The sequence below is a fragment of the Celeribacter sp. HF31 genome, from assembly GCF_011806455.1.
In the GTDB taxonomy this organism is placed as follows: domain Bacteria; phylum Pseudomonadota; class Alphaproteobacteria; order Rhodobacterales; family Rhodobacteraceae; genus Celeribacter.
In genome coordinates this window covers 1-110,450 of the sequence record NZ_JAATOT010000005.1, presented here as the reverse complement: position 1 = coordinate 110,450, position 110,450 = coordinate 1, and the positions used below count along the sequence as shown (strand labels likewise).

Genomic DNA, 110,450 nt, shown 5'->3' with positions numbered 1-110,450 from the left:
GGAAATTCCGGTCACACCCGAGGTCGCACAGGTCTGGCGCACCAGAGCGGCATCGAACCAGCCACAGCGGCGCTGACGGCCCGTCACTGTGCCGAACTCATGCCCACGCTCGCCCAGACGCTGACCATCTGCGTCTTTCAGCTCGGTCGGGAACGGGCCTTCGCCCACGCGGGTGGTGTAGGCTTTGACGATGCCGAGCACATAGTTGATCGCATTCGGGCCAAGCCCCACGCCGGTGGCGGCCTGACCGGCGATCACGTTCGACGAGGTCACGAAGGGATAGGTGCCGAAATCGATGTCCAAAAGCGCGCCTTGCGCACCTTCGAAGAGGATGCGTTTGCCCTCTTTGCGTTTCTCGTTGAGCACTTTCCAAACGGGCGCTGCGTAGGGCAGGATTTCCTTGGCGATCTCTTTGAGATCATTGATCAAACGCTCGCGGTCCACCGGCTCAATACCGAGACCCTTGCGCAGCGGATCGTGGTGCTGAAGCGCACGGTCAACGCGGGCGATCAGGGTCTCTTCATCGGCCAGATCGGCGACGCGGACGGAGCGACGGCCCACTTTGTCCTCATAGGCCGGGCCGATGCCGCGACCGGTGGTGCCAATCTTCGTGCCTTTCGACGCAGCCTCTTCGCGGGCGCGGTCCAGTTCGCCGTGGATCGGCAGGATGAGCGGCGTGTTTTCCGCAATCATCAAGGTCTCCGGCGTGATTTCGACGCCCTGCTCACGGATCGAGGCGATCTCTTTGACGAGATGCCAGGGATCGAGCACGACCCCGTTGCCGATGACCGACAGCTTGCCGCCGCGCACCACGCCCGAGGGCAGTGCGTTCAGCTTGTAGACCTTGCCGTCGATGACGAGCGTGTGGCCCGCGTTATGACCGCCCTGAAAGCGCGCGATCACATCTGCGCGCTCGGAGAGCCAGTCCACGATCTTGCCTTTTCCCTCGTCACCCCATTGGGCGCCGACAACGACGACGTTAGCCATAGTGAGTCCTTATGATCGGATGAAAACCCGTCGCTGTATAGCGATCCATACGGGCCGATGAAACCATTAAATCAAACGCGATTTTCCGACTGGCTCTCCTAAAGAAAAATAGACGCCGCTTTCCCGGCGGACAGAGGTGCTTTGATGCGTTAGGATTTGCCGCATGACGCTCTTCGACCTTCCCGATTTCAAACTGCCCGACAGTGACACGCTCTATACGGCGCTTTTGGCGCGTGACCCAAGCTTTGAGGGCCGCGCCTGGGTGGGCGTCACCTCCACCGGCGTATTTTGTCGCCTCACCTGCCCGGCACGTAAACCGAAGGCGGAAAATTGCCGCTGGTTCGACAGTCTCGGCGCCTGTATCGAGGCCGGGTTTCGCCCCTGTAAACGCTGTCAGCCTTTGAAAGCCGCCACCGATGCGGAGCCGGTGATCGAAGAGTTGCTCACCGCTTTGAACGCCCGCCCCGATCACCGCTGGCGCGAGGCGGATCTGATCGAGTTGGGCTATGACCGCGGCACGGTGCGCCGGGCGTTCAAACGCCATTTCGGCATGAGCTTTCTGGAGTTGGCACGGCTTGAGCGGCTCCGACGCGGGTTCGAGGTGATGGGCGATGGTGGGACGGTTTTGGAGGCCGGACTTGAAGCCGGCTTCTCGTCGCCCTCGGCCTTTCGTGCCCGTGTGGGGGCGCTTTTGGGGATCGCGCCCAGTAACTTGAGTGGCGCGCTGTCTTCCGATCCGCTCTTGTCCATCGACTGGATCGACACGGCCCTGGGGCCGATGATCGCGGTGGCGGATGTGCAGTCTTTGCATCTTTTGGAATTTATGGATCGTAAGGCACTGCCGACCGAGTTGCGCAAATTGGCGGAGGGCGCGAAGGGGCGGCTCGGGTTCGGGCACACGCCTGTGCATGACCAATTGGCGCAGGAGTTGACCGAGTTCTTCGCTGGCAGACGCTCCGCGTTCACCGTGCCGCTCACCTATCATGGCAGCGCGTTTTACGCCCAAGTCTGGGATGCCCTGCGGGCCATCCCTGCCGGCGAGACCCGCAGCTATGGCCAACTGGCGCAAGACATCGCCCGACCCTCGGCCTCGCGCGCTGTCGCCCGCGCCAATGGCGCCAACCAGATCGCGATTCTCATTCCCTGTCACAGGGTGATCGGCGCGGATGGGGCTTTGACCGGCTATGGCGGTGGGCTTTGGCGCAAACAGAGGCTGTTGGAGATCGAGGCGGGTTATGCGCGCGCCAGCTCCGCCACATCCGACCAGCCATAAGCCACCTCACTCAGGTTGTTCTCTGGGCCATCCTCAGCCAAACGTTCAGACACCTGCGCCCCCTGCAAGCTCTCATAAAAAGCGCGCGCAACCGCATTGTCTGAGAGCACCCAAAGTGCGGCGGCCTCATGTCCCATGTCCAAAAGCGCCTGTGCGCCAGCCGCCATCAACCGCGTGCCGATCCCCTGCCGCGAGGCCTCCACATAAATCGCGGAAATCTCGCCGGAAAACCGATCCGAAAGCGCATCGTCGCGCTGATCTCCACAGGACAGAAACCCCACGACCTTACCCTCTTGCTCGGCGACAATAACCGCGCCACGCCCGGAGGCCTCGTAGGCCTCAAGGATGCGCCGCCAGCCCTTTTCACGATCCGGGACCGTCATTCGATCCATCAACGCCCCCGGCAGAATGTCGCGATAAGCGGAACGCCAGACGGCGACCTGCGCCTTGGCAATCGGCAGGGCATCTTCAATGGTGGCGGGGCGGATCGAAAAAGGGGCACTCATGCGCTCAAAATGTCATGGATCGCGGGAAAGACAAGCCCACGCGGCTTTGCCCCTCCATTCGGGGTTGCGCGATGGCATGAGACCCCTTAAGTAGCCCCATCGAACGACCCCAAAGGCCTGATCCATGGAAAATGTCATCCTCGTCATCCACCTGATCCTCGCGCTCTGCCTCATTGGCATTGTGCTTTTGCAGCGATCCGAAGGTGGCGGTCTTGGCATGGGCGGTGGCGGCGACGTCATGACCGGCCGTGCGGCGGCGACGGCCTTGGCCAAGCTGACCTGGATCTTCGCAATTGGGTTCATCATCACCTCTGTCACGCTGACGGTTCTGGCCCGCCAGGAAGCCGCAAGCTCTTCGGTGATGGATGGGGTTGTGATCGACGATGCGGCGCCGGCCACGACGGATGCGCCCGCGCTGCCCTCCGGCAACGATCTGTTGCCGCCGTCGTCCTCTGACGCGCCGCTGGCCCCGCCCCGCGCCGACTGATCTTTCCTAAAGATTAACAAGACCTTGAGAGTTGAGGGGAAATTCCCCTCAACATGTTGCGGTTTGGTTGCGCGGGATGACCGAATCTGTTACTTCTTAAATCCCGTGAACACCGTTGTTTTGAGCAGAGGCCAGCCGGTCGAAAGATCGGCGCAAATGGTCATTGGAGCAACGTTAAGACCAAAAAATTCGGACTATCACGGGAGCATCTCCAGCCCATGGCACGCTACGTATTCATCACCGGCGGTGTGGTTTCTTCTCTTGGCAAAGGCCTCGCCTCTGCCGCTCTGGGCGCTTTGTTGCAGGCCCGTGGCTATTCGGTGCGGTTGCGCAAGCTGGACCCCTATCTGAACGTCGACCCCGGCACGATGAGCCCGTTCGAGCATGGCGAGGTTTTCGTCACCGACGATGGCGCGGAGACCGATCTCGATTTGGGCCACTACGAGCGGTTCACAGGCGTTTCGGCGCGCATGACCGATTCCGTCTCCTCGGGGCGCATCTACACCAACGTTTTGGAAAAAGAGCGTCGCGGCGATTACCTCGGCAAGACGATTCAGGTGATCCCGCATGTCACCAACGAGATCAAAGACTTCCTCGCCGTGGGCGATGATGAGGTCGATTTCATGCTCTGCGAGATCGGCGGCACGGTGGGCGACATTGAGGGCCTGCCCTTCTTTGAGGCCATCCGCCAATTCGCCCAGGACCGCCCGCGCGGCCAGTGTATCTTTATGCACCTGACGCTCTTGCCCTACATCGCGGCCTCCGGAGAGTTGAAGACCAAACCGACGCAGCACTCCGTGAAAGAATTGCGCACCATTGGCCTCCAGCCGAACGTGCTTGTCTGCCGCTCCGAACATCCGATCCCGGAGAAAGAACGCGAAAAGATCGCGCTGTTCTGTAACGTCCGCAAAGAGGACGTCATTGCCGCGCCCGATCTGAAATCCATCTACGAGGCGCCGCTTGCGTACCACCGCGAAGGTCTCGATCAGGCGGTGCTGGATGCCTTCAACATCGCGCCTGCGCCAAAGCCCGATCTTTCGACCTGGCACGATGTGGCCGACCGGATTTTCAATCCGGAAGGCGAGGTCAAAGTCGCCATCGTCGGCAAATATGTCCAGCTTGAAGACGCTTATAAATCCGTGAGCGAAGCCCTCACCCATGGCGGCATGGCCAACCGGGTGAAGGTCAAGGTCGAATGGGTCGATGCGGAAACCTTCGAGCACGAAGACCCCGCGCCCTATCTCGAAGGCTTCGACGCCATCCTGGTCCCCGGCGGCTTTGGCGAGCGCGGCACGGAAGGCAAGATCAAGGCGGCGCAATTCGCCCGCGAACGCAAGGTGCCCTATCTCGGCATCTGCCTCGGCATGCAAATGGCGGTGATCGAAGCGGCGCGGAACCTGGCGGGGATCACCACCGCGGGCTCCGAAGAATTCGACCACGAAGCGGGGAAAAAGCGTTTCGAACCTGTGGTTTACCACCTCAAGGAATGGGTGCAGGGCAACCACACCGTGCAGCGCAAGGCCGATGACGACAAGGGCGGCACCATGCGTCTGGGCGCCTACACGGCCTCGCTCAAAGAGGGCTCGAAAGTCGCCGAGATTTACGGCTCGACAAAGATCGAGGAACGTCATCGTCACCGCTATGAGGTGGACACGAAATACCGTGAACAGTTGGAAAACTGTGGCCTGATCTTCTCCGGCATGTCGCCGGACGGGCGTCTGCCAGAAATCGTCGAGGCGAAGGATCACCCCTGGTACATCGGCGTGCAATATCACCCGGAGCTCAAATCGAAACCCTTCGCCCCGGCGCCTCTGTTCCGCGACTTCATCCGGGCCGCGAAAGAGAACTCGCGGCTGGTGTGATCACGCGCCCGACCGCATGAGACCAGAAAAGGCGTCCTTCGGGGCGCCTTTTTCGTCTTCAATGCAGGCTCAGCAGCACCTCAATGTCACGCAAGGACAGGCGTTGCATCAAATGCCTTTCTTCACCGTTGAGGCTTTTGCCCTCCTCGATGACCTCCATCACAAGACCCGCAATCTCAGCTGTCGGTTGATAATAGAGCTCAGGATGCTCCTCGCTGAGCTTCTTCACCAAACGGCTCAGGGTTTTCTTCTGTTTCTCCGAGTCGAGATCGCTTTTCTTATCCTGAAGCATGGTCTGCACCTTTCGCTTTGACGTGACGATGTGGTTTCACCTTAGCCGGGGATGATTGCGATAAAATTGATTTCACGCATATGTTCCGACATTCTTTTGCGGCCGCGACAAAAATCCGCAGCGACGACGGATCACTCGGATGCAGTCCCCGCCGAAAAGCTCGCCAAAGCCTGCGCCAGATCGACGCCCTGCTCGCCCGATTGCATCAGCCCCTGATAGGTGCCCTGACGATCCTCCACGCTCTTGTGCTGGTTGACCTTCCATTTGCCCTCAAGCCGCGAAGGCCGGAGCCGCAGCCCTACGATGCCACGTTTCAACGCCGCCACATAGGGCACGGGCGCGTCCGAGACGGCCCAGGGCTTTGCACGCCCCGCCTCATGCTGGTGGGTCAGGGCGTCAAGATGCGCGCCAAGGCCCTCCGTGTCATTAAAGGCCTCAAACGTCCCATGCGCATGCACCACGATATAGGCCCAGGTCGGCACGACTTTGCCATCCACCTGTTTCGACGGATAAAACGACGGCGAGACATAGGCCTGCGGCCCCTGAAAGATCAAAACCGACCCGGTGCCGGCCAATTTCCAATGGGGATTGGCCCGCGCCAGATGAGTCTCGATGACGGTCTCGCCGGCCTCTTCGCGCACCACCACAGGCACATGCGAAATTTCGATGCCCTCGTCATGCGGCGTGACAAGCGCGGCAAAGCCGATCTCCGCCATCACATGGCGCAGCATAGCGGGATCGTCGATGGCGGAATTGTTCGGTCGGTACATGGGGAGGCCTCCTGTTGCCCCTGACCTAACACGCCTGTCGCCTTCATTGCAGTCGTAAATACTCAAAAGCCAAAGATCATCCACGCAGGTCCTTCGGGCTTTCCATCACGATATAGGAGGTGATCGAGGCGACATTCGGCACGGTGCCCAAGACCTCGGTGTGAAAGCGTTTGTAGGCAGTCAGATCGGCCGCCTCGACGCGCAGCAGGTATTCAAACGCCCCCGCAATATTGTGGCATTCCTTGACCTCGAAAGCGGTCTCCATCGCCGCCTCAAAGCCCTTTTGCGAGGCCTTGTTGTGCTCCGACAGACCGACGGCGATATAGGCCAGAAACCCCTGCCCGACCTGATCGCGGTCAATCACCGCCCGGTAGCCCCGGATCACGCCCAGACGTTCCAATTCGCTCACCCGGCGCGAGGTGGCGGAAGGCGACAGACCAATACGGTCCGCCAAATCGAGATTGCTCAACCGCCCGTCCCGCGCCAGTTCGCGCAATATCTTTTCGTCGATTTGATCCATAACCGTGATGTCTTGCAAAATTTCTTCACTCACACGAGATCTTTGCACGCCCATTGCAAAAGAGAAAGATTAATCTCACCGCAATGGATACGACACTCTTCCTCGCCCTTTTGGCCTTTGCCTTCGTCACCTCGGTCACGCCGGGGCCCAACAACCTGATGCTTCTGGCCTCGGGCGCCAATTTTGGGCTGAACCGCACGCTGCCACATATGTTGGGGATCACGCTCGGGTTCACCTCGATGGTCTTCATCGTCGGGCTGGGTCTGGCCGAAGCTTTTGAAACCTTTCCGCTGCTCCGTCAGGTCATGTTGGTGGTCGCGGTGCTCTACATGCTTTGGCTCGCGTGGAAAATCGCGCATGCCTCCGCGCCGAAAGAGGGCGAAGCGGACGGCAAACCGATGACACTCTTGCAAGCCGCCGCCTTTCAATGGGTCAATCCGAAAGCCTGGATCATGGCGATCGGCGCGCAGACCAATTACGCGCAGGACACCACGTGGAGTGCGGCGGGGATCGTCGCCATCGGGTTCATGTTCATGAACGTGCCCGCGATCACGATCTGGGCCTGGCTCGGTCAGGAAATGCGTCGGATTTTGACCAATCCGCGCCGTTTGGTGGCGTTTAACTGGACAATGGCCGCTCTTTTGGTCGCCTCTCTGCTGCCGATCCTTTTCCATTAAGAAACCGTCATATAAGAGTGATTAAAGGCGGCAATATTTTGCGCCGCCACTGGCGGATTTCAAGACGGGAGACAGGAGCACATCATGAGCTTTGACAAGGAAGCCCAGGACTGGCTGGAAGCGGAACTCGCGGACACGCTGGACGAGGAATGGGAGATTGAGCTTGAGGACTCCATCCTGTCGCGTGAGATCAAGAAGATTTACCAGAAAGAGCATCCCGACATGCTCGAACGCTCGGTCTATTTCCGCGAATTGTTGCGGCTTCAGGCGGAGTTGATCAAGCTGCACGATTGGGTCGAACAGACCGGGCAAAAGATCGTCGTGCTGTTCGAAGGCCGTGATTCTGCGGGCAAAGGCGGCGTGATCAAACGCATCACCCAGCGTCTCAACCCGCGTGTCGTGCGCGTCGTGGCGCTTCCCGCGCCCTCGGACCGGGAAAAATCGCAATGGTATTTCCAACGCTACGTGCCGCACCTGCCGGCGGCGGGCGAAATGGTGCTGTTTGACCGTTCGTGGTACAACCGCTCGGGCGTCGAGCGCGTCATGGGCTTTGCCGATGAGGATCAGGTCGAACAGTTTTTCCAGGACGTTCCCGAGTTTGAACGCATGCTGGTGCGCTCCGGCATCAAGGTGGTGAAATACTGGTTCTCGATCACCGACGAAGAGCAACAGATGCGCTTTCTCATGCGCATTCACGACCCGATGAAACAGTGGAAACTCTCGCCGATGGACCTGCAATCGCGCATCCGTTGGGAGGATTACACCAAGGCGAAGGAAGACACCTTCTTCCGCACCAACATCCCCGAGGCGCCGTGGTATATCGTCGAAGGCAATGACAAGAAACGCGCGCGGCTGAATTGCATCGACCACCTGTTGTCGATGTTCGATTATCACGAAATCGAACATGAGGAGGTGCATCTGCCGGAGCGGATCTACAAGAAAGACTACGAACGCGCCGTGCTGCCGCCGGAGCTTTACGTGCCGCGGAAATACTAACTTTCTGTAAGCCCCTCAAAGGCCAAGACGTCAGCCCGCTGTCTGAGCGGGCGTGACGTCAAGCTCCTGACCCAGCCAGGCCAGATAGTCCCGAATCGCAGTTTCGTTGCGCTTGCAATAGGACCATTTCAAGTGCTTTTGCACCGTGATGAACCCGGCCTGGCGCAAGAGGTCCAGATGACGGCTCGCTGTCGGCTGTGAGACGCCCAGCGCCTCGGCGATCATTGTCATGCAGACACCAAACTCCACCGGGTCAGCCGACCATTGATGCCCGAAATGCCGCGCGGGGTCTGCCAGCAGATGCAGGACCTTGAGACGCTGCGTACTGGCCATCGCTTTGATCCGGATTTCGATTTGGGTTGATCTGTTCATAGGCACCATCATATAGTTAATTAGCTAAGTGACAATATGGTATGACGTCATGCTGGAGCTGCCGCACACAGAGCTGATCGAAGGCCACGCCATCCGCTGGGGAAAACTCGGCAATGGCCCACCGCTTGTGGCGCTGCACGGCACGCCGTTCTCCGCGCAGGTCTGGCGCCGGATCGTGCCACATCTGGCCCCGCACAGAACCGTCTATTACCACGATATGGCAGGCTACGGCCTGTCCGAAAAACGTGAGGGCCAGGATGTATCGCTTGCCGTGCAAAACCGGATACTGGCCGCTCTGTTTTCCCATTGGGGACCAGAATGGGGCGACACCCGCCCGGATGTGTTGGCCCATGATTTCGGCGGCGCCACCGCTTTGCGTGGCTATTACCTCAACGGATTGCGCTATGCCTCGCTGACGATTTTCGATGCCGTCGCGCTGGCGCCCTGGGGCTCGCCCTTCGTGCAGCATGTCCGCCAGCACGAGGCCGCCTTTGCCACGATGCCCGACTATATGCACAGCGCCCTGTTACGGGCCTATCTACAAACCGCCGCGCATCTCCCGCTGTCCGAAGAGGCATTGACCCTCTACAGCGCGCCTTGGCTCGGTCCGGTTGGGCAACCGGCCTTTTACCGGCAAATTGCCCAGATGGATCAGCGCCACACCGATGAGATCGAGGGCCGTTATGCAAAAATGGACTGTCCCGTCACCGTGCTTTGGGGACAAGAAGATGCATGGATCCCACATGAAAAGGGCGAGGCACTGGCCGCCTTGATCTCCGGCCGTCCGCTTGTGTCTGTCCCGACCTCAGGCCATCTGATGCAAGAGGATCGCCCGGAGGTCCTCGTGGCCGCCGTTTTGGACACCCTTCTGGTGACGTCGCGCGCCCACGCGCAAAATCGTGATGCCTGAGAAGGCTTCCCCAAACCCGCGCCCTGCCCTATATCCTTTCTTATGTTTGGCGATTTTCTCAAAACCCTGCTGCAACCGGCGCCTGCGCCTTTGAAAAACAATGACGCGTGCCGTGCGATGGCAGCGCTTTTGGTGCGTGTGGCGCGCTCGGATGGCGTCTATGCCCCCGAAGAGGCGCAGCGGATCGAAAAGCTGTTGATGACGCGCTATGAGCTTGGGCCGTTTGAGGCCGCGAACCTGCGTGCCGAAGCCGAACAATTGGAAGCCGAGGCGCCCGACACGGTGCGTTTCACCCGCGCGTTGAAAGAGGCCGTGCCTTTGGAGGAGCGTATCGGCGTGATCGAAGGGCTTTGGTCCGTGGTTCTGGCCGACGGTGTGCGCGATGAGGATGAGGACGCTTTGCTGCGTCTGGTCGCCAACCTTTTGGGCGTCAAGGATCAGGACAGCGCTTTGGCGCGGCAACGGGTTGAAGCCAACCGCTGAAACCAACCACTGAGGCGAGAATCGTCCTCCGCCTCCATCTTTGGCAAAGAACAACCTGAGCGCGACAAACGAAAGTGTTTGCCCCCAACCCCGCCTAAGCCCTAGGCGTGCGCCTCCGATTTGATCAAAAACCCGGCGGGACGCAGCGGCAAACTGCCGTTCATAGTTGCATCTGCTGAAAGATTAGCCCTAACTCTTGGCAATGCTGACCAAAGATTCAAATTCCGCACTGCCCGTCATCGAAATCCGTGATTTGCACAAATCCTACGGAGAGCTTGAGGTGTTGAAAGGCGTCTCCATGACCGCACCGCGCGGCCATGTGACTTCGCTCATCGGCTCGTCGGGATCCGGGAAATCCACGCTTCTGCGCTGCGCCAACCTGTTGGAGGACAGCCAGAAGGGCGAAATTCTGTTCAATGGCGAACCCATCAGTTGGACAGGCGAAGGTCTGCACCGCCGCCCCAGCGATCGCAAACAGGTCACCCGCATCCGCACCAACCTGTCGATGGTGTTCCAGCAGTTCAATCTCTGGGCCCATATGACCATCCTGCAAAACGTCATGGAAGCGCCGATCACGGTGATGGGACGCGACCGCAAGGAGGTCGAGGAAAAGGCCCGGATGTATCTCGACAAGGTCGGCATCGGCGACAAATGCGATGTCTACCCGGCGCAGATGTCGGGCGGCCAGCAGCAACGCGCCGCCATCGCCCGCGCGCTTTGCATGGAGCCGCAGGCATTGTTGTTCGACGAACCCACCTCCGCGCTCGATCCAGAGCTCGAACAAGAGGTGATCAAGGTGATCAAGGCGCTGGCCGAAGAAGGCCGCACGATGATCATCGTAACCCACGACATGCGCATGGCCGCGGATATTTCCGACCATGTCGTGTTCCTTCACAAGGGGCTGATCGAGGAGGAGGGCCACCCGTCCGACCTCTTCGGTGCGCCCAAATCCGAACGGCTCAAACAGTTCCTCAGCGCGACTGTTCCGGCCTAACCATAAGCGCTACCAATGGGAGATTTCACATGAAGAACATCCTTCTTTCCGCTGCCGCCCTCGCCCTTTTGGCGGGTGCTGCCTCCGCCGAAACCGTGCGTCTGGGCACCGAGGGCGCCTACCCTCCGTACAACTACATCGACGACAACGGCGAAGTGGCCGGTTTCGAGCGCGTGTTGGGTGACGAGCTTTGCGCCCGCGCCGAACTGACCTGCGAATGGGTGACAAACGACTGGGATTCGATCATTCCGAACCTCCTGTCCGGCAACTACGACGCCATCATCGCCGGCATGTCGATCACCGACGAGCGCAAGGAAAAAGTCGACTTCTCGCAAAACTACACCCCGCCGTCGGCCTCCGCCTATGCGGCCATGTCCGAAGGCGTTGACCTCGAAGGCGGCATCGTGGCGGCGCAGGCCTCCACCATCCAATCCGCCCATGTGGTCGAAACCGGCGCGACGCTTCTGGAATTCCCGAGCTTCGAAGATGCCGTGGCCGCCGTGCTCTCCGGCGAAGCCGACGCGGTTCTGGCCGACAAGGACACGCTCGTGCCCGTGGTCAGCGAAGGCGAAGTGATGTTCGTGGGCGACGACGTGCCCCTGGGTGGCGGCATCGGCATGGCCTTCCGCAAATCCGACCCGGAACTGCGCGCGAAATTCGACGCGGCGATCCAGTCCATGAAAGACGACGGCACGCTCAACCCGCTGATCTCCGAATGGCTCGAAGACAGCCCGACGTTCGAATAATGAATCTCGTGGCGGGGCCCTCGCGCCCCGCCGCTCCTGACCCACAGGTGTCCCATCTTTTCCTATTGCGCCGATCCTGACACGCTCGATCGCCTCGCTTGGCTGAGCTGTTATATGACGACCGGAAAGCACATGGCTTTCTACACCTCCTTCGGGACGGTGCTTTTGCTTTTGGCGGTCACGGCCCCTTTGGCGCTGGGGTTCGGTTTTGCCGCAGCCGCCGGATCGCGCTCGGCGTTTTTTCCGGTGAAATGGCTGTCGAATATCTACATGGCCATCGTGCGCGGCGTGCCGGACATCGCGTTTTTCCTGTTTTTCGTCATCGCCCTCGATCAGGGTCTGGAGTGGATGCGCCATCAGGTGCTCTGCCCCGATTGGGATCAGCCAATCCGTCAGGGCAATGATTTCATCGTCTGCGCCGCCGCCAAGCTGCCGCAGAATTCCGCGCCCGAGATCTATCACCAGATTTACGGTTTTGCGCTGGCGGTTCTGACCTTTGCCATCGTCTTTGGCGCCTTTGCCGGCAATGTCGTCGCAGGCGCGTTTAAGGCGGTGCCGCATGGCCAGATCGAGACCGCCGAAGCCTACGGCATGACCAAACGCCAGACCTTTTGGCGCATCATGGTGCCGCAGATGTGGACCTATGCCCTGCCCGGTCTGTCGAATCTCTGGATGGTGCTGATCAAGGCCACGCCTTTGCTGTTCCTCTTGGGGGTCGAGGATGTGGTCTATTGGGCCAAGGAACTGGGCGGGACCAAGACCGCGCGCTTCACCGACTACCCGCATGGCGACTGGCGGATGTATTATTTCTTTGGGCTACTGGTGTTCTACCTGCTGTTCACCAAAGTCTCCGAAGTGGTCCTGAGCCGCATCACCCGCAAGCTCTCCCACGGTCAGGCCACCGCCGCAGGCGAGGCCATGCGCAAAGCGGGAGCGGGCGCATGAGCTGTTCAGAGACCATCGCAAGCTACGCCTTCCGCTCTTTGGGCTTTGGCGAACGCCGCTTGCCGACCACCGACATCACGCTTTGCGATCAGGTGACGCTGATCGGCTCGGGCATGTTGTGGAACATCTATTTCGGCCTTTTGGCAATCCTCTTCGGCTTTTTCTCAGCGCAGGCGATTGCGCTCGCGAAAGCCTCCTCGAACAAAGCCATCCGCAAACCCGCCGAATGGTTCATCTTCGTGTTCCGCGGCTCGCCCTTGTTCATCCAGTTCTTCTTTGGCTACTTCCTGTTCCTGAGCCTCAAACAGGCCTTCCCGCTGTTTGGCAACCTGACGGACGCCTGGCTCGGCGCCGCGATTGTCCTCTGGCTCAACACCACCGCCTATTCCGCCGAGATCTTCTTTGGCGCGCTCATGGCCGTGCCGAAAGGCGATCTGGAAAGCGCCGATGCCTATGGATTCTCCGGCTGGCCGCGCTTTCGCCGCATTGTCTGGCCGACCATGCTGCGGCTCGCCTGGCCCGCCTATACCAATGAGGCGATCTTTATCTTTCATTCGACCACGCTGGTGTTCTTCTCCGGCTTCCCGGCCTTGCAGCAAAAAGGCGACGCGCTTTATTACGCCTCCTATTTTGCCGACAAGACCTTTAACCCCTTCATCCCTTATCCGATCCTCGCGGGGTATTTCGTCTTGGTGACGCTCTGCATCATCACGATCTTCGGCCTGATCGGAAAACGGCTGAACCGCCACCTGCCGCAGGGCCGTATAAAGCGCCCCCGGCTTATGTCGCAAATTTTCAGATAGTGTGCAGATATGATCTCCCCTCACGGCTGGCTCGCCCAGAACCCCCATGTCAAAACCATTCGCATCGCGGCCGCCGACCTCAACGGTCAGGCCCGAGGCAAACGCATGTCGGCGCGGTTTGCCGATAAGGTCGAAACCGAAGGCACGCGGTTTCCACTGTCGGTTCTGAACCTCGACATCTGGGGCGAGGACATTGAGGACAGCCCTCTGGTCTTCGAGAGCGGCGATCAGGACGGGGTGCTTTTGCCGACCGAACGCGGCTTTCTGCCGCTGCCTTGGCTTCAGGGCGCGCCGACCGCGCTTTTGCCGATGTGGATGTTCCGCGAAGATGGCAGCCCCTTTGACGGCGATCCGCGCCAAGCTCTGGCCCGCGTGCTGGAGCGCTACAAGGCAAGGGGTCTCACCCCGGTGGTGGCGACCGAGCTGGAATTCTACCTGATCGACGACAGCTCGCGTCAGCTCCGCGTGCCCCGCTCGCCGCGCTCCGGCAAACGTCGTCCGGGGGCGGAAACGCTGGCGCTGCGCGCGCTCGATGCCTTCGACATCTTTTTCTCGGAACTGTTCGAAGCCTGCGAAGCGATGGACATTCCGGCGGACACCGCGATTTCCGAGGCGGGCCTTGGCCAGTTCGAGATCAACCTCGCCCATTCCCCCGACGCGTTGAAAGCCGCTGACGATGCCTGGCTCTTCAAGCTGATGGTCAAAGGTCTGGCCCGCAAACACGGGTTTGCCGCCTCTTTCATGGCGAAACCCTATGACGAATACGCCGGCAACGGCATGCATACCCATTTCTCGATGCTCGATGAGAACGGCGACAACATTTTTGACGATGGCTCGACGGCGGGCACCGACATGATGCGCCACGCCATCGCCGGGTGCCTTTCAGCCATTCCAGACTCGACCATCCTCTTTGCGCCGCATGGCAATTCCTACGACCGTCTCGTGCCCGGCGCCCATGCGCCGACGCGGATTTGTTGGGGCTATGACAACCGCACGGCCGCCGTGCGCGTGCCGGGCGGGTCGCACAAAGCGCGCCGCATCGAGCATCGTGTCTCGGGCGGTGACGTGAACCCGCATCTGATGATCGCCGCCATTCTGGGTGCCGCGCTCATCGGCATGGAGGACGAAATGACAGCGCCCCCTGCGATCACCGGCAATGCCTATGCCCAAGGTCTGCCGGAGATGCCCGGCGAGTGGGGCACCGCGATCGACACCTTTGCCGCCTCGCCGTTGATGAAACGCATCTTCCCCGAGGAACTGGTCCGCAACCTGACCCTGACCAAACGTCAGGAGCTTCGGGACTGGGCCGAGCTGACTCCAGAGGAGCAGGTCGAGCTTTATCTGGACACGGTTTAAGCGGGCTTTCAGATATTTGATCAAATTCCCGCGTTTCGCTGCATGCCCCCTTGTCGGGCCAGCAGCGAAGCGCTAGCGTCGGGCCATTCCAACGCTTTTGGTGACTTATGAAACTCGGCATTCTGCAATGCGGACACGCGCCTGACCCCGTCGCGCAAATACACGGGGATTTTCCATTGATGTTCAAACGTCTGTTTGATCGCCCGGATTTTTCCTACGAATATTGGGACGTCGAACATATGGACTTTCCGAAAGGCCCCGAGGACGCCGACGCCTGGCTTTTGACCGGCTCGAAACACGGCGCCTATGAGGATCACCCTTTCATCACACCGCTCGAAGAGTTGATCCGCGACATCCATGCCTCTGGCCGCCGGATGTTGGGCATCTGCTTCGGCCATCAGATCATCGCCCAGGCTCTCGGCGGCACGGTCGAGAAATACGAAGGCGGCTGGGCCGTCGGGCGGCAGATCTATGACATCCCGCCTTTGGGGCCCATTCACCTCAACGCCTGGCATCAAGATCAGGTCACGCGCCTGCCCGAAGGAGCCGAAGTGCTGGGCGGCAATGACTTTTGCACCAACGCGGCTCTGGTCTATGATGACAGCATCCTGACCATTCAACCGCACCCGGAACTGCGCCCGGCGATCATCGCGGACTACCTCAAGGCACGCGCGAATGATCCCGCCTACCCCGCCGATCTGATCGCGCGGGCCAAAGATGAAAACGACAAACCGACCGATGACAAACGCTTCGCGGGTCTCATGGCGGCGTTTCTCGAACACGGGCGGGAGGCCCTGATCTGATGGAGTTTCTCGACCAACTGCCCGAAGCCGCTTTGGAGTATCTCGACGGGCGCAGGCTCGATGAGGTGGAATGCATCGTGGCCGATCTGTCCGGCATCGCCCGCGGCAAGGCCATGCCCGCCGCGAAATTCGCCAAACAGTCGCATTTCTACCTGCCGAATTCGATCTTCCTTCAGACCATCAACGGCGATTGGGTCGATGACGCCGAGGCGCCTTTCACCGAGCCGGACATGGTGCTGGTCCCGGACTTTGAGACCGCCACAGCCGCGCCCTGGACCGGGGATCTGACGCTTCAGGTCATCCACGATGTGCTGGATCAACAGGGTGAAATGGTGCCCACGGCCCCGCGCAACGTGTTGAAACGTGTGGTTCAGCTTTACCACGATCAGGGCTGGGACCCGATTGTCGCACCAGAGATGGAATTCTTTCTCGTCGCCCGCAACGTCGACCCGAACCAACCGGTCGAACCGCCGATTGGCCGCACGGGTCGGCGCGCGGCCCAGCGGCAGGCCTATTCCATGTCGGCGGTGGACGAATACGGGCCCATTATTGATGACATCTACGACTTTGCCGAGGCGCAGGGCCTCGAGATCGACGGCATCCTCCAGGAAGGCGGCGCCGGTCAGATCGAGATGAACCTGCGGCACGGCGATCCGGTCAAACTGGCCGATGAGATGTTCTATTTCAAACGGCTCATTCGCGAGGCCGCCCTGCGTCACGATTGTTTCGCGACCTTCATGGCGAAACCCATTCAGGACGAGCCGGGCTCGGCGATGCACATCCACCATTCGGTGGTGGACATCAACACGGGCGAAAATATCTTCTCCAACCCGGATGGCTCCGAATCCGAGGCCTTCATGCATTTCATCGCGGGGCTGCAAAACCACACGCCTTCCGCCATCGCCATGCATGCGCCCTATGTGAACAGCTATCGCCGTTACGTCCGCGATTTCGCCGCGCCCATTAACCTCGAATGGGGCCGTGACAACCGCACCACGGGGCTGCGTGTGCCGATCTCTGGCCCCGAGGCACGTCGGATCGAGAACCGTCTGCCGGGCATGGATGTGAACCCTTATCTGTCGATCGCGGCCTCTCTGGCCTGTGGCTATCTCGGCCTCATTGAGCGCCGCGAGCCGCGTGCGGAATATATCGGTGACGCTTACGCCTCCGCCGATGGCATCCCGGATACGCTGTCGCGCGCGCTCGACCTTTTGGAAAGCTCCACGCAGATGCAGGATGTCTTGGGCCCGGATTTCGTCCGCGTCTACCTTCAGGTCAAACGCGCGGAAAACGATGCCTATCTTCAGGTCATCAGCCCGTGGGAGCGCGAGCATCTTTTGCTCAATGTCTGAGGACATCGCGTTCAAAATCAGGGGCCTTCGGGCCCCTTTTTCATGGCCATTCGCACCGCACCGCAGCATGTGAAATTTTTGCGAAATTCCGCCACCCCAGACGCGCAGCACTAGATTTTTCGCCGCCGAACACTTACAGTAAATCCGAAAGAAGAATTCCAAAAAGGTGAAAATATGAGTCTCGGGCCCAATGTCTACGACGCCGAACCGATCCCGGAAGAGGCGCGCGCAATCGTCGAACAGCTGCTGAAGTCCGGCGATCTGTTCCGCTACACGGCTGCGAAAGACGCCCCCGTGACGCTCTTGGAACAGGAGTTCGCCGAGATGCTGGGCGCGAAATATGCCCTCGCCGTGGCCTCCTGCTCCGCCGCTTTGTTCCTGTCCCTGAAGGCTCTGAACCTGCCGCGCGACGCCAAGGTCCTGATCCCCGCCTTCACCTTTGCCGCTGTGCCCTCCTCCATCGTGCACGCGGATTGCAAACCGGTGCTCGTGGAATGCGGCGACAACTACCGCATCGACCTCGACGATTTCCACGCCAAGATCGAAGACGCCGATGCCGTGATGATCTCCCACATGCGGGGTCACACCTCCGATATGGATGCGATCAAAGCCGCCTGTGACGCGAAGAACATTCCGCTGATCGAAGACGCCGCGCACTCCCTCGGCACCGTCTGGGACGGGCAGAATATCGGCACCATCGGCAAGATCGGCTGTTTCTCCTTCCAGTCCTATAAGCTTTTGAACGCGGGCGAAGGTGGCATCATGATCACCAATGATCCCGAGGTCATGGCCCGCGCCGTCATCATGTCCGGCGCCTATGAGCACAATTGGGGCAAACACAATCCGCAACGCGACAATGCGCTGGCCGAGGCCTTTGCCAAATGGCAGAACCAGCTGCCGCTCTACAACACGCGCCTGTCGAACATGTCCGCAACCCTCGTGCGCCCGCAGTTGGGCGAGGTGCCGCGTCGTGTGGCCGACGGTCGTCGCAACCACGATTACACCGCCGCGCGTCTGGAAAGCTCGCCCTTCCTGACCGTGCCCGCCAAGCTCGACAAAGAGGTCCGCGCACCCGACAGCCTGCAATTCAATCTCGTTGATTTCAGCCGCGAAGACGCCATTGCCTTTCAGAATGCCGCGAAAGCGCGTGGTGTGTCGGTGCAGGTCTTCGGTCTTTCGACCGACAACGCGCGGGCCTTCTGGAACTGGCAATTCCTGGGCGAGACGCCCGAGCTGCCGAAAACCCGCGAGATGCTGTCCAAGGCCTGCGACACCCGCCTGCCTGCGCGTTTGACCGAAGAGGATTGCGATTTCATCGCCGACGCCCTGATCTCCGCCGCAGCCGAGGTCAAAGCGGTGAAAGTCGCCGCCGAGTAAACCGGCCCCACATGACTTCGAAACGCCTCCCCGCACGGGGAGGCGTTTTGCGTTACAACAGCTTGAGATAGCCGCCCAGCCACGGATATTGCGCCACCACCGGATCGACGACCTGCTCTTGCAACAAAGGCCCCAGTTGTTGGGCAATTTCGGTCGCCATTTCCGACATACCGTCGCGCCGCACCGTGAGCGAAATTTTCCGTGACAAGGGGGCGACCGGCAAGGGAATGGCCTCGATCTCATCGGCATAGCGCCCGGCGTTCAACACGCCCAAAGACGACAGAACCGTCCAGCCCGAACCGCCTGCCACCATCGCCAAAATCGCGCGGTAGCTGTCCAGTTCGAACCGATGCGTCAGCGTCATCCCCTCGCTGCTCAGATGCTCCGCCAACATCCGCCCCATCACATGGCGCCGCGTGTATTGGATCAGCGGCAGTTGGCCCGGCGCATCATGCTGGCCTTTCGGCACCACAGCCACAAAGGGGTCCTGCAACAAGGGATGCCGCTCGAACCACTCCGCACTCTCGCCCAGCTCAGCCGCCACGATCACATCGAGCGCGCGGTTTTCCAACCGATCCAGCAAGCGATGCGACGGCCCGGTCTCCAATTCAAACCGCGTCTCCGTCAGGTGATCCGCCATCTGCGTGATCATCATCGGCGTCACGGAGGCCTCGAAATCCTCGACCATCCCCAACCGCAAGTGCCCCAGATGGCTGAGATCCAGCCCGGCAATCTCAGAACGCGCACGGGCCGCTTCCAAAAGAATGCTTTGCGCCCGGCGACGCAACACGCGCCCTGCGGGCGTCAGGCTCATCGGGCGTTCGCGCCGGTTGATCAACTCGGTGCCCAGAGCGGTTTCCAAGTTAGAGATTTGCTGCGACACGGCAGAGGGCGACGCAGCAAGGCGTTTGGCGGCGGCGGAGACCGAACCTTCTTCGGCCACAGCAAGAAACACCTCCACCCCCCAAAGGGTCAACCGCCCAACCTTGTCACTCATCCCAACGACCTCCCGTTTCCTTTGCTGCCCTAAATACTCAAAAAAGCTCACAGAAAAAAGAAAACCCTGATCCTTGGGATCAGGGTTTGCATGAGTGTCAAAGCGGGACGCTTATTTCATCTTCGACAGCTTGTCCTGAAGATCAGCGAGCTGTTTCTTGATCTCGCTCAGGTCTTCCTTGGTCTCCTCCGGCTCAGCGCTCGGTCCGGACCAATTTTGGCCCATACCACTCGCCATGCCGCCGGTCATCGCCTTGATGAAAGCTTCCTGCTGCGCCTGAAGCGCCTCGAAGCCCGGGATTTGCGTTCCGAAATTTTGCATCATCTGCTCCTGGCCCTGACGCAGCATGTCAAAGCTTTGCGCCAGAAACTGCGGCACGACGGATTGGATGTCGGTCGTATAGCTGCGCACCAGATCGGTCAGAACGCCCAAAGGCAGCACATTTTCGCCGCGGCTTTCGTGTTCCGCGATGATTTGCAAAAGATATTGACGGGTCAGGTCATCACCGGATTTCAGGTCGACGATCTGAACGTCACGCCCCTCGCGGATAAATCCCGCGATGTCTTCGAGCGTCACGTAATCCGATGTTTCCGTGTTATAAAGCCGCCGGGACGCGTAGCGTTTGATCAGCAGCGGCGCAGAGGTATCCGCAGGTTTTTTATCTGTGGCCATATTGGGCTCCCCTCCCTTTATTGGCAATGAAACGAGCCTAAGCGAGCGATGCTGCAAAAGCAAAAGAAATCCGGCCAGAAATGTTAACGCAACCAAGTCCTGGGCCGCCTGGCTGTCGACACAAAAAAACGGGCCTCTGAGAAGAGAGGCCCGTTTCGCGATCCACATTTTCAGGGAGGAGGAAAAAATGCGGAGAGGTTACTCGTACTGACGTCTAACGCTTACTTCGCCGTCGCTTTTTTCGCGGCTTTGGTCATTTCATCCGTCGCTTTTTTGGCAGCGGCGGTCATGTCTTCGCCCATGTCTTTGCCAGCGGCCAGCATCAGTTCGACGGTTTCCATCTGAACTTTCTTGGCCACTTCGGCGAAGGCGGCCATGTTTTCGGCGGCCATTTCGGCTTGGGCGGAGGCGAAATCGGTCATCGCCTTGGTGTAATCGGTCGGCTCTTCTTTCACGGTGGTGATTTCGGAGACTTTGGTCAGGGTTTCCTTGGTCCATTTCGAGGAAATCTCGGAGGATTTCTCGGCGGCTTCGATCGCCACTTTGGACATTTTCTCTGCGAGGGAGGCTTGGGTTTTGAAGCTCTCCTGCATCGCAGACATGTCAATCGGGAAAGAGCCCATCATGTCTTTCATCATCTTCGAAAAATCGTCGGTCTTGGCCATATCTCGTAGTCCTTCTGGCATTTTGCGAAATCGGCCCCTACCGGTCTGGCACGGGTTTTCGCTTTGGTCTGCGCTTCTGAACGCCTGTTCAGTTCGCGTTTGCACAAACAATATGCATGCCGCAGTGCAGAAAATCAAGCGATTTATGCTGCACTGCGGCAAAAGACAGAAAATATCGAGATTTCAGGCATTTGCTCTGACGTACGTCAGAGATGTCAGGGCGTCGCTTGGGATTTGACGTAATTCCCGGGCGCCGGACCGAGGATCTCCGCCCCCGAATCGCCGGGCTGACGCGCAGGGACCATCTTGCCGGACCGCGCGTGCAGCCATTTCTCCCAACGCGGCCACCAGGAGCCTTGATGGAACTGCGCCCCGGCCTTCCACTCTTGCGGAGACAAGCTCAGGTCCGTGTTGGTGTAATGGCCATATTTCTTTTTCGACGGCGGATTGACGATCCCGGCGATGTGGCCGCTCTCGGACAGGATAAAGGTCTTGTTCTTCGAGCCCATCTGGCGAATGCCATTGTAGGAACTGTCCCAGGCGGCAATGTGATCGGTCTCGCAACCGATGGCGCAGAGCGGCACGGTGACGTCCGAGAGATGCACCGTGGTGCCGCAAATCGAAAAGCCCGAGGTGGCCAGTTCATCGCGCTGACACAGGCCCCGCAGATATTGCACCGCCATCTTGCCCGGAAGGTTGGTCGCGTCGCCGTTCCAATACAACAGATCGAAGGCGGGCGGCGCCTCCCCCATCATATAGCTGCGAATGGCGGGCTGATAGATCAGGTCGTTGGAGCGCAGATAAGAGAAGGTCCGATTCATGTAGAGCGATTTCATCAGGCCGGTGCGTTTGGCCTCCGCCTCGATCCCATCGACGAAATCGTCATCGAGGAAGACGCCCACCTCGCCCTGATCGGAGAAATCCGTCAGCGTCGTAAAGAAGGTCGCAGATTTCACCGACGTATCGCCGCGTTGTTTCATCAACCCCAGCGTGATCGACAGGGTCGTGCCCGCGATGCAATAGCCGATCACGTTGATCTTCGGCTCCGACGTGATCTTTTTGACCTGCTCGATGGCGGTCAGGAACCCCTCCTCGACATAATCATCCATGCGCACATCGGCATAGCCCTCATTCGGGTTGACCCAGGAGACGACGAAAACAGTGTAGCCCTGTTCCGTGATCCATTTGATCAGCGAGTTCTGTTCGCGCAGGTCGAGAATGTAGAATTTGTTGATCCAGGGCGGAAAGATCAAAAGCGGCGTCTTATGCACCTCTTCGGTCAGGGGCGCATATTGGATCAGCTCGAACATGCGGTTGCGAAACACCACCGAGCCTTTGGACGTGCCGATATTCCGGCCCACCTCGAACGCTTCCTTATCGGCGAGATTCACGATCATCTCGCCATGGTGATCCTCCAGATCGCGCACGAGGTTCTCAAGGCCCTTCACAAGGCTCTCGCCATCGGTCTCCAATGCGTGCTGCAAAGCGTCCGGGTTGGTCGCGAGGAAATTCGTCGGCGACATCATGTCGATGATCTGCCGGGTGAAATAATCCACCCGCCGGCGATCCCGTGCGTCCATCCCTTCGAGATCGGTGACGGCGTTTTCCATCGCCTCGGCGTTGAGCATGTATTGCTGTTTGAGAAAGTTGAAATAGGGATTGCTCTGCCACAGAGGGTTCTGAAACCGGCGGTCTTTCGGCGTCTCGTCGGGCGGTGGCGTCAGGTCGCCGTGGCTGAGCCTCTGCTGGGCGTCGACGTAATGCTTGAGCGTCTTGCCCCAATGGCTCACCTGATGCTCGATCACCCGGGCCGGGTTGTTCATCATTTCGGCCATATAGGCGCTGGCGGCCTTGAGAAACAACTCCTGACTGGGCCCCTGAAGCGAGGGAGGAATCGGCTTTTTCTGTGCCAGCGCAGCAACAAGACGCGCGGAAAGCTCTTCGATTTTGACAATATTCTCGTTGAGCTTGTCCAAATCCTGTTGTTTTTCCTGCGTTTTGACCTCTCCATCCCGAGCCATTGCGCAACCTCCCCAATTTTTTGCACTTGCAGCATCGTAAAATGCTGTAAGACTATATCAGTTACGATAGCGACAGACTTGTCCTGTGGGAAGACGAAGCCGCAGATTGCGACGCTCTACCTCAGAGGTCAGGCCTGTCACCGGCACACACAGGAGGCCCACATGCGCTTTATGGCTACCTACGATCTGATGGAAACGATCCGCAACACGAACCAATGGCTGGGCGCCTCGGCTCAGGCCTTTGGCTCCTACCCGGCGATGGCGATGATGCCCAACCCCGGCATTCAATGGCTCGCCGCCTGGGGTCAGGTGACGGAGCGCGCCTTTTCGCGCATGGTCACCAAACCCGACTGGGGCATCGACACCGTTGTCGGCGAAGACGGGCGTGACCACCTTGTCGACATCGACATCGAGGTTGCGAAACCCTTTGGCGATCTGATCCATTTCAACGTGCAGGGCCGGGACGAGATGAAGCGCCGCGTGCTTTTGGTCGCACCGATGTCCGGCCACTACGCCACGCTTTTGCGCTCGACCGTCATTTCGCTTTTACCGGACTGCGAGGTCTATATCACCGACTGGCACAACGCCCGTGACATCCCCGTGTCTGAGGGCAAATTCGATGTCGAGGATTATACCCTCTACCTCGTCGACTTCATGAAACATCTGGGCCCGAACACCCATGTGATCGCCGTCTGCCAACCGGCGCCTCTGACGCTTGCTGCCACCGCCTACCTCGCCGAAGAAGACCCGAAGGCCCAGCCACGATCCCTGACGCTCATCGGTGGCCCGATCGACCCGGACGCGACGCCCACGGAAGTCACGGATTTCGGCAACCGCGTCACCATGGGCCAGCTTGAAAATTCGATGATCCAGCGTGTCGGCTACAAATACAAAGGCGTGGGCCGCAAGGTCTACCCTGGCCTGTTGCAGCTCAGCTCCTTCATCGCGATGAACATGGACAACCACTCCCAGGCCTTCGCCGATCAAATCTCGCGCGTTGCCAAGGGCGAGGCGGGCGAACATGACCGCCACAACAAATTCTATGACGAATATCTCGCCGTTATGGATATGACCGGCGAATTCTACCTCTCGACTGTTGAACGCATCTTCAAGGGCCTCGAGATCGCGAAGAACGAATTCACCGTCGCTGGCAAAAAAGTTGATATCGGCAAGATCACCGACGTGGCGGTGAAAACCGTTGAGGGCGAGAATGACGACATCTCCGCGCCGGGCCAATGTGTCGCCGCGCTGGATCTCTGCACCGGCCTGCCGGACAGCAAGAAGGCCGCGCATCTCGAACCCGGCGCCGGGCATTACGGGATTTTCGCGGGCAAAAGCTGGCGCAACAACATCCGGCCTCTGGTGCTCGACTTCATCGACGCCAACTCGGGGCCGCGGGTTGTGGCCGGGAAAGATACCGAAGCGAAAGCGGGTTGAAAAAGACGGCGCCCGAGAGGCGCCGTTTCTTTGAGTATTTTCACCAAGAAAAAGATCAGCCTCGAAACACTCACCGCAGCACGAAGGGTGCTTCGGCTTCGAGCCATGCCTTGAGCGCGCGCGACACGGTTTGCGGCGCTTCCAGCATCGGCAGATGGCCGGCCCGCTCGATCAGGACAAGATCCGCGCGCGGCATGAGCTGGGCGATGAAATCCTGACGCCTTGGCGGACAGATCGTGTCCGAGGCGCCGCCGATCACCAGCGCCGGAATGCGGGCGCGCCGCAGGACGTTTTGGTGATCCGGGCGACGTTGCAGAATGCGCGATTGGCGCAAATAGGTCTCAAGCCCCGCCTCCATCGCCATATCGAGCCAATGGTCACGAATGGCGTTGCGATGGGGCGTCTCGAAAAGCGCGGTCGTGGGCAGTTCTTCCCACAAAACCTCGCCAAAGCGGCCCGTCTTGGCCTTGATCATCCGCGGCTCGCGGGCGGCGGCGGCATTGGGCGGCTCCGCCTGCGCAGAGCCGGAGATCAGCGCGATGCGGCTCACCCGTCCGGGCGCGCGGCGCAGGATTTCGGTCGCGACAGAGGCGCCCAGATCATGCCCCGCCACCGCGAATTTCGGCGGCGCGACGGCCAGCACCGCATCGGCCATCTCGGTGAGGCTCTCGCCCAGCAAAGGCGCGACCATCACGGCATGGTGACGGCTCAGATCATTGATCTGATCGGCGAACACCCGGCCATCGGCCAGAAATCCGGGCAGCAGAACGAGGCTCTCGGTCATCAGTCAATCCACAGGAAAACTTGCATTTTTCTCACATGCCGCAGGACAGAGGGTCAAGCGCTCGTGAGATCACTTATCCGTTCAAACTCCGGCCAGCACATCAAAGATCGCCGCCTCGATGATCTTGAGGCACTCGACGGTGGAGAAGGAATGATCCGCCCCTTTGACCAGAGTGAGGCGTATATCATCGCCCACCGCATGATCGAAGAGCTGCATCGCGGTCTCGACCGACACGGAGGTGTCCGCCGTGCCCTGAAGGAAGCGCACCGGGAAGGGCAGCGCCAAGGGGCTGCGCAGGATCAGATGGTCGCGCCCGTCCTCGATGAGGCGCCGGGTGATCGGATAAGGGTCGGCATAATCGGAGGGCACCATGACGACGCCCTCGTCGATGAGCGCCTTGCGCTGTGTCTCATCGAAGCCGGCCCAAAAGCCGTCTTCGGTAAAGTCAGGCGCGGCAGCAATGGTCACAAGGCCGCCGACACGCGGATGAATGCGTTTGCACATCAAAAGCGAAATCCAACCGCCCATGGAGGAGCCGACAAGCACCTGCGGGCCATCCGTGAGCGCTTCGATCACCGCCTGCGCATCCTCCGCCCAATCGCCGATACAGCCGTCACGGAACTCTCCGGCGCTTTCTCCATGCCCCGAGTAATCGAACCGAAGGAAAGGCCGGCCCTGTGCCGCCGCCCATTGTTCGAGCGCCACGGCTTTCGTCCCCGCCATATCCGACATGAACCCGCCAAGGAACACAACGCCGGTGCCCTCGCCCTCAAGACGATTGTAGGCAATGCGGCGGCCGGAGGGGGTGTCGAGATAATCGGTCATGTTTGGCTCCCTTTTGAGATGAGTGCTATCGGTCCTGCCGAGGGTTTGCAATCAATCGCGCGTTAGTCTTTTTCCATGGCGAAAAGCGAAAAGCCCTCCTCGACCTCTTCAAGACGAAACGCAACAACAGCTCCCGCCAGTGCCAACCCTGCGAAACTCAAAAGCGCCGCATGCGGACCGAGGGCAGAAGCCACGGCGCCGATCACACCCGATCCCAGCAAAATCACGCCGATCACCGTGTTGGCAACGGCGGTATAGGCGGTGCGCTGATCTTCGGGGGCGAGATCGACAAGGTAGGTGGAGCGGCCCTGACGCACGCCGTGATAGCAAATCATCAAGAGAAAGAGCGACAATGGGATGGCCCAAGAGGTCGCGGAGAGCCCCATGAGATCAAGCGTGACACCCAACACGAGGGCGGCGGCGCCGAAGAGGCCCGAGAGTGCCAGCACAGTTTTCGACGAGCGATCCGCGAGCCGCCCCCAGACGTAGGACGACAAGAAAGACGCGAGCGCGGAGGCCAGAACGGAAGCGCCCAAGGCCTCAAACGTGCCATTGCCCGCCTGTGCGCCTAAGACGATCAGATAAGGCGGGGCGAGTGCCGTGCCGGTCAAAAGCCCCCGGGCATAGATAAAGCGGCGCAGCATGGGCTTGTGTTTGAGAAGTTTGAGCTGGGCCAGAACCTTTTCGCGGCCCTCGCCGGGGTCCTTTTCCTCACGCAGAGTGGAGAAGATTGCGAAGGCCAGCCCCCAAAGCACGGCAGCCGCCGCAAGTGCGCCGATCACCAGAGCGTAACGGTCCACAGGCGCAAAGATCAGCAAAAGCGCGAAGGCCACAACCGCCACGGAGGACACGGAACTTGCGGTGCCGGTAACCGCACCGCGTCGGGTCTTGGCGATGGTCTTGCCCAAGATGTCTTTGTAGCTGACCGAGGCCACCGAGCGCGACACGGCCAGAAAGGCGACGGCGACACAGGCCGCAACGCCCGCGGCCCAGCCGGTCAAAGTCAACCCGATGAGCACGAGAGCGGCGGCGGCAATCCCCTGCCCCAGACCGGCCAAGGCCCAGGCCCATTTGCGTTGTGCCATACGGTGAACGCGCGGCGCGGTGAAAAGCTGCGGCAAAAGCGCACCTGCCTCGCGGATCGGCACCAAAAGCCCGATGAGCGCGGCCGGCGCGCCCAGATGCGACATCAGCCAGGACAGGACCAATTTGGGATCGAACAGCCCATCGGCAGATTTGGTCATCGACAAAGCACCGACATGGCGCAGGAAATTTGTGGGTTCGGCCCGCGTTGCCTGATCGCTCAGACCCTCGGCCGTGCCTTGCGCGTCTTTCGAACCGGACAGGGTCCGAAACAGACGCTCGGAAAGAGACATATGGGAAACCTTTCACATTGACTTTACACATTCAAAAGAAGACATAGGGCAAACACATATACCCGCAACCGGGCGCTTGGTAGGCGCCAAACCGACGAGGAGAGCCTAAAGATATGGCACCGATTTCTCTCACATTCCCCGATGGCAATTCGCGCGAGTTTCATGCTGGCGTGACCCCTGCCGATGTGGCCGCAAGCATTTCCAACAGCCTTGCGAAGAAAGCGATCTCCGCGTCCGTCAACGGTCAGCACTGGGACCTCCAGTGGCCGATCAACGCGGACGCCCAAATCGCCATTCACACCATGCAAGACGATGCGCCGGCGCTCGAACTGATCCGGCATGACCTTGCGCATATCATGGCGCGCGCGGTGCAGGAACTTTGGCCCGACGTCAAAGTGACCATCGGCCCGGTGCGCGACAATGGCTGGTTCTATGACTTCGACCGCGAAGAGCCGTTCACGCCCGAGGACCTTGGTCAGATCGAAGCGAAGATGAAGGACATCATCAACGCCCGTGAGCCGGTGAAGACCGAAGTGTGGGGCCGTGACGAGGCGATTGACTATTACAACGCAAAGGGTGAGCCTTTTAAGATCGAGCTTGTGAACCGCATTCCCGAAGGCGAGGATTTGCGGATGTACTGGCATGGCGACTGGCAGGATCTCTGCCGCGGTCCGCATTTGCAACACACCGGGCAAGTGCCTGCGGATGCCTTCAAACTGACCCATGTGGCCGGGGCCTATTGGTTGGGCGACAGCTCGCGTCCGATGTTGCAGCGCATCTATGGCGTGGCTTTCAAGAACCGCAAGGATCTGAAGGCCTGGGAATTGATGATGGAAGAGGCCGCCAAGCGCGATCACCGCAAGCTGGGCAAAGAGATGGACCTCTTTCACATGCAGGAAGAGGCGCCGGGTCAGATTTTCTGGCATCCGAACGGCTGGAAAATCTACACCACGTTGCAAGATTACATGCGTCGCCAACAAGAGCGTGACGGCTATGTCGAGGTGAACACGCCGCAGGTGGTGAACCGCAAACTCTGGGAAGCTTCGGGGCATTGGGACAACTATCAGGAAAACATGTTCATCGTCGAAGTGGACGAGGATCATGCCCGCGAGAAGACTGTCAACGCGCTGAAACCGATGAACTGCCCCTGTCACGTGCAGGTGTTCAATCAGGGTTTGAAATCCTACCGCGACCTGCCGCTGCGCATGGCCGAATTTGGCTCGTGCAACCGCTATGAACCCTCGGGCGCGCTGCACGGCATCATGCGGGTGCGCGGCTTCACGCAGGACGACGCGCATATCTTCTGCGAAGAAAAGCACATCGAAGCGGAGACCAAGAAGTTCATCGAGTTCCTCGCGAAAATCTACGCCGATCTCGGGTTCAACGACTGGTCGATCAAGCTTTCGACCCGTCCCGAAAAACGCATCGGGTCCGAAGAAAGCTGGGATCACTCCGAAGAATCTCTCGGCAACGCCTGTAAAGCCGCCGGTTACGACTATGAGATTCAGGAGGGCGAAGGGGCGTTTTACGGGCCGAAGCTTGAGTTCGTGCTGACCGACGCCATCGGCCGCGAATGGCAATGTGGCACGCTTCAGGTTGACCCGAACCTGCCGGAGCGACTGGACGCCAGCTATATCGGTCAGGACGGGGCGAAACACCGCCCGATCATGCTGCACCGCGCGGTTGTGGGCTCTTTCGAGCGCTTCATCGGCATTCTGATCGAAGAGCACGCGGGCAAACTGCCCTTCTGGCTCGCGCCCCGTCAGGTCGTTGTGACCACCATCGTCTCCGAGGCGGATGACTACGCCGCCGAGGTCGTGGCCGCTCTCAAAGCCGCCGGTGTGCGGGCCGAGGCCGACACGCGAAACGAGAAGATCAACTACAAGGTCCGCGAACACAGCCTCGCCAAAGTGCCGGTGATTCTGGCCGTCGGTGCCCGCGAGGTCGACGATAAGACCGTCTCCGTGCGCCGTTTGGGCGAAAAACAGACCGCGATGATGTCACTTGCGGACATCGTGGCTGAGCTGAAAGACGCCGCACTCGCGCCGGACTTGAAATAATTCAGACATATCTGAAACGAAAAGGCCCCCGCTTCGGGGGCCTTTTGCATTGCGGCACACGCGATATCGCTTTTTGCGTGAGAATTGTTACAGGTGCAGATCGGCGGATTTTGGCCGACAAATACTTGAGTATACGCTCAAAATAGATACCTCACAAAAATTCCAGACATTGAATGTGGACCTCGCGGACCAGTTTCGCCGCCGGATCAAATCACAAATCCGTTTGTTTCACCCCCTGACACACGCGTCAGGTGACGTCCCCGTGAATGGCCTGTGACCGCCCCGGTGGGCCAATCTGTGTTCACCGCCACTGACGGCGGAAACGCATGAACCTAACGGGAGACACACCCAATGAGCACTCAATCGAAAACCCTCGCCCTTCTTGGCGCAATGACCGCCGCCCTCTCCATCGCGAACGCCGCCTCTGCCCAAGAGCAGGAAAAATGCTACGGCGTGGCGCTGGCCGGTGAAAACGGCTGCGCGGCAGGTCCGGGCACGACCTGTGCCGGCACCTCGAAAGTCGACTACCAAGGCAACGCCTGGACGCTGGTGCCCGCCGGCACCTGCGCCGACATCGAGCTTCCGGCCATGATGGACGGCACAGAACGCATGGGCTCGCTCGAAGCGCTTGAGCGCGACCTGCCGATGGACAGCTAACCGGTTTGGCCCGGCGCGTGACGGACCACATGCGCCGGGTCATTTTTCCCGATTTTGCAGGAGGCTTCGATGTTGGACCAGACAAATCAGCTGCCGATGGGCGTCGGCGTGGGATATAAATCCAAGCACTTTTCGAACATTTCCGAGGGGGATCACCCGGTGAAATGGTTCGAAATCCATGCAGAAAACTACATGGGCGAAAAAGGCGCCGCGGGCGGACGTCCGATGGCACAGCTGCGCGCGCTGTCGGATCGCTTTCCCATTTCCGTGCATGGCGTGGGGCTTTCAATTGGCGGCGAGGGCCGCCTTGATCCGGATCACCTCGTGCGGCTGAGCCATCTCATCGACGAGATCAACCCCGCCTCCTTCTCCGAACATCTCGCCTGGTCGACGCACGACACAGGTTATTTCAACGACCTTCTGCCCCTCCCCTATACCGCCAAAACCCTCGCCCGTGTGTGCGACCACATTGACGAGGTGCAAAGCACTCTCGGACGACAGATGCTCTTGGAAAACCCGTCCTCCTATCTGGCTTTCGCCGAAAGCACTTATGGCGAGGTCGAGTTCCTGCGCGCTGTCGTCAAGCGCACCGGTTGCGGGCTTTTGCTTGATGTGAACAATGTTTTCGTCTCCGCCAACAACCTGCGGATCGACGCCTATGACTATATCGATGCCTTCCCGCATGAGGCCGTGGGGGAAATCCACCTTGGCGGTCACGATGAGGATCAGGACGAAGACGGCGCACCGCTGTTGATCGACAGCCACGGTCGCGAGGTCGCCGATCCGGTCTGGCATCTTTACACCTACGCTCTGGCCACTGGCGGGCCGAAGCCGACGCTCATCGAATGGGACACGGATGTGCCCGAGTGGGAGGTTCTGGCCTCTGAGGTCGCCCGTGCTGCGCTCCGTCTCGAACAGGTGCTGGTATGAAACAGCAGGACTTCATCAAAGCCGCACTTGCGCCCGAGGCCCCGATCCCGGCGGGTCTCATCACCCCGTCGGGCACCCCAGCCAAGCGGCGCTTCGACGTCTATCGCAACAACATCATCGTGGGCCTCAAAGAGGCCATCGCCGCCTCCTATCCGGCGGTGAAATCCCTCGTCGGAGACGCGTTTTTCGACGCGATGACGGGAGACTACGTCCGCGCGCACCCCCCCAAAACGCCAATCCTGCCTCTCTATGGGGCTGATTTTGCGGCGTTTATCGACAGCTTTGCCCCGGCCTCCCGCCTGCCCTATCTCGGCGATGTGGCACGTCTCGAATATGCGCTGCGCCAAAGTTATCACGCCGCAGACACGCGCCCTGTGCCTGCGGCGGAGTTCTCCGATCCCTTGTTGTTCACCCGCCAAGTGGTGCTCGCGCCGACCGTCATCTGGCTCGCAAGCGCCTATCCGGTCACCAAACTGCGCCGATTTGCCCTGGACGGCGACCGACCGTCGGGCGGGGCGGAGGACGTACTGATCACACGTCCGGGTTTCGACCCCGTCGCCACCGCCTTTCCGCCTGGCACCTGTGCCGTGCTTGACGCCTTGCGGGACGGTATGGCGCTCGCGAATGCCGCCGAACTTGCGCCCTCGGATCTCGACCTTTCGCAATTTCTCGGCACGCTTTTGAAAGGCGGCGCCATCATCGACATTCTGGAGAGGGATCACGATGTGTAACGATATGCTCTCGACCAAGCTGGCCCAAACCAACGCAGCGGCCATAAACGCCCTGCCCCTGCTGGCGCGTTTCACCTTTTCCGCCGTGCTCTTGCGCTATTTCTGGGCCTCGGCTCTGACCAAACTGGAGGGGCCGTTCACGCCGTCCTTCAACGCCTATGCCCAGATTTTTCCCCGCAAAATGGAAGCCGCAGGCTATGACATCTCTGGCTTTGGTTCATTTGAATGGCTGGTGATCATGGCGGGAACCTACGCCGAATTCCTCTTGCCCCTGCTGATTGTTCTAGGTCTCGCAACACGGCTCGCCGCTCTGGGCATGATCGGCTTTGTCCTCGTGCAAAGCCTCACCGATGTGATCGGGCATGGTCTCGACATGGCGACCATTGGCGCGCTGTTCGATCGGCATTCCGATGCGCTGATCTTTGACCAACGCGCGCTTTGGGGGATGGTCCTGCTCACGCTTGTCGGACTTGGTGGAGGTTGGGCCTCATTGGATCGGGTGATTTTCAATCGCCTGAATCCCAGTTAAAAATGCGCCTTGGCCTCGTCCGGTTTGCCCGCCGCCAGTGCCAGAAAACCGCCCAGGACGCAGAAGCCCAAGGGGAACATGGTAAAGACGTTGAAGCCAAAGCCGACGTAGATCAGGCCTGCCGCCGCCCACATCAACAGCCCACCCCAAAGGGCGCGGGCGTGGGCCATGGCGCCGCCTGCGATGGCGAGGAGCGGGGCCAGAAAGCTCGCCGCCCGGATCAGATCGACATTCGCCACCTGTTCGAACAGCCCCTCGACCTCGCCCCAACGATCAATCGCCTCGGTGTAGCCAAAGCTGAAAAAGCCGACAAACATGGCGAGCACGCCACCCAAAACCCCAAGCACCAGCGCCGCGTTGCGCATCACCGCTCTCCTTCTCTTGTCGCTGTCACATAGGCGTTCTTGCGGGCAGGTTAAAGAAGTGCCGCCTGCACATCCTTGCCCCAGCCGAGATAGAGCTCACCGTCTTTCTCGATCACCGGACGTTTCATGAGCGTCGGATGATCCGCCAAAAGATCGAGCGGTGGACGCGCCCGTTCTTCTTCCGACAGCCCGCGCCATGTGGTCGAGCGCGTGTTGACCAAAGCCTCGCCAAACTGGGCATAGAATCGCTCAAGCTGCTCTTTGGACAGGGATTCTGTGCGTATATCGGTCAACTCCACCCCCAGCGCTTTCACCGCTTTTCGGCAGGTGTCACAGGTCTTTATCCCATAAATCACGGTCATTTCGCTCTCCTCAATGGCAATTTTGGTGGCATTTTGCCCAAATTTCGGCACTTGGCCATGTGTTACGATTTTGTCGCTTGCCTTTATACGGATGTGTTGCACACTCGAAAGCGTGACTGCTGACTTTCGAACGACCGCTCCTTACGGGGCAGCAGGAAGACTTGGAAGACCTGGCTGCACCGGCCCGTCGCACGTTGCGGCGGATGAAACGATAAGGAGATACGGGGATATGCCCACTGGCACCGTGAAATGGTTCAACACCACCAAAGGCTACGGCTTTATTGCACCTGACGACGGCGGCAAGGATGTGTTCGTGCACATTTCTGCGGTCGAACGCGCTGGCATGACCGGCCTCGCAGACAACATGAAGATCGGCTACGAACTTCGTGAAGGCCGCGACGGACGCGCATCCGCCTCTGAACTTGTCGCGCTTTAAAGCTTTTCGATCTTGAAAGTCGGCGGTTCCGGGCGCAGTCTCGGGGCCGCTTTTCTTTTGGGAGACCCCGATGCCTTTGATCCTGACCTTCGGCGACAGCAACACCCACGGCGTTCAGCCGATGCGCACCCGCCCCACCGATCTTCCACGCCTCACCCGCCGCTGGCCTGTGGTGATGGCCGACGTGTTGGGTTGGAATGTGGTCGAAGAGGGTCTGCCGGGGCGTACTTTTGCTTTTCCCGATCCCGAAATGGGGCCGCATATGGACGGGCGGATCGGGCTGTTCACCGCGCTTGAAAGCCACGGGCCAATTGACGCGATGACGATCATGCTGGGCACCAACGATCTCAAGGCGCATTTCGAGGCCGCGCCCGAAGACATCGCCGCCGCCTGTGGCTTTCACCTCGACGTCGCATTGTCGGAAGAGATGCAGGCCCGTCACGGCGGGTTCGAACCCTTCCTCATCCTGCCGCCCCGGCCCCATGCGGCGGGCTGTTTGGCCGAGACCTATGTCGGCGCGGCGGACAAAGCCCAGGCGGTTCAGGACGCCATGCGTGCCGAGGCCGACGCCCGCGATGTCGCCGTCTTCGACGCCAATGAGGTGATTTCTGTCTCCGATCTGGACGGCGTGCATTTCGATGCTGCGGCCCATGAGGCTCTGGGGCAAGCCGTGGCCGGGTTTATCCTGTCGGAAATTGCCGAAGACTGAGGCTCAGCCCGCCGTCTCCGGGGCCTCTGTCGGTGCGAGATCTTCCCAATATTCACCCATGGCGACGATGCAGCTCCGCCCCTCGACATAGGTCTGCACAAGCGTCCAGTCGCCGGATTTTGGGTTGGTCCAAATCTCCATCACCGCCTCGGGGCCACGCAGGCCCGTGCCGGTTTTGACCGCGCCGAATTGGCGGGCGAGCTTGGCATGGATCTCCTGTTGCGGACCGCAGAGCACCTCTCCGATCAGGCTTTGCGCCTCGGCGCGCAGGCCAACCAGCGCCAAAACTGCGCCCATGCCGCTCAATAGAACTGTGTTTCGGATGCTCATGCACCCAATGTAACACAGAGATGACATTCACCCTAAGAAAACTCTGCACAAATGCAGGGCCGGTTTAGCTCCCGGACATGGAAATGCTGTCAGGCTGGTAATTCGGCGATTTCGGATCGGTCGTGTTCGCCACGGTCGGAGTGGAACTGCGCCGCACCACGGGCGCATCGCCATAGCCGGTCGCATTCGGCGTCCCGCAACAGATCACACCATTGTAGCGGATCGGCTGTGTCCCCGCCGGGCAGAAGTTATCCACTTGTTTTTCATAGGCAAAGAGTTTGACCGAGGGATCATAGGGCTGCGTCTCCGCGGCCAAAACCGGGCTTGCACCCAAGGTCACGATGAGGGCTGTGATGGCGGTCTTCAACATGGCTCAAACTCCTGAAATACTTGGGAGAAGGTTAGCTCAGGGGGCGATCTGCGGCAAGGCTTGGGTGGCGTCCTCCGACCATTGCTCACAAACCGCAAACAATCACGCCCGATTTGAGGTATTCACCGCACCCATTCCACAACCTCGCAGCGCGGCGCCTCTGTCCGTAGCACCATGCGGGAGACCTCGCGCCACTCTGCGGAATCGAATTCAGGGAACCATGTGTCCGCCCCTTCGACCTCCGTGTCCACCTCTGTGATCACGAGCCGGTCGGCCAGCGGCAGCATCGCCTTGTAAATCCCGAAACCGCCCATGGCGTAAAGGCGCGCACGACCTTCGGAGCTCGCAAAAGCGATTGCCTCTTCGACCGTCGCAAAGACATGATCGTGATCGACACCTTGCGAAGACACCACGATATTGAGGCGATTTTTCAAGGGCTTGAACGGCAAACTGTCCCAGGTGTGCCGCCCCATGATCACCGCGCCCCCCATGGTTTCGCGCATGAAGAATTTCATATCCTCGGGCGCCTCCCAAGGAATGGTGTTGTCCTTGCCAATGGCCCCGTTGCGGTCGCGGGCGGCGATAAGTGTGATCATCTGCGGCGCTCCTTACACGGCCACCGGCGCTTTGATCGCCGGGTCGGGGTCGTAGTCGAGAATCTCGATGTCCTCATATTTGAAATCAAAGAGGCTCTTTACATCGGGATTGAGACGCAGCTTCGGCAACGCCTTGGGCGTCCGCGAGAGTTGCAGCTCCACCTGCTCCATGTGGTTGGTGTAAATATGCGCATCGCCGATGGAATGCACGAAAGTGCCCGGCTCATAGCCCGTGACCTGCGCCAGCATGGCAAGCAAAAGCGCGTAGGAGGCAATGTTGAACGGCACGCCGAGGAACATATCGGCGGAGCGTTGGTAGAGCTGGAGATGCAGCTTACCGCCGAGAATTTTCACCTGCCACAGCGTGTGGCACGGCGGCAGCGCCATATTGTCCACCTCCGCCGGGTTCCAGGCGGAGACGATCAACCGGCGGGAATCGGGGGCATTTTTGATTGCGGCCAGAAGATTTTCGATCTGATCAATCGGCCCACGCTCATGCCCCGGCCATTTGCGCCATTGCGCACCGTAAACCGGCCCGAGATCGCCGTTCTCATCGGCCCATTCGTCCCAGATCGACACACCATTCTCTTTCAGGTAGCGAATATTGGTGTCGCCGGAAAGAAACCACAGCAATTCATGGATGATCGAGCGCAGATGCAGCTTTTTCGTGGTCACCATCGGAAAGCCATCGGCCAGATCGTACCGCGCCTGAAGCCCGAAATAGGAGCGCGTCCCCGTGCCCGTCCGGTCGGTGGTGTCGACCCCATGGGCCAGAATGGTTTTGAGCTGGTCGTGGTATTGCTGCACGCTTCGATCCCCAAGATATAGTGGTTCCTCCCCTTATACAAAGAGGCGACAGGGATTCGCAAAGAGACATATCCGTCTGAGCTGGATTTCATCCCGCAAAGGGCTAGAGTTCAGGTCAGAGACAGACAGGAGGAAGCCGCATGCGCTATCTGCACACGATGGTCCGGGTGAAGGATCTGGAGAAAACCATAGCGTTTTTCGAGCTTTTGGGGCTCAAGGAAACCAAACGCATCGACCATGAAGGCGGGCGGTTTTCGCTGGTTTTCATGGCACCCGAGGGCCAGCCGGAATGTCCGGTCGAACTGACCTACAACTGGGACGGCGACGAGGGGCTACCGTCGGACAGTCGGCATTTCGGGCATCTGGCCTATGAGGTCGAGGATATCTACGCACTCTGCCAAAAGCTGATGGACGCTGGCGTGGTGATCAACCGCCCGCCGCGCGACGGGCATATGGCGTTCGTGCGCTCGCCGGACAATGTCTCGATTGAGCTGTTGCAAAAAGGCGAAAGCCTTGCCCCCGCAGAGCCTTGGGCCTCGATGGAAAACACCGGGCACTGGTGAAACTGGCCGCAGCATCAAAAGCGAAACGCCTCCCGCATCCGGGAGGCGTTTTTCATCGCGAAGCCAGGTAAATATCTTAGTAAATGTAGCGAATCTGATCCGCCCAATAGCGCTCAACCCGGCGCAGCGCGGTATTGATGTCCTCGATCCCCTCGGAGGAAATCACACCTTTGCCCTGAAGCCCCTCGGCATGACGGGAGAACAATTCGGCGACGGTGACGCGCACATGGTTGCCCTTATCGGTCAGCTTGACGCGCACGGAGCGACGGTCAATCTCGCAACGCTGATGGTGCATATAGCCCATATCGACGAGCTTCTTGAGATTATAGGACACATTCGAGCCCTGATAATAGCCGCGGGATTTCAGTTCGCCCGCCGTCACCTCATTCTCACCCACGTTGAACAGCAAAAGCGCCTGAACCGCGTTGATTTCGAGAATGCCGACCCGTTCGAATTCATCCTTGATCACATCGAGAAGCAGACGATGAAGTCGCTCCACAAGGGACAATGCCTCAAGATATTGAGACATGAAGGGCGTCTCGCTCGGTTTTACAAATACTGAATGCATGCTCATCTGTCACTCCGCCAATGGCTGTATCAGAGAGCAAATTGACCGCAATTTCCCAAAATTCAGTTAAACAAATGAGATTTTTGCAATCGAGGCAAATTGATCGAAAAATTGCCTGACCAGAGCGCGCGCTTTGGCAAGGGTTTGGTAACCTTTAAAGGCGTCTCAGCCCTTCACGCCCCAGGACGCGTGATCCGCATCGGCGATCAGCTTGTCGAGCATCGGCTTCAAATGCGTCGGAACGGGTTTCAGCCCCGTCGCATAGGACAAGAGATCCTGATCGTGCTCATCCATCAGCTGTTCGAACTCATCGAGCTGCGCCTCATCCATCGAGGCGAGATGCGCATCGGCATAGCCGCCAATCAACAGATCCATTTCCTTGATCCCACGCCGCCAGGCACGGATTTTCAGACGCTTGCGGCGAATGTCGATGGTCTCGGTCATGGCGGGCTCCTTCGGATCATGGGGGATCAAGGGGCTTTTTGCACCCATCGCCCGATTATCGCAAGGGACGTCTTGGCGCGGGACGGTTTTTGACGTTATCACTACGACGATCTAACGCAAATGGACTCATGCCATGCCCTTTCTTTCCGAGACTCTCTCCCGTGTGAAACCCTCCCCCACCATCGCCGTCACCAATAAGGCGCGCGAGTTGAAAGACGCGGGCAAGGATGTGATCGGGCTGGGCGCAGGCGAGCCGGATTTCGACACGCCCGCCAACATCAAGGCCGCGGGCATCCGCGCCATCGAAGAGGGCAAGACGAAATACACCGCTGTCGACGGCGTGCCGGAACTGAAAGCCGCGATCTGTGCCAAGTTCAAACGCGACAACAATCTCGATTACACGCCCGCGCAGGTCTCCGTCTCGGGCGGCGGCAAACAGGTGCTGTTCAACGCGCTGGTGGCGACGCTGAACCCCGGCGATGAGGTCATCATCCCGGCGCCCTATTGGGTGTCCTACCCGGATATGGTTTTGCTTGCGGGTGGCACGCCGGTGGCGATCGAAGGCAAGCTGGAGAATGCCTTCAAGATCACGGCGGAGCAGCTTGACGCCGCCATCACGCCGAAGACCAAATGGTTCATCTTCAACTCGCCGTCCAACCCGACGGGCGCCGGCTATTCGAAAGCGGAGTTGAAGGCGCTGACAGAGGTCTTGATGAAACACCCGCATGTCTGGGTGATGTCGGACGATATGTATGAACACCTCGCTTTTGACGGTTTCGAATTCTGCACCCCGGCTGAGATCGAGCCGGGTCTCTATGAACGCACGCTCACCGTGAACGGCGTGTCCAAAGCCTATGCGATGACCGGCTGGCGGATCGGCTATGCGGCAGGTCCCGTCGAGTTGATCGCCGCGATGCGCAAGGTGCAGTCGCAATCGACCTCGAACCCCTGTTCGATCTCGCAATATGCCACTGTCGAGGCCCTGAACGGCCCACAGGATTTCATCGCGTTGAACAACGAAGCCTTCGTGCGTCGCCGCAATCTGGTGGTCGAGATGCTGAACGCTGCAGAGGGCATCACCTGCCCGACGCCCGAAGGGGCGTTTTACGTCTACCCGGACATCTCCGGCTGTCTCGGCAAGACCTCCGCAGGTGGTGCAAAAATCGAGAATGACGAAGAGTTCGCCACGGCTCTCTTGGAAGAAAACGGCGTGGCCGTGGTCTTCGGCGCGGCCTTTGGCCTGTCGCCGAACTTCCGCGTCTCCTATGCGACCTCGGACGAGGCCCTCAAGGAAGCCTGCACCCGCATTCAGGCCTTTTGCAAAGGGCTGACATGACCGAGGTGATCACGGCCAACTTGCCTTCGCGCGATTTCGACAAGACCGAGGCGTTCTACACCCGCCTCGGCTTTGAGACGCGGTTCAGGACTGAGGGCTGGATGATCATGGGCTTTGGCGACACGCAGGTGGAGTTCTTTCCGCACCTGGAGCTGGACCCGAAAACCAGCTGGTTCTCCGCCTGCCTGCGCTCAGACACGATCGAAACGCTGCACGCGCAATTTTCCAAGGTCGGTCTGCCCAAGGATCAGACTGCCACGCCACGCCTCACCGAGATTTTCAAACTCGACAACGCCCCGCGCATGTTCGCCCTCGTCGATGAGGACGGCTCGCTCTGGCGCGTTCTGGATGAAACGGACCTTACCGCATGAGCGTCGATCTTCCCGAATATTACTTCCGTGTCCGTGAGAACGGCGCCTTCGTGTTCCGCGTGGACACGGAAAACCGGCAGCGTCGGATCGAGATGGATCAAATCGCGGTGGTGAACGTCAAAAACGGGGACATCAAACCGCATGGCGGGCGCGAGTTGACGCCCGGAGATTTGAAAGTCATCGAAGACTGGATGGCCGAACGCGTGGCTTTGCTCGCCCAGCGCGACATCGACGACATCCACCGCGCTGTGGATTACCTGAACCTGACGACGCATTGGGCGCAGACGCGGGCCACGGACGAGCAGCTGGACAATGTCACAGACGCGCTTTTGCTGGCGATGCACGACCTGCGCACCGTTCTTGTGCGCAAGAAAGCCGACCGTTTGCTGGGGAAGGACTGAGACCTCAGCGCGCCCGCGAAATATGGGATTTCTTTGCCCAGAACCGATAGCTCATCGTCACCCAGGCGGTGGTGAGCCCGAAAACAAATCCCATCCACACCCCGGTCGCCCCCCAGTCGAGCACAAAGCCGAACAAGTAGGAGGCGGGAAGGCCAAGGATCCAATAGCTGACAGCCGCAAGCCACATCGGAACGCCGGTGTCATGCAGCCCGCGCAGCAGGGACAGGGACATCACCTGCCCGCCATCGGAAAATTGCATCAGCGCCGCGAACATCATGAGCGTCACCCCAATGGCGATCACCTGATCGCGCGCCGGCTCGTCGGGGGCAATGAACAGGCCAAGCAGCGGTTCGGAGAACAGCAGAAAGATGGTCGAGGATATCGCAGCCATGCCGACAGACAGGGCGACGGCGACGAACGCCCCCTTGCGCAGATCCGCCTCATCGCCCCGCCCCAGGGCATTGCCCACCCGGATCGTGGCCGCTTGTGACAGACCGATCTGGGTCATGAAGGCAATCGCCGCCAGTTGAAGCGCGATCCCGTGGGCCGCGAGTGTCGCCGTGCCGATCCAGCCCATCATGAGCGCTGCGGCATTGAACAGGCCCACTTCGGCCAAAGATGTGATGCCAATCGGCACCCCCATTTTGAACACGGTGGCGAACATCGCCCAATCGGGCTTGAACGGATTGCGGAACAGATCGTTCTCCGGCGTGGCGCGGACAGCGTAGAGCGCAAGCACCCCAAGCATGACGGAACTGACAATCAGCGACGCAATGGCCGATCCGAGAACGCCCAGCTCCGGCGCCCCGAAATTGCCGAAAATCAGCAGGTAGTTCAGACCCGCGTTCAGGACCACCGCGCCGATCACCGCGAAAAGCACCACGCGGGTGCGTTCGAGCGCGGAGAAATAGCTTCGGAAGACGGCGACGATCAACGCGGGGATCATCTCGATCCCGGCGACGGCCAGATAGGGACGTGCCTGGGCGGCGATATGCGGCTGTTGGCCAAGCGCCACGAGAATGTCGTCTGAAAAGCCAAAGATCGGATAGATCAGCACGGCGGCCATCACCGACAGCCAAATCGCCATCCGCGTCGCACGGCGCACCGTTGTGCTGTCGCCCTGCCCTGAGGCGGTGGCGACCAGAGGCATCACCGCAAAGGCAAAGCCCGCCAGTAGAATAAAGAGGATGAACCAGAATCCGGAGGCCAGAACGAGGGCGGCCAGCTCATCGAGCCCGTACCAGCCCATCATGATCACATCGGTCATATGGACCGCGAATTGCGCGATCTGACTGCCCGCCAAAGGCAGCCCCAGCACGAGAACCTGTTTGGCGTGCTCAAGATATGTGCGTTCCATCGTCATGGCACGGCCTATAGGCGGGATTTTTCAAACCGCCTAGTCAAAATTTATGCATCCCCCCATCAGCATTCGTGAAGAGGGGATTTCCGCTCATATCTTATGGGCTTACCCGGCGTTTAGCGACGCCGCGCCGGACGCAAGAGCCCAACGTCATAGCCATTCCACTCAAGGATACCCTCGACCGCCAGTTTGCGATCCGGCGGCAGGCTCAGGTCCCGCGACAACACATGCGCAGGGCCGGACGGGGAGCCGATCACCGCCGTGTGGTATTCCGCATCGACCCAAAGCACCCAGATCTCGTCACCTTTGAAGGCATAGCGCCCCGGCCCCACTTTGCGCGCCAAGCCGCTCTTGGGTTGGCCATCGGCACAGGGGCCTTCGGTCACCATCAGGTCGCCAGATTTCTGCGCGGTAAAGGTCACCGCCCCGATGACACAGGATTTGCCCTCCGGCACGAAGGCCGCAACCTCATACCAGCGCCCGGAAAACCGCACCGGATCGAGCGCCGCGATAGAGGACATCGAGGCCCCCGCATCGCGCGTGACAGGCCCCGAGGCCTCTGGCGCCATGCAGCCCGACACGAGGGCCAAAGACAAAGCCGCGATCAATCCACGCATAGGCTCACCCGACGCCCTTCGGCGTCCAGCATCTCGTTACATCCGAAAAGCGGCGAGATCGGCGCACAGCTTTGCGAGCGGGCAAGACAGGCCCCCGTCGAGCAATCCGTCGACTTGGTGCACCTTTGCCCCGCATCTTTCGGCGTCTCGAAACAGGTCATGAAGCCGCCAAGCCCGCCGGGCTGAAACGTGCCTCCTCGCGCTTCGCAAGCCGTCTTCTGGGTTTCGACCGCAGTCGGATCGAAGCCCTCAAGCCCATAGCCGGGAGAGGTCTCAGTTTCCTCGCCCTGACAGGCCGCAAGGCTCACACAGACCAAAAGGCCACACAAAACTCGGCGCATCACGAAAGCTCCTCAGAACGGCATCGCATGCAGTTTGTGCAGCTTTTCGATCTCTTTCAACAGATCTTCGGACAAGGTCACATCGCGGGCGTCGAGAGATTTTTCCAACTGATCGACAGATGTCGCGCCGATGATCGGCATACAGTCAAAGGGTCGCGTCAGCGTCCAGGCCACCGCCATCGTCGTCGGATCGACCCCATTCTGCGCCGCCAGCGCCACATAGGCCCGTTCGGCGGGCCATGTGCGTTCGGCGACGCGCCCCCCGAGATCGCCGTTGAGGTCCAGGCGCGAGCCTTTCGGCACCACCGTGCCGCCCTCGTATTTGCCGGTCAAAAGCCCGGCGGCAAGCGGCGAATAGGCCAAAAGCGTGACATCCTCATGCACCGCCAGCTCCGCCAGATCGGTGTCATAGAGACGGCACATCATGGAATATTCATTCTGGATCGACTGCATCCGCGGTGCGCCCATCTCATCGGCCAGCTTGAGCCACATGGCCATACCCCAGGCGCTTTCGTTCGAGGTGCCGAATTCGCGCACCTTGCCTGCCTTTTGCAACCGCGCCATCTCGTCGAGCACGCCGCGCATGTTGTCCTCGATCTCGGCCTTCGAGGGCTGTTTCGCCGGGTTGAAATGCCAGTTCTGGCGGAAGGCATAGGAGCCACGATTGGGCCAATGGAATTGAAAAAGATCGACATAATCGGTCTTCAACCGCTTGAGACTCGCGTCCAGCCGCGCCTCAAGGTTCGAGGCCAGAATGCCCTCTTCGTTGATGTTCCCCGGCCCCGCGATTTTCGACGCGATCACCCAATCCTCGCGCCCGCCACGTGCCGCGAAATATTGTCCGATGATCTCTTCGGTATCGCCCGCCGTCTCTTTGCGCACCGGGTTCACCGGGTACATTTCGGCGGTGTCGATGAAATTGACGCCAACCTCTTTGGCGCGATCGATTTGGGCGTGACCTTCGGCTTCGGTGTTTTGGCTGCCCCAGGTCATGGAGCCGAGGCAAATCTCAGACACCAAGAGGTCACTGCGACCAATTTTGCGCATTTTCATGAAAGGATCCTGTCTCTTTGTGAGTTGCGCCTAAATTAGCTTTGCCGCGCCGTAGAGCAACCCCGATGGCACAGGTTTTTCCGCACAGCCGGGGCCTCAGTCGGTCAGGAAACCCTATGCCCTCTGGCCCTTTGCCCATAAGCGCGATAGGAAAGCCTCAAGACATATGCAATCGACCGGACCACTCTCCTCATGGCACGCACGCTCATCACCTCCGCCCTGCCCTATATCAACGGCATCAAGCACCTCGGCAATCTCGTCGGCTCGCAGTTGCCCGCCGATCTCTATGCCCGCTACCGTCGGGCGCGCGGCGATGAGGTTTTGTTTCTCTGCGCCACCGACGAACATGGCACCCCCGCCGAGATTGCGGCGCAAAAGGCGGGCAAGCCGGTCGCGGAATATTGCACCGAGCTGCATGACATTCAGGCCGAGATTGCCGCCGGGTTCCGCCTGTCCTTTGACCATTTCGGGCGCTCCTCGTCGCAGCCGAACCATGCGTTGACCCAGCACCTCGCGACCAAGCTTTACGAGGCCGGTCTGATCGAAGTCGTGGAAGAGACACAGATTTATTCGGAAACCGACGGGCGCTTCCTGCCGGACCGCTATATCGAGGGCACCTGCCCGAACTGCGGTTACGATTCCGCGCGGGGCGATCAGTGCGACAATTGCACGAAACAACTCGACCCGACCGATCTCATCGAGCCGCATTCAACGATCTCGGGCGCGACCGATCTGGAACAGCGCGTCACCAAACATCTTTACCTAAAGCAATCAAACATGCGCGATGCGCTCAACGCGTGGATCGACAGCAAGGCGGACTGGCCGGTTTTGACCACCTCGATTGCCAAGAAATGGCTCAACGACGGCGACGGGTTGCAAGACCGGGGCATCACCCGGGACCTGAGCTGGGGCGTGCCGGTACAATTCGAGGGCGCGCCTTGGGAGGGCATGGACGGCAAGGTGTTCTATGTCTGGTTCGACGCCCCCATCGAATACATCGCCTGTGGCGCCGAATGGGCCGCAAAACAGGGGCTGGACGATGAAGCATGGGAGCGTTGGTGGCGCACGGACAAAGGCGCGGACGATGTTCGATATGTGCAATTCATGGGCAAGGACAACGTGCCCTTCCACACCCTCTCCTTCCCGGTCACCATGCTGGGTGCGGGCGAGCCGTGGAAGATGGTCGATTACATCAAGAGCTTCAACTATCTGAACTATGACGGCGGGCAATTCTCCACCTCGCGCGGGCGTGGCGTCTTCATGGATCAAGCGCTTTCGATCCTGCCGGCGGACTACTGGCGCTGGTGGCTTCTGTCGCACGCCCCGGAAAGCTCAGATTCCGAGTTCACGTGGGAAAACTTCCAGCAATCCGTGAACAAAGACCTCGCGGACGTGTTGGGCAACTTCGTCTCCCGCATCACCAAATTCTGCCGTTCGAAATTCTCCGAGGCCGTGCCCGAAGGCGGCGAATACGGCGAACAGGAACAGGCGCTCATCGCGGATTTGACCGCAAAAGTCGCCGAATATCAAAGCCATATGGACGCCATCGACGTGCGCAAGGGCGCCAATGCTCTGCGTGCCATCTGGGTCGCGGGCAACGAGTACCTGCAATCCGTGGCGCCGTGGTCCACCTTCAAGGAAGACCCGGAGAAGGCGGCGGCGCAGGTGCGTCTGGGCCTCAACCTGATCGGTCTTTACGCGCGCCTCTCCGCGCCCTTCATCCCGGATACGGCGGGCAAGCTGCAAACCGCTCTGGCCCTGCCGGATCTCGATTGGCCGGAAGATGTGGCGGGCGCACTCGACGCGTTGAAACCGGGCCATGGCTTCACCGTGCCGGACAATCTGTTCGCCAAGATCGCCGACGAGCAGCGCGAAGACTGGCAAGAGAAATTCGCTGGCACCCGGAGCTGACAGAGAAAGCCCGTTTGTTCGATATGTGAAAGGACAGCGGATGACGTTTGACGACATGGATGTGGCGATTTTTTCCTACAATCGTCCGGCCTATCTGAAAAACTGCCTCGCCTCTGCGCAGCAAAACCTGCCAGGGGCGCGCATCCGGGTTTTCGACGACAATTCAGACGACCCGGAGCTCGTCGCCTTTCTCAAGACCCTGCCGCCCGAAATGCTCGTCCAGCCCACGACGGACAGCGGCGACAGCCGTCACGGCGGCCTCTATCCGAATATGCAACACGCGCTGGACACGGCAGAGCGGCCCTATCTGCTCATGCTGCAAGACGACACGCAGGTGGTGCGCCCGCTGGATCAAAGCGATCTTGACGCCATCGACGCCGCTTTTGCCGCCGATCAGAGCCGCGCGTTTCTCGCCGTGACCTTCCTGCGCGGCGCCCGGATAAAGCGCTACAAACGTCTGCTCGCGCCAAGCCCGGACCGGCTCTATGACACGCCGTTCTCTCCCGACCAGACGGGGTACGCGGAGCGGATCGCCTATTTCGACATTTCGCTTTGGCATGTGGACCGCCTGCGCGCGGCGCAGTGGCAAATGCAGCCCTCAGAGCATGGAAATGTCCTGCAAGCGCGCCGGACGTTTTCCTCCATGCCGCATCTTGCCGCGCCCTTCGTGTTTCATGTCCCCGAAGTGCCGGTCTATCGCCACAGGCAACAAACCCTCGCCGCCCGGCTGGCCCGTCGAGTTGTCGGCACCGAGCCGAAACGCTTTGTTCCGATGACGCCCGACGCATGTCAGCGCCTGACAACGCGCGATCTGTCAATCTGGCCCATCGCAGAAGATTTCCTGAGCACCGTTGACCCGAAAGTGCGCCGACCCTTTGTCTATAAGGATGTGAAACGGCACTGGTGGCTGGCGGCCCTCAGCAAGGCGGAATTCAAGCTCCGCCACCGGTGAGGCCGACCACCGGCTGCGGCATATTTTTAGACATTCGCTATCTTCTCTGAGAGCCTTTGGTACCCGCGGCCGGACTCGAACCGGCACGGCCAGTTACGGCCTAAGGATTTTAAGTCCTCTGTGTCTACCATTCCACCACGCGGGCCTGTTTCTCATCCGATGCGCCCAGGACGCAGCAGGAAACATGTCGGAGCAGACAGTTACAGGATGTCACGCGGGTTACAAGTCGATTTCCATCCAGACTGCCGCGTCGGGCTCACTCGCTGTTCTGCGCCACGCGCCGCGCACCTAGGCGGCTCAGCGTGCGGTCAAAGGCCACGCCGACGGGGGTCGGCTGTAAGGTGTTGGAGACCAAATTGATCTGCGGTTTGGCCCCACCATAAGGATAAGGATTGGCCGCGAACCAGGCGTGGCGCTCGACGAAGGGCAGACGTTCCATCATCAAAATCGCGGATTCAGCAAAGGCGGCGTTTTGGGCGTAACTGACCCCACGCACGTTTTGCCAATCGATAAAGGCAAATTCCGTGACCCAGATCGGGCGTTTGTATTCGGCGTGCACCCTGCGCAGCCAGTTTTCAAAGTCTTTCACATTGCCATTGGTCGAATAGTAATGCACCGCCATGAAATCGACGCGCAGGCCTTTGGCCTCGGCCTGGGCCATGAACCGCCCCTGCCACGAGGATTTCCCGAGCGTCTGGCCTTGGGTCACCGCCGGGCTACCAAGGCGCAGACCGCGGGCTTCGAGTTTCGGCCACAGCGCGACAGCCTGTTCGACGGAGAGATTGCTGCCCTCGCTTTTGCGCGAATCCGGTTCATTGAAGGCCAAGAGCGCCCGCACCGGCAGGTCGGAGACGATTTTCTTGGTCACATCAGAGGCGTCGCGGATCATCGGCACGAATTCGACCGAGCGCCGCGACCGGCTTTGTGTCCACATCTGCGTCGGGCGCCACGTGTAATACCAGTCGAGCGCAGGCGCCTCTTCGATCCAGCGCAACATGGAATTGCTGGAGTTTTCCCAAGCACCGACCCCGGCCTTATCCGCGAAAACACCTGTGGGCATGAGCACAAGAGCCGCCAATATGAAGAGATTGCGCATCGAAGCCTCGTCGTTTTTTGCAAGGCTATAAAGGGCCAGCGTCCTCAGTGCGGCGAAAATGTGGCAATGCGCGGACATTTGGCGCGATCTTGCCTTGATGCGCGGCAAAGCGGGCGGGCGTTTGCCGAACTCGAAAAACATCACCTTGCCGTGCCTTTGCAGATGCGGCATAGAGTTTCACTTGACCTCTCGCCACAGACGCCCACATTGGCGATATGTTCCCGATCCGCGATCATAACCCGTCCCGCCGCCCCGCTTTTGTCACCTATGCGTTGATCGCGGTGAACATCGCGGTGTTCATGGCCATGCTGCCCAGCTACGGCCACGAGCGCGCGCTGTTGCAGATCTATTCGGACTGGGCGCTCTTGCCCGCGCGGATCAGCCATGGCGACGGCTATTATACGTTTTTCACCTCCATGTTCATGCATGGCGGCATCCTGCATATCGCGGGTAACATGTTGTTTTTGTGGATTTTTGGCGACAATCTCGAAGATGAGATGGGACATCTGCGCTATCTCGGGTTCTACCTGATCTGCGGCATCGCGGCGGGTCTCGCGCAATATCTGGCCGATCCCGGCTCGCGCGTGCCCATGGTGGGTGCTTCGGGCGCGATCGCAGGCGTCATGGGCGGCTACCTTTTGTTGTTCCCCAAGGCGCGCGTCGATGTCCTGTTCATTTTCATCATCTTTTTCAAAGTCTTCCCGATGCCCGCCTGGATCATGCTGGGGCTTTGGTTCGGCTTGCAGATTTTCGCGGAAATGGGATCGACCGGCGCAGGTGGCGTCGCGCATCTGGCGCATATCGGCGGCTTCATCGCCGGAGTGGTCGTCACCTACCCGATGTGGACACGGCTGGGTGGCACGGCATTTTGGTCACGCACGCGCGGTCATCCGAGCCATGCCGAAGCCCGCTATCGCTTTACAGAAAGCTCGGTTCCGGTCGTCCGCAGACGCCGGTGACTGGTCTTGAGAGATCAGAAAAAGAGGGGTGTTTCAGCCGCCATCCATGCCGCTGATGTAACGCTCGACATCGAGGTTTTCGATTTCCGTGGTCACATTCGTCGTCATGGAATAGGCGCCGCCCCAAATCACATTCAGCAATGCGATACAAAGACCCACAGCGGCAGAGGTGAGCACGACCCAATCCACCGTCACCGCGCCGTCCTCTGCGGTCCGAAACTTGCGCCAAGAGATTTTCATCGCGTCCATCACATTACATCCCTCCGATAACAGCTTCATCTATCTGCGCCAAAAGCGCCGAAACTGAGGCGAAATGCGTACAAATGAAAGGTGAGGACAGAAAACGCCGCCCGAAGGCGGCGCGTCTCATGAGATGTTTGTCAGCCCGTCAGAGGCGTCTCAGGCGGAACGGATCACATTCGCGAAACGCTCGAACAGCCCCTCGTTGCCACAGATCACTTCGCCGCTGTCGACCGGATTGTCCTCCGGGTGAAGCGCCTCGACGAAACCGCCGGCCTCTTTCACCAAAAGCACGCCCGCGGCCATATCCCAGGCATTGAGGCGGCGTTCCCAGAACCCGTCGTAGCGCCCCGCCGCCACATAAGCGAGATCGAGCGCGGCAGAGCCCCAGCGGCGCACACCGGCGGTGGCGGGCAAAAGCCGCGCCAGATCGCGCAGCGTCTCCGGCAGGTCGGCACGACCGCCAAACGGCAGGCCGGTGGCAAAGATCGACTCGATCATCTTGGTGCGACCGGACACACGAATGCGCGTGTCGTTCATCCAGGCGCCATTGCCTTTTTCGGCCCAGAACAGCTCGCCCTTGGCCGGATCGAAGACCACACCGGAAACGATCTCGCCCTTATGCTCCAACGCAATGGACACCGCCCAATGCGGCAGGCCGTGCAGGAAGTTCGTCGTGCCATCGAGCGGATCGACGATCCAGCGGCGCGTCGGGTCCTTGCCCTCGACGGATTTGCTCTCTTCGCCGGTCCAACCGTAGTTGGGGCGCGCTTCCATCAGCATATCGCGGATGATCTCTTCGGCGCGGATGTCGGCCTTGGACACAAAGTCGCCAGCACCTTTCGAAGACACCTGAAGGTTCTCGACCTCGCGGAAGTCTTTCACCAGCGAACGGCCTGCGGCGCGCGCAGCTTTGATCATGACGTTGAGATTGGCACTGCCTTGCATGGGTCGCTCCGGGGCGTAGATGGGTAAGATGTTCAGACGGGGCGTATACGCCGCCAAACCCTGTCTGCCAAGGGTTTGCGGGCAAAGAAATCAATCAAACGTCGCGAAACCATGTTATCGTGACCCTTCGCACTTAAAGAGCTATCCCTCGGAGTTTCACCATGTCCTATTTCCAGATCGCGGTCATCCCCGTGCCCACGGCCCATCGCGACCAATATAAATCCGTGGCCGAAACCATGGCGCCGCTGTTCATGGAATACGGTGCGCTGCAACTGTTCGAAGGCTGGGGCAGCATGGTGCCGCCGGGTGAGGTGACCTCCCTGCCCCTGGCAGTTCAACTGAAGGAGGATGAGACCGTCGTCGTGTCCTTCATCGAATGGCCCGATGAGGCGAAAGCCATGGCCTGTATGAAAGCGATGGAAACCGACCCGCGTTTCGCTGAGATGGGCGCGGACATGCCCTTTGACGGCAAACGCATGATTTTCGGCACCTTTGAGACGATGCTGAAACGCTGATTAAGCGCCTCTGAGTTTCATCGCCTCGGCCTTCGCGATGCGCAGCACATCGGTCATATAGGGTTTTTCCAGATCGGTGTCGCGCACGGCGGCATACATCGTGCGCTTGACCCCTTTGGCGGTCAGCGGGCGCACGGCGTAATCCGGCATGTTGCGAATGTCGCGCATCACCCAATCGGGCAACACCGCCACGCCGCGCCCAGCGGCCACGAGCATCAGGATGACATCCGTCAGCTCGACCTTACGCTGTTGCAACGGCTCGACCCCCGCCGGGATCAGCAAATCCTTGAACACATCGAGCCGCGTGCGGTCCATTGGATAGGTGATCAGGGTCTGATCGCGGAAATCCTCTGCCTCGACATAGGCTTTCTGCGTCAGCGGCGATTTCGACGACATGGCACACATCGGCGCGTAATCGAACAGCGGCACAAAGGTGATGCCGTGGATGTTCTCCGGGTCCGACGAGATGACGAAATCCACCTCCTCGCGCTCCAGCGCCGGCAGCGCTCCGAAGGCGAGGCGTTGACGGATGTCGATATCGACCTCGGGCCAGGCCTCGCGGAATTGATGCAGCACCGGAAAGAGCCAGTCGAAACAGGCGTGGCATTCCATCGCGATGTGAAGCCGCCCCAAGGTGCCTGCCTCGATGCCGCGAAACTCGTCTTCGAGCGCTTCGACCTTGGGCAACACATCTTCGGCCAAGGCCAATAGCCGCATCCCCGCCGCCGAGAGCTTGAGCGGTTTCGAGCGGCGCACGAACAATTCCACCCCCGCCTGATCCTCCAGCCCCTTGACCTGGTGGCTCAGCGCAGATTGCGTGATGTTGAGCCGCTCGGCGGCGCGCGCCAAACCGCCCTCCTGATAGATGGCCTTGATCGTCCGCAGATGGCGAAATTCGAGATGCATCTTGAGTAACGCTCATGTTGTTCTTGAGAATTATGAATTTGTCTCACATGCCGAGGCATGACACAAGGCGACAAAAGACCAAGGAAAAAATCATGACCAAAGCGCCCAATATCTCTTTCGAATTCTTCCCGCCGAAGAATATTCAGGCCTGTTTCAGCCTGTTCGAAACCGTCGAGGCGTTTCAGGGCATGGACCCGACCTTCGTTTCCGTGACCTATGGCGCGGGCGGCACGACGCGCGAGTTGACCCATGACGCGGTCTCTTTGCTGCACAAAGAATACGGCTGGAACGTCGCCGCGCATTTGACCTGCGTGAACGCCACGAAGGAAGAAACGCTCGCGATTGCAAAGAGTTACAAAGATGCTGGCGTGAATGAAATCGTCGCCCTGCGGGGCGATCCGCCGAAAGGCGCGGGCAAATTCACCCCCGCCGAGGGCGGTTTTGCCAATTCGGTCGAGCTGATTACCGCGCTGAAAGAGACCGGCGATTTCAAAATCCGCGTCGGCGCCTACCCGGACCCGCATCCCGAAGCCGCTGACGAGAATGCGGATGTCTCCTGGCTGAAACAGAAATTCGAGGCGGGTGCCGATTCCGCCATCACGCAATTCTTCTTTGAGCCGGAAAACTTTTTCCGCTTCCGCGACCGTTGCGACCGCGCGGGCATCACCGGTCAGTTGATCCCCGGCATCCTGCCGATCACCAGCTGGAAAGGCATCCAGAGGTTTGCCGCCTCCTGCGGCACGCCGATCCCGATCAGCTATGAGGCGGCCTTTGAGCATTCAACGGACCACCACCAGCTCTCCATCGATCTGTGCACCAAGCTTTGCGAAAAGCTTCTGGCGGAAGGCATTGAGGATTTGCATTTCTATACACTGAACCGGCCGACCCTGACCAAGGCGGTCTGCGCCAATCTGGGTGTGATCTAAGACTTCAACGCAGGGTGCAGGATCTCTGACGGGTCCTGCCCCACCCCGCGCCGTGCGCGCAGCCAAAAGAACTTGCCCCAACCGCGATTGAGCCCGATCGACGGCCCATGCGGGTCCGCGAGATAGCGCATCCGCCACCCATTCGGCAGCTCCAGCCCCGCCTGCTCCGCCTTGTCGAGCATCCAGACCAGCGCCGCATTCGAGAGCCGCCGCTCCGGGTTATAGCCCGACAATTGCCCACCGACATCGCCATGGGTGCCGGGGAACCACATCTGCTGCAACACCTGTTTGCGCCCATTGAACACAGGCGGATCAGAGGGGCTGTCGAACAAGACCGGCGCATAGGCGCGGCGGCGTTCATGATAGGCCAACGCGTGATAGACCGCTTTGACACAGCGCGCGGGTTCTTGGGTATGAAACTCGTGAAACACCGAAGAATAGCGCCACACCAAAGGCATATGCAGCCCCAATGCCGCCACCGTGTCCCAGACGCCCAGAAATTCGATCTCCACTTTGTCGTGACAATGCGCCTTTTTGAACGCCTGCGCCGCGCGGGCGTGGGGCGCCATTTGATAGTGCCGGTAGGCGTCACGGATGTTGCGCTCGGTCGCCTCTTCGGCGCGCAAGAGCCCGATCATGTCGATGAAGCCCGACAGCGAGCGCACGGCATAGGCGCCGCGCGAATAGCCGAAGAGGTAAATCTTGTCGCCGGGCCGATAGCGTGACGCGAGCGCGCCATAAACGCGCCGGATTTGCCGATTGATGCCGCGGCCTTCGATCACATCGCGCGTATCGCGCCAATCGAGCCACTGGATGCCAGCTTCATAGCGCACCAGCATATTCGCCCCCTGCGCCGCCTCGGAGCAGAGCTTATAGGCCAGCCCCGCGTTGGTCTCCAAACCGGGCTGCAAGGACGACAAGGTGCCATCCATCAGGATCACATGGCTCAGCGGCCCGCGCGCATGATGCCCACCGGAGGTGCGGATGCGTTTGCGGAATTTGAACAGAGGGCCGAGACGGCCGATGAGGCTTTTTCTCTCTTCCATTCTGGAGAGTTAGCATAGAATCGCAAAAAATCCCCTCCCCGGTTTTCCGGCCCGATTTTCGGGCCCGAAGTCCAAGGAGGGGTTTCGCATGAGGAACGACTCTCAGGCGTATCTCAGAGGGGCGCACGCACCTGATGGATCACAAGTGCCAATCACAGGTGACGGTGCACGGTTTCCACGGTGATCTGACCGAAGCCGTTGAACTTCGTCGCGGTCGCCAAGGAGTAGGCGCCGAGGCCGTAGAAGATCACGTGATCTTCCTCTTCCATCGTCACAGGGAACGCCAGCTCGGACGGCAGTTTGTCGAGGCTGTCGCAGGTCGGGCCAAACACCGTGCGGTTCACGGTCTCGCCCTCGCGTTTGACGCCTTGCGGGCCGAACACGCCGATGCGGTCGATGACACCGACGAGGTGCAGCTCGGACAGACCACCGTAGACGCCATCGTTCAGGAACACATGGGCGTCGTCACGGATCGCCTTGACGCGTGTCACGAGGCTATAGCTTTCGGCCACAAGACCACGACCCGGCTCACAGACGAGCGCCGGCATGTCGTCGCCAAAGGCCTCTCGCGCCACACGACCGATGAGCTCGAAGGTCGGCTCAAGCTGCGGCACAACTTCGTTCAAACGGTGTGACGGGAAGCCGCCACCCACGTTCAGACGCGCGATTTTGACGTCGGCCATGCGTGCGATCTCGGCGGCGGCACGGATGTATTTGTCCCAGGCGTGCGGATCGGTGCACTGGGTGCCCGGGTGAAAGGTCAAGGACGGCGTGAAGCCGAGCTGCGACGCGAGCGTCAAAAGTTCGACAGCAGACTCAACGGTCGCGCCGAATTTGGCGCCGAAGTTATAAGCAGCCCCCTCGACCGGCAATTTGAAACGCACGGAAATCTCGACACCGTCGGCGGGCACCAATTCGCCAAGCTTCACAAGCTCGGAGTGGCTGTCCACGGAGTAGGATTTCACGCCCATTTTGACGGCGTGCAGAATCTCGGTGCGCGAGCGAACCGGGTTGTTGTAATGCATGGCAGCACCCGGCGCGATGCGGGCAATCGTGTCCATCTCGACAGGCGAGGCCACGTCGAACCCTTTGACACCTGCAGCGACGAGGTTGGCGAGCACACCTTCATCTGGGTTGGATTTGACCGCATAGGTCACAAGCCCCGGAAACCCCTTGAGAAAACGACGCGCGGTCGCTTGCAGGATCGAGGGAGAGAAGAACAGCACGGGATGCTCGGGAGCATGCGTGCGCAGGAATTCGCTGGGCGTTGCCCAGATGGTCTTTGAGAGCCCCATTGGTGTCGTCCTTTACCAACAGAGCGCAGCCACATCTTGCCCGGGAATAGTCCGGTTGGGATTGCGCTTACGCGGTTATCCGAACCAGGCCAGGTGCGGGTCGCCCGGGTCCTCCCGGGGGTCTCGACCGCCCTTTGATCCTGTAAATCAATGACCGCTATATGCGTGTTGATTTTGCCGTTCGAAAGGGTAAAATCATGCGAAATGCCGATCATTTTGACGAAATTATCGGTCAAATTGACATGGCATAGATTTTACGGCCTTTCCGGCCCATGCCGTGAACTTTGAGGGACGATTGTGGACGATCTCGACAACAAGATTCTGATGGCGCTGGCCGCCGATTCCTCGACCTCCGTGTCGCGTCTTGCGCGCCGGTTCAAAGTCGCGCGCTCGACCGTGCAGGCGCGTCTGGAGCGGTTGGAGACCACCGGCATCATCGCAGGCTATACGATCAAACTGGGCGATGTGGCACTGGCACGGCGGATCAAGGCCACCGTGCTCATCCAGGTCGAACCCCGCACCTCGGCCTCTGTGGTGACAAAACTGAAGGCGCTGCCGGAGGTGGAGATGGTCGCGACCTCGACCGGGCGTGTCGATCTGATCGCGCAGATTGCCTGCGAGACGACGGAAGAGATCGACCAGACTCTCGATCAAATCAACGGCATCACCGGCGTGCAGGACATCGAAAGCCTCATCCACCTCTCGGTGAAATTCGACCGATCCATTTGATCCCGTTCTTTGAGCACCTTCGCGCGCCTCAGTGGCGCGAGCTCGTGGGCGTGCCTTGCATCGGATGCACGCGCGCGGCCCGCATCTGTTGCGGACGCAGGCGCCCGGCGACCTCTTCGATGCCGCGCATGGCAAACACCAGCCCGCGTGCCGGATCGTTGAGCTGATTGACCGTCCCCGCCACATAGACCCCCTCATCGGGGGCATAGAAGCAGACGGAGCCCCGTCCGATGTGGCCGATCAGACGCGGCGGCGCGCGGAACAGGTCCAAAAGACAATACCGCAGCCGATAGGGCACCGTCATCCACCAGGGCACCTGCATGTGCATCAACCCCGCGCCGTAGTCCGCCGGAAACACGATGGGCCGCCAGCTATAAAGCCGCGGCAGGACCCGTTTGTCGAAAAGATACCCCTCGAAAAAACCGCGCGCGAAGACCATGGACTCGCGCGAGGTCGTCACGATGCCGCCATCGGCCTGAAACGACGCCAGAGTGCGCGGCACATTGATTTCGCGGCTCCGCGACATCGGATCGACCGGGTGGCGATCCGATGGGTCGCAGTAAACATAGGTCGCGCGCAGCCCGAGCCGCTCCGCAATCCGGGTGTCCACGGCGCGGGCAAAACTTATGCCCTCGATCTCTTCGATCACACGACCGAGGATATGAAAATTCGTGTCGGTGTAGCGCGCGCGCCTGTCAACGCCCGGCGCGAAAATGGCACCGTGGGAGCGGGTGCGTTGCAAAACATCCTCGAAGGTCCAGGAACTGTCGACACCCTCCGCAACCTGATGCTTGAGCGTGCGCGCCTGATATTTCAGAAGAAAATGGTCACCGAAGCCGGAGGTGTGCGACATCAGGTGTCGCAAAGTGATCTGATCGGTGCGATCCACGCCCTCTTTGACATGCAGGTCCTGAAACGGGGCCCGGTCCCCGATGTAGTGCAGGAACGGCGCATCGAGGTCGATTTTCTTTTCTTCAAGGAGCTGCAACAGGATCGCGGTCACATAAAGTTTGGTCACGCCTGTCGCGAAATAGGGCGTGCGTTTGTCCAAAGCGCCGCCGCCGACATGGGTTTCCCGCCCGGTCTCGCGATCATAGAGCGAAAGCGCCACGCCATTGTGCCAGGCACTGCGGCTCATCCGGTCGGCCAGTCTCTCTAAACGCGATGGCGTCCCGCTCATGGGGCTCTCCTCTCTTCTTCCGAGGAGTTGTTTGCACGACAGCCGTTAACATCAGGTCAAATTTCAAGCCTTCGCGAGACCTTTCCGCCAAAGCGCGCGCGGTCTTTCGCCCTTTTCCTTCACTGTCGCACAGGCTAAACATCGCGAGACGAAAAGAACCGAACGAAATCCGACTGAGCGAGACATAAGATGGCGATGGAAAAGACATTCGACGCACATGAGGCGGAAGCCCGCATCTATGCGGAATGGGAAAAGGCAGGCGCCTTCAAGGCCGGGGCCAACAAGAGCCGCGACGAAACCTTTACCATCATGATCCCGCCGCCAAATGTGACGGGCGCGCTGCACGTCGGCCATGCGTTCAACAACACCATTCAGGACATCCTCGTGCGCTGGCACCGGATGCGCGGCTTTGACACTTTGTGGCAGCCGGGTCAGGACCATGCGGGCATCGCGACACAGTTGATGGTCGAAAAAGAGCTTGCCAAAACCGGCCAGCCGTCGCGCGCCGAATTGGGCCGCGAGGCTTTCATCGAGAAGGTCTGGGAGTGGAAGGGCAAATACGGTGCCACGATCATCAACCAGCTCAAACGCCTCGGCTCTAGCTGTGACTGGTCGCGCAATGCCTTCACTATGGCCGGCGCGCCGGGGGACCCGCGCATCGGCCATGAAAACAGCCCGAATTTCCATGATGCGGTGATCAAGGTTTTTGTCGACATGTACGACAAGGGTTTGATTTATCGCGGCAAACGGCTTGTGAACTGGGACCCGCATTTCGAAACCGCGATTTCCGATCTCGAGGTTGAGAACATCGAAGTCGCCGGTCACATGTGGCACTTCAAATACCCGCTCGCGGGCGGCGAAACCTACACCTATGTCGAGAAGGACGAGGACGGCAGTGTCGTGTTCTCCGAGGAGCGCGACTACATCTCCATCGCCACGACGCGGCCCGAGACCATGCTGGGCGATGGTGCGGTGGCCGTGCACCCGGATGACGCACGTTACGCGCCCATCGTCGGCAAGCTCTGTGAAATCCCGGTCGGGCCGAAAGAGCACCGTCGTCTGATCCCGATCATCACCGACGACTACCCGGATATGAATTTTGGCTCGGGGGCTGTGAAGATCACCGGCGCGCATGATTTCAACGACTATCAGGTGGCGAAACGCGGCGGCTTGCCGATGTATCGCCTGATGGACACCAAAGGCGCGATGCGCGCGGATGGGTTGTCCTATGAGGACAGCGCTGTTTTGGCGGCTGAAATCCTCGCGGGCAAACCGTTTACCGAGGCCGAAGTCGACACGATCAACCTCGTTCCGGATCATCTGCGCGGTCTTGACCGTTTCGAGGCGCGTAAGGCCGTGGTCGAAGAGATCAGCGACGAAGGTCTCGCCGTGATGACGACCATCACGAAAAAGGTCAAAGACGAAGACGGCACTGAGTCCGAGGTCACCGAGACCGTCCCCTACGTCGAAGACAAACCGATCATGCAGCCCTTTGGCGACCGCTCCAAGGTCGTGATCGAACCGATGCTGACCGACCAATGGTATGTGGACGCCGAAAAAGTCGTGGGTCCCGCTCTGGACGCTGTCCGCTCTGGCAAGACCAAAATCATGCCGGAAAGCGGTGAGAAGACCTATTACCATTGGTTGGAGAACATCGAACCCTGGTGCATTTCGCGTCAGCTCTGGTGGGGGCATCAAATCCCGGTCTGGTACGGGCTCGATCTCTCCGCGCCGAACTTCAAGGATGACGAAGGCGACGGCGCGCTGGATGAGGTCGAACTCATGCGCCTTCTGACAGAGGGCGGCATGTTGCACGCCGGTTCCGTCCACCACTGCGCCTCCGATTTCGACGCCGTGCACGCGAAATTCTTCGCCGATATGGACAGTCTGCCGACGCCGCTGAACCATTGCCGCGTCATCGAGGTCGCGGATCGTCAGGAAGGCATCGAAGCCTTCGCCGAGGGTCTCGCGCAGTATAACGTCACCCAGGACCCGACCAAACTGGTCTACCCGGTCTGGCGCGATGCGGACGTGCTCGACACCTGGTTCTCCTCCGGCCTCTGGCCCATCGGCACGCTCGGCTGGCCGAACTGGGACGAGAGCACGTCGAAATACTTCCCGACCGATGTCTTGGTCACCGGCTTTGACATCCTGTTCTTCTGGGTCGCCCGGATGATGATGATGCAGCTTGCCGTGGTGAACGAAGTGCCGTTCCACACCATCTACCTGCACCAGCTCGTCCGCGACGAGAAGGGCAAGAAGATGTCGAAAACCACCGGCAACGTCATCGACCCGCTGGAGATCATCGACGAATACGGCGCCGATGCGCTGCGCTTTACCAATGCCTCCATGGCCTCCATCGGCGGTGTGCTCAAACTCTCCGTGGACCGCATCAAAGGCTATCGGAACTTCACCACAAAGATCTGGAACGCCGCGCGTTTTGCCGAGATGAACGAGGTCTTCGAGGCCTATGAGCCGGGCCTCACACCGACGCCCAGCGCGACGGTGAACAAATGGATCATCGGTGAAACCGCCAAGGTGCTCTCTGAGGTCAACACCGCCTTCGAAGAATACCGGTTCAACGACGCTGCAAACGCGCTCTATGCCTTCGTCTGGGGCAAGCTCTGCGACTGGTATGTCGAACTGTCGAAACCGCTGTTCTACGACGGCGATGAGGCGACCAAAGCCGAAACCCGTCAAACCATGGGCTGGGTCCTCGACCAGGCTTTGATCATGTTGCACCCGATCATGCCCTTCATCACCGAAGAGCTCTGGGGCACGGTCAAACCGGGTCGCGGGATGCTGGCGCTGACCGATTGGCCGGAGCTGTCCTCCGATCTGATCGATGCGGAGGCCGATGCGGAGATGAACTGGGTGATCGATCTGATCGAATCCATCCGGTCCTCGCGCGCCGAGGTGCATGTGCCTGCGGGTCTCAAAATCCCGATGGTGCAGGTCGAACTGAACGAGGCGGGCAAAACCGCCTGGGCCAACAACGAAGCGATGATCATGAAACTCGCGCGCCTCGACAGCCTCTACGAAGGCCCAATGCCGAAAGGCGCGATCACGATTTCTGTCGCGGGCGGCACCTTCGCCCTGCCCCTCGAAGGCGTGATCGACATCGCTGAGGAAAAGGCGCGGCTGGAAAAAGCTCTGGGCAAATTGGCCAAGGAACTGGGCGGGTTGCGCGGTCGGTTGAACAACCCGAAATTCGTCGAAAGCGCACCCGAAGAGGTCGTCGCCGAAGCACAGGAAAACCTCAGCGCCCGCGAAGAAGAAGAGGGCAAACTCAAGGCCGCACTCGCGCGCCTCTCCGAGATTGCCTGATCTTCATTGCAGTTGAAAATACTCATGAAAGGCTCGCCACACCGGCGGGCCTTTTGAGTATTTAAAGCGTTTTTCGTTTAATCTGAATCAGATTGAGCGAAAAACGTTGCGACACTGAATTGATCTTGCTGCGTTTTTCAAAAATTGAGTGCCTCAAGTTTTTTGAAAAACGCTTTAGAGCAACAAAGGAAACACAGGCTCAGTCATAATGAGCCGCGCGGCCCTGCATTTGTGCCATGACGCTTTCCATCTGGTCTTTCGTGCCGATCAGCGCCCGCTGTTCGCGGCTTTCCTCCATGAGGATATGCGCGCGATCCTGCGAGGTCTCTGCCACGCCGATCAACCGCTTGGCGGCGCGCATCGCCGACGGGCTTTTGCTTGCAATGGTGGTGGCCATCTCCAAGGCGCGCGTGTGCGCATCTTCGGCCACTTCGGTGACGAGCCCCAGCTCGACCGCCCGGTCAGCAGGAACAATGTCATTGGTATATGTCAGAGCCCGCAGCACATCTGATCTCAGCACGCGCGGGAAGAGCATCATGCCTCCCATGTCGGGGATCAGTCCCCATTTCATCTCCATGATCGACAGTTGGGCTTCTGAGCTTGCGATGCGGATGTCGGCGGCGATAGCCAGCTGCATGCCAGCGCCGAAACAGGGGCCGTGGATCGCCGCGATCACCGGGATCGGCAGGTCGTAAAGCGCCAGAGAAAAGGCTTGGAACGCGTTGCAATCCCCGTGGGTGCGCTCCATCACGAGTTGGTCCAAATCCTCGGACAGAAAGCGTTGGAAGTTCGAGGTATCAAGGCCTGCGCAAAAGGCCTTACCCGCGCCCGAGAGCAAAACGACACGGGCATTTGAGGCGGCAATCTCCGCCACGCGTGCCAGAAGATCGGCGATCATCTCTTCCGTCACCGCATTCATCTTGTCGGGACGGTTGAGGGTCAGATGGGCGATGTGGTCTTTGATCTCGAGCGTGACGGTCATGGCGGGTCCTCCTGCGCCCACATTATCAACACGCGCAAATCCGTCATGTCTGACGTTGCGGCGCTTGCGCGCCCCCGCGCTTTGGGGCAGGAAAGCCGGCATGACAGACACGCGCCAAACCCCGCTCGCTCAATCCCTGCCTGCCACCGTGCCTTTCGTCGCGCCCGAGCGGATGGAAGAGCTGCGTGGTGCCGCCTTTGACGTCCGTCTGGGCGCAAATGAGCTGTCCTTTGGACCCTCTCCGAAGGCCTTGGAGGCGATGGCCGACAGTCTGAGCGGGGTCTGGAAATATGGCGAACCGGAAAATCGCAATTTGCGACTGGCTTTGGCTGCGCACCATAGCCTAGACGCAGATGAGATCACCGTGGGCGAAGGCATCGACGGCCTTCTGGGCAATCTGGTCCGGCTCTATGTCGGTCCGGGCGATGCGGTGGTCACCTCGGCGGGGTCTTATCCGACGTTCAACTACCATGTCGCGGGCTTTGGCGGGGTGCTGCATACTGTGCCCTATAAGGGCTATTATGAGGATCCCGAGGCGTTGATCGCCAAGGCCAAAGAGGTCGGCGCCAAACTGGTTTACTTGTCCAATCCGAACAATCCGATGGGATCGGTGCATTCGGCAGAAACCGTGCAGGCCATGATTGACGCTGTGCCGGAAGGCTGTCTGCTGATTTTGGACGAGGCCTATACCGAATTCGCCCCGCAGAACACGCGCCCCGCGCTCGACACTTCGAATGCCCGCGTCATCCGCTTCCGCACCTTTTCAAAGGCTTATGGTATGGCGGGCGCCCGTGTCGGCTATGGTATCGCGCATCGCGATGTGGCCATGAGCTTTGACAAAATTCGCAACCATTTTGGCGTCAACCGCGTGGCACAGACGGGGGCTTTGGCGGCGTTTGCGGATCAGGAGTATCTGTCCGAGACCATCGAAAAGGTTACACAAGGCCGCGAAAGACTTGCACAAATCGCACATTCTGTGGGTTTGACCCCGCTTCCGTCGGCCACGAATTTCGTCACGATGGATTGTGGGCGCGATGGCGACCATGCGCGGGCGCTTGTAAAGGCGCTGGACAGCCACGGTGTCTTTGTCCGCATGCCCGGTGTAGCTCCGCTGGATCGCTGCATCCGCGTCTCTGTCGGGCTGCCGGCAGAGATCGAGATTTTCGCGGAGCGCCTGCCTCTGGCGCTTGCGGATCTGGGGTAACGGCCGACGCTTTGCACCACGCCCCCTCAGCTCGCATTAAGATTAATCTGATTAAGGTTAACGCATGGGAGAGAGGTCGAAGCCCTGCGCCTCACATGCTGGAAGGGCAGGTCACACGAGAAGAAAAAGGGGCCCGAAGGCCACCTCATTACACTCGGCTGGCCAAGAGCTTGGCCGCTGCGACAGAGCCGCCTTCGCCATGCGGAATATCCAGCGCCGTAAACCCTGTTTCCATCGCCCCAATGATGCCCAGCACCATATGCGCGTTGATGTGGCCCATGTGACCGATGCGGAAATAGCCGTCAGCCTCGGGCGACCCGATGCCACCAAAGCCCAGGGAAATCCCCAAGGTGATGCCCAGATGCTCGGTCAACCATGTGCGCAGCCGCGTGCCGTCCCCGGCGCCGAGGCTGAGCGTCGACACCGCATGCGAGCGATAGGCGGGATCGGCAATGTTGAGACGCAAAGCGCCGCCCTGGCCCCATGCATCAAAGGCGGCCCAATAGGCCCGCGCCAGCGTTTCGTGCCGGGCCCAGACGTTTTCCAGACCTTCGTCCAGGATCATCGAAACCGCCTGACGCAGGCCATAGAGATGATGCGTCGGCGGCGTGCCATCGAAATATTCGTATAGATGCACCGGCTTGGCACGCGTTTCCCAGTCCCAGTAGGGCGTGCGCAGATCATTGCCCATCCCCTCCTGACGGGCCTTTTCCGAGAACCAGACAAAGCCCATGCCCGGAGGCGTCATCAGCCCCTTTTGCGAGGCGGCAATCATCACATCGACACCCCAGGCGTCCATTTCGAACCGGTCACAGCCGAGGGACGCAATGGAATCGACCCCGAAAACCGCAGGGTGCCCGGCGGCGTCGATGGCCTTGCGGATCGACGCGATGTCGTTGCGCACAGAGGTGGCTGTGTCGACATGGGTGGCGAGCACCACTTTGATCTCATGTGCGGTGTCAGCCTTCAAAGCCGCTTCGAGGCGGGCCGGATCAACCGGGGCCTGTTTGCCGAAGTCGAGAATTTCCACATTGGCGCCCAGACGCGCCGCAACATCGGCCCAGCCGTGGCCAAAATTGCCGGTCACACAGACCAGAACCTTGTCCCCGCGCGAGATCATGTTGGTGAGAGAGGCTTCCCAAAGGCCATGACCATTGGTGATATAAAGCGCCACATCGCCAGAGGTCCCGGCAATGGTCTTGAGATCGGGGATCAGACCGTGGGTCAGCTCGACCAATTCGCCGGTGTAGATGTTCGGCGCGGGGCGATGCATCGCCTGCAACACGGGATCGGGGATCACGGAGGGACCCGGAATGGCAAGATAATGACGACCGTTGGCAAGCGACATGAGAACCCTCGAAAATCTGTGAAGCTCTTTCGACTAACGCCGCATCGCGTCTACGTCAATTGCATCTGATGGCACATCGGCCTTGCACAGATGTCACCTGACCTGCCTCGCTTGCTCCGATGCGCAAAGACGGCTAAAGAGACGCGATCTTTCTTGGGAATGGACCAGATGTTCAAGACGCTGAAAAAAGGGTTCAAGAGGCTTGAACGCGCTGAGGTCGGCCAGTTCGGCAATGACGTCTCGACCCCGCGCACCCGGCGCCTGGCGATGTGGCATTTCCACCTGTTCGATCATGCGTTCCTGCGCGGGCTTTGGACCAATCTCTATGAGATCGCGCCAGGCGTCTGGCGGTCGAACCAACCCTCTCCGAAACGGATCGCACTTTATGCCGAGATGGGGATCAAGACGATCCTGTCGCTCAGAGGCACACGGGATGTGTCCTTTAACCTGTTGGAACGACAAGCCTGCGAAAAGCATGGCATTACGCTTGTGACCACGAACAAGGCGGCCGCACGCGGGGCGCTCAGCGGGGCGGAATATGTCGAGTTGATCGACCTCATGGCTTCGCTCGAAAAACCCTTTCTGATCCATTGCAAATCGGGGGCGGATCGCGCCGGGCTGGCATCCGCACTCTATCTTTTGCATTACGAAGGCGCGTCGATCCAGGATGCCAAGAAAATGCTGTCCTGGCGGTTCATGCATCTCAAAAGCACGAAAACCGGCATTCTCGATTACATCCTGCGCCTCTATGAAAAAGACGTGGAGACAAACGGCCCGATCCCGATCCGCGAGTGGTTCCTGACCCGCTACGACCAGGAAAAAGCCCGCACGTTCAAAACGTTGCGGTCCTTCCCATGACAGAGAAAACGCCTCTCCCCGCGCGCGAATCGTCCAGCGACACGCCCACCAAAAGGCGCGGGTTGCAGCACATCCCGGAAACGGAGTCGCGGGTTCTGATCCGCTGGCTCTGGCGCGATTATCTCAAGGCGCATCTGGGTTTTATCCTTCTCGCGCTGATCCTGATGGCGATCGAAGGCGCGATGCTGGGCGCGCTGTCCTATCTGATCAAACCGATGTTCGACAAGGTGCTGGTCGCGGGTCAATCCGACGCGCTCACCTGGGTCGCGCTTGCGGTCTTTGGTGTGTTTTCCTTCCGCGCGCTCGCCTCTTTCGGGCAACGGGTTCTGATGTCACGGATCGGCCAGCAAATCTCGGCCAAGATTCAGGGCGATCTCGTCGGCCATATGCTGACCCTCGACGGGCGGTTCTTTCAGGACAACCCACCGGGCACCTTGATCGAACGCACCCGCGGCGACAGCACCGCCGCCGCCACGATCTGGAGCACGGTCCTGTCCGTCGCCGCCCGCGATTTGATTTCGCTGATCTCGCTTCTGGCTGTGGCCATCGCGGCCGATTGGCGCTGGACGTTGATTGCCGTTGCGGGCGCGCCCTTGTTGGCGGTGCCGATCACTGTGCTGCAAAACCTCGTGCGACGCACAACACGGCGCGCGCGCGAGGCCTCTGCCCGTGTCTCCACCCGTCTGGACGAGATTTTCCATGGCGCCACCACGATCAAACTTTCAGGCACCGAGCGCCGCGAAGCCAGCCGGTTCGAAGATGAAATGTCCCATCTCGTCGGCGCCCAGATCAAATCCGACGCCGGTCAGGCGGGCATTCCCGCACTGATGGATCTGGTCGCGGGAATGGGCTTTTTCGGGGTGCTGCTTTACGGCGGGCAACAGATCATCGACGGCACCAAGACGGTCGGCGAATTCATGTCGTTTTTCACCGCCATGGCCTTGGTCTTTGAACCCTTGCGGCGTCTCGGCAACGTGTCGGGCGCCTGGCAGGCCGCACGGGCCTCGCTCGAACGGCTTTATGCCATCTTTGCCGAGCGCCCGGGCATCACCAGCCCCGCCAAACCTATCGCCCTGCCCGTCAAACCAACGGCCGCGGACATTCGGTTTGAGAATGTCGAATTCGCCTATGCCGACTCGCCGGTGCTGCGCGGCACGACGTTTACGGCGCAGGCGGGCAAGACCACCGCGCTTGTCGGTGCGTCCGGCGCCGGCAAATCAACACTGTTTCACCTGATGACCCGCCTCGCGGACCCGGTCAAAGGTCAGATCAGCATTGGCGGCGTCCCGACCACGAAACTGGACCTGACAGACTTGCGCGGGCTCTATTCTGTGGTGTCGCAGGATGCGCTTTTGTTCGACGAAAGCCTGCGGGATAATGTGCTCATGGGCAGCGAGGCCAACGCGGCCAAGCTCACTGCCGCGCTCAAAGCCGCCCATGTCGAGGACTTCGCCAGCCGTCTGGATCAGGGCCTCGATACCCCTGTCGGCCCGCGCGGATCGGGTCTGTCGGGCGGCCAGCGTCAGCGTGTCGCCATCGCCCGCGCCGTGTTGCGCGACCGGCCGGTGTTGCTTTTGGACGAGGCCACTTCGGCGCTGGATGCGCAATCCGAGAAGATCGTGCAGAACGCGCTCGAAGAGCTGTCGAAAGGCCGCACCACTTTGGTGATCGCGCATCGTCTCTCGACCATTCGTAACGCGGACAAGATCGTTGTGATGGACAAGGGCCGCGTGGTGGACGAGGGTACGCACGACGAATTGCTCGCGCGTGGCGGGCTTTATGCCGATCTCTATCGTCTGCAATACGCCGACGGGCGCACTGTTATGGACGGTAGCCCCGTGCGAGGCGCTCTGGGGCGGCCCCGCACCGATAGCGCAGAAGACGCCAAAGGTTCCGGGCTCCTTGCCGCCACCAGCCGGATGTTTGGTAACGTGATGGGTCTGTTTGGACGCACAAAGGACTGAGTTCGATCCTGCCTTTGAGGCGGCGGGCGATGTCGACGTCTTCCATCAGGGGCAGCTCGGCAAAACCGCCGATCTCGTCGTAGAGCTCACGCGAGATCAACAGCGCCTGATCGCCATAGGGCAGATCGAACAGTTTCGTGCGCAGGTTGGCCCAGCCTGCGGTGACTTTCGGTCCCATGCCTTGGGCGTCGCGAAACGACAGCCGGTAGACCAGCGCGCGATCATAGGATTTCGCGAGATGCTGCACGGTCGCCTCGGCCCAGCCCTCCGGCATCCAAGTGTCGGCATGGAGAAACAGCAACCAATCGCCTTGGGCCGCCTCGGCTCCACGCTTGAGCTGTGCGCCACGTCCGGGCGCACCGTTCACCAGTTCGGCGCCAACGAAATCCGCCATTTTCTCCACCCCATCGGTGGAGCCGCCATCCGTCAGGATCAACTCACGCACCAGCCCGGCATCCAGCCCCTCCATCAGGGACAGCATCGTCTCCCGCAGCTTTGGCGTCGCGTTCAGCGTCGGGATAATGACAGAAATCGGTGCGCGCATAGGCCCCTCAACAGGTTTGCAGCTTCTCTTGGCTTCTCCCCTTCCTATATGAAGGGCAACAAAAGGGGAAAGGGTTCACATGACTGACCACGCGCGCAAAGTGATCGAAGTCTCGGGCGAGGACCGGTTGCACTTCCTGCAAGGGCTGATCACCAATGATGTCAAAGGCCTCGTGACCGGCGCCGTCTATGCCGCGCTTTTGACGCCGCAGGGCAAATTCCTCGTCGATTTCTTCCTCGTCCCTGAAGGCGATGTGGTGTTGATGGACATCCCGGCCTCTGAGGAAGAGAGCCTGATGAAGCGGCTCACCATGTATAAATTGCGCTCGAAAGTCACACTGACACCCACTGATCGTGGGGTGTCTCGGGGCCTGGGCGAGGCGCCCGAAGGCGCTTTCCAAGACCCCCGCACGTTTGAGATGGGCTGGCGCGCCTATGATGGACGTCCCTCGGAGGACGTCGATTGGGATGCGATCCGCGTGGCCCATTGTGTGCCGGAATTCGGTGTCGAGCTCACACCGGACACCTTCATCTTGGAAGCAGGTTTCGCGCATCTGAACGGCGTCAATTTCAAGAAAGGCTGTTATGTCGGCCAGGAAGTCACCGCCCGGATGCATCATAAGACCGAGCTGCGCAAAGGGTTGAAAACCGTTGAAATCGACGGCGCGGCACCTGTCGGCACCGAGATTATGACCGAGGACGGCAAAACCGCAGGTGCGCTTTTTACCCAATCCGGCGGGCGCGCCATTGCCTATCTTCGCTTTGATCGCGCCAAGGGTCCCCTCAAGGCCGGTGACGCGCTCATCACGCTTTAACAAAATCGCAAACTCTTTTCTGTTCAATCCGCACAGGTGACGCCATGATGGGCCCGCCTACGGGAGGCAATTTGTACGCCGTAACGGCAGTCCGATTGAAAGGAAAAGGCGACCATGAGCGATGTCGCGGGCAAACCCTGTATTATTTGTGTGGCGATCACCGGCTCATTGCCGACCAAGGCCGACAATCCGGCCGTGCCGATCACCATCGACGAACAGATCGAGAGCACCCATGAAGCCTATGAGGCGGGGGCTTCAATTGCCCATTGTCATGTCCGTGACGACGAAGGCAAACCGATCTCTGATCCGGAACGCTTTCGACGCCTGATGGAAGGGATCCAAACCCATTGCCCCGGCATGATCGTTCAGCTTTCGACCGGTGGGCGTTCGGGCGCGGGCAAGACGCGGGGGTGCATGTTGTCCCTGCGTCCGCCGATGGCCTCGCTGTCCGTGGGCTCGAACAATTTTCCGACCCGCGTCTATGAGAATCCGCCGGATCTCGTCGATTGGCTGGCCTCCGAGATGAAACTCTACGGCGTCAAACCGGAGATCGAGGCCTTCGATCTGTCGCATATCTACAAAGCCCACGACATGATGGAACACGCTCAAATCGGCGCGCGGCCCTATGTGCAATTCGTCATGGGGGTGAAAAACGCCATGCCTGCGGTGAAACGCGTGTTCGACATTTATGTCGACACGGTGCATGAGCTGTTCGGCGCGGATATTCCGTGGTGCGCGGCGGGCATCGGGCGGCATCAGCTCGAAGTCAACGAATGGGCCGCAGCCGCCGGTGGTCATCTGCGCACCGGGCTTGAGGACAACATCCGCCTCGACAAAACCACCTTGGCGCCCTCGAATGCCGCCTTGGTGGAACTCGCGGTTCTGGCCGCCCAGCGCCACAACCGCCCCATCGCGACACCTGCACAGGCGCGCAAAATTCTTGGCCTGCGGGCGGGATAAATCTCGCCTTCTGGAAACGAAAAAAAGCCGCCCGAAAAGAGCGGCTTTTTACTTTTAGCGAATGGGCCGAGCGTTACGCGCGCTCCGAATATTCCATGGTCTCGGTGTTCACCACGATGTCCTCATCGGTGCCCACGAAAGGCGGCACCATGACGCGCACGCCGTTGTCGAGCGTCGCGGGTTTGAAGGAGTTCGCAGCGGTCTGACCTTTGACGACCGGCTCGGTCTCGACGATCTTGCAGACGACTTTCTGCGGCAAGGTCGCGTTCAGCGCCTCTTCTTCGTAGAATTCCACGACGATGGTCATACCGTCCTGAAGGAACGGACGGCGCTCGCCCAGAATGTCGGCCGGGATCGTGACCTGTTCGTAGGTCTCGGTGTCCATGATGTTCAAAAGACCGTCGCTCTCATAGAGGAACTGCATGTCTTTTTGCTCAAGACGCACGCGCTCGACCTTGTCCGCAGAGCGGAAGCGCTCGTTGAGCTTGCGCCCGTCGCGGAGGTTTTTCAGTTCGACCTGAGCAAAGGCGCCGCCCTTGCCGGGCTTCACGTGGTCGACTTTCACAGCGGCCCAAAGGCCCCCGTCATGTTCCAGCACATTGCCGGGGCGGATTTCGTTACCGTTGATTTTGGGCATGTCACTAAACCGTGGCGTTTGGTTGAAGATATCTCAGCGCATCCTATATCTGGCCAGTCGCTGGCTGACAAGGCTCACGGCATGTGCGCCTTTCGGGCGCTCAAGAGTATGGAGTACCGCTTTGTCTCGGCGGGTCAGGGTAGGATGTTCGCGCAAACGGATATGCACACAGCGCAACCTAGGTATGCATTTGCGTTGTATCCGAATCGTTACAAACCTGCCATAAGGGCCCGCACGCCAGAAAGACAAGAGCAATAATACAAGGATAACTCATGGCTGAGTTCGTGGATGGCACCGCTTTCAATTACGAGCAAGGACAACGCTCCCGCAAACTTTTTGCGGCCGTCGTCTTGGCTGCGCTCGATGATGCGATCGCCGATGATAAAAAATATGGCAATGGCCCGGAACAGATCGCCCGTTGGGCGCGGTCTCGTGATGGCCGCGAAGTTCTGTCCTGTGCCGGCATCGACCCGTGTGAACGCGTCGTCTCCGGTCTGATGGAATTCGTCTCCAAAGGCATTCGGACCTCCGTCGCGCTGTCGCGCGAGGAAAGCGAACGTCGTCACGCCCAAGAGGCTGCAGAGGCCGCGTAAAATACGCAATTGCCGATGTTTTGAACAAGACGCGCCAAGCTGCTGGCGCGTCTTTTCTTTTGCGCGCATGCTGTCCTTCAAAGGAGAGTCCCATGAGCAAGAAAATCGATATCGCCGCGATCACTCCCAAAATCGGCACCCTCTACCCGACGCCGCATCACATTGGCACCCGCGACCGCATCAAACGCGCGCTTGGAGATCAGGCCGGGCTTACACAATTCGGCGTCAACCTGACCACTCTTCCGCCCGGCTGTGCCTCGGCCTTGCCCCATTGGCACGAACAGGAAGACGAGTTTGTCTATATCGTCGCGGGCCACCCAACACTGGTCTATGGCGAAACCGAAGAACGCCTGTCGCCAGGCGATTGCGCGGGCTTCAAAGCGGGCGAGGAGGTCGGCCATTGCCTGCGCAACGACACGGACAGCGATGTGGTCGTGTTGGAAGTCGGCTCCCGCAAAGAGGGCGAACGCGCCTTCTACCCCGGCTTCGATCTCATGGCCGACACGGCGCAGGACAATTTCTATTTCCACCTCGACGGCACCCCCTACCCCGACATCCGCCGCCGTGGCCCCGGCGAGGATTAACCCCTTCCCTCTTCATGGCAGCTCAAATACTCATGCGCTCAAAAGGGAGAGGCAGATGGCCAAGGCGATCATGATCCAGGGCACCGGCTCCAACGTGGGTAAATCCATGTTGGTGGCGGGGCTGTGCCGGGCCTTCACGCGCCGCGGGTTCAAAGTCGCGCCCTTCAAGCCGCAAAACATGTCGAATAACGCCGCCGTGACGACCGATGGCGGTGAGATCGGCCGCGCCCAAGCGCTTCAGGCGCGGGCCTGTGGCCTGTCGCCACATTCCGACATGAACCCGGTGCTGTTGAAACCCGAAAGCGAGAGCGGTGCGCAGGTCGTGGTGCAGGGCAAACGCATGGGCACCCTCAAGGCGCGCGATTACGGTCAGGAAAAGCCCAATCTCATGCCCAAGGCGCTGGAAAGCTTCCACCGCCTCGCCGCCGCCGCCGATCTCGTGGTGATCGAAGGCGCGGGCAGCCCGGCGGAGACCAATCTGCGTCGGGGCGACATCGCCAATATGGGCTTTGCCGAAGCCGCCGATGTGCCCGTCATCTTGGTTGGCGACATCGACCGGGGCGGCGTGATCGCACAGCTCGTTGGCTCTCACACCGTGCTCTCACCAGAGGATCGCGCCCGCATCCGGGGCTTTGCGGTCAATAAATTTCGCGGCGATCCGAAGCTGTTCGAAGAAGGCTCGAAAGACATCGCCCAGCGCACCGGCTGGGCCGATCTTGGCACTCTGCCGTGGTTTCCCGAGGCCCATCGCCTGCCCGCCGAAGATGTGATGGAGATCAGCTCCCGCGGCAACGGCCGGATCAAAATCGCCGTGCCGAAACTCTCGCGCATTGCGAATTTCGACGACCTCGACCCGCTCGCCGCTGAACCCGATGTCACTGTGCAGATCGTGGATCCGGGCCAGCCCCTGCCCGGCGACGCCGATCTTTTGCTGCTCCCCGGTACGAAATCGACGCTGGGCGATCTGGCATTTTTCCGGACGCAGGGCTGGGACATCGACCTGCACGCCCATGTCCGACGCGGTGGCCATGTTTTGGGAATTTGTGGCGGCTATCAGATGCTTGGCCAATGGATCGACGACCCGGACGGCATCGAAGGGCCGAAAGGGCGCCATCCGGGGCTTGGGCTTTTGAATGTCGAGACCACGATGGGCGGCGACAAAAGGCTGGCGGAGGTCATGGCCTCCGATCACGCCAGCGGCCATGAGGTGCACGCCTATGAAATCCACATCGGGCGCACAAGAGGTCCCGATATGGCCCGCGCTTGGCTGACAGTCGACGGGCGCCCGGAAGGTGCTGCATCAGAGGACAGGCGAGTGATGGGATGCTATTTGCACGGGCTGTTCACAGCGGATGCGTTTCGCGCCGCCTATCTGGCGCGGTTTGGCGCAGTAGAGACCGGGATGAATTTCGACGCCACGGTGGAGCAGACGCTGGATGCGCTGGCCGATCACATCGAGGCCCATCTGGACCTCGACCGGATTCACGCCCTGGCCGAAGAGATCAAAGCGAGCTAACGCGGTCCGCCGAAAGCAGTCTGTCAGGTTAAAGGCGTGACGCTTTGATCACTCAAACTCGCGCAGCGTCAAGGCACGCTGCACCTCACGCCGCACCAGACGGCGGACGTTGCGGGTGATGCGCTGGCCCAGCTCGCCCTGCAATTCTTCACGAATCACCTGAGCGATCAAATCACGCAGCGCTTCCTCGTCGAGGATGTCCTCATCGGCGTAGCCCGCCAAAGCGAGCTCTTCTTCAAGGCTCGGATCGGGATCGGGCGCGACACCTTGCGCGGGCGTTTCATCCTCTGCGATCTCAGCGTCTTCGATATCCGTTGCAGCCTCGACTGAAGTGTCCTCAACCGCCTCATGCGCAGGCTGAAAAGCGGCTTCCTCGATCACCTCGGCATCGGCGATCTCATTCATCTCGTCATTAGCCCGGTCTTCAGCCTGTGTCATCGCAGCTCCGTCAGCATCATAGGCGTCATCAGTCTCGTCCTCGGACGGCGTCTCATCCGCACGGGGTTCGAACGGCACGGTCTCCACCGGGCCGAAACGCAACACGCGCGCGCCCGGTTCCGTAAAGGCGCGCGGCATTTCACGCGGGATTTCTGCCTCAAGGTCCTCTGAGCCGTCGGGCTCCCATTCAACTCTTTGCGCACCGACCGCGGCTTCCAGCTCGGCAATGCGCTGTTCAAGCGACAGGCGCGCGACATGGGCCGCTGCGACCTCATCGGGCGTGTCGTCCAGCTCGGCGCTCCAATCCTCTGTCGCAGGCGCAGGGTCTGCCGGGTGCCGGGCGGCGGATTGCACCTCTTCGGCAACCAGGCTTTCCACGCCCGGTCCCGGTGTCGGCTCGCCCTCCCCCTGAGGAACATGCACGGCCTGGTCCATCGACAGCACGAGCGGCTCTGCGGGCTCTTCGGAGCCAGTATTTGCGTCCGTGGCGGTCGGTTTTTCCACCCGAAAATCAGGCGTCAAAATCAGCGCAGCCGGCCCGGGGGCTGTGTCTTTCACGTCGGAGGATGTGGTGAGCTTCTGTTCCATGCTCGGCATCGATTGCACAGGGCTTGCCGGAGCAGTCCCCTGCCCCGCGCCTTGCACGGCACTATGCTCAGCACCATGACTGTGGGTCTCTGCCACCAAACGGCGGATCGAGGCCAAGACATCGTCCGCATCAAGATTTGTCATCGGATCAGACATCCCGACTCCCCTTACACTACCTCTGAAGGTAGCCAGCTTCCGCTTTACATACAATAGAAGCCGCTCTCAAACGCAAACCCCCGCACGTCGCAAAACCGACATGCGGGGGTGTTTTCAGCCAGCTGAAGACTGCGGCTGTTATTTTTTCATCAAACCTTCGAGCACACGATCCAGCTTTTCCCCCTGCGGGCTGACATAGCGGGTCGGCGCGTTTTTGACGGCGTTGTAATAGGCCGCCGGGTCGTAGACCGGAACGTTGAGTTTCAATTGCTCGACGGTCAGCATGCCCAGAGACTGCAACACCGCGTAGGATTGCGTTTCGCGCGCGATGCGGGCCTGGATGGCAGAGACCTGTGCATCGAGCAGGTCCTGTTCGGCATCCAGCACATCGAGCGTGGTCGCAGCGCCCAGATCGGCCTCTTCGCGCACGCCGTCATAGGCGACACGCTGGGCCTGAACATAGGAGTTCGACGCGCTTTCAGAGGCCGCGAACACAGACAACATAGCCCAGTTGGTGCGCACGCCCTGTTCCACTTCGCGGGTGGTTTGCAGCAATTCGGCCCGCGCCGCATCGCGATTGGCAATCGCGCCCCGCACGCCGGAGGCCACAGCCCCACCGGAATAGATCGTGCCTGAGACGCCGAGACCGATCGAGGTGGTGTCATTGTCGAAATTGTCGGAATAGCTCTGGGTCACGGTGCCGGACACGGTCGGGAACATATTGCGCTCGGCGATATCGACGGCGATGTCCTGAGCGGCGGCCTGGTGTTGCAAGGCAATAATGCCCGGATGTCTTTGACGCGCGGTGGAGACAGCGGCCTCCAGCGACGGCACCGGCAATTTGATATTGGGCGGGGTCGACAGCTTCGTCGGGTAATGCCCCACGGCGACCTTGTAGGTCTCGCGCGCGGCGGAAAGAGTGCCCTGCGCAGAGGCCAGATCGGCGCGCACGGAGGCCAGCTGCGCCTCGAATTGCGCCACTTCTGTGCGGGTGATTTCACCGACATCGAACCGGTCTTGCGCAGCGCGAAGGTTCTGTTGGTTCAAACGCACAGCGTTCTGGCGCAGATTGACCAGGGCTTGGGCTTCGCGCACGCTCATATAGGCGTCGACGGCAGAGGCCAAAACGGCCTGTTCAACATTGACCAAAGAGGCCCGCGTCGCCAGCACGACCTCTTTTTGCAAATCAACCGAAAGCTTGTTGCGGCCGAAGGTGTAGATGTCCATCGAGGCAATGAAGGAAAGCGTGTCACTCCAGTCCGACCAGACATCGCGTGTTTCGAAACCGCGTTTTTTGCCGACCTGATAGTTATACGTCAAAGACGGACGCAGATCGGACAGCGCAGAGGCCACCCCCTCGTCCGCCGCGCGCAGGGTGGCGCGGTTCTGGTCCAGAAGTCCCGAATTCTTATAAGCCGACGCCAGAGCATCCCCAAGCGTTTCCGCCCAAGATGCCATCGGCACCGCGCCCATGCCAAGCGCTGCCACACCGGCATACAGCGCATTCCTGATTGTTTTGCTCTTGCTCATTGGCCTCATGCCCCTTCGTTATCTCGAACGCCGGGGCCGTCCCGGCCGATCCTACGTTCGCATCTTATAGCGCGAATTGCGCACGTTTTACAAAACCCGGCAGTACCGGCGCAGTGGCATTAAACGCCATGCGCCATGTAATGTCGCCATCTATCTTGTACCCTATACGCACGATGCCAAGGGCTCCGTCTAGGAAAATAGCACAGATGCGACCTTTTTCCTTCACCTGCGACAGAATTTCATCAGGCATTTCTTCAACCCCGCCTTGCAGGATCACAACATCGTAGGGACCGTGCTGCGCAGCACCTTGGGCAATCGGCCCGGTCTCAAGGATGACATTGTCCGATCCGTTGGCGGTCAGAGCGCTCGCGGCCTCTTTGGCCAGCGTCTCATCTTCCTCAACCGCAACCACCGCCTGCGCCATGCGCGCGATGACGGCAGAGGAGTAGCCCATGCCACAACCCAGATCGAGCACCAGCTCATCGTTTTCGATATTCAGCACATCGAGCATCTTCGCCAGAACCCGCGGATCAAGCACGACACGGCTGTTGCCGAGATCGACATGTTCACCGACATAGGCGCCTGCGCGTTTGTCATTCGGCACGAAATTTTCGCGCGGCACGGTCAGCATGGCTTCGATGATCGGGAACTTGGTCACATCGGAGGGGCGAACCTGCGTGTCGACCATAGTGGTGCGGAGCTGGGTGAAATCTGGCATAGGCTGAACTCTTTCGTTCATGGGCATCTCTTGGGTCGTTTTGCCATAAGCCCCCGGCAGGGGCAACATATCAATGCACTTGCGGAAACTGGCAAAAGGCGGCTTGCACAGGTTTCAAGCATGGTATAGACAGCGGCTCACCATTCAGGCGAGTTGGCGGAGTGGTGACGCAGCGGATTGCAAATCCGTGTACACCGGTTCGATTCCGGTACTCGCCTCCATTTACTTTCAAGCACTTGCGTCATCATAGCGTCCTTGAGAGTGCGACCGTTTACAGGTCGGTTTACAGTTTTGTTCCATTTTTTGCCTTCTGGGCAGCTTCCAGCGCCCGCTTCACACGGTCAGTTTCGTCTTCGGAAATCACCGCTTAATGCTCAATGACTTGGCTGGCGTAGCGGATGCTCCAGCCCATGTATGACGCGATATCGTTCAGCCCCAGCCCCGCCTCCAGCAGCCGCGTTGCCGTCGTCCCACGCGCGTCGTAGAGCCGAAGATCGAAACCCTTGGTCTCGGGCGCCAGTTCTGGGATACGGTTGCGCGATCGGCTCACCGCTTTTGAAGCGCTCCCCGCATCAAGCTTTTGCCCCTTGTCCCCCACGAGGATCAGCATGCGGTCACTTGGCGTCGCATCCAACAATGCTGCGAGCTTTTGGGATACTGGAATTGTCGCGATCTTGCTGCGCTTGTTCGTACGCACGCGCAACCTTCGACCATGTCGCGTCTCGTGAATGTGCCCACGGTTGAGCCCGCCAGATCGCCGGGGCGTAACCCCGTTTCACAGGCACAAATCAGTATGCGGCGAGCGTATTCGGGGGCAGCTTGGCAAAAGAGATCAACGTCGGCGGGTGTCCAGACAATCTCGGCCCGATCCGCCTCATAGACCTTTGGCAACTTGTGGCAGAAGTGGCGGCTGATCTTACCGTTGTCCTCAGCCCAGTTCAGGAACCTCGTGACAACCGTTCCGCAATAGTCGAACTGCTTGGGGGAATGCTGCCAGAGGACAGTCCGGTCTCGGCCTCCAGCGTTTTGATCGAGACGCCTGCGTAGCCGTATTTGCGAAACGCGTGCATCGCGGCCGTTAAGGCGTCTGCTTCATTGAATTCTTGTGTGCTCGCCATGGGTCTTCCAAGTGACTCCCATTCTAGGTCGCTCATTTTAAAATATTCATTTTACAAACTGCGCCACCCGGGAATCACGGCGATGAAAGAACTAGCAACCGGCCGGCGACATATCCCTTGACGATTGAAAGTTCAGGCCTGCCCCTCACCGCACCCTGCGTGATGATCAGATTTGCGCCGGACACTCCGTTGAAATTACTTCCGCGTCCCTCGGCACAACAGCATCACGCTTGTTCAGACATGGCGCGCTCGAGTACCTCATAGACCCGCGGATCGCGCATTTGCGTGACGTTGAACCGCATGAAACCCGCCGCTGTTTGCGAGGGGCTGAACACATTGCCGGGGGCCAGCACCACATTCTCCGCCATCGCTCGTTGCGCGATCTCGCCCGTGTCACAGCCTTCGGGGAAGCGGCACCAGAGATAGAATCCCCCGCGCGGCAGAACCCAAGGCGTAATTCCCAAAGGCGCAAGCTGTGCGACAACCGATTTGCGCGCGCCCGCCAGACGGCGATGCAGTTCAGCGAGGTGTTTCCGATACATGCCGCCGGTCAGCACATGGGCCAGCAACTCGGTCGCCACCGGGCTTGGCCCACCAAAACTCGTTGCCACCTGAAGGTCGACCAGCGCCTCGATCCAATCGGCCCGCCCGGCGATATAGCCGCAGCGCACCGAGGCCGAAAGCGTCTTGGAAAATCCGCCAATCCTGAGCACCCGATTGAGCCCATCGAGCACCGCCAGCCGGGGCGAGGGCTCCGGTTCGAGATCGACGAATGTGTCGTCCTCGACGATGGTCAACTCATGCGCGGCGGCCAGAGTCAAAAGCTGATGTGCCACCTGCGGCGACATCGTGGCGCCCGTCGGATTGTGCAATGCGGAATTGGTCAGGTAGAGCCGTGGCGCCTGCGCCAATGCGGCTTCGAACGCCGCCAGATCCGGCCCCTGCGGCGTGTAGGGCATACCAATGATGTTGACCTGATGGGCACGCAACAGCGCCCGAAAATTGAAATACCCCGGATCGTCGACCAGCACCGTATCGCCGGGCCGCAGCAGCAGGCGGCAGATCAGGTCCATCGCCTGAGAGGCCGAGGCCGTCAGCATGAGCTGCTCCGGCGAGGCGTTCAGCGTTTCCTCTGAGAACCGCCCAAGCAAGCTGCGCCGCAACACCATAGACCCGCGCGCCGAGGCGTAATTGGTCAGGATCGCCGCCTCGCTTTTTGCCACCGCGCGCAGCCCCTTGCGCAGGGCCTCCTGAGGCATCCAGTCCTCCGGCAACCAGCCGCAGCCCGGTTGGAGCGCACCGGGGCGCGCATCGAGCGACTGGCGCGACACCCAGAACGGATCGACATTGCGCGCCTGTGGCGAACGCGCCTGCGTCAGCTTCATCGGCGGCAGGTTGCTGTTCGACACATAAAACCCGGAGCCGCGTTTGGCGCTGATCACCCCCTCGGCGGCAAGGCGGTCATAGGCCTCGACCACGGTCGAAGGCGACACATTCATCTGACCGGCAAAACGTCGGATCGAGGGCATGCGATCCCCCGGCCCCAGCGCACGCGTGGCAATCCTGTCGCGCAGAACCTGCATCAGATGATCCGTTTTCGTGCCTGCCATTCCAAGCCTCCGCCTGCTTCGTGCAACTGTATCGCTCATGGCTCCCATACAGTTCTGTGGAATTGTATGGGATTGTCTCTGTCTACATCGGCCTCCGGCGCATACCCAGAAGAAAATCACGAAAAAGATCGACGACACACAAATGGATCACAAACTGACAGGCTGGGGCAGCGGCTTCCTGGGCGTTCTCATTTTCAGCGGCTCCCTGCCCGCAACACGCGTGGCTGTGAGTGATTTCACACCGCTGTTCCTGACCTCCGCGCGCGCGGTGATCGCCGCTCTTTTGGGGCTCTTGTGCCTTTTGGCCCTGCGCCAAAGCCGCCCCGCAAGCCGCGACCTGATGCCCCTCGGGCTCGTCGCTCTGGGCGTCGTCATCGGTTTTCCGCTTTTGACGGCGCTGGCGTTGCAATCCATCACGGCGGCGCGTTCCATCGTCTTTATCGGCCTCTTGCCCTTGGCCACGGCGATCTTCGGCGTGATCAGGGGAGGCGAACGGCCCAAACCCGCCTTCTGGGTCTTTTCGCTTTTAGGCGCGGCGACCGTGTCGGGATTTGCCCTGACGCAGAGCGAGGGCGGTTCACTGCGCGGCGATCTCTTGATGCTGGCCGCGATTGCCATCTGCGGTCTCGGTTATGCCGAAGGTGCAAGCCTGTCGCGCCGCCTGGGAGGGTGGCAAGTGATCTCCTGGGCGCTTTTGATTGCGCTTCCGGTGATGGCCGGGCTCAGCCTGATCACCTGGCCCGCAACATTCGGCACGGTCTCCACCCCGGCCTGGATCAGCCTCGGCTATGTCGCCCTGTTCAGTATGATGCTCGGCTTCGTGTTCTGGTATCGCGGCCTGGCACTTGGCGGCATTTCGCAGGTCGGACAATTGCAGCTTTTGCAGCCCTTCTTCGGCCTTTTGCTGGCCGCGCTCCTGCTGGGCGAACCCATCGCCTGGCAGATGGTCGCCTGCACCGTGTTCACCGTGTTTTGCGTCGCAGGCGCGAAACGATTTGCCTGATAAAGCGAGACCAAAAACAATGTTTCATCTTCTTCTCTGGTTGCTCCGGATCAGCAGTTTTGGCACTCGGACCGACGCCTCCCATGTGATGCAAATGTGCCGAACCACCCCCGCGCGCTCCCCGGAAGATTTCGGACGGTGACGCGCGGGCGTGAAGGCCACAGCCGCATCGTCAATGCGCGCGGTTCCCTGCTTGGCCATTGACACCCTTACGTGCCGCTTGCAGTCTCTGGCCACGTGGTGTGGCTGATCGGAAAATTGTTTTGAAACAGGACTCTCAAACCCTCATCGTCGATCTCGACGGCACCTTGCTCCGTTCCGATATGTTGTATGAGAGTTTCTGGTCCGGCTTTGCGGGCGATTGGAAATTGCCATTTCGGGCCGCCGCCACCCTGCCCAAAGGCAAGGCCGCGCTCAAACGGCTTTTGGCGCAAAATTCCAATGTCGATGTCACCACCCTGCCCTATGACGAGCGCGTTCTGACGCGGTTGAAAGACTGGCGGGCAAACGGCGGGCGCACCGCGTTGGTGACGGCGACGGATCAGGCGCTTGCCGATCAGATCGCCGCTCATCTCGGCCTGTTCGATGATGTGATCGGTTCGGATGGCACCGCAAACCTCAAAGGCCCGGCCAAGGCCGAAACGCTGGTTTCACACTACGGCACGGGCGGGTTCACCTATATGGGCGATCACGAGGCGGATTTGGCGATCTGGGCCGTGGCGGGCGGCGCGATCACCGTCAACGCCAAGCCAGAGCTGAAATCCAAGGTGACCTGCGACGGTCCCATCGAGCACATTGACCGCCCCGCGCGGGATTTGACCCCCTATTTCAAGGCCATCCGCCCGCATCAATGGCTGAAAAACATCCTGATTTTCTTTCCGATGCTGGCCGCGCATGACCTGAGCGCGATGGTCTTTTTCAGAGCGCTCGTCGCCTTTGTCTCCTTCAGTCTGATCGCGTCTTCGGTCTATGTTCTCAATGACTTGCTGGATCTGAAGGGCGATCGGGCACATCCGCGCAAACGCTTGCGCCCCTTTGCGGCGGGGACGATTCCCATCGCACGGGGCACGGTCATGGCCGTCTCGCTTTTGCTCGCGGGGCTGATCCCGGCGATCTGGCTCGGCCTGCCGTTTCTCGAGGTGATGGTGGCCTACTATGTCCTGACCATGGCCTATTCGCTGCGTCTCAAACGCCAGCTTGTGGTCGACATCTTTGCACTGGCCGGGCTGTACACCATTCGCATTCTCGCGGGGGGCACCAGTTCCGCGATCCCGATGTCGGTCTGGCTTCTGGCCTTTTCGATTTTCTTCTTTTTCTCGCTCGCGGCCGTCAAACGTCAGGCGGAGCTGGTGGACGGCCTCAAATCCGGCAAGCTCAAAGCCCATGGGCGCGGCTACCATGTCGATGACGTGCCGATCGTGACCATGATGGCGCTCGCCTCCGGCTATGTCTCCGTACTGGTCATGGCGCTCTACATCAGCTCGCCGCAAATCGCGCAGCTCTATAGTCAGCCGGGCTATCTCTGGGGCGCCTGTCTGGTGCTTTTGTATTGGCTGAGCCGCATGGTGATGACAACGCATCGTGGCAAAATGAACGACGATCCGGTGCTCTACGCCGCCAAGGACCGGGTCAGCCTGATCTGTTTCGCGCTCATTCTCGGCGCCGGATTTGCGGGCACTTCGCTGTGACGTCGCCCCACCTGTCGACCTCTGCGCTGGTGCTGCGCTATGCGGGCTTTGCCATTCTGGCGACACTTGCCAATCTCGGTGCGCAACGCATGGTTTTGGGGGTTTGGCCCAAGGGGTTGTTTGTGGCGATGATCTTCGGCACCGGCATCGGGCTTGTGGTGAAATACCTGCTCGACAAGCGTTGGATTTTTTTCGACCTGGAAACCGGCGCGCGGGCTCATGGCCGCAAATTCGGGCTCTATACGGCGATGGGACTGATCACCACGGCCATTTTCTGGGGCATGGAAGCCGGCGCCTGGGCGATCTGGCACAGTACAATGGCGCGCGAAATCGGTGCGATCCTGGGCCTTGGCATCGGATATGTCGTGAAATTCCATCTGGATCGCCGCTTCGTCTTTCAAATCACTCAGGGGTAGACTCGACTTTCTCTTGCACCACAGCCATGAAGCAAAAGAGCTCACCTCCGGCTGAGCATCGTTCAAGACAAAACATTTAGCCTAAAAAGCCCGAAACATGACCCACACGCAGCAGTTCAACGGATTTCCCCGCATCGAACACAACATCCGCATTCGCCCTTTTGATCGCAACAGCGTCGGTTGGGTCGATGGCGGTCTGTACCACGACGACGGTCGGCGTTTGCGTGGCTGGCATGTGTTGGGCTCAAGTCGTAGCACGCAACTCGTGCCCAAAAGCCGGATTTCCGCGATGACTGAGGCCTATGATGTTTCCGATGCGATCTACGGCGGCGTGTGGTTTTCCCATTTCGGTCATTTCATCACGGAAACGCTGCCGAACCTGGCGACGATTTGCAATGAGCTGGGGCCCGACGATCCGCGTCCCATCTATTTCCAATCCCTGAGTGCGCACGAAGACTTCAACGCTCTGCCGTCTTACATCACCTATTTCCTGGGCCTTCTCGGGCTCGACTGCCAGCGGTTTCATTTGGTCGACACTCCCGTCGCCATTGAAAATCTCTATCTGCCACGGCCTGCCTTCGTGAAGAAATACCAATACGCTCCCTTTGTCGCAGAGGTGTTAGACAAACAACTGTCCCTGTCCAAGACGACGCCTGATCTCGACATTTATTTCAGCCGCGGCAAACTTGTGAATAATGTCCAACGCGCCGGGCTTGAGGAGGCGGAGCTTGAAACCATGTTCAAGCGTCACGGCTTCACAATTGTGTACCCGGAAAACATGACCATCGCGGAGCAGCTTGATCTCGTCTCCCGTGCCCGTGTCATCGCCGGCCTGAATGGCTCCGCCCTGCACTGGTCGCTTTATGCACGCTCCGTAGAAAAAGTCATGCTTTTGGGGTGGAATTTGGGGCTTCAACGGCAGATCTGTCGCCTGAGAGAACAAGACTACATTCATGCGGGAGGCGCGGGAATGAGCCGTTTTCTCGGCCGCAAGAAACGGCGGCTGCCTGCGGACTATGTTGAGCGCAGCCTTTTCAAGTGAAGAACGTGAGCGGTGCAGTCAGCTGCGGCGGGAGGGTTTTGATATGGCCCGATGCGAGTTAGCCCGGTTGATGAAGGATTTGGGCGCGCAGGGCGCCATTCGGGGCAAGCCGCATAAACGACGATCCCTGACAAAAACAACCGTGCCACTGGACAAGGTGAACAGGCAAATCAAGGCCCGGCACCGAACATACTCAGGGTCAGAGACCTCACCTGTGTGGCGACCAGGCAAGGGGGCGTCTATGTGGTTTTCGTGGTCGATACATTTTGCCCGGCGCATCGTTGGCTGGCGGGTCAGGAGGTCCGCCCATGCTGGAATTGTGCTTGATGCCTTGGAACAGGCCATTCCACAGCCCCAACCTGCCTTGATCTTCTCTTTATTGAGGTTTTAAGGCAAGACCTTGTTGATATGGTTTTTTGGGGGGGAGTGTGGATTATTCGACCTTGGTTGCGGGAGCAGACAACCGTCGCAACCTACCCACCCTTGCGGCTGCGGTTTAGTTCACGTGCGAACGAGAAGTGTGAACTGACCTCTTTAACACTTAACAACAATGGCTGCTCCCAGCCCTTCTGCGACCTTCGTTGCTGGCGCAGCATGACACAGAGCGCCTGCACGAAGGGCAGATTGCGGTCATTCTCTGCACTTGCGAAAGCGCCCAAGCCGCACCATGGAAGCGGACATTCGGGCGAGAACCAAGACCGGCGCCCGCTCGATCGACACCAACGGCGGAAACCGGACATTCGCTGCAAGGATCACGAATGTCCGCAAAGCATGAAACGCTGACGTTTCGCTCTCGAGAATTGTCGGACGTCACCTCAGCCTTTTCGACCGGCCTCAGCCGTCAGAGCGGTCAACCTGTAGAACCCATGCGCCATTTTGGTGAAGGGCGTTAGCAGGAAGAACGCGAGAACGGCGCCGAGATGGATCGCAAGGAGGGTCGGCATGACCGTCGTTTGACCCAGCGCGTAGAGTGCAAGTCCACTGAAGCCGACAAAGCCCAGCAATCCGACAAAGGCCACCTCTCCGCCAAAGGCGGCAGTTGCGCCCAAGGACCGGTCCGAACGCAGCTTCAGGCGGATCATCTCGATGCAGCCCACCACAAGCAAAAGACCGCCGGAAACGCCCAGCAATTTGGGCAGCGACAAAAGCCCATAGGGCGCGGGCATGTCGAACACGTAGTGCATCACGGTCGCGACACTGGTGGAGGCAAAACACAACAGAAAGCCGTACATTATCGCCTGATGCACCGCGCGCCGGGCGTGGGTAAAGCGGTCCTCATCCTCGAAATTGCAGCCGTCGCCGTGCCCGCCCTTGAGGTCCTTCATATTGGCGGCCTGCCGGAACGCCTCGAACAGATGCGCGGGGCGGAAGGGACCGGCCCCGATGTGCCGCCAGTAGCGGCGCAAGCTGACCGCGATACTGAACAGCGGGAACAGGAAAGCCGGCAAGAAGATCGCCACCATCGCATTGTGCGAAAGAACGGCATAGAAGCCCTCGCCTCCGGCAGAACTCAGGGCGCGAGCGGCCCAGAACAACAGGGCAAAGCCGATGACGGCCGCGATGGCAATCAGCACACCGTTTTTCTGAAACGCCTTCCCTGCGGCGCGGGGAAAGGCAAGCTCTTCCCAGCTGTCCTGGCGCACGTTCGCCAGCGCCTGCGGCAGGTTCAAGTCGAATTCATGCGGCGCGGTGTATTGGCAAGCGTAGTAGCAGCCCCGGCAATTGTGACAGAGGTTCGCCAGTTGCGTCAGATCCCCATCGCTGAACGCGCGTTCGGCGTGCAGGGCGGGGAAGACGGAACAATAGCCCTCGCAATACCGACAGGCGTTGCAAATCTCGGCCTGACGGCGGGCCTCTTCCAGAAAATCAGTTTGCATTTGCATGGGCCGCGGCCTCCTTGCCTGCGATGCGTCCAAAGACGGTTCCAATGGTCATGCCGAATCCGGCGAGATAGCCTTGGCCGAGGATCGACCCGGCCATGGTTTCGCCCGCCGCCCAGAGGTTTGTGACGGGGCGGTTGCCGATGGAGCATTGTGCATGCTCGTCGACCTTCAGGCCGAGATAGGTAAACGTCACGCCAGTGCGCAGCGAGTAGCCATAGAACGGCGGTTCAGTGATCGGGCGGGCCCAGTTCGTCTTGGCCGGGGTGAGGCCCGTGGTGGTGACGCCATCGAGCTCTGTCGGGTGAAAATTGGAGGTATCGCCGCAGGCATCGTTGAACTCACTCACGGTTTGCACCAGCGCGTCGGCGGGCAAGCCCATCTTGTCGGCCAGTTCCTCCAGCGTGTCCGCCTTGATCGGCGGGAAAACAGACGGCATGAACAGTTCCAGCGACTTGGCGTCGATGATCACGTATCCCACCTGATCGGGCTGCGCCGCGACAAGGCGCCCCCAGATGGCGTAGCGCTTGGGCCAAACGTCCTCGCCCTCGTCGTAGAACCGTTGGGCGTCCTTGTTCACCACGATGGAAAACGGCACGCAGTCCAGTCGCGTGACAATACCACCGTCGAATTTCGGCGCGCGCCCGTCGATGGCGACGGCGTGACACTGGGTCGGGTCGCCGACCTGTTCGATCCCCTGATCCAGAAGATCGGCCAGAACGACCCCACGGTTATAGGGCGTGCCGCGGATCAGGAAATTCTTTGCCGCCGGTCCCCAGGCACGGGCAAGCCAGTCGGTATCGGCCTGAAAGCCGCCAGAGGCGACGACCACGGATTTCGGCGCGATCGTATGCGTCTGACCGTTCTGAGTGTAGTCGATGCGGGTGACGCGATCTTCGTCCAGTTCCAGATGCGTGACGGCGGCTTCGTATTCGACCTGCACACCCAGCTTTTCAGCCGTGCGGTAATAAGCGTTCACAAGGCTTTTGCCACCACCAAGGAAAAAGGCATTCGTCCGCGCCAGTGACAGCGTCCCCGAGAGCGACGGCTGAAAGCGGACGCCGTGTTCTTCCATCCACGGCAGGCATTCTTCGGACGTACGGATGGCCAGTCGCGCCAACCCTTCGTCGGTCTTGCCGCCGGTGACCTTCATCAGGTCGGCAAGGTATTCCTCTTCGGTGTAGCTGTCGACCAGCGGGCCGAGCGGGCCATGGTGCATACAGCGAAAGTTGCGGGTGTGGCGGGAGTTGCCGCCGCGATAGGATTTGGGCGCGGTCTCGAGGATCAGGACGCGCGCACCTGCCTCGGCGGCCGTGATGGCCGCGCAAAGCGCCGCGTTTCCGCCGCCGATAATGGCGATGTCGGGAGAGGTCAAAGCAAGTCTCCATCGTAGCTAGGGGGGTTATGGCTGCTGGCGCGCAGGTCGCGTACACGAACCCGCTGGGCGGCCTCGATATGTGCCCGCATGGCGGCTTCCGCCAATGTGCCATCGCGCGCCTTGATCGCGTCGAGAATGCCGAAATGTTCTTCAACGGCCTTCGTGGCGCGGTCTGGTTCGGTCAGGGTTGTTGGACCAAGGATCATCAACGCCTTTTGCAACGCGTGGATGGACCGGGTGAGAAAGCGGTTCTTGGCCGCATCCAGCAAGGCCGCGTGGAATTGCCGGTTCAGGATAAAGGCCTCGGGCGCATTCCCCAATGCGGCCATCTGCTGATTCATCTCGAAAAGTTCTTCGATTTCGATGTCCGAGGCGGCGCGGGCGGCGAGCCGCGCAGCGGTGCCTTCGAGGACGGCGCGCATCTCGTAGAGTTCCATGACCTCGGCGTAATCGAGCCTGCGGATCGTGGCGCCCTGGCGCGGGACGTGGGTGACGATCCCGTCGGCCTCGAGCTGGCGGATGGCCTCCCGAACGGGGGTGCGCGACACACCGAGCCGCTCCGCCAGTTCGGTTTCACGCAGTCGGTCTCCGGGGTTGAGCCGCCCTTCGCGCAGTTCGGTCAGCAGGCGCAGATACGCACCGTTGCCCTGTGGGGCGCTGTCGTCGTCCATGGGTGTCGAGCCTCTGATTCAATCTTGTATCCGAGTGGATACAAGTGTACACAATATACGTCAAGACGTGTAGGAGGTCGGTTTGCGCAAACATCTTTCTCATCCGCACGCACGTCGTGCGCTGACCTTCGGACTCGCGGCTGCGGGCACAGCACTGTTTTGGTCGCTCGGCCTGCCCTTGCCATTCCTCTTCGGCCCCATGACCTTTTGCCTCGCGGGCGCATTGGCGCATCTGCCACTGAAAGGCTTCGGGCAGATCTCGGTCGCCGCACGCACCATCCTTGGGGTCGCGGTGGGCGCGTCGATCACGCCAGAGGTGGTGGCGCATCTGCCGCGTATGGCGCTTTCGGTGGCGCTGATCCCGATCTTCATCGCCTTGATCGCGCTTGTCGGCGTGCCGTTCTTTCGGAAGCTCTGGGGATTCGATGCGCCGACAGCCTATTACGCCGCCATGCCCGGCGGGCTTCAGGATATGGTGATCTTCGGCACCGAGGCGGGAGGAAACCCCCGCGCACTGTCATTGATCCATGCGACAAGGGTACTGATCATCGTGACACTCGCGCCTTTTATCCTCAGCCATTTCTACGGTGCCGCTCTGACCAATCCCATCGGTGCGCCCGTGGCCGACCTGCCGTGGTCCGAACTGCTGATCATGGTCGCCGCCGCTATCATCGGCTGGAAAGGCGGGGAGCGGCTGGGCCTCTTCGGGGCGTCGATCCTCGGGCCGATGATTGTCACTGCGGCTTTGTCTCTCTCGGGTGTCGTGCATTTCCGCCCGCCCGCAGAGGCGATCCTGACGGCGCAGTTCTTTATCGGCTGCGGTATCGGCGTCCATTTTCTCGGCGTCACCTGGCGCGAGTTGACCCGCGTGGTCGCGGCAGGCGTCGCATATGTGCTGGTTCTGGCGGTGCTGGCTGCCGGGTTTTCCGGGTTGGTGACGTTACTCGGGCTGGGCGATCCAGTGCCCGCTTTTCTGGCCTTCGCGCCGGGCGGCCAGGCCGAGATGACAGTGTTGGCCATCGTCACCGGTGCGGACCTCGGCTTTGTCATCACCCACCACCTGACGCGTATCGTGATCGTGATCGTCGGTGCGCCGGTGATGGCCGGGCTTATTGCCCGTAGACGGAAGGATTGACCATATGGATCGGCGCGCCTTCGGCGTAGGCGTTCACCTGTGCAAAGATGTCGGAGAACTGCTTGTCGAATTCGTCTTCGGTCACGAAACCGATATGAGGCGTGGCGATCAGATTCGGATGCGCCAGAAGCAGATCGGCCGGGTCTTTCATCGGCTCGGTGTCGAAAACGTCGATGGCGGCCAGGCCGGGGCGGCCCGCATTCAGCCCCTCCAACAGGGCGCCGGGAGCGATCAGACCCGCGCGTGAGGTGTTCACCAAAACGGATTTCGGCCCCATGCAGGCCAAATCCTCTGTGGTGACGATCCCGCGTGTCTCCGGCGTCAGCCGCAAATGCAAGGAGACCACGTCACTGTCGGCAAAAAAGGCCGCGCGGCTCGTCGCAACGACCTCGCCATTGGCCTCTGCCCGGTCGCGCCCCGCCTCCGAGGACCACCAGACAACATTCATCCCAAAGGCGCGGGCATAATCGGCCACCACGCGCCCGATGCGCCCATAGCCATAAAGGCCGAGCGTGCGACCGCGCAGAGTGCGGCCGACACCCATCTGCCACGCGCCGGCCTTGACGCTGGCCATCTGCTGCGGCAGCTGGCGCATGGCGGCAAGGATCAGCGCAAAGGTCAGCTCGGCGGCGGCGTAATTCGCCCCATCCGCTCCCTTGTTCGAACAGAGCAAAACGCCCGCGTCCGTGCAGGCGTCCACATCCACATGCGGCCAGGCCCCGCGCTGCGAGATCAGCCGCAGGTTCGGCAGCCGCTCCAGAAGATCGCGGGTGACGCGGGTGCGCTCCCGGAACAGCACGACGCAGTCCGCATCGGCAAGCCGCGCGGCCAGCGATGCAGGATCAGGTTCATGATCGGTCCATACGGTGACATCATGTCCCTCGAGCAGCCGAAAACATGGCAGTTCCCCTAGGGTATCGAACCAGTCGTCGAGGATATGGACCTTCATGCCTTGGCCTTTCAGAAGTTGCCCGAAAGCGCCTTGATCGCGCGACAAACCCGTTCGTGCAAGAGGATCAGGTCCGCCTTGTCCGGAGAATCTTCGGCAATACGTTGCGACAGGTCGTTGCGCGTCTCTTCGAGATCGCGACGGGCACGGGCAAGTTTTTCGTAATCACTCATGGTTGGGGCCTCAGTGAGAGAGTAGAACAGGGATGGTGCTGCGCGACAGAATGTTGGTGGTCACACCACCCAAAAAATCCTCTCGAAACTTCGAATGCTCGTAGGCACCGATCGCCAAGAGCGAGGGGTCATGTTTCTTGCACCACGCAAGCAAAGTGTCAGCCACGGGATGCGTTTCAGGCCAATTTTCATGGATCGCCTCGACCCCGTGACGGGACAGATGCAGCATCAGATCGTCGATGGGCCAGGCGTTGCGCGGCCCGACGGTGAGCACGCTGACGCGACCATCATCTTCGAGCAGGCGCAGACTGTCCGAGAGCGCCCGCGCAGCAGCGCGCCCGCCGTCCCAGGCCAGGGCCGCATGGCTGTGCGTGGCTCCGGCATCGTATCCCGCAGGCACCACGATGACGGGACGGCCCGACAGGAGTGCGATGCGGTCGGGGTGTAGCGTGACGTGTTCGTCATCGTCGTCCGAACGGGAGCCGACGATCAGCATGTCGTAGTGGCGCGCGGCCTCCGACAGGACTTTGTCGACGCGGCCAGAAACCTCTTTCAGTTGCAACACATTGGTAAGCCCCAGCGCCTTGCGCTCTGCCTCAAACCGCTCTTCGATCTCGCTCAGGATGCCGGTGTTGGCAGCTTCGAGCAAAGCGCGGGCTTCTTTCGAAATCCAACGTGAGCGTTTGTCGATCACCTCATGGGTGGTGTGGGCCATCATGGCGGTGACATGCGCGCCCAGCCGGCTTGCCATCGACGCCGCATAACGCAGCGCAGCCACCGAGCCGTCAGACCCGTTGAAGGCCACGAGGAGGTTCATCATCGGCATGTCAGTGCCCCTTCCATACGGCGGACGGCACGTAGATCAGCCCATCCGCAAGTTTGCGCGCTGTTCGCACCAGTCCGGCGGAATTCAGCGTGAAGTGATTGTTCATTTCGAAATCCACCAGCACCTCGATGGTGCCTGAGGCATGTTCCAGCACGACATTCGCGGGGCTGGTGGTCGGGCGCTCAAGCAGCCCGTCCGCCACGGTCCCCGGTGTCAACGCGCAAGACGCAAGGCATTGCGAGCCCGTGACCGCCATGGACGGATGCGTGGTCCAAGGCATGAAATAGCGCGTTGCAATGGTGCCGCCGTCGCGGGCCGGGGCGAGCAGACCGAATTTCGGCGTCACGGATTGCGACACGTCCCCCATGCCCATAGCCGCCCCTGCCTGACGTCGGACGGCCTCCATCCGCGCAAAGAAGTCGCGATTGTCATCCAGCTCCTGAACGGTTTCATACCCGGTCAGCCCGAAATCGGCGGCGCGGGCGATGACCATCGGCATGGCGACATCCATGCAGGTGACCTCGACCCCCTCAAACGTGTCGCGCAGATTGCCGGTTGGCAGGAACGCCCCCGTCGAGGATCCCACAACGCCCATGAAGCTCAGCGCGATCGGGGCTGCGGTTCCCGGCACGCCCGCAATCGCGGTGTCCCCGTCGTAGCGTAGCGCCCCCTGCGGCGTCTGAACCCGAGCCAACACCCGCGCGCCTGTGTTGACAGCGCGGATCTTGACTTCGGTCTCGTCGCCGGAGGGCGTGACCAGCCCCATCTCGACCGCCGCAGGGCCGACACCCGAGAGGATATTACCGCAGGTGGGTTTGAAATCCACCAGCCGATCCTCGACAGAGACCTGCGCGAAAAAGTAATCCACGTCGGCCCAGTCATCATCTGAGGGCGACAGCATGGCGACCTTGGTGGTCACCGCCACGCCGCCGCCGATGCCGTCGATGTTGATCGCATGGCCAGAGCCAATGACGGAAAGCAGAACTTCGGTCAGGGTCTCGCGATCCTGCGGCAGGTCCTTGCTGTTGAAATACGGTCCACGCGAGGTGCCGCCACGCATAAAGACGAAGGGAATGCCTGTCTGTGTCATGTCCTTCACTCCGTTGGATTATTTCAGGGGCCAGGGCAGATCGACAACGCCCTGCAGAAGGCCCGGCGGGAAATCGCGGTTCAGCGCACCGGCCATGACGCACATCAGTGCGATGCCTGCAGCGGTCAGGATCAGCGTCTTGAGCCACGGCGCCTGCGCACGCACCCGCAGGAAGGACACGAGGAAACCGGTCAGCGCCAGAATGAAGCCAAGCACATAGGTCGCCGCGATCAGGCCCGCAAACCACGCCAGCGTCGACCAGAGGCCATAGGGCGCGTCGGCATCCTCGCCTGCCATTTCCTTGTCTGCAAAGATGGTGTCGGTCTCAGGCCGCAGGATCATCTGCGCCAACAAGATCAACAGGGCCGTCACGGTGACGCCACCGACGATAAGCGGCACGATTTTGTCCGTCATGTTGTAGTCCGGGATCATGTTCGCATTGATCAGCGCGGTGACCACGTAGGCCATGAGGACCAAAAGAAAGACAATCGGTGCACGCTTGGAGCCGGACTGAACGTCGCCCTCGGCCATGATGGATTTCGCTTGGCGCAGGCCGAGCACGACCGAAACCACGGTGATGATCAAGAGCACGATCACGATGGGCGAGAAGATGTAATCCATGCCGTCCGAGAACGAGCTGCGGAAGCGGAAGGATGCGATCTGGAACGCTTGGTTCGAGAACTTCTCAACCGGGTTGGACAGTACGAAGCCGATCAGGAAGGCCGGGCGCGACCAGTCGAAACGGCGCAGGAAGATGCCGATCAGGCCGATCACGAAGAGCGCAAGAATATCCTCGAAATTCTGCCCAGACTGAAACGCCGCGAAGGAGATCAGCATGAACAGGAAGGGCGCGAGATAGGTGAAGCGGATCGTTGTCAGCTTGGCAATGCCACCTGAGGCAGCGATGCACAACACGGTGCCCACGACGTTGGCCAGCGCCAACAACCAGACGATCGAATAGGTGATGTCGAGGTTATCGCGCAGCATCGACGGTCCAACTTCGATGTCGCCCGACCCCAGAAGCGCGATGGCGCCGATGAAGATCGCCATGGAACCAGAGCCGGGAATGCCGAACAGCAGGGTCGGCACGAGGCCGCCGCCTTCTTTGGCGTTGTTGGAGCTTTCCGGCCCGATCACGCCGCGGATTTCACCTTTGCCGAATTGCGATTTGTCCTTGGTGGTCTGGACAGCGTGGCCATAGGCGATCCAGTCGACGACCGAGCCACCGAGACCGGGGATCACGCCGACAACGACGCCGATCAGCGAACAGCGGACCGAGAGCCATTTATTGGCGACCCAGTCTTTCACGCCTTCGCCCCAGCCTGCACCCAGCTTGGCGTCCTTGGCGATGGAACGGTCCTGGCGCAGCAGCGAAACAATCTCTGGCACCGCAAAGATGCCGAGACCGACGATCACAAGCTTCAGCCCGTCTGTCAGGTAAGGGATGTCATAGGACGCCATGCGCAGCGAGCCGCCCGCATCGGCCTCACCGATGGTGCCGATCAACATACCGAGGCCCGCCGCCGCAAGACCTTTGAGCGCGACGCGCCCAGCAAGGACAGCGACCATGGACAGGCCGAGGACCGAGATCATCAGCATTTCCGGCAGACCAAAGGCCAGCACAAGCGGCCGCGCCACAACGATGAACAACGTCAGGAAGGCCGCCCCCACCAATCCGCCAAAGAGGGACGAGGTGAACGCCGCAGAGAGCGCGCGAGCCGCTTGGCCTTTCTTGGCCAAGGGGAAGCCGTCGAGCACGGTGGCCTGTGACGCGGACGACCCGGGAATGCCCATGAGGACAGAGGCAAACGTGTCCGAGGTCGGCACCACGGCGACCATGCCGACCATCAGCGCGAGCCCCAAAATCGGGTCCATGCCGAACATGAAAGGTAAGAGCAACGAAAGTCCGGCAATGCCGCCGAGGCCGGGAAAGACGCCGACGGCAAGGCCCATCACCACGCCGAGTACGAGGTGTCCCAAGACATCAGGTTGCAGAATGAGGGCCCATGCCTGACCAAGCGCAGGCAGGGCGGTGGCAAATAGATCCATTGCACCGGCTTTCGATTTGAAGTTGTGGGGTATGGGGCAGCCCCGCGCCGATCCGGCGGGGGCCGCACGGGGTCGCTTATTTCAGCGACACGCCGTAGGAGTCTTGCAACCAGTTCTGCACGTAGGCTTTTGCCTCCGGCGATACGGTTGTGCCAGTTTTGGTGGCCTTCAGCGCGCCTTCGCCGACGAAGACCTCATACTTGCCAACCTGCTTTGCGGCGAGGGTGGCGAAATCGTCGCGTTTGCGCACCGCGTCAAACGCATCAGAAAAGGTCTGTGCCACGTCATCCGGGGTGCCTGCGGGCAGGAAGGCGATTTTCTGCACCGGGAAACCGGCCACGAAGAAGGCTTTCCATGCATCCCACGCCTCGCCCGAAGTCTCGCACCCCTCGGTCGCTTCGCAGACTTCCTTGAAGGTCGCAATCTCGGGGAAGGTCGGATCCCGCACGATGTTACCGTCGGTGTCCAAAGCGCCCCATGTCATCATCGGCACAGCTTTGCCCTGCGTGACCAGCTCGGCGGAGGCGCCGAGATAGGCCGAAGAGGTCTGGTAGTCGATGGTGGCCTCGCCACGCTCGAACATCAGGCGGCCATCACCGCGGCCCTTGATGCCAAAGACCGGCTCGACATTCATGCCAAGCATTTCCCATGCCAAGAGCGGCACAAGATCGAGACGCGTCGCGCCTTGCGAGCCGTAGATGAAATCAATGTCCTTCAGCGCATTGGCCGAGCCATCGAATTTCGCGCCGTCTGTGGGGTTCAGGTAAGCGACGCCGCCAGTGCCCGAGGCCATGACCGGGGTCCAGTCCGAGTATTCGTAACGGACGCGCGGATCGCCCAGAAGGTACGGAAATTGGGTCGAGCCAGAGGTGCCGAACAACACCGTGCCATCTTCGTATTCTTGTTCCTGAAACCAGTTCGCGCCTTTGGTAGAGCCGGCACCCGGCATGAATTTCACCACGACGGTCGGGTTGCCGGGCAATTCTTGGGACAACAGGGGGGCAAAGAAGTTCGCCCATTTCGCCGATCCGCCGGTTTCCGAGAACGGGATCACCCATTCGATCGTTTTGCCAGAAAAGTCGACCTCGGCCAGCGCCGGGGATGCCAGAAGTGCGGCTGCCGCAACCGAGGTTGCAAGTTGCTTGATAGTCATTGGTTTCCTCCCGTAAACCTGTCGCACCGGGACAAAGCCCCGGAGTTCCATGTACTCTCATTTAAAGGGAATGATTCCCTCCTCCAACAGAGGCATCATGCCGACTCAACCTTGCGCGAAACTTGCGCATCATGACAAAGATTGAAGCATGCGCATTGCGGTGATCGAAGACAACGAAGCATTGGCCCAGGGAATTGCGGTCCGTCTGCGGGATCGAGGCCACGCGGTTGACCTGTTGCACAATGGGCGCGAGGCGAACGAATTCCTGTCACAGGAGGGTGCGGATCTTGTGGTGCTGGACCTGAACCTACCGGGCATGGATGGGATCGACGTGTTGCGCGCCCTGCGGCGACGGGGCGACGGCACGCCGGTGATCCTCCTGACCGCACGGTCCGAAACGGCGGAGCGGGTCGCGGGGCTCGATGCGGGGGCGGACGATTACCTGACGAAACCCTTCGACATGGACGAGCTTGAGGCACGGCTGCGCGCCATGGCCCGGCGCAAGAACCTTGAGTTCACGGCACGCGACACACTTGGGCCGCTGGTGTTCGACCGGACCTCTCGCCAACTGATGCAGGGTGACCGCCCGCTCGACATCCCGCGCAAGGAAATCTCGACGCTGGAATGCCTGTTGGAACGGCGGGGCCGGATTGTGTCCAAGGCCCAGCTCATCACCCATGTCTACGGCACCGGCTCAGACGCCGAAGAAAGCGCCATCGAGCCGCATGTCTCGCGACTGCGCAAGCGGCTGGACCCTTTCGGGCTCAGGATCAAGACCGCGCGCGGGCTGGGGTATATGCTTGAGGTCGACGCCCAATGAGAGCCAGATCTCTCCGGTTGCGCCTGTTCCTCGTGATCCTGCCGCCGCTGTTTTTGGTCTCGATCCTTCTGGGGTGGTGGCGGTTCGAGGTGGCACAACGGACGTCTGAGGAGCTGTTCGATCGCTCACTCCTCTCCGCCGCCCTGGCGATTTCGCGCGATGTGGCGATCTCCGAAGGCGATGCGCTGTCGCCCAGCACCCGGCAGGTCATTTCGGATGCCGGGGGCGGTGAGTTGTTTTATCACGTCACCGGACCGGGCGGTATTTATGTGACGGGCTACGCCTATCCGCCACGTCCCGAAGTGCCCATCGCGCGAAATATGCCGTTCTACTATTTCGCCGACTATCGCGGCGAAGAAATGCGCGTCTTGCGCATGATCGAAAACCGCACCATCGGCACATTGACGGGCGACGCGGTCGTAACGGTCTGGCAGAGAGTCAGCGACCGTCGCGCCTTTGCCCAAGCGTTGGCCTTTCGCGCCGCCGCGTTGATGGCGGGTTTGATGGCGGCGCTGGCTCTGATCATCTGGTTCGGTGTGCAGATTGGCCTGCGCCCGCTGAACGATCTGCAAGCGGCGATCCGACAGCGTTCTCCCGAGGAACTCGGTCCGATCCGTCGCCCGGTGCCGCAGGAGGTCTCTGGCATCGTCTCTACCCTGAACCGACTTCTGGGACAGGTGCAGGACAGCTTCGAGGCGCACCAGGCCTTTATCTCGGATGCCGCGCATCAGCTGCGCAATCCGGCTGCGGCGATCCTGGCCCTGGCCGAAACGCTTCCGAGTGTCCAGGATCCGGCAGAACGTGCGACGTGCGAAGAGCAATTGGTCGACGTGGCGCGCAAATCCGCGCGCCTGGCCGAGCAGCTGCTATCCTTGGAGCGGCTTCGCTATGACAACAGTACAGCCACGGAGCCTTTCGACCTGAACACGGTTGTCGAGGATGTCTGCCGCACCTTCGCCACCAAGGCCCTTGCACGTGACTTGGAGTTTACCCTCGCGCCGACCGAGGAGCCTCTCCCGGTCCTCGGCAACCCGATTCTTGTCGGAGAAGCCTTGATCAATCTCCTCGAAAACGCCCTGAAGCACGGCGGAGAGGGGATGACCGCCATCAGCGTGGGGACGTCAGCCGATGAAGAGAGTGTCATGGTCACGGTAGAGGATGATGGCGTCGGCATTCCACAGGACAAAGTCGGCACAGCATTTCGCCGCTTCTCGCAATTGGAGAACGGCGAAGGGACCGGATTGGGTTTGGCCATCGTGGAGAAGGTGATGGTCAGGCACGCAGGACGCGTCGACATTATGCCAACCGAGGTAGGAACGACATTTTGCCTTCGGTTTCCGCGCGCCACACATGCTTGAGACACGCGCATCACTCGATCCCAAATCGCTCCCTAGCCACTCCGCCAGTCCCTTGACCGAATAGTCCCGCTCCGTCCCCTACCCCACTGCGTCGATCCTGAACTCCTTGGAGAGCGCGCTTGCCCTTACGGGCACGCTTTCCTTTGCGGCCACAATTGCCAAGCAAAGTGACGGCTCATCTAAACACACCTACCTGATGTCAGGGCCACTGGAGGCGGCAGATTTGTGGGTCCAGCGCTGGGTGCGCGCTGATCGGCGGAAATGGCTGCTAACCGGTCATCCGCCACGCCCGGCTCGAATGTCGACTCCGGGCCGGAACGACACCAGTGGAGTCGATCGGACACGGAAGGCCAACCGCGCCGCCGCTTGACTGCTTTGAGCCCATTCTACCGGATGCTGCGAGTGCCGTGAATGTCGGCTCCGGTAGTTCCGCTGGCGTTTCAGCCTGCGGCTTCCATTCCGACCCAATCGCAGAACACCCGTGCCTTTCGCGGGCCATCTCTGCGCCGGACGGCGACGTAGTCGAGGCCCGAGGGGATGAGCCCGAAGGGCGCGACGAGGCGGCCTCCGGCGAGGTCATCTGCGACATGGGGCTCGGGGGCGAGGGCGACGCCGAGGCCGGCCGCGGCGGCCTCCAGCATGAAGTAGAAATGCTCATAGGGCGCGCCGCCGTCGAGCCGGCCCAGCCCCGCGTGGTCGCACCAATCGGCCCAGGCGGCGGGGCGGGTGCGTGCCCAGAGGCGTGGGGCTCGGTTGAGGTCCGCGGGTGTCCGCAGGTCCAGCCGCTCGGCCAGGCCGGGCGACAGGACGGGGCCGACCCTTTCGGGAAAGAGCCTGGTGACATGCGCGTCCTCGGGGAGGGCATGGTCCGTCACCCGGATCGCCACGTCGTAGCGGCCGCGAGAGAAGTCCGTGGGGGCGTCGGACTGCATCAGTCGCACCTCGATGCCGGGATGGGCCATGGCGAACCGCCCGAGCCGCGGGATCAGCCAGCGCATGGTGAAGGTGCCGAGGCACGACACGTCGAGCGTGCCGCCCGCCTCGTCGCGCAAGGCCGCCACGCCCGCCTCGATGTCGCGAAAGCCGCGGGTGAGATGCTCGGCCAGCATGGCACCCGCCTCGGTGGGGAGAAGGCCCTGATGCGTCCGCCGCAGCAGTTGCGTGCCGAATGTCTCTTCGAGAAGCCGCACCTGTCGGCTGATGGCTCCATGGGTCACGCCGAGCTCATCGGCCGCTCGGGTCATGCGGCCGTGGCGAATGGCGGCCTCGAAGGTACGCAGGGCAGTGAGCGACGGCAGGGGCGACAAGGGAAGGGTCCGGTACTGTGATTTAAGCTCACATCAGGTCGGCCGAGACATCGTTTGTCAAGGCCACACGTCGCAGACATCCTGCGCGTATGTCACATGCACCTATCCCTCCGCTCACCTCAACCGTTGGCAGGCCGCGTCCTCCGGCGCAGTTCGGGCCCTTTCGCCTCACCCGACCCCTGGCGCTCCTCGCACTCTGGCATCGCCGTGCCCACACCCGCGCGCAGCTCTCGCGTATCGATGCCGAGGCGTTGCGTGACATCGGGATCGGCGAAGCGGAGCGTCGCGCCGAATGTGTCCTTTGGTTCTGGCAAGGTGGGGACGACTGAGATGAATCCCGCGACCGCCGGCGGTCTCGACACGCTGACATTCCTCGCCGTTCTCGCGGCCGCGCTGATGCATGCGGGCTGGAATGCGATCGTGAAGGTCGGGCTCGACCGTTTCTCCTCCATGCTGCTGATCGCGCTGGTGTCGATGGGGCTGGCGCTGTCCCTGATCCCGGTCTTCCCCCTGCCAGCCGCGGCGGCTTGGCCCTGGGTCATTGGCTCCGGTCTTCTGCACACCGGCTACAAGCTCTTCCTTGTGCAGGCCTACACCCATGGCGATCTCTCCTATGTCTATCCGATCGCACGCGGCACGGCCCCGTTGATCGTCGCCGTGGTCGGGGTCTTCGCGCTCGGTGAGGAGATCGGAACCGTCGGTGCCACCGGGATTGCCCTGATCGGGCTCGGCGTGGTCTCGATGTCGCTGCGGGGCGGCGGTATCGGAGCAAACCGCACCGCGATCCTCTGGGCGCTCGGTACGACGGGCTTCACGGCGTCCTATACTTTGGCCGACACTATTGGCGCGCGCCTCTCGGGTACCGCCTCGGGCTTTGTGATGTGGATGTTCGTGGTGGATGGCATTGCGATGAGCGCCTTCGCAGTGCTCGCGCGGGGCCGAGCGGCCTTCGGCAAGTTGCGACCGGCCTGGCGATCGGGGCTCGTCGCCGGTGTCCTGTCCCTCGGCTCCTACTGGGTTGCGGTCTGGGCCTTCACGCGAGCGCCGGTCGGCCTCGTCGCCGCACTGCGCGAAACGAGCGTGCTCTGGGCCATGCTGATCGGCGTGCTCCTCCTCGGCGAGCGCGGTGGACCGTGGAGATGGGGCGCAGCGGCCATGATCGCGAGCGGATTGATCTTGGTCAGGGTCTGAGCGGGCAGTCGTAAATGTTCCGATCCGGCGGGAGCGGACGCTCACGCAGCGCGGCGCAAAGTCGGCTTCGTCCCGCACAGTGTGAGTTCGGGCTCTTCCTGACTTCGCGTTTGCAGCGAATGGCAGCAATGCGGGCTGCGATTGCAGCATCCTAGCAGGGCGCTGAGGGTCCGGTATGGGCCGGTTCACGTCCTTAAGAACGACCATAGTTCGCGATTTTGCAGGGTCTGTTTCCTGCGCTTCGCTGACGTCCGGCTAGGGCGCAGCGAGGCATGGCTCACCGGCAGCCTGCTCGACCGAAGCGACCGGCCCTGAGCCGACCTTGGTCGGGCTCACCGTTGCCGCAGAGCGGCTTCCCCATACCGGACCTTCATGGCACCGCGCAGCATCGTCCAGGGCCCCGAGGTCCGCAGTGCGGGACAAACCAGCTGATCGTTTTTCGCACTTCGTTGACGCAGCATCGCTATGCGCTTGCAGCACTCCTGTCGCTGCGATGTAGTTCATGTCGCCAATGCAGACATTGAACATTGGCACGATGTCATCACATCAGATAGCGTTTTGAGTTGCATAACTGTGCAGCTCAGTCGCGACTACCTTAATGCCTCGCGGATATCGACCTGCATCTGCTCTACCGCGGTGTGAAGTTCGCCTATAAAGGCCTGGCCTGCCATGGATTGCGTCGCGTAGCCAGGCGTCAGGATTGAAATGCTGTTCGATATGTGCGGGCTGAAGCGCCGGATCGACAGCCTTTCATTCTCCGGGGCCTGTACCAGATGGCTATAGGCCGTGATCATATCGCAGACCATCACACAAACGCCCGCCGCCACAAACTGCAGTCCAGGAAGAAAGGTACGAAGTTCAATCCGCTTGTTGAAGTGGCATCCGGCAGAGCGGAAAGCGGCCTCGGTTTGAACGGCTGTTCCATGCTCATCGAAAAGAACGGCCATCGGGCGGCCATCCAGATCACCCGGCGTAATAATCTCTGCCCGCGCCAAAGGATCGTCTTTTGGCAACACGCAAACGCATTCCAGATCGTAGTCTGTTTGCCGAATCGACGCGCGCGGCTGTGGCGTCTCGGCAAATCCAAGATCGTACTGTTGCGATGCGATTAGGTCTTCAATTACGTCTGAAGATCGCATGATAAGGGACACATCAAGATCGTTCCGGTCTTTCATGAACTCGGTTAAGAGGCGCGGGAGAAAAACGCTCGATGCGGCAGGGTGGCAGGCGATTTTGAGCTTGCCGGATTGCAATGAGCTGATCCGTTCCAAAGTGCGTTCTGTGCGTTCAACACGGCCAAGGATGTCATCGCATTCCTCGAGAAAGAAATAGGCTTCGGGTGTGGGCGTCAGTTTGCCGTGCGATCTTAAGAACAGGGCGAAGCCCAGCTGATCTTCGAGGGTATGAACCATTGTTGATACGGCGGGTTGGGTACGGCCGACCGCCCGCGCGGCCTGACTGATGGAGCCGGACCGCATGACTTCGCGAAAGGTTGAGAGTTGTCGGAGAGACAGGTGCATAGGGTATAAATTCAGTTAATGATGTTAGAGATATTATAAAATTGAAATTATGCCGAATGTCCAGTGAAATGGGCAGATGGCCTAGGCACTAACGCTTGCTGGATAGGGGACAGATGGATAGATTTGCCAAATATCTACTCACGGCGCTGATCGTATCAGTGGCTTTGGGTCAGTTCGTTCAGGTCATTACACGCTATGTATTGCAGGTCCCTGTCATGGGGCTTGAAGAGACCATGGCCTATCCGACCGTCTGGCTCTACATTCTCGGATCAGTGAACGCATCGCGCGAGAATACTCACATCCGAGCCAATGTCCTCGAGATTTTCATCAAGACGGATCGTGGGCATACGATCCTCGCCATCATCGGAGAGCTCATCAGCCTAACCGTTGGCCTTTGGCTGCTGTCCTGGGCGTGGGACTACACCCAATATGCTTGGCGCGTCTGGCGTGAAAGTCCGACGCTTTACATCCCGACATTCTATTCAGACGTAGCGTTGGTCGTCGGTCTGGCACTGATGATGATCTACACAGCGTCACATCTGGTGCGCCATATCCGCAGCCTTCAATCCGGAGAACCAGCATGATTGAGATTGCTCTTCTTGCTATTGCCTTGCTGGTCATCACGCTGACCCTTGGTGTGCCGCTACCCTACTGTTTCGGGTCTGCCTTGATGGTCATGTATTTCATGGGCGGTGTGACCATGAAGGGGATGATGCTGTGGGGTGTGCAACAGCTTGGCAACCCGGTGCTTCTCGCGATCCCGCTGTTTGTTCTTGCTGGAACCGTGATGTCGGAAAGTGGGATTGCCGCGTCACTTCTGCGCTTCGTGAATGCCTTTATTGGTCATGTGCGCGGAGGCTTGGGGGTGGTTGCGGCAGTGTCCTGTGCGGTGATTGGCGCGATCTCGGGCTCTGGTCTGACAGGTATTGCCGCCATTGGTCCGCTCTTGATCCCAGAGATGGAAAAGCGCGGCTATCCCCGGGAATACGCCACCGCCCTGATTGCCAACTCCTCGATCCTCGGTCTGTTGATCCCACCCTCAGTGACGATGATCGTTTATGGTTGGGTGACAGATACCTCGATCTTGGCCTGCTTTCTTGCCACGCTCGGCCCCGGCCTGCTGATCATGACATCGTTTTCCGTGATCAACCTTTTCATGTCGCGCAAGTTCAACCTGATTTTGGACGAAAAACCGTCCTTCTCGGAATTGTCGAGCGAAGTCGCGAAGCGCGGTTTTCATGCCTTCCCGGCGCTTTTGATGCCTGTCATCATTCTTGGCGGCATTTATGGTGGCGTCATGACGCCAACCGAGGCCGCCGCCGTTGCCGTGATCTATGCGGTGCCCGTGGGCTTTCTGATTTACAAAGGCCTGCGTTGGGAAAACTTCTTGCTCGCAGGCAAAGAAGCCGCCACCGCGGTGGGCGCGATCATGATGATGATCCTCTTTTCTATGATCCTCTCCCAGATGTTCGTCTATGAAAGCATCCCGCAGCAACTGGTTCAGGGCATCTTTTCGATCACTGAAAACAAGGTCGTGCTGCTGATCTTGATCAACATCATGCTGTTTCTCGTCGGCATGGTCGTCAACGATGTGACTGCGATCATTCTGATTGCACCGCTGCTGCTGCCCCTGATGAATGCAATCGGCGTAAGCCCGGTGCAGTTTGCCGCGATCATGGGCGTCAATACCGCCATGGGCGGTGTGACCCCGCCCTATGCCTCGATCCTTTATCTGGGCGCGCGCATCGGCAACGTGAAGGTGACCAAGGTCATCCCGCCGGCCATGAAGCTCATCTTGTTTGGCTATGTGCCCGTGGTTTTCCTGACGTCGCTCTGGCCCGATTTGTCGCTCTTCCTGCCGCGCTTCTTTGGATACGACATAGCTCCCTGAAACGAACCCAAACAAAAAATGCACCCCAACAAGGAGACTTAAAATGAAACATGCATTCCTAACCACTGCGACTGCCGCCCTCATGGCGCTTGGCAGCTACGCGCAAGCCCAAGACCTAAAGATGAGCCACGTGCGCCCGCAAGACGCCACGATTGATGTGGAACTGCGCACCTTTTCCGCAGCGGTGTCCGAGGCCACGGGCGGTGATGTAAACATCAACCTGTTTCCGGCATCCGCCCTTGGGGATTACACCACCGTTCAGGAACGCATCAGCGTGGGCGCAATCGACATGGCAACCCAGCCCGCAGCTGCGGCCGCTGACCGTCGTATGCAAATCAGCTCGTTCCCCTATCTGGCTGGCAACTGGGATCAGGCCCGCGCGGTTTATGGCCCGGGCGGTGTTGTGCGCGACGTGATGGCCGGGCTTTATGCAGAACAAGACATCACCATGCTGGCCGCCTATCCGGTCTATTTCGGTGGTATCTCGCTGAACGTTGAGAACGCCAATCCCGGCTCGACCGAACCAAACGGTATCAAAGTGCGCGTGCCTGGCATCAAAAGCTTCCAGCTGACCGGCGAGGCATTGGGCTATATCCCCGCGCCCATCCCGTTTTCCGAAGCCTTCACAGCCGTTCAAACCGGTGTTGTGGATGGCGTGATCGGGTCGGGGGCCGAAGGCTACTATGCCTCGTTCCGCGATGTGACCAAGACCTACATCCCCGCCAACACCCACTTTGAGGTCTGGTACATGATCATTTCCAACGGCAGCCTTGCTGAGCTGTCGGAGGAAGATCAGGCCGCGCTGAAAGAACAAGCCGCCGCGTTTGAAGCCACCCGCTGGGACGTGGCCGAAGCAGATCAGGCCAAGAACGAACAGCGTCTGGTGGACGAGCTGGGGGCGACCGTTGCCGAGCTGAGCGCGGATGACCTGGCCGGCATGGCTGCCAAAGCCCGCGCCGAAGTCTGGCCGCAAGTACTGGAAGACGTTGGCGTCGAATGGGGCCAAGCAATCCTGGATAAGGTTGCCGCCGCAGGCAACTAAGCCAAATTTTGTCAGGGCGGCACCTGCTGCCCTGACACCTCTTCCCACCATCGGAACGGATCACATGGAAACCGATTATGCCATCATCGGAGGCGGAGTTGTCGGCCTCTCTGTTGCCTGGGGGTTGCTGCGGCGCGGACGAACTGTGACGGTTCTGGACGGCGACGACGGCTCATTCCGCGCCAGCCGAGGTAACTTTGGGCTGGTCTGGGTGCAGTCCAAGGGGATGAACCAACCGCGCTATGCTCAATGGTCGCAACAATCGGCTGCGATCTGGGCCGATTTTGCACAAGAGGTGTCAGGCAACACCGGCAAGTCCATTCCACTGGAACAAAACGGCGGCTACGACTTCCATTTCTCAGAAGAGACGCTGGAGGAGACCGTTGCCAAATATGAGATTTTAAAAGCACAGCTCGGCGGCGACTATCCTTACGAGGTGCTCGGCCACAACGCGCTGCGCAAGGAAGAGCCGCATATCGGCCCGAAAGTTGTCGGCGCGATCCTGCATTATCAGGATGGCCACGCAAACCCGCTAAAGCTGCTGGTAGCGCTGGCCGCAGATGTACGGCGGATGGGCGGGCGCGTGTTGACCGGAAAAACAGTGACCGAGGTGACAAAGCCGGATGGCTTTCGGATCACCTGCGCAGACGGCACAACCGTCACATCGGGCAAGGTCGTCTTGTCCGCTGGTCTCGGGGCCGCCCAGCTTGGCCCGAAGATGGGTTTCAAAGCGCCCGTGCGCCCGCAGCGCGGTCAGGTCCTGATCACTGAGAAACTGCCCAAACTCATCAACCGCCCCTCGCTGATTGCGCGGCAGGTGGACGAAGGGGGCATCCAGATCGGGGCCACCAACGAAGAAGTCGGCCTTGATGATCGCGTCACGCAACCGGGCCTGTCAGGCCTTGCTGCCAAAGCCATCGCCGCCTATCCGGCCCTGGCGCGCGCGCAGCTGGTGCGCAGCTGGGGGGCCTTGCGCATTCTGTCTCCCGACGGGTTGCCGATCTATCAGGAAAGCCCCGACATGCCGGGCGCTTATCTTGTCACCTGTCACAGCGGAATCACCCTTGCCGCCGCCCATGCCCGCCTTCTGCCCGACTGGTTAGAAGGCACCGATGCAGCACCAGATCTGGAGGTGTTCAGTGAAACCCGCTTCACCGTTTCTTGAGCTTGAAAGCGCCCCCCGCGTCGACGTGACGTGGGACGGCACAGCGCTCAGCCTGCCTGAGGGGGCAAACCTGGCCGCCGCCTTGCTGGCGGCCGGGGTCAAAGTGTTTCGACACACGCCCGTCTCGGGCGCGCCGCGCGCGCCGTTCTGCATGATGGGGGCCTGTTTTGATTGCCTGATCGAGATCGATGGCGTGACCCGCCAAGCCTGTATGCTGGAGGTGACCGAAGGTATGGCCATCACGCGACCTCAGGAAATGGGGGCACATGCTAATGAAACGTGATCTCGCCATCATCGGCGCAGGCCCCGCTGGCATGGCCGCCGCCGCTCTGGCCGCCGAGCTGGGCCTGAGTGTTACAGTGCTGGATGAACAACCTCGCGCGGGCGGGCAGATTTACCGCGATGTAGATCGGGCGTCACCGGCGCGCGGGACCATACTTGGCGCGGATTACACCGATGGCAGACGCCTGACCGAGGAACTCCGGCGTAGTGGCGTTGATCACATCACCAGTGCGGTTGTCTGGGCCATTGAGGACGCGTTCCGCATTTCCTACACGCGCGAAGGGCGTGGCGCGCAAGTCGAGGCGGATCGCGTTCTGCTGGCCACTGGCGCATTGGAGCGCCCCATGCCGATACCCGGCTGGACCCTGCCGGGCGTGATGACTGCCGGGGCGGGGCAGATATTGCTGAAACAATCCGGTGTCGCGGCGCGAGGGTCCGTGCTGGTGGGCGCGGGTCCTCTGCTTTACCTGATCGCGGCCCAGATGGTGCGCGCGGGCACGCCCCCTGCCGCGATGATTGAGACCCAGACCCTGGGCGATATGATCCGCGCTTTGCGGCATGTGGGTGGCGCACTGCGGGGCTGGCCCTACATGGCGAAAGGCTTGAAGATGCTCGCCGAAATCAAGCGCGCCAAGGTGCCCCGTTACACGGGCGCGACCCAGATCGCCGTTGAAGGTGAAGGCAAGGCCGAGGCCGTGACCTTCACCCACAATGGCCGCAAGCAGCGGATTCCGTGCGAAACGGTCTTTCTGCATCACGGCGTTGTGCCCAATACGCAGGCGGCCCGATCGCTTGGTGTTTCTCACATCTGGGACGCGCCTCAGGCGGCCTTTGCACCCGTGCTTGACGCATGGGGAGAAAGCGACGCCGCCGGGGTGTTTATCGCGGGCGATGGGGCGGGGATTGGCGGCGCAAAGGCTGCCGAATATGCGGGCCAGTTGGCAGCCCTGAAGATCGCCGCAGAGACCAATCGCCTCTCTACACAAGACCGCGATCGCAAGGCCGCTCCACTGCGTCGCGCTCTGGCCGGGGAATTGGCCGTCCGCCCGTTTCTGGATGCGGCCTATCCCCCCTTTGATGCGGCTTTGACCCCAGCAGACAGCACTGTGATTTGTCGCTGTGAAGAAGTGACCGCCGGTGACATCCGCAGCTATGCAAAACTCGGGTGCCTTGGCCCGAACCAGACCAAAGCCTTCGGTCGTGCGGGCATGGGCCCCTGTCAGGGCCGCTATTGCGGGCTGACGGTGACGGCGCTGCTGGCCGATGCCAACGGACAATCTGCGGATGAGACAGGCTACTACCGTATCCGTCCCCCTCTCAAACCGGTGACTCTGAGCGAACTCGCGGCTATGGACGAAACTACACAAGACGCGGCTGAATAGGAGGCCTTTATGATTGAACGGATCGAGACGAGTGCGCGAATGAGCAAGATCGTCAAGCACAACGGGGTCGCGTATCTATGCGGTCAGGTCGGGGATGGGGCCAGCGTCGCAGAGCAAGCCCGCGACTGTTTATCGCGTGTTGACGCCCTTCTGGAAAAGGCCGGGTCATCGCGCGCGAAGATGTTGCAGGTGGTTATCTGGCTCGCCGATATGGCAGATTTCGCCGAGATGAACGCCGTCTGGGACTCGTGGGTTCCTGAGGGCCACGCCCCCGCGCGCGCCTGCGGCGAAGCAAAGCTTGCCCGCTCGGAACTGAAGGTCGAGATAATCGTGACCGCTGCCTACTAATCGACATCCTCGACTAAGTTGAACAAGGTTTGAGACCTCGCAACAGACCAAGCTGAGCGGTTTCATAAATTAAGTCTTACCTAGCCTTGCGTGAATGGCTGGTTTTCTCGCCGCCTGGCAGCGCGAATATCTGTGTGCCTGCCGCAATGGTAGCGCTGCGAGCGCACGCAGCGAGAAATCAAATTCACAGGATGGGCTCCTTGCGGACCTCGGATGCATCGCAGCATTATGTGATATGATGTCTTGTCAACGTCGGGTTGTCGATGTGGGAGGGCGCGGCGGATCGGAGGATCCGTAATGGAAACACCAAACTTACCCGCCATCCGCGCGCTGCGCCCAGCCTGGAACAAAGGCCGGATCGTCGGCCAGAAACGACCGCTTAAGCCAAAGCATGTCTGGGCGATCAGAGTGCGGCTGGAGCTAGCCGAAAACCATCGTGATCTGGCCCTCTTCAATCTTGCCATCGACAGCAAGTTACGCGGCTGCGACTTGGTGAAGATGAAGGTGGTCGATATCATGGCGTCAGGCCAAATCAAAGAACGCGCGTCAGTTCTGCAAAGCAAGACCCAGAAACCTGTGCGTTTCGAGATTTCTGAAGGCACTCGAGCATCGTTGGCTCGGTGGATGCGGGAGCCGCTAATGATTGGATCCGAATACCTCTGGCCGGGGCGCTTTCACGAAAGGCTTCACATCTCGACCCGCCAGTACGCGCGAATTGTGCGTGACTGGGTGACATCCATCGGTCTGGAGGCCAGCGCCTATGGCACGCACTCGATGCGGCGCACGAAGGTGACGCAGATTTACAAGAAGACTGGCAACCTCAGGGCAGTCCAGCTTCTTTTGGGTCACACCAAGATGGACAGCACTGTCAGGTACCTCGGCGTCGAGCTTGAAGTGCGTTGGCGATCGCCGAAGCTATCGAAATTTAGGAGCATGGGCCGTCTTCACGGACGGCCCTGAACTGACCTTCACGCCAGGTCCAGCGGATGACTGGTCCCGGCCCACAGCTGCCATTGGCCAGCACGCCTGTCGCTACGGTGCAGCTTCCCCGAACCGGACATCGGTTGCATCGTGCAGCATTATCCGTGGTTGAAAGTCGGCAGTGCGGGACGAAGCTGTCGTCCACTCGAACGATGTGAGCATCCGCTTGTCGACGCTATGCTGCCTTTTCGGTTCGCGCGAGCAGGAGAGCAGCAGTCCCCATCAATCCGGCCGAGGCGCGGTTGATGATCTTGCGTCGAAGAGGAGTGAGGGCATGCGCTCCGACGAGAGTTCCTGCCGAAACCCACAAAAGCGCAGCTACGCCTTCGACCAGCAGGTAAAGCGCACCAAGCGCGAAGAGCTGCGGCATTAGGGCAGAACCGTCGTTCACGAATTGGGGAAGGAAGGCGGTCAGCAAGAGATAGGCCTTGGGGTTGCCCATCAGCGTCAAAAACTCCCGACGCATCAGTGTCGATACCTCTGGAACTTCGATCTCCGTGGACACATCCGCAGTCCAGAATTGCCATGCGAGGTAGAGTAAATACGAAACGCCGATCCACTTCAGAGCGATGAAGGCAACCTCGGACGTACGGAGTAATACGTCGAGACCCAAAGAGACCAAGAAGACAAGCACTGCCCATGCCGCCAGCCGACCGAAGATGCCTTTGGCAGTTCGAAGCCATCCGGCTTTCGTTGCCGAAGTGAAGGCCAGCAGATTGTTAGCTCCTGGCGATGCCCCCAGAAGCAGCGCGGCCGGAAGGAAGATGAGAAGCTGCTCAATTGTCATGGCCAAATCCTGTGCGTTTGAGGAGACTGCATAGCAACTTTGCTGTGGTAGACATCATCGCGCAAGAGCCGCCGTTCGTGCGCTCCGCAGCATCCGACACTTTGGGCTCGTTCCCGACCTTTGCTGTGCCGCAGAGCCAAGCGCCTGGTCGCCCCTCGCGCAGGGTCGCTGACGGCCCAAACCAGACATTCAACGTATGCTCGAATGCCGCATCGCAACATTCGGGACGCTGCTATTTCCTCCTAGAACGATAAATGCAGAGGCGATCGCTGCGAGATGGACGGACGTCGTTTTGTTGAGCTGTCTGATCTGAGCCATCAAAATCATTGAAACGGGGTGCAACACAGCAGGGCGCGCAACCCTTGCGAGTTGCCGGGTCGAAGGTCTTATGGCAAAGTCTAATTATATTATAAGACCAAGAGCAGCGTGTTGAATGTCAAACCCTTACGAAATTGCCCCCAATTGCATTCTAGCTCGACTTACCGAAGCTAATGAAAGCAGGGAGAGCTATTGCGCTGGCTTCGAACTATCCGAATGGCGTTGCTCTGGTCTCGCTGACAATCTGATTGAATGGATTATCGACTACGCTTTAAAATCTGACGAACTTCGCGACACGAACCATACCAACACATTTGTTCGCCTAAAGCAGGCAGCTTCCAGGGTTTATACTAGTGGAAAATATGAGCGGCGTGGCGAGGTAGGCGAGATTGCTGCTCACGCTGTTTGCCGGACCTATTTCAATACCATACCTGTCGCTGCTAGGGTGAACTACCTAAGCGCATCAAACGATCCGGTAAAGGCATTTGACTTGGTTCATGTGCGGTACGTCAACGGTGACAGTATAGAGCTTTGGCTGGGTGAAGCGAAATTTTTCAAAAACCGGAACGACGCTATCAAGGATGCAATCGCATCCATCAAAGGCCACATCACGGCGGGTTTCCTCAAGAATGAAAAGTTGTTGCTTGGACCACAGGTATCCAATGACATTCCGCACAGCGCGAAAATCAAGAAACTTCTGTCTGCCGAAGCTTCTCTAGACGAACTAATTGGGAGTGCAGTTTTCCCCGTTTTGATTGCTGCAAATAGCGACGCGACTTCAAGCCACGTATCGGCAAACGATGGCTACAGCGCCGAGGTGACTGACGAAATGTACGCCTTGTGGGATAAACTGAAGGCGTCAGGGCTGGCTGAAAAAATAAGACTCAAACTCATTTACGTCCCATTGGCCGACAAAGATGCGCTCAACAAAGCCTTCGATGACCGCCTCAAAGGGCTTCAAATTGATTAAGGTGTAAGAAATGCCCGTTCTGGATATCAACTGGAATGATCTGAATGCGCTAGCCGGTTCCGATTTGAAGCGCGAAACCTTTCGAGTATTGCAAGCAGCGTCGTTCGCCATTCAGTCAACCGACGCCGATGATCCAAGCTTGCTTGAGGTTGTCCCAAGACTTGCTGACCTTTTGGACAGGCACCACGAAGAACTCCTAAGCTATCGGCCACTGGTTAGCTCTCTGGCCCGGTCCACGGGCCTGTGGAACTATATCGAAACTGAGTTTGCGGACGAGACAGACGCGCTTGTCGCTGAGGCTGTAACTGCACCTGAATTGGGCGGGGTAACGTTTCACCGTGAACAGGTCAAAGCTCTGGATGCGCTCCTTGCGGGGCGAAATCTAATCTTGAGCGCCCCAACCAGTTTTGGAAAAAGCCTACTGATCGACGCCCTACTCTCGACGGAACGTTATCGTCGTGTGGCGGTTGTACTTCCGACGATTGCGTTACTCGATGAATTCAGAAGGCGCTTTCGGGAACGCTTTTCGGAAAAATTCAAGCTTGTGATGCATCAGAGTGAAACATCGACGGACGAACCGACCATTTTCTTAGGGACCCAAGAACGACTAATATACCGCGAAGATTTGGGAGATTTGGACCTCACTGTTGTTGACGAGTTTTACAAACTTGATCCCGACAGGCGTGACGAGCGCAGCATCACACTCAACGCTGCGGTTTACCGTTTGCTCAAGCAGTCTAAGCAGTTCTTTTTTCTTGGCCCCAATATCGACAAAATATCAGTTGCGCCAGATTCCCGGTGGAACTTTGAGTTTCTGAGGACTCGGTTTTCCACCGTCGCAGTAGAGACCTTGGACCTTCAAGGGGTATCGGACAAACGCGAACGTCTGATTGAAGAAATTGGCGAGGATAGGAACTGGCCTGCGCTTGTCTTCATTTCGTCACCGGGCCGGGCCAACAAACTCGCAATCGAGCTTTCTGCAAAGATGGCCGTGGCAGAAGACACAAGCGACTTCGCTGTTTGGTTGAAAAACAATATTGGGCAAAACAACTTTCTGTCTTTGGCAGTCTACTATGGGTTTGGCGTCCATCATGGCCGCATTCCCCGAGCAATTGCCGCACAAATGGTTCGCCTCTTCAATCAAGGTAAACTGCCCATACTGCTTTGTACTTCAACGCTCATTGAGGGCGTCAACACGGCTGCAAAGACCGTCATGATCTATGATAAAAAGATTAACCGGGACTCATATGACTTCTTCACCTACTCAAATATCAAGGGGCGCGCTGGGCGGCTCGGACAACATCACGTAGGCCAAGTTATGGTCTTCAATGATATCCCTGAACACACAGAACTGGAAGTCAGCCCAACACTGTTTTCAGAGGATGACGAGCTACCTGACGAGTACATCGTACATATCGACAAACTGGATAGATCAAAGCGGTCAGATGACCGGTTTCGTTACTACCGGGATAGGTTAGGTCTTGAGGGCGACGAACTTAAACTGGCGTCTTCAATCGGGTTGGAAACAGCCATAGCTATAAAAGAGCAAGTAATCCGCTCCCTTGAAGAGAGCGACAGATTGATTTGGGCAAACTGGCCAAGATGGCCCGAGATTCTCGAAGTCTGTGATGTATTCTGTTCTCAACAGAAGGTCGGCTCTTTTGGAGCGTTCAATACCAGACAACTTGCTACACTTATCGACAGACTTCGAAAGGCAACAAGTCTAAAAAGTTTCCTTCTGGACCAAGATCAGAGCTACAAGGGCCAACCGGAAAACCGAGACAATATCTTCAAATTTTTGCGGGCTTGCGAGTATGGTTTGCCGCAGAACTTTGCATTGGTAGAGCTATTTGTCCGCCAATCCTCGCCACAAGCCGACTACAGTCTGTTTCTTGGCAGCATCGGCAGCTGGTTTCAGCCGGAAATCCTCAAGGAGTTGGACGAGGAAGGGGTACCAATTCAGATTTCGCAGGCGTTCTACGTTGACGGTGACACCAAGACGACCTTGAGGAACCGTTTGTACGAAGCCATTCACAACCCGAAAGCAGCGCTATCAGAATTTGAGTGTGAGTGGTTGCAGCAAGCCTTGTGAAGGTGGTTCGGCTAAACGCATAGGCAGTCGACGTGCCAGTTTTCGCATTTGCAGCGAAGGTCCGGAATCCACCCCTTGCTCCGAGTCACGGGCCCATCCTGCACTCTTTTGGCGATCACAGTTTCAG

At 60.0% G+C, this 110,450-nt stretch carries 113 protein-coding genes, 2 tRNA genes and 3 pseudogenes (1 of these 118 running past the window's edge); 63 read left to right on the top strand and 55 right to left on the bottom strand.

The window, feature by feature from the left end:
- Positions 1–987, bottom strand: the 5' portion of a protein-coding gene (locus HCZ23_RS12130) for an adenylosuccinate synthase (RefSeq protein ID WP_167601994.1). It extends 309 nt beyond the left edge of the window; 987 of the gene's 1,296 nt are visible here — the first part of the coding sequence; the start codon lies at positions 985–987; its stop codon lies off the left edge, out of view.
- A 163-nt stretch (positions 988–1,150) separates the two neighbouring features.
- On the opposite strand from HCZ23_RS12130, the gene HCZ23_RS12125 reads away from it, so the two are divergent.
- Positions 1,151–2,260 (top strand): bifunctional transcriptional activator/DNA repair enzyme AdaA, encoded by a 1,110-nt coding sequence (locus tag HCZ23_RS12125; RefSeq protein WP_167601993.1) that lies wholly within the window; start codon positions 1,151–1,153, stop codon positions 2,258–2,260.
- Here the strand turns inward: HCZ23_RS12125 and HCZ23_RS12120 are convergent.
- Complete coding sequence (locus HCZ23_RS12120) at positions 2,221–2,766, bottom strand: GNAT family N-acetyltransferase (protein WP_167601992.1); 546 nt, start codon at positions 2,764–2,766, stop codon at positions 2,221–2,223. The two genes, HCZ23_RS12125 and HCZ23_RS12120, sit on opposite strands and share 40 nt — an antisense overlap.
- 124 nt (positions 2,767–2,890) lie before the next feature.
- On the opposite strand from HCZ23_RS12120, the gene secG reads away from it, so the two are divergent.
- Positions 2,891–3,253, top strand: coding sequence for a preprotein translocase subunit SecG (gene secG, locus HCZ23_RS12115; protein ID WP_167601991.1), 363 nt, complete (start codon positions 2,891–2,893; stop codon positions 3,251–3,253).
- A 218-nt stretch (positions 3,254–3,471) separates the two neighbouring features.
- On the top strand, positions 3,472–5,115 hold the full coding sequence (locus HCZ23_RS12110; protein ID WP_167601990.1) for a CTP synthase: 1,644 nt from the start codon (positions 3,472–3,474) through the stop codon (positions 5,113–5,115).
- A 58-nt stretch (positions 5,116–5,173) separates the two neighbouring features.
- Here HCZ23_RS12110 and HCZ23_RS12105 read toward each other — a convergent pair whose 3' ends face one another.
- The 3 genes from HCZ23_RS12105 to HCZ23_RS12095 all read right to left on the bottom strand — a co-directional run bounded on the left by HCZ23_RS12105 (position 5,174) and on the right by HCZ23_RS12095 (position 6,697).
- The gene (locus HCZ23_RS12105; protein WP_167601989.1) at positions 5,174–5,407 is read right to left on the bottom strand and encodes a hypothetical protein; all 234 of its coding nucleotides are present in this window, start codon (positions 5,405–5,407) and stop codon (positions 5,174–5,176) included.
- A 131-nt stretch (positions 5,408–5,538) separates the two neighbouring features.
- Complete coding sequence (locus tag HCZ23_RS12100) at positions 5,539–6,177, bottom strand: FMN-binding negative transcriptional regulator (RefSeq protein ID WP_167601988.1); 639 nt, start codon at positions 6,175–6,177, stop codon at positions 5,539–5,541.
- A gap of 76 nt (positions 6,178–6,253) precedes the next feature.
- Positions 6,254–6,697, bottom strand: coding sequence for an Lrp/AsnC family transcriptional regulator (locus HCZ23_RS12095; RefSeq protein WP_175580903.1), 444 nt, complete (start codon positions 6,695–6,697; stop codon positions 6,254–6,256).
- Positions 6,698–6,780: 83 nt separating this feature from the next.
- Between HCZ23_RS12095 and HCZ23_RS12090 the strand changes: the two genes are divergently transcribed.
- Both HCZ23_RS12090 and ppk2 read left to right on the top strand, forming a co-directional pair.
- Positions 6,781–7,374, top strand: coding sequence for a LysE family translocator (locus tag HCZ23_RS12090; protein WP_167601987.1), 594 nt, complete (start codon positions 6,781–6,783; stop codon positions 7,372–7,374).
- An 84-nt stretch (positions 7,375–7,458) separates the two neighbouring features.
- A complete protein-coding gene (gene ppk2 / locus HCZ23_RS12085; protein WP_167601986.1) occupies positions 7,459–8,370 on the top strand; it encodes a polyphosphate kinase 2 in 912 nt (303 codons plus the stop codon).
- Positions 8,371–8,400: 30 nt separating this feature from the next.
- Here the strand turns inward: ppk2 and HCZ23_RS12080 are convergent, their stop codons facing one another.
- Positions 8,401–8,742, bottom strand: a complete 342-nt coding sequence (locus HCZ23_RS12080) for a helix-turn-helix transcriptional regulator (RefSeq protein WP_167601985.1) — start codon at positions 8,740–8,742, stop codon at positions 8,401–8,403.
- Positions 8,743–8,791: 49 nt separating this feature from the next.
- On the opposite strand from HCZ23_RS12080, the gene HCZ23_RS12075 reads away from it, so the two are divergent.
- The 10 genes from HCZ23_RS12075 (at position 8,792) to HCZ23_RS12030 (ending at position 18,511) form a co-directional block, all read left to right on the top strand.
- Positions 8,792–9,652: an alpha/beta fold hydrolase gene (locus HCZ23_RS12075; protein WP_167601984.1), complete on the top strand. Its 861-nt coding sequence runs from the start codon at positions 8,792–8,794 to the stop codon at positions 9,650–9,652.
- A gap of 42 nt (positions 9,653–9,694) precedes the next feature.
- A complete protein-coding gene (locus HCZ23_RS12070) occupies positions 9,695–10,135 on the top strand; it encodes a TerB family tellurite resistance protein (RefSeq protein ID WP_167601983.1) in 441 nt (146 codons plus the stop codon).
- Between the two features lie 202 nt (positions 10,136–10,337).
- Positions 10,338–11,129: an ABC transporter ATP-binding protein gene (locus HCZ23_RS12065; protein WP_167601982.1), complete on the top strand. Its 792-nt coding sequence runs from the start codon at positions 10,338–10,340 to the stop codon at positions 11,127–11,129.
- Between the two features lie 29 nt (positions 11,130–11,158).
- A complete protein-coding gene (locus tag HCZ23_RS12060) occupies positions 11,159–11,875 on the top strand; it encodes a transporter substrate-binding domain-containing protein (protein WP_167601981.1) in 717 nt (238 codons plus the stop codon).
- Positions 11,876–11,929: 54 nt separating this feature from the next.
- A complete protein-coding gene (locus HCZ23_RS12055; protein WP_167602239.1) occupies positions 11,930–12,820 on the top strand; it encodes an ABC transporter permease subunit in 891 nt (296 codons plus the stop codon).
- On the top strand, positions 12,817–13,623 hold the full coding sequence (locus HCZ23_RS12050) for an ABC transporter permease (protein WP_167601980.1): 807 nt from the start codon (positions 12,817–12,819) through the stop codon (positions 13,621–13,623). The genes HCZ23_RS12055 and HCZ23_RS12050 overlap by 4 nt, the downstream gene beginning before the upstream one ends.
- Before the next feature lie 9 nt (positions 13,624–13,632).
- On the top strand, positions 13,633–14,979 hold the full coding sequence (locus HCZ23_RS12045; protein WP_167601979.1) for a glutamine synthetase family protein: 1,347 nt from the start codon (positions 13,633–13,635) through the stop codon (positions 14,977–14,979).
- Between the two features lie 179 nt (positions 14,980–15,158).
- The gene (locus tag HCZ23_RS12040; protein WP_368487351.1) at positions 15,159–15,782 is read left to right on the top strand and encodes a type 1 glutamine amidotransferase; all 624 of its coding nucleotides are present in this window, start codon (positions 15,159–15,161) and stop codon (positions 15,780–15,782) included.
- Positions 15,779–17,134 carry a glutamine synthetase family protein gene (locus HCZ23_RS12035; protein ID WP_167602238.1) on the top strand — a complete coding sequence of 452 codons (1,356 nt, stop codon included), beginning with the start codon at positions 15,779–15,781 and terminating at the stop codon, positions 17,132–17,134. Before HCZ23_RS12040 ends, HCZ23_RS12035 begins: the two co-directional genes overlap by 4 nt.
- 174 nt (positions 17,135–17,308) lie before the next feature.
- Positions 17,309–18,511 (top strand): DegT/DnrJ/EryC1/StrS aminotransferase family protein, encoded by a 1,203-nt coding sequence (locus HCZ23_RS12030; protein WP_167601977.1) that lies wholly within the window; start codon positions 17,309–17,311, stop codon positions 18,509–18,511.
- A 52-nt stretch (positions 18,512–18,563) separates the two neighbouring features.
- Here HCZ23_RS12030 and HCZ23_RS12025 read toward each other — a convergent pair whose 3' ends face one another.
- The 4 genes from HCZ23_RS12025 to HCZ23_RS12010 form a co-directional block, all read right to left on the bottom strand.
- Entirely contained in the window at positions 18,564–19,508 is a 945-nt protein-coding gene (locus HCZ23_RS12025) for a LysR family transcriptional regulator (RefSeq protein ID WP_167601976.1), read from the bottom strand.
- Between the two features lie 111 nt (positions 19,509–19,619).
- Entirely contained in the window at positions 19,620–20,180 is a 561-nt protein-coding gene (phaR, locus tag HCZ23_RS12020; protein ID WP_167601975.1) for a polyhydroxyalkanoate synthesis repressor PhaR, read from the bottom strand.
- A 221-nt stretch (positions 20,181–20,401) separates the two neighbouring features.
- Complete coding sequence (locus tag HCZ23_RS12015; protein WP_167601974.1) at positions 20,402–20,845, bottom strand: Phasin; 444 nt, start codon at positions 20,843–20,845, stop codon at positions 20,402–20,404.
- A gap of 215 nt (positions 20,846–21,060) precedes the next feature.
- Positions 21,061–22,866 (bottom strand): alpha/beta hydrolase, encoded by a 1,806-nt coding sequence (locus HCZ23_RS12010; RefSeq protein WP_167601973.1) that lies wholly within the window; start codon positions 22,864–22,866, stop codon positions 21,061–21,063.
- 162 nt (positions 22,867–23,028) lie between these two features.
- Between HCZ23_RS12010 and phaZ the strand changes: the two genes are divergently transcribed.
- Positions 23,029–24,303, top strand: a complete 1,275-nt coding sequence (gene phaZ / locus HCZ23_RS12005) for a polyhydroxyalkanoate depolymerase (protein WP_167601972.1) — start codon at positions 23,029–23,031, stop codon at positions 24,301–24,303.
- 70 nt (positions 24,304–24,373) lie between these two features.
- Here phaZ and HCZ23_RS12000 read toward each other — a convergent pair whose 3' ends face one another.
- The 3 genes from HCZ23_RS12000 to HCZ23_RS11990 form a co-directional block, all read right to left on the bottom strand.
- On the bottom strand, positions 24,374–25,087 hold the full coding sequence (locus HCZ23_RS12000; RefSeq protein ID WP_254870279.1) for an alpha/beta fold hydrolase: 714 nt from the start codon (positions 25,085–25,087) through the stop codon (positions 24,374–24,376).
- A gap of 81 nt (positions 25,088–25,168) precedes the next feature.
- Complete coding sequence (locus HCZ23_RS11995; RefSeq protein ID WP_167601971.1) at positions 25,169–25,912, bottom strand: carboxylesterase; 744 nt, start codon at positions 25,910–25,912, stop codon at positions 25,169–25,171.
- A gap of 62 nt (positions 25,913–25,974) precedes the next feature.
- Positions 25,975–27,288: an MFS transporter gene (locus tag HCZ23_RS11990; protein WP_167601970.1), complete on the bottom strand. Its 1,314-nt coding sequence runs from the start codon at positions 27,286–27,288 to the stop codon at positions 25,975–25,977.
- A 113-nt stretch (positions 27,289–27,401) separates the two neighbouring features.
- Between HCZ23_RS11990 and thrS the strand changes: the two genes are divergently transcribed.
- The 5 genes from thrS to HCZ23_RS11965 all read left to right on the top strand — a co-directional run bounded on the left by thrS (position 27,402) and on the right by HCZ23_RS11965 (position 32,195).
- The gene (gene thrS, locus HCZ23_RS11985) at positions 27,402–29,348 is read left to right on the top strand and encodes a threonine--tRNA ligase (RefSeq protein WP_167601969.1); all 1,947 of its coding nucleotides are present in this window, start codon (positions 27,402–27,404) and stop codon (positions 29,346–29,348) included.
- 351 nt (positions 29,349–29,699) lie between these two features.
- Positions 29,700–30,005, top strand: a complete 306-nt coding sequence (locus tag HCZ23_RS11980; RefSeq protein WP_167601968.1) for a DUF2282 domain-containing protein — start codon at positions 29,700–29,702, stop codon at positions 30,003–30,005.
- Between the two features lie 69 nt (positions 30,006–30,074).
- Positions 30,075–30,935, top strand: a complete 861-nt coding sequence (locus tag HCZ23_RS11975) for a DUF692 domain-containing protein (RefSeq protein ID WP_167601967.1) — start codon at positions 30,075–30,077, stop codon at positions 30,933–30,935.
- Positions 30,932–31,666: a DUF2063 domain-containing protein gene (locus HCZ23_RS11970; RefSeq protein ID WP_167601966.1), complete on the top strand. Its 735-nt coding sequence runs from the start codon at positions 30,932–30,934 to the stop codon at positions 31,664–31,666. The genes HCZ23_RS11975 and HCZ23_RS11970 overlap by 4 nt, the downstream gene beginning before the upstream one ends.
- Complete coding sequence (locus HCZ23_RS11965) at positions 31,659–32,195, top strand: DoxX family membrane protein (protein WP_167601965.1); 537 nt, start codon at positions 31,659–31,661, stop codon at positions 32,193–32,195. The genes HCZ23_RS11970 and HCZ23_RS11965 overlap by 8 nt, the downstream gene beginning before the upstream one ends.
- Here the strand turns inward: HCZ23_RS11965 and HCZ23_RS11960 are convergent.
- The gene (locus HCZ23_RS11960) at positions 32,192–32,560 is read right to left on the bottom strand and encodes a hypothetical protein (RefSeq protein ID WP_167601964.1); all 369 of its coding nucleotides are present in this window, start codon (positions 32,558–32,560) and stop codon (positions 32,192–32,194) included. The genes HCZ23_RS11965 and HCZ23_RS11960 overlap by 4 nt on opposite strands.
- Positions 32,561–32,610: 50 nt before the next feature.
- Positions 32,611–32,922 carry an arsenate reductase family protein gene (locus tag HCZ23_RS11955; RefSeq protein ID WP_167601963.1) on the bottom strand — a complete coding sequence of 104 codons (312 nt, stop codon included), beginning with the start codon at positions 32,920–32,922 and terminating at the stop codon, positions 32,611–32,613.
- Positions 32,923–33,151: 229 nt separating this feature from the next.
- On the opposite strand from HCZ23_RS11955, the gene HCZ23_RS11950 reads away from it, so the two are divergent.
- Together HCZ23_RS11950 and HCZ23_RS11945 are read left to right on the top strand one after the other, a co-directional pair.
- The gene (locus tag HCZ23_RS11950; protein WP_167601962.1) at positions 33,152–33,358 is read left to right on the top strand and encodes a cold-shock protein; all 207 of its coding nucleotides are present in this window, start codon (positions 33,152–33,154) and stop codon (positions 33,356–33,358) included.
- Positions 33,359–33,428: 70 nt separating this feature from the next.
- Positions 33,429–34,067: a GDSL-type esterase/lipase family protein gene (locus HCZ23_RS11945; RefSeq protein ID WP_167601961.1), complete on the top strand. Its 639-nt coding sequence runs from the start codon at positions 33,429–33,431 to the stop codon at positions 34,065–34,067.
- A gap of 3 nt (positions 34,068–34,070) precedes the next feature.
- On the opposite strand, the gene HCZ23_RS11940 is transcribed toward HCZ23_RS11945, so the two are convergent.
- From HCZ23_RS11940 to HCZ23_RS11925, 4 genes are all read right to left on the bottom strand, one after another.
- Positions 34,071–34,364, bottom strand: coding sequence for a hypothetical protein (locus HCZ23_RS11940; protein WP_167601960.1), 294 nt, complete (start codon positions 34,362–34,364; stop codon positions 34,071–34,073).
- 97 nt (positions 34,365–34,461) lie between these two features.
- Positions 34,462–34,767 (bottom strand): hypothetical protein, encoded by a 306-nt coding sequence (locus tag HCZ23_RS11935; RefSeq protein WP_167601959.1) that lies wholly within the window; start codon positions 34,765–34,767, stop codon positions 34,462–34,464.
- A 122-nt stretch (positions 34,768–34,889) separates the two neighbouring features.
- Positions 34,890–35,363 carry a dihydrofolate reductase gene (locus HCZ23_RS11930; protein WP_167601958.1) on the bottom strand — a complete coding sequence of 158 codons (474 nt, stop codon included), beginning with the start codon at positions 35,361–35,363 and terminating at the stop codon, positions 34,890–34,892.
- A gap of 12 nt (positions 35,364–35,375) precedes the next feature.
- A complete protein-coding gene (locus tag HCZ23_RS11925) occupies positions 35,376–36,170 on the bottom strand; it encodes a thymidylate synthase (protein ID WP_167601957.1) in 795 nt (264 codons plus the stop codon).
- Between the two features lie 140 nt (positions 36,171–36,310).
- Here HCZ23_RS11925 and HCZ23_RS11920 point away from each other — a divergent pair, with 140 nt between their 5' ends.
- A complete protein-coding gene (locus HCZ23_RS11920) occupies positions 36,311–36,733 on the top strand; it encodes a VOC family protein (RefSeq protein WP_167601956.1) in 423 nt (140 codons plus the stop codon).
- Between the two features lie 76 nt (positions 36,734–36,809).
- On the opposite strand, the gene HCZ23_RS11915 is transcribed toward HCZ23_RS11920, so the two are convergent.
- Positions 36,810–37,307 carry a MarR family winged helix-turn-helix transcriptional regulator gene (locus tag HCZ23_RS11915; protein ID WP_175580902.1) on the bottom strand — a complete coding sequence of 166 codons (498 nt, stop codon included), beginning with the start codon at positions 37,305–37,307 and terminating at the stop codon, positions 36,810–36,812.
- A gap of 159 nt (positions 37,308–37,466) precedes the next feature.
- Positions 37,467–37,745 carry a succinate dehydrogenase assembly factor 2 gene (locus HCZ23_RS11910; protein ID WP_167601955.1) on the bottom strand — a complete coding sequence of 93 codons (279 nt, stop codon included), beginning with the start codon at positions 37,743–37,745 and terminating at the stop codon, positions 37,467–37,469.
- A 133-nt stretch (positions 37,746–37,878) separates the two neighbouring features.
- Here HCZ23_RS11910 and HCZ23_RS11905 point away from each other — a divergent pair, with 133 nt between their 5' ends.
- Genes HCZ23_RS11905 through HCZ23_RS11895 form a run of 3 tightly spaced genes read left to right on the top strand, consistent with a single transcriptional unit; the run spans position 37,879 to position 39,853 of the window.
- The gene (locus HCZ23_RS11905) at positions 37,879–39,081 is read left to right on the top strand and encodes a pyridoxal phosphate-dependent aminotransferase (protein ID WP_167601954.1); all 1,203 of its coding nucleotides are present in this window, start codon (positions 37,879–37,881) and stop codon (positions 39,079–39,081) included.
- Complete coding sequence (locus HCZ23_RS11900) at positions 39,078–39,452, top strand: bleomycin resistance protein (protein ID WP_217703188.1); 375 nt, start codon at positions 39,078–39,080, stop codon at positions 39,450–39,452. Before HCZ23_RS11905 ends, HCZ23_RS11900 begins: the two co-directional genes overlap by 4 nt.
- Positions 39,449–39,853, top strand: a complete 405-nt coding sequence (locus HCZ23_RS11895; protein ID WP_167601953.1) for a hypothetical protein — start codon at positions 39,449–39,451, stop codon at positions 39,851–39,853. The genes HCZ23_RS11900 and HCZ23_RS11895 overlap by 4 nt, the downstream gene beginning before the upstream one ends.
- Before the next feature lie 4 nt (positions 39,854–39,857).
- On the opposite strand, the gene HCZ23_RS11890 is transcribed toward HCZ23_RS11895, so the two are convergent.
- The 4 genes from HCZ23_RS11890 to HCZ23_RS11875 form a co-directional block, all read right to left on the bottom strand.
- Positions 39,858–41,216 carry an MATE family efflux transporter gene (locus HCZ23_RS11890; protein WP_167601952.1) on the bottom strand — a complete coding sequence of 453 codons (1,359 nt, stop codon included), beginning with the start codon at positions 41,214–41,216 and terminating at the stop codon, positions 39,858–39,860.
- Between the two features lie 113 nt (positions 41,217–41,329).
- A complete protein-coding gene (locus tag HCZ23_RS11885; protein WP_167601951.1) occupies positions 41,330–41,830 on the bottom strand; it encodes a lipocalin family protein in 501 nt (166 codons plus the stop codon).
- Positions 41,818–42,171: a hypothetical protein gene (locus HCZ23_RS11880; protein ID WP_167601950.1), complete on the bottom strand. Its 354-nt coding sequence runs from the start codon at positions 42,169–42,171 to the stop codon at positions 41,818–41,820. Before HCZ23_RS11880 ends, HCZ23_RS11885 begins: the two co-directional genes overlap by 13 nt.
- Positions 42,172–42,183: 12 nt before the next feature.
- Complete coding sequence (locus HCZ23_RS11875) at positions 42,184–43,224, bottom strand: aldo/keto reductase (protein WP_167601949.1); 1,041 nt, start codon at positions 43,222–43,224, stop codon at positions 42,184–42,186.
- Between the two features lie 192 nt (positions 43,225–43,416).
- Here HCZ23_RS11875 and metG point away from each other — a divergent pair, with 192 nt between their 5' ends.
- Complete coding sequence (gene metG, locus HCZ23_RS11870) at positions 43,417–45,135, top strand: methionine--tRNA ligase (protein WP_167601948.1); 1,719 nt, start codon at positions 43,417–43,419, stop codon at positions 45,133–45,135.
- Between the two features lie 40 nt (positions 45,136–45,175).
- Positions 45,176–46,087 (top strand): glycosyltransferase, encoded by a 912-nt coding sequence (locus HCZ23_RS11865; protein WP_167601947.1) that lies wholly within the window; start codon positions 45,176–45,178, stop codon positions 46,085–46,087.
- Between the two features lie 57 nt (positions 46,088–46,144).
- Here HCZ23_RS11865 and HCZ23_RS11860 read toward each other — a convergent pair.
- Together HCZ23_RS11860 and HCZ23_RS11855 are read right to left on the bottom strand one after the other, a co-directional pair.
- Positions 46,145–46,232: transfer RNA gene (locus tag HCZ23_RS11860), tRNA-Leu, on the bottom strand.
- 111 nt (positions 46,233–46,343) lie between these two features.
- The gene (locus tag HCZ23_RS11855) at positions 46,344–47,183 is read right to left on the bottom strand and encodes a glycosyl hydrolase (RefSeq protein ID WP_254870272.1); all 840 of its coding nucleotides are present in this window, start codon (positions 47,181–47,183) and stop codon (positions 46,344–46,346) included.
- Positions 47,184–47,398: 215 nt separating this feature from the next.
- Between HCZ23_RS11855 and HCZ23_RS11850 the strand changes: the two genes are divergently transcribed.
- Complete coding sequence (locus HCZ23_RS11850; protein ID WP_167601946.1) at positions 47,399–48,142, top strand: rhomboid family intramembrane serine protease; 744 nt, start codon at positions 47,399–47,401, stop codon at positions 48,140–48,142.
- Between the two features lie 33 nt (positions 48,143–48,175).
- On the opposite strand, the gene HCZ23_RS11845 is transcribed toward HCZ23_RS11850, so the two are convergent.
- The gene (locus HCZ23_RS11845; RefSeq protein ID WP_368487350.1) at positions 48,176–48,391 is read right to left on the bottom strand and encodes a hypothetical protein; all 216 of its coding nucleotides are present in this window, start codon (positions 48,389–48,391) and stop codon (positions 48,176–48,178) included.
- A gap of 150 nt (positions 48,392–48,541) precedes the next feature.
- Positions 48,542–49,330: an inositol monophosphatase family protein gene (locus HCZ23_RS11840; RefSeq protein WP_167601945.1), complete on the bottom strand. Its 789-nt coding sequence runs from the start codon at positions 49,328–49,330 to the stop codon at positions 48,542–48,544.
- A gap of 161 nt (positions 49,331–49,491) precedes the next feature.
- Here HCZ23_RS11840 and HCZ23_RS11835 point away from each other — a divergent pair, with 161 nt between their 5' ends.
- Positions 49,492–49,845 (top strand): DUF1428 domain-containing protein, encoded by a 354-nt coding sequence (locus HCZ23_RS11835; protein WP_167601944.1) that lies wholly within the window; start codon positions 49,492–49,494, stop codon positions 49,843–49,845.
- Here the strand turns inward: HCZ23_RS11835 and HCZ23_RS11830 are convergent, their stop codons facing one another.
- Positions 49,846–50,751, bottom strand: a complete 906-nt coding sequence (locus HCZ23_RS11830; protein WP_167601943.1) for a LysR family transcriptional regulator — start codon at positions 50,749–50,751, stop codon at positions 49,846–49,848. It abuts the gene before it with no gap.
- 92 nt (positions 50,752–50,843) lie between these two features.
- Between HCZ23_RS11830 and metF the strand changes: the two genes are divergently transcribed.
- A complete protein-coding gene (gene metF, locus HCZ23_RS11825; RefSeq protein WP_167601942.1) occupies positions 50,844–51,677 on the top strand; it encodes a methylenetetrahydrofolate reductase [NAD(P)H] in 834 nt (277 codons plus the stop codon).
- On the opposite strand, the gene HCZ23_RS11820 is transcribed toward metF, so the two are convergent.
- Positions 51,674–52,723: a DUF2235 domain-containing protein gene (locus HCZ23_RS11820; RefSeq protein ID WP_167601941.1), complete on the bottom strand. Its 1,050-nt coding sequence runs from the start codon at positions 52,721–52,723 to the stop codon at positions 51,674–51,676. The two genes, metF and HCZ23_RS11820, sit on opposite strands and share 4 nt — an antisense overlap.
- Positions 52,724–52,875: 152 nt before the next feature.
- Entirely contained in the window at positions 52,876–54,018 is a 1,143-nt protein-coding gene (locus HCZ23_RS11815) for a type III PLP-dependent enzyme (protein WP_167601940.1), read from the bottom strand.
- A gap of 297 nt (positions 54,019–54,315) precedes the next feature.
- On the opposite strand from HCZ23_RS11815, the gene HCZ23_RS11810 reads away from it, so the two are divergent.
- The gene (locus HCZ23_RS11810; RefSeq protein ID WP_167601939.1) at positions 54,316–54,747 is read left to right on the top strand and encodes an Lrp/AsnC family transcriptional regulator; all 432 of its coding nucleotides are present in this window, start codon (positions 54,316–54,318) and stop codon (positions 54,745–54,747) included.
- 28 nt (positions 54,748–54,775) lie between these two features.
- Here the strand turns inward: HCZ23_RS11810 and HCZ23_RS11805 are convergent, their stop codons facing one another.
- Positions 54,776–55,927 carry a serine hydrolase gene (locus tag HCZ23_RS11805; protein WP_167601938.1) on the bottom strand — a complete coding sequence of 384 codons (1,152 nt, stop codon included), beginning with the start codon at positions 55,925–55,927 and terminating at the stop codon, positions 54,776–54,778.
- Between the two features lie 189 nt (positions 55,928–56,116).
- Between HCZ23_RS11805 and HCZ23_RS11800 the strand changes: the two genes are divergently transcribed.
- On the top strand, positions 56,117–59,254 hold the full coding sequence (locus HCZ23_RS11800) for a valine--tRNA ligase (protein WP_167601937.1): 3,138 nt from the start codon (positions 56,117–56,119) through the stop codon (positions 59,252–59,254).
- Positions 59,255–59,453: 199 nt separating this feature from the next.
- Here HCZ23_RS11800 and HCZ23_RS11795 read toward each other — a convergent pair whose 3' ends face one another.
- Positions 59,454–60,236, bottom strand: coding sequence for a crotonase/enoyl-CoA hydratase family protein (locus tag HCZ23_RS11795; protein WP_167601936.1), 783 nt, complete (start codon positions 60,234–60,236; stop codon positions 59,454–59,456).
- A 100-nt stretch (positions 60,237–60,336) separates the two neighbouring features.
- On the opposite strand from HCZ23_RS11795, the gene HCZ23_RS11790 reads away from it, so the two are divergent.
- Positions 60,337–61,440: a pyridoxal phosphate-dependent aminotransferase gene (locus tag HCZ23_RS11790; protein ID WP_167601935.1), complete on the top strand. Its 1,104-nt coding sequence runs from the start codon at positions 60,337–60,339 to the stop codon at positions 61,438–61,440.
- 148 nt (positions 61,441–61,588) lie between these two features.
- On the opposite strand, the gene HCZ23_RS11785 is transcribed toward HCZ23_RS11790, so the two are convergent.
- Positions 61,589–62,788, bottom strand: coding sequence for an alanine--glyoxylate aminotransferase family protein (locus tag HCZ23_RS11785; protein ID WP_167601934.1), 1,200 nt, complete (start codon positions 62,786–62,788; stop codon positions 61,589–61,591).
- Positions 62,789–62,947: 159 nt separating this feature from the next.
- Here HCZ23_RS11785 and HCZ23_RS11780 point away from each other — a divergent pair, with 159 nt between their 5' ends.
- Both HCZ23_RS11780 and HCZ23_RS11775 read left to right on the top strand, forming a co-directional pair.
- Positions 62,948–63,646 carry a tyrosine-protein phosphatase gene (locus HCZ23_RS11780; protein WP_167601933.1) on the top strand — a complete coding sequence of 233 codons (699 nt, stop codon included), beginning with the start codon at positions 62,948–62,950 and terminating at the stop codon, positions 63,644–63,646.
- Positions 63,643–65,226, top strand: a pseudogene (locus HCZ23_RS11775) (ABC transporter ATP-binding protein); the annotation flags it as partial. The gene HCZ23_RS11780 and the pseudogene HCZ23_RS11775, both read left to right, overlap by 4 nt.
- 241 nt (positions 65,227–65,467) lie before the next feature.
- Here HCZ23_RS11775 and HCZ23_RS11770 read toward each other — a convergent pair.
- Positions 65,468–66,154: a TIGR04283 family arsenosugar biosynthesis glycosyltransferase gene (locus HCZ23_RS11770; protein WP_167601932.1), complete on the bottom strand. Its 687-nt coding sequence runs from the start codon at positions 66,152–66,154 to the stop codon at positions 65,468–65,470.
- 79 nt (positions 66,155–66,233) lie between these two features.
- Here HCZ23_RS11770 and HCZ23_RS11765 point away from each other — a divergent pair, with 79 nt between their 5' ends.
- On the top strand, positions 66,234–66,968 hold the full coding sequence (locus HCZ23_RS11765; RefSeq protein WP_167601931.1) for a folate-binding protein YgfZ: 735 nt from the start codon (positions 66,234–66,236) through the stop codon (positions 66,966–66,968).
- Positions 66,969–67,082: 114 nt separating this feature from the next.
- A complete protein-coding gene (locus HCZ23_RS11760; protein WP_167601930.1) occupies positions 67,083–67,928 on the top strand; it encodes a 3-keto-5-aminohexanoate cleavage protein in 846 nt (281 codons plus the stop codon).
- Between the two features lie 73 nt (positions 67,929–68,001).
- Here the strand turns inward: HCZ23_RS11760 and efp are convergent, their stop codons facing one another.
- Entirely contained in the window at positions 68,002–68,565 is a 564-nt protein-coding gene (efp, locus tag HCZ23_RS11755) for an elongation factor P (protein ID WP_167601929.1), read from the bottom strand.
- 272 nt (positions 68,566–68,837) lie between these two features.
- Between efp and HCZ23_RS11750 the strand changes: the two genes are divergently transcribed.
- The 3 genes from HCZ23_RS11750 to HCZ23_RS11740 all read left to right on the top strand — a co-directional run bounded on the left by HCZ23_RS11750 (position 68,838) and on the right by HCZ23_RS11740 (position 71,258).
- A complete protein-coding gene (locus tag HCZ23_RS11750; RefSeq protein WP_167601928.1) occupies positions 68,838–69,158 on the top strand; it encodes a DUF6280 family protein in 321 nt (106 codons plus the stop codon).
- A 92-nt stretch (positions 69,159–69,250) separates the two neighbouring features.
- The gene (locus HCZ23_RS11745) at positions 69,251–69,742 is read left to right on the top strand and encodes a cupin domain-containing protein (RefSeq protein ID WP_217703187.1); all 492 of its coding nucleotides are present in this window, start codon (positions 69,251–69,253) and stop codon (positions 69,740–69,742) included.
- Positions 69,743–69,797: 55 nt separating this feature from the next.
- Positions 69,798–71,258, top strand: coding sequence for a cobyric acid synthase (locus HCZ23_RS11740; protein WP_167601927.1), 1,461 nt, complete (start codon positions 69,798–69,800; stop codon positions 71,256–71,258).
- Between the two features lie 48 nt (positions 71,259–71,306).
- Here HCZ23_RS11740 and HCZ23_RS11735 read toward each other — a convergent pair whose 3' ends face one another.
- From HCZ23_RS11735 to HCZ23_RS11725, 3 genes are all read right to left on the bottom strand, one after another.
- Positions 71,307–72,440 carry a hypothetical protein gene (locus tag HCZ23_RS11735; protein ID WP_167601926.1) on the bottom strand — a complete coding sequence of 378 codons (1,134 nt, stop codon included), beginning with the start codon at positions 72,438–72,440 and terminating at the stop codon, positions 71,307–71,309.
- A gap of 138 nt (positions 72,441–72,578) precedes the next feature.
- Positions 72,579–73,970, bottom strand: coding sequence for a TolC family outer membrane protein (locus tag HCZ23_RS11730; RefSeq protein ID WP_167601925.1), 1,392 nt, complete (start codon positions 73,968–73,970; stop codon positions 72,579–72,581).
- A 64-nt stretch (positions 73,971–74,034) separates the two neighbouring features.
- Positions 74,035–74,688 (bottom strand): protein-L-isoaspartate O-methyltransferase, encoded by a 654-nt coding sequence (locus HCZ23_RS11725; protein ID WP_167601924.1) that lies wholly within the window; start codon positions 74,686–74,688, stop codon positions 74,035–74,037.
- Between the two features lie 147 nt (positions 74,689–74,835).
- On the opposite strand from HCZ23_RS11725, the gene HCZ23_RS11720 reads away from it, so the two are divergent.
- Positions 74,836–74,909 (top strand) — tRNA-Cys (locus HCZ23_RS11720).
- A gap of 146 nt (positions 74,910–75,055) precedes the next feature.
- Here the strand turns inward: HCZ23_RS11720 and HCZ23_RS11715 are convergent.
- From HCZ23_RS11715 to HCZ23_RS11705, 3 genes are all read right to left on the bottom strand, one after another.
- The gene (locus tag HCZ23_RS11715; RefSeq protein WP_167601923.1) at positions 75,056–75,385 is read right to left on the bottom strand and encodes a hypothetical protein; all 330 of its coding nucleotides are present in this window, start codon (positions 75,383–75,385) and stop codon (positions 75,056–75,058) included.
- 241 nt (positions 75,386–75,626) lie between these two features.
- Positions 75,627–75,806 (bottom strand): hypothetical protein, encoded by a 180-nt coding sequence (locus HCZ23_RS11710; RefSeq protein WP_217703186.1) that lies wholly within the window; start codon positions 75,804–75,806, stop codon positions 75,627–75,629.
- A gap of 224 nt (positions 75,807–76,030) precedes the next feature.
- Positions 76,031–77,416, bottom strand: coding sequence for a PLP-dependent aminotransferase family protein (locus HCZ23_RS11705; protein WP_254870263.1), 1,386 nt, complete (start codon positions 77,414–77,416; stop codon positions 76,031–76,033).
- Between the two features lie 142 nt (positions 77,417–77,558).
- Between HCZ23_RS11705 and HCZ23_RS11700 the strand changes: the two genes are divergently transcribed.
- The 5 genes and pseudogenes from HCZ23_RS11700 to HCZ23_RS18120 form a co-directional block, all read left to right on the top strand.
- Positions 77,559–78,419 carry a DMT family transporter gene (locus HCZ23_RS11700; RefSeq protein ID WP_167601921.1) on the top strand — a complete coding sequence of 287 codons (861 nt, stop codon included), beginning with the start codon at positions 77,559–77,561 and terminating at the stop codon, positions 78,417–78,419.
- 263 nt (positions 78,420–78,682) lie between these two features.
- Positions 78,683–80,107 (top strand): UbiA family prenyltransferase, encoded by a 1,425-nt coding sequence (locus tag HCZ23_RS11695; RefSeq protein WP_167601920.1) that lies wholly within the window; start codon positions 78,683–78,685, stop codon positions 80,105–80,107.
- Complete coding sequence (locus tag HCZ23_RS11690; RefSeq protein WP_368487349.1) at positions 80,104–80,523, top strand: GtrA family protein; 420 nt, start codon at positions 80,104–80,106, stop codon at positions 80,521–80,523. The genes HCZ23_RS11695 and HCZ23_RS11690 overlap by 4 nt, the downstream gene beginning before the upstream one ends.
- A gap of 97 nt (positions 80,524–80,620) precedes the next feature.
- Positions 80,621–81,565, top strand: coding sequence for a DUF563 domain-containing protein (locus HCZ23_RS11685; RefSeq protein WP_167601919.1), 945 nt, complete (start codon positions 80,621–80,623; stop codon positions 81,563–81,565).
- A 19-nt stretch (positions 81,566–81,584) separates the two neighbouring features.
- Positions 81,585–81,911, top strand: a pseudogene (locus tag HCZ23_RS18120) (DDE-type integrase/transposase/recombinase); the annotation flags it as partial.
- A gap of 469 nt (positions 81,912–82,380) precedes the next feature.
- Here HCZ23_RS18120 and tcuB read toward each other — a convergent pair.
- Genes tcuB through HCZ23_RS11670 form a run of 3 tightly spaced genes read right to left on the bottom strand, consistent with a single transcriptional unit; the run spans position 82,381 to position 85,494 of the window.
- A complete protein-coding gene (gene tcuB, locus HCZ23_RS11680) occupies positions 82,381–83,442 on the bottom strand; it encodes a tricarballylate utilization 4Fe-4S protein TcuB (RefSeq protein ID WP_167602229.1) in 1,062 nt (353 codons plus the stop codon).
- Positions 83,432–84,820 carry an FAD-dependent tricarballylate dehydrogenase TcuA gene (tcuA, locus tag HCZ23_RS11675; protein ID WP_167601918.1) on the bottom strand — a complete coding sequence of 463 codons (1,389 nt, stop codon included), beginning with the start codon at positions 84,818–84,820 and terminating at the stop codon, positions 83,432–83,434. Before tcuA ends, tcuB begins: the two co-directional genes overlap by 11 nt.
- On the bottom strand, positions 84,817–85,494 hold the full coding sequence (locus HCZ23_RS11670; protein ID WP_167601917.1) for a GntR family transcriptional regulator: 678 nt from the start codon (positions 85,492–85,494) through the stop codon (positions 84,817–84,819). The genes tcuA and HCZ23_RS11670 overlap by 4 nt, the downstream gene beginning before the upstream one ends.
- A gap of 82 nt (positions 85,495–85,576) precedes the next feature.
- Between HCZ23_RS11670 and HCZ23_RS11665 the strand changes: the two genes are divergently transcribed.
- Positions 85,577–86,629 carry an AbrB family transcriptional regulator gene (locus HCZ23_RS11665; protein ID WP_167601916.1) on the top strand — a complete coding sequence of 351 codons (1,053 nt, stop codon included), beginning with the start codon at positions 85,577–85,579 and terminating at the stop codon, positions 86,627–86,629.
- On the opposite strand, the gene HCZ23_RS11660 is transcribed toward HCZ23_RS11665, so the two are convergent.
- From HCZ23_RS11660 to HCZ23_RS11635, 6 genes are all read right to left on the bottom strand, one after another.
- Complete coding sequence (locus tag HCZ23_RS11660; RefSeq protein ID WP_167601915.1) at positions 86,604–87,578, bottom strand: D-2-hydroxyacid dehydrogenase family protein; 975 nt, start codon at positions 87,576–87,578, stop codon at positions 86,604–86,606. The genes HCZ23_RS11665 and HCZ23_RS11660 overlap by 26 nt on opposite strands.
- Positions 87,579–87,589: 11 nt before the next feature.
- Positions 87,590–87,751, bottom strand: coding sequence for a hypothetical protein (locus HCZ23_RS11655; protein ID WP_167601914.1), 162 nt, complete (start codon positions 87,749–87,751; stop codon positions 87,590–87,592).
- A 10-nt stretch (positions 87,752–87,761) separates the two neighbouring features.
- The gene (locus HCZ23_RS11650) at positions 87,762–88,577 is read right to left on the bottom strand and encodes a universal stress protein (RefSeq protein ID WP_167601913.1); all 816 of its coding nucleotides are present in this window, start codon (positions 88,575–88,577) and stop codon (positions 87,762–87,764) included.
- A 1-nt stretch (position 88,578) separates the two neighbouring features.
- Positions 88,579–89,667 carry a 4-oxalomesaconate tautomerase gene (locus tag HCZ23_RS11645; protein WP_167601912.1) on the bottom strand — a complete coding sequence of 363 codons (1,089 nt, stop codon included), beginning with the start codon at positions 89,665–89,667 and terminating at the stop codon, positions 88,579–88,581.
- An 18-nt stretch (positions 89,668–89,685) separates the two neighbouring features.
- Positions 89,686–91,716 carry a tripartite tricarboxylate transporter permease gene (locus HCZ23_RS11640; protein WP_167601911.1) on the bottom strand — a complete coding sequence of 677 codons (2,031 nt, stop codon included), beginning with the start codon at positions 91,714–91,716 and terminating at the stop codon, positions 89,686–89,688.
- Positions 91,717–91,792: 76 nt separating this feature from the next.
- Positions 91,793–92,869, bottom strand: a complete 1,077-nt coding sequence (locus tag HCZ23_RS11635) for a tricarboxylate transporter (RefSeq protein WP_167601910.1) — start codon at positions 92,867–92,869, stop codon at positions 91,793–91,795.
- A gap of 148 nt (positions 92,870–93,017) precedes the next feature.
- Between HCZ23_RS11635 and HCZ23_RS11630 the strand changes: the two genes are divergently transcribed.
- Both HCZ23_RS11630 and HCZ23_RS11625 read left to right on the top strand, forming a co-directional pair.
- Complete coding sequence (locus HCZ23_RS11630) at positions 93,018–93,689, top strand: response regulator transcription factor (RefSeq protein WP_167601909.1); 672 nt, start codon at positions 93,018–93,020, stop codon at positions 93,687–93,689.
- Positions 93,686–95,047: a sensor histidine kinase gene (locus HCZ23_RS11625; RefSeq protein ID WP_167601908.1), complete on the top strand. Its 1,362-nt coding sequence runs from the start codon at positions 93,686–93,688 to the stop codon at positions 95,045–95,047. The genes HCZ23_RS11630 and HCZ23_RS11625 overlap by 4 nt, the downstream gene beginning before the upstream one ends.
- Positions 95,048–95,487: 440 nt before the next feature.
- On the opposite strand, the gene HCZ23_RS11620 is transcribed toward HCZ23_RS11625, so the two are convergent.
- The gene (locus tag HCZ23_RS11620; protein WP_167601907.1) at positions 95,488–96,354 is read right to left on the bottom strand and encodes a LysR substrate-binding domain-containing protein; all 867 of its coding nucleotides are present in this window, start codon (positions 96,352–96,354) and stop codon (positions 95,488–95,490) included.
- A gap of 89 nt (positions 96,355–96,443) precedes the next feature.
- On the opposite strand from HCZ23_RS11620, the gene HCZ23_RS18335 reads away from it, so the two are divergent.
- Positions 96,444–96,683: a DUF1127 domain-containing protein gene (locus HCZ23_RS18335; protein ID WP_167601906.1), complete on the top strand. Its 240-nt coding sequence runs from the start codon at positions 96,444–96,446 to the stop codon at positions 96,681–96,683.
- 1 nt (position 96,684) lies between these two features.
- Positions 96,685–97,545, top strand: coding sequence for an EamA family transporter (locus HCZ23_RS11610; RefSeq protein WP_167601905.1), 861 nt, complete (start codon positions 96,685–96,687; stop codon positions 97,543–97,545).
- A 590-nt stretch (positions 97,546–98,135) separates the two neighbouring features.
- On the opposite strand, the gene HCZ23_RS11605 is transcribed toward HCZ23_RS11610, so the two are convergent.
- Positions 98,136–99,065, bottom strand: coding sequence for a LysR substrate-binding domain-containing protein (locus HCZ23_RS11605; protein WP_167601904.1), 930 nt, complete (start codon positions 99,063–99,065; stop codon positions 98,136–98,138).
- Between the two features lie 113 nt (positions 99,066–99,178).
- On the opposite strand from HCZ23_RS11605, the gene HCZ23_RS11600 reads away from it, so the two are divergent.
- From HCZ23_RS11600 to HCZ23_RS11565, 8 genes and pseudogenes are all read left to right on the top strand, one after another.
- Complete coding sequence (locus HCZ23_RS11600; RefSeq protein WP_167601903.1) at positions 99,179–99,649, top strand: TRAP transporter small permease; 471 nt, start codon at positions 99,179–99,181, stop codon at positions 99,647–99,649.
- Positions 99,646–100,956, top strand: a complete 1,311-nt coding sequence (locus HCZ23_RS11595) for a TRAP transporter large permease (protein ID WP_167601902.1) — start codon at positions 99,646–99,648, stop codon at positions 100,954–100,956. The genes HCZ23_RS11600 and HCZ23_RS11595 overlap by 4 nt, the downstream gene beginning before the upstream one ends.
- A gap of 43 nt (positions 100,957–100,999) precedes the next feature.
- Complete coding sequence (dctP, locus tag HCZ23_RS11590) at positions 101,000–101,998, top strand: TRAP transporter substrate-binding protein DctP (protein ID WP_167601901.1); 999 nt, start codon at positions 101,000–101,002, stop codon at positions 101,996–101,998.
- Between the two features lie 64 nt (positions 101,999–102,062).
- Entirely contained in the window at positions 102,063–103,163 is a 1,101-nt protein-coding gene (locus HCZ23_RS11585) for an FAD-binding oxidoreductase (RefSeq protein WP_167601900.1), read from the top strand.
- Positions 103,138–103,446 (top strand): (2Fe-2S)-binding protein, encoded by a 309-nt coding sequence (locus HCZ23_RS11580; protein ID WP_368487348.1) that lies wholly within the window; start codon positions 103,138–103,140, stop codon positions 103,444–103,446. Before HCZ23_RS11585 ends, HCZ23_RS11580 begins: the two co-directional genes overlap by 26 nt.
- Positions 103,436–104,827 (top strand): NAD(P)/FAD-dependent oxidoreductase, encoded by a 1,392-nt coding sequence (locus tag HCZ23_RS11575; protein ID WP_167602228.1) that lies wholly within the window; start codon positions 103,436–103,438, stop codon positions 104,825–104,827. Before HCZ23_RS11580 ends, HCZ23_RS11575 begins: the two co-directional genes overlap by 11 nt.
- A 9-nt stretch (positions 104,828–104,836) precedes the next feature.
- Complete coding sequence (locus HCZ23_RS11570; RefSeq protein ID WP_167601898.1) at positions 104,837–105,175, top strand: RidA family protein; 339 nt, start codon at positions 104,837–104,839, stop codon at positions 105,173–105,175.
- 297 nt (positions 105,176–105,472) lie between these two features.
- Positions 105,473–106,104, top strand: a pseudogene (locus HCZ23_RS11565) (tyrosine-type recombinase/integrase).
- 227 nt (positions 106,105–106,331) lie between these two features.
- Here HCZ23_RS11565 and HCZ23_RS11560 read toward each other — a convergent pair.
- Positions 106,332–106,943 carry a LysE family translocator gene (locus HCZ23_RS11560; RefSeq protein ID WP_167601897.1) on the bottom strand — a complete coding sequence of 204 codons (612 nt, stop codon included), beginning with the start codon at positions 106,941–106,943 and terminating at the stop codon, positions 106,332–106,334.
- A gap of 433 nt (positions 106,944–107,376) precedes the next feature.
- Between HCZ23_RS11560 and HCZ23_RS11555 the strand changes: the two genes are divergently transcribed.
- Together HCZ23_RS11555 and HCZ23_RS11550 are read left to right on the top strand one after the other, a co-directional pair.
- A complete protein-coding gene (locus HCZ23_RS11555; RefSeq protein ID WP_167601896.1) occupies positions 107,377–108,231 on the top strand; it encodes a DUF1837 domain-containing protein in 855 nt (284 codons plus the stop codon).
- 10 nt (positions 108,232–108,241) lie between these two features.
- Positions 108,242–110,323, top strand: a complete 2,082-nt coding sequence (locus tag HCZ23_RS11550) for a DEAD/DEAH box helicase (RefSeq protein WP_167601895.1) — start codon at positions 108,242–108,244, stop codon at positions 110,321–110,323.
- Positions 110,324–110,450 lie beyond the last annotated feature (127 nt).

What these genes read in the sequence shown, in the direction of transcription:
- HCZ23_RS12125 (WP_167601993.1), top strand. Translation starts at nt 1,151, where the DNA reads ATGACGCTCTTCGACCTTCCCGATTTCAAACTGCCCGACAGTGACACG.
- HCZ23_RS12120 (WP_167601992.1), bottom strand. Translation starts at nt 2,766, where the DNA reads ATGAGTGCCCCTTTTTCGATCCGCCCCGCCACCATTGAAGATGCCCTG.
- secG (WP_167601991.1), top strand. Translation starts at nt 2,891, where the DNA reads ATGGAAAATGTCATCCTCGTCATCCACCTGATCCTCGCGCTCTGCCTC.
- HCZ23_RS12110 (WP_167601990.1), top strand. Translation starts at nt 3,472, where the DNA reads ATGGCACGCTACGTATTCATCACCGGCGGTGTGGTTTCTTCTCTTGGC.
- HCZ23_RS12105 (WP_167601989.1), bottom strand. Translation starts at nt 5,407, where the DNA reads ATGCTTCAGGATAAGAAAAGCGATCTCGACTCGGAGAAACAGAAGAAA.
- HCZ23_RS12100 (WP_167601988.1), bottom strand. Translation starts at nt 6,177, where the DNA reads ATGTACCGACCGAACAATTCCGCCATCGACGATCCCGCTATGCTGCGC.
- HCZ23_RS12095 (WP_175580903.1), bottom strand. Translation starts at nt 6,697, where the DNA reads ATGGATCAAATCGACGAAAAGATATTGCGCGAACTGGCGCGGGACGGG.
- HCZ23_RS12090 (WP_167601987.1), top strand. Translation starts at nt 6,781, where the DNA reads ATGGATACGACACTCTTCCTCGCCCTTTTGGCCTTTGCCTTCGTCACC.
- ppk2 (WP_167601986.1), top strand. Translation starts at nt 7,459, where the DNA reads ATGAGCTTTGACAAGGAAGCCCAGGACTGGCTGGAAGCGGAACTCGCG.
- HCZ23_RS12080 (WP_167601985.1), bottom strand. Translation starts at nt 8,742, where the DNA reads ATGAACAGATCAACCCAAATCGAAATCCGGATCAAAGCGATGGCCAGT.
- HCZ23_RS12075 (WP_167601984.1), top strand. Translation starts at nt 8,792, where the DNA reads ATGCTGGAGCTGCCGCACACAGAGCTGATCGAAGGCCACGCCATCCGC.
- HCZ23_RS12070 (WP_167601983.1), top strand. Translation starts at nt 9,695, where the DNA reads ATGTTTGGCGATTTTCTCAAAACCCTGCTGCAACCGGCGCCTGCGCCT.
- HCZ23_RS12065 (WP_167601982.1), top strand. Translation starts at nt 10,338, where the DNA reads ATGCTGACCAAAGATTCAAATTCCGCACTGCCCGTCATCGAAATCCGT.
- HCZ23_RS12060 (WP_167601981.1), top strand. Translation starts at nt 11,159, where the DNA reads ATGAAGAACATCCTTCTTTCCGCTGCCGCCCTCGCCCTTTTGGCGGGT.
- HCZ23_RS12050 (WP_167601980.1), top strand. Translation starts at nt 12,817, where the DNA reads ATGAGCTGTTCAGAGACCATCGCAAGCTACGCCTTCCGCTCTTTGGGC.
- HCZ23_RS12045 (WP_167601979.1), top strand. Translation starts at nt 13,633, where the DNA reads ATGATCTCCCCTCACGGCTGGCTCGCCCAGAACCCCCATGTCAAAACC.
- HCZ23_RS12040 (WP_368487351.1), top strand. Translation starts at nt 15,159, where the DNA reads ATGTTCAAACGTCTGTTTGATCGCCCGGATTTTTCCTACGAATATTGG.
- HCZ23_RS12030 (WP_167601977.1), top strand. Translation starts at nt 17,309, where the DNA reads ATGAGTCTCGGGCCCAATGTCTACGACGCCGAACCGATCCCGGAAGAG.
- HCZ23_RS12025 (WP_167601976.1), bottom strand. Translation starts at nt 19,508, where the DNA reads ATGAGTGACAAGGTTGGGCGGTTGACCCTTTGGGGGGTGGAGGTGTTT.
- phaR (WP_167601975.1), bottom strand. Translation starts at nt 20,180, where the DNA reads ATGGCCACAGATAAAAAACCTGCGGATACCTCTGCGCCGCTGCTGATC.
- HCZ23_RS12015 (WP_167601974.1), bottom strand. Translation starts at nt 20,845, where the DNA reads ATGGCCAAGACCGACGATTTTTCGAAGATGATGAAAGACATGATGGGC.
- HCZ23_RS12010 (WP_167601973.1), bottom strand. Translation starts at nt 22,866, where the DNA reads ATGGCTCGGGATGGAGAGGTCAAAACGCAGGAAAAACAACAGGATTTG.
- phaZ (WP_167601972.1), top strand. Translation starts at nt 23,029, where the DNA reads ATGCGCTTTATGGCTACCTACGATCTGATGGAAACGATCCGCAACACG.
- HCZ23_RS12000 (WP_254870279.1), bottom strand. Translation starts at nt 25,087, where the DNA reads ATGACCGAGAGCCTCGTTCTGCTGCCCGGATTTCTGGCCGATGGCCGG.
- HCZ23_RS11995 (WP_167601971.1), bottom strand. Translation starts at nt 25,912, where the DNA reads ATGACCGATTATCTCGACACCCCCTCCGGCCGCCGCATTGCCTACAAT.
- HCZ23_RS11990 (WP_167601970.1), bottom strand. Translation starts at nt 27,288, where the DNA reads ATGTCTCTTTCCGAGCGTCTGTTTCGGACCCTGTCCGGTTCGAAAGAC.
- thrS (WP_167601969.1), top strand. Translation starts at nt 27,402, where the DNA reads ATGGCACCGATTTCTCTCACATTCCCCGATGGCAATTCGCGCGAGTTT.
- HCZ23_RS11980 (WP_167601968.1), top strand. Translation starts at nt 29,700, where the DNA reads ATGAGCACTCAATCGAAAACCCTCGCCCTTCTTGGCGCAATGACCGCC.
- HCZ23_RS11975 (WP_167601967.1), top strand. Translation starts at nt 30,075, where the DNA reads ATGTTGGACCAGACAAATCAGCTGCCGATGGGCGTCGGCGTGGGATAT.
- HCZ23_RS11970 (WP_167601966.1), top strand. Translation starts at nt 30,932, where the DNA reads ATGAAACAGCAGGACTTCATCAAAGCCGCACTTGCGCCCGAGGCCCCG.
- HCZ23_RS11965 (WP_167601965.1), top strand. Translation starts at nt 31,659, where the DNA reads ATGTGTAACGATATGCTCTCGACCAAGCTGGCCCAAACCAACGCAGCG.
- HCZ23_RS11960 (WP_167601964.1), bottom strand. Translation starts at nt 32,560, where the DNA reads ATGCGCAACGCGGCGCTGGTGCTTGGGGTTTTGGGTGGCGTGCTCGCC.
- HCZ23_RS11955 (WP_167601963.1), bottom strand. Translation starts at nt 32,922, where the DNA reads ATGACCGTGATTTATGGGATAAAGACCTGTGACACCTGCCGAAAAGCG.
- HCZ23_RS11950 (WP_167601962.1), top strand. Translation starts at nt 33,152, where the DNA reads ATGCCCACTGGCACCGTGAAATGGTTCAACACCACCAAAGGCTACGGC.
- HCZ23_RS11945 (WP_167601961.1), top strand. Translation starts at nt 33,429, where the DNA reads ATGCCTTTGATCCTGACCTTCGGCGACAGCAACACCCACGGCGTTCAG.
- HCZ23_RS11940 (WP_167601960.1), bottom strand. Translation starts at nt 34,364, where the DNA reads ATGGGCGCAGTTTTGGCGCTGGTTGGCCTGCGCGCCGAGGCGCAAAGC.
- HCZ23_RS11935 (WP_167601959.1), bottom strand. Translation starts at nt 34,767, where the DNA reads ATGTTGAAGACCGCCATCACAGCCCTCATCGTGACCTTGGGTGCAAGC.
- HCZ23_RS11930 (WP_167601958.1), bottom strand. Translation starts at nt 35,363, where the DNA reads ATGATCACACTTATCGCCGCCCGCGACCGCAACGGGGCCATTGGCAAG.
- HCZ23_RS11920 (WP_167601956.1), top strand. Translation starts at nt 36,311, where the DNA reads ATGCGCTATCTGCACACGATGGTCCGGGTGAAGGATCTGGAGAAAACC.
- HCZ23_RS11915 (WP_175580902.1), bottom strand. Translation starts at nt 37,307, where the DNA reads ATGAGCATGCATTCAGTATTTGTAAAACCGAGCGAGACGCCCTTCATG.
- HCZ23_RS11910 (WP_167601955.1), bottom strand. Translation starts at nt 37,745, where the DNA reads ATGACCGAGACCATCGACATTCGCCGCAAGCGTCTGAAAATCCGTGCC.
- HCZ23_RS11905 (WP_167601954.1), top strand. Translation starts at nt 37,879, where the DNA reads ATGCCCTTTCTTTCCGAGACTCTCTCCCGTGTGAAACCCTCCCCCACC.
- HCZ23_RS11900 (WP_217703188.1), top strand. Translation starts at nt 39,078, where the DNA reads ATGACCGAGGTGATCACGGCCAACTTGCCTTCGCGCGATTTCGACAAG.
- HCZ23_RS11895 (WP_167601953.1), top strand. Translation starts at nt 39,449, where the DNA reads ATGAGCGTCGATCTTCCCGAATATTACTTCCGTGTCCGTGAGAACGGC.
- HCZ23_RS11890 (WP_167601952.1), bottom strand. Translation starts at nt 41,216, where the DNA reads ATGACGATGGAACGCACATATCTTGAGCACGCCAAACAGGTTCTCGTG.
- HCZ23_RS11885 (WP_167601951.1), bottom strand. Translation starts at nt 41,830, where the DNA reads ATGCGTGGATTGATCGCGGCTTTGTCTTTGGCCCTCGTGTCGGGCTGC.
- HCZ23_RS11880 (WP_167601950.1), bottom strand. Translation starts at nt 42,171, where the DNA reads ATGCGCCGAGTTTTGTGTGGCCTTTTGGTCTGTGTGAGCCTTGCGGCC.
- HCZ23_RS11875 (WP_167601949.1), bottom strand. Translation starts at nt 43,224, where the DNA reads ATGAAAATGCGCAAAATTGGTCGCAGTGACCTCTTGGTGTCTGAGATT.
- metG (WP_167601948.1), top strand. Translation starts at nt 43,417, where the DNA reads ATGGCACGCACGCTCATCACCTCCGCCCTGCCCTATATCAACGGCATC.
- HCZ23_RS11865 (WP_167601947.1), top strand. Translation starts at nt 45,176, where the DNA reads ATGACGTTTGACGACATGGATGTGGCGATTTTTTCCTACAATCGTCCG.
- HCZ23_RS11855 (WP_254870272.1), bottom strand. Translation starts at nt 47,183, where the DNA reads ATGCGCAATCTCTTCATATTGGCGGCTCTTGTGCTCATGCCCACAGGT.
- HCZ23_RS11850 (WP_167601946.1), top strand. Translation starts at nt 47,399, where the DNA reads ATGTTCCCGATCCGCGATCATAACCCGTCCCGCCGCCCCGCTTTTGTC.
- HCZ23_RS11845 (WP_368487350.1), bottom strand. Translation starts at nt 48,391, where the DNA reads ATGGACGCGATGAAAATCTCTTGGCGCAAGTTTCGGACCGCAGAGGAC.
- HCZ23_RS11840 (WP_167601945.1), bottom strand. Translation starts at nt 49,330, where the DNA reads ATGCAAGGCAGTGCCAATCTCAACGTCATGATCAAAGCTGCGCGCGCC.
- HCZ23_RS11835 (WP_167601944.1), top strand. Translation starts at nt 49,492, where the DNA reads ATGTCCTATTTCCAGATCGCGGTCATCCCCGTGCCCACGGCCCATCGC.
- HCZ23_RS11830 (WP_167601943.1), bottom strand. Translation starts at nt 50,751, where the DNA reads ATGCATCTCGAATTTCGCCATCTGCGGACGATCAAGGCCATCTATCAG.
- metF (WP_167601942.1), top strand. Translation starts at nt 50,844, where the DNA reads ATGACCAAAGCGCCCAATATCTCTTTCGAATTCTTCCCGCCGAAGAAT.
- HCZ23_RS11820 (WP_167601941.1), bottom strand. Translation starts at nt 52,723, where the DNA reads ATGGAAGAGAGAAAAAGCCTCATCGGCCGTCTCGGCCCTCTGTTCAAA.
- HCZ23_RS11815 (WP_167601940.1), bottom strand. Translation starts at nt 54,018, where the DNA reads ATGGGGCTCTCAAAGACCATCTGGGCAACGCCCAGCGAATTCCTGCGC.
- HCZ23_RS11805 (WP_167601938.1), bottom strand. Translation starts at nt 55,927, where the DNA reads ATGAGCGGGACGCCATCGCGTTTAGAGAGACTGGCCGACCGGATGAGC.
- HCZ23_RS11800 (WP_167601937.1), top strand. Translation starts at nt 56,117, where the DNA reads ATGGCGATGGAAAAGACATTCGACGCACATGAGGCGGAAGCCCGCATC.
- HCZ23_RS11795 (WP_167601936.1), bottom strand. Translation starts at nt 60,236, where the DNA reads ATGACCGTCACGCTCGAGATCAAAGACCACATCGCCCATCTGACCCTC.
- HCZ23_RS11790 (WP_167601935.1), top strand. Translation starts at nt 60,337, where the DNA reads ATGACAGACACGCGCCAAACCCCGCTCGCTCAATCCCTGCCTGCCACC.
- HCZ23_RS11785 (WP_167601934.1), bottom strand. Translation starts at nt 62,788, where the DNA reads ATGTCGCTTGCCAACGGTCGTCATTATCTTGCCATTCCGGGTCCCTCC.
- HCZ23_RS11780 (WP_167601933.1), top strand. Translation starts at nt 62,948, where the DNA reads ATGGACCAGATGTTCAAGACGCTGAAAAAAGGGTTCAAGAGGCTTGAA.
- HCZ23_RS11770 (WP_167601932.1), bottom strand. Translation starts at nt 66,154, where the DNA reads ATGCGCGCACCGATTTCTGTCATTATCCCGACGCTGAACGCGACGCCA.
- HCZ23_RS11765 (WP_167601931.1), top strand. Translation starts at nt 66,234, where the DNA reads ATGACTGACCACGCGCGCAAAGTGATCGAAGTCTCGGGCGAGGACCGG.
- HCZ23_RS11760 (WP_167601930.1), top strand. Translation starts at nt 67,083, where the DNA reads ATGAGCGATGTCGCGGGCAAACCCTGTATTATTTGTGTGGCGATCACC.
- efp (WP_167601929.1), bottom strand. Translation starts at nt 68,565, where the DNA reads ATGCCCAAAATCAACGGTAACGAAATCCGCCCCGGCAATGTGCTGGAA.
- HCZ23_RS11750 (WP_167601928.1), top strand. Translation starts at nt 68,838, where the DNA reads ATGGCTGAGTTCGTGGATGGCACCGCTTTCAATTACGAGCAAGGACAA.
- HCZ23_RS11745 (WP_217703187.1), top strand. Translation starts at nt 69,251, where the DNA reads ATGAGCAAGAAAATCGATATCGCCGCGATCACTCCCAAAATCGGCACC.
- HCZ23_RS11740 (WP_167601927.1), top strand. Translation starts at nt 69,798, where the DNA reads ATGGCCAAGGCGATCATGATCCAGGGCACCGGCTCCAACGTGGGTAAA.
- HCZ23_RS11735 (WP_167601926.1), bottom strand. Translation starts at nt 72,440, where the DNA reads ATGTCTGATCCGATGACAAATCTTGATGCGGACGATGTCTTGGCCTCG.
- HCZ23_RS11730 (WP_167601925.1), bottom strand. Translation starts at nt 73,970, where the DNA reads ATGAGCAAGAGCAAAACAATCAGGAATGCGCTGTATGCCGGTGTGGCA.
- HCZ23_RS11725 (WP_167601924.1), bottom strand. Translation starts at nt 74,688, where the DNA reads ATGCCAGATTTCACCCAGCTCCGCACCACTATGGTCGACACGCAGGTT.
- HCZ23_RS11710 (WP_217703186.1), bottom strand. Translation starts at nt 75,806, where the DNA reads ATGGCGAGCACACAAGAATTCAATGAAGCAGACGCCTTAACGGCCGCG.
- HCZ23_RS11705 (WP_254870263.1), bottom strand. Translation starts at nt 77,416, where the DNA reads ATGGCAGGCACGAAAACGGATCATCTGATGCAGGTTCTGCGCGACAGG.
- HCZ23_RS11700 (WP_167601921.1), top strand. Translation starts at nt 77,559, where the DNA reads ATGGATCACAAACTGACAGGCTGGGGCAGCGGCTTCCTGGGCGTTCTC.
- HCZ23_RS11685 (WP_167601919.1), top strand. Translation starts at nt 80,621, where the DNA reads ATGACCCACACGCAGCAGTTCAACGGATTTCCCCGCATCGAACACAAC.
- tcuB (WP_167602229.1), bottom strand. Translation starts at nt 83,442, where the DNA reads ATGCAAACTGATTTTCTGGAAGAGGCCCGCCGTCAGGCCGAGATTTGC.
- HCZ23_RS11670 (WP_167601917.1), bottom strand. Translation starts at nt 85,494, where the DNA reads ATGGACGACGACAGCGCCCCACAGGGCAACGGTGCGTATCTGCGCCTG.
- HCZ23_RS11660 (WP_167601915.1), bottom strand. Translation starts at nt 87,578, where the DNA reads ATGAAGGTCCATATCCTCGACGACTGGTTCGATACCCTAGGGGAACTG.
- HCZ23_RS11655 (WP_167601914.1), bottom strand. Translation starts at nt 87,751, where the DNA reads ATGAGTGATTACGAAAAACTTGCCCGTGCCCGTCGCGATCTCGAAGAG.
- HCZ23_RS11650 (WP_167601913.1), bottom strand. Translation starts at nt 88,577, where the DNA reads ATGCCGATGATGAACCTCCTCGTGGCCTTCAACGGGTCTGACGGCTCG.
- HCZ23_RS11645 (WP_167601912.1), bottom strand. Translation starts at nt 89,667, where the DNA reads ATGACACAGACAGGCATTCCCTTCGTCTTTATGCGTGGCGGCACCTCG.
- HCZ23_RS11640 (WP_167601911.1), bottom strand. Translation starts at nt 91,716, where the DNA reads ATGGATCTATTTGCCACCGCCCTGCCTGCGCTTGGTCAGGCATGGGCC.
- HCZ23_RS11635 (WP_167601910.1), bottom strand. Translation starts at nt 92,869, where the DNA reads ATGACTATCAAGCAACTTGCAACCTCGGTTGCGGCAGCCGCACTTCTG.
- HCZ23_RS11630 (WP_167601909.1), top strand. Translation starts at nt 93,018, where the DNA reads ATGCGCATTGCGGTGATCGAAGACAACGAAGCATTGGCCCAGGGAATT.
- HCZ23_RS11625 (WP_167601908.1), top strand. Translation starts at nt 93,686, where the DNA reads ATGAGAGCCAGATCTCTCCGGTTGCGCCTGTTCCTCGTGATCCTGCCG.
- HCZ23_RS18335 (WP_167601906.1), top strand. Translation starts at nt 96,444, where the DNA reads ATGTCACATGCACCTATCCCTCCGCTCACCTCAACCGTTGGCAGGCCG.
- HCZ23_RS11610 (WP_167601905.1), top strand. Translation starts at nt 96,685, where the DNA reads ATGAATCCCGCGACCGCCGGCGGTCTCGACACGCTGACATTCCTCGCC.
- HCZ23_RS11605 (WP_167601904.1), bottom strand. Translation starts at nt 99,065, where the DNA reads ATGCACCTGTCTCTCCGACAACTCTCAACCTTTCGCGAAGTCATGCGG.
- HCZ23_RS11600 (WP_167601903.1), top strand. Translation starts at nt 99,179, where the DNA reads ATGGATAGATTTGCCAAATATCTACTCACGGCGCTGATCGTATCAGTG.
- HCZ23_RS11595 (WP_167601902.1), top strand. Translation starts at nt 99,646, where the DNA reads ATGATTGAGATTGCTCTTCTTGCTATTGCCTTGCTGGTCATCACGCTG.
- dctP (WP_167601901.1), top strand. Translation starts at nt 101,000, where the DNA reads ATGAAACATGCATTCCTAACCACTGCGACTGCCGCCCTCATGGCGCTT.
- HCZ23_RS11585 (WP_167601900.1), top strand. Translation starts at nt 102,063, where the DNA reads ATGGAAACCGATTATGCCATCATCGGAGGCGGAGTTGTCGGCCTCTCT.
- HCZ23_RS11575 (WP_167602228.1), top strand. Translation starts at nt 103,436, where the DNA reads ATGAAACGTGATCTCGCCATCATCGGCGCAGGCCCCGCTGGCATGGCC.
- HCZ23_RS11570 (WP_167601898.1), top strand. Translation starts at nt 104,837, where the DNA reads ATGATTGAACGGATCGAGACGAGTGCGCGAATGAGCAAGATCGTCAAG.
- HCZ23_RS11560 (WP_167601897.1), bottom strand. Translation starts at nt 106,943, where the DNA reads ATGACAATTGAGCAGCTTCTCATCTTCCTTCCGGCCGCGCTGCTTCTG.
- HCZ23_RS11555 (WP_167601896.1), top strand. Translation starts at nt 107,377, where the DNA reads ATGTCAAACCCTTACGAAATTGCCCCCAATTGCATTCTAGCTCGACTT.
- HCZ23_RS11550 (WP_167601895.1), top strand. Translation starts at nt 108,242, where the DNA reads ATGCCCGTTCTGGATATCAACTGGAATGATCTGAATGCGCTAGCCGGT.